At 65.7% G+C, this 111,557-nt stretch carries 112 protein-coding genes, 2 tRNA genes and 1 pseudogene (1 of these 115 only partly in view); 29 read left to right on the top strand and 86 right to left on the bottom strand.

All coding sequences use genetic code 11. From position 1 onward, the window contains the following. From Q0263_RS09370 to Q0263_RS09380, 3 genes are all read right to left on the bottom strand, one after another. On the bottom strand, positions 1-973 hold the 5' end (the start) of the coding sequence (locus Q0263_RS09370) for a TRAP transporter permease (protein WP_298015506.1). 1,625 nt of this gene lie to the left of the window's left edge; only the first 973 of its 2,598 coding nucleotides appear in the window; it begins with the start codon at positions 971-973; the stop codon falls past the left edge of the window. Positions 974-1,133: 160 nt separating this feature from the next. Further along, complete coding sequence (locus Q0263_RS09375) at positions 1,134-2,102, bottom strand: TAXI family TRAP transporter solute-binding subunit (RefSeq protein WP_298015507.1); 969 nt, start codon at positions 2,100-2,102, stop codon at positions 1,134-1,136. Positions 2,103-2,316: 214 nt separating this feature from the next. Next, positions 2,317-2,391 (bottom strand) — tRNA-Arg (locus Q0263_RS09380). A 141-nt stretch (positions 2,392-2,532) separates the two neighbouring features. On the opposite strand from Q0263_RS09380, the gene Q0263_RS09385 reads away from it, so the two are divergent. Beyond that, positions 2,533-3,468, top strand: coding sequence for a creatininase family protein (locus Q0263_RS09385; RefSeq protein WP_298015508.1), 936 nt, complete (start codon positions 2,533-2,535; stop codon positions 3,466-3,468). 134 nt (positions 3,469-3,602) lie between these two features. Next, positions 3,603-4,733 carry a YncE family protein gene (locus Q0263_RS09390; protein ID WP_298015695.1) on the top strand — a complete coding sequence of 377 codons (1,131 nt, stop codon included), beginning with the start codon at positions 3,603-3,605 and terminating at the stop codon, positions 4,731-4,733. 32 nt (positions 4,734-4,765) lie between these two features. Here Q0263_RS09390 and Q0263_RS09395 read toward each other — a convergent pair whose 3' ends face one another. The 5 genes from Q0263_RS09395 to Q0263_RS09415 all read right to left on the bottom strand — a co-directional run bounded on the left by Q0263_RS09395 (position 4,766) and on the right by Q0263_RS09415 (position 9,037). Next, positions 4,766-6,670, bottom strand: coding sequence for a LapD/MoxY N-terminal periplasmic domain-containing protein (locus Q0263_RS09395; RefSeq protein WP_298015509.1), 1,905 nt, complete (start codon positions 6,668-6,670; stop codon positions 4,766-4,768). A 20-nt stretch (positions 6,671-6,690) separates the two neighbouring features. After that, positions 6,691-7,374, bottom strand: coding sequence for a transglutaminase-like cysteine peptidase (locus tag Q0263_RS09400; RefSeq protein WP_298015510.1), 684 nt, complete (start codon positions 7,372-7,374; stop codon positions 6,691-6,693). Positions 7,375-7,537: 163 nt separating this feature from the next. Beyond that, positions 7,538-7,918, bottom strand: a complete 381-nt coding sequence (locus Q0263_RS09405) for a VOC family protein (RefSeq protein WP_298015511.1) — start codon at positions 7,916-7,918, stop codon at positions 7,538-7,540. Between the two features lie 72 nt (positions 7,919-7,990). Next, positions 7,991-8,350, bottom strand: a complete 360-nt coding sequence (gene arsC / locus Q0263_RS09410; RefSeq protein ID WP_298015512.1) for an arsenate reductase (glutaredoxin) — start codon at positions 8,348-8,350, stop codon at positions 7,991-7,993. 48 nt (positions 8,351-8,398) lie between these two features. Then, positions 8,399-9,037, bottom strand: a complete 639-nt coding sequence (locus Q0263_RS09415) for a TetR/AcrR family transcriptional regulator (RefSeq protein ID WP_298015513.1) — start codon at positions 9,035-9,037, stop codon at positions 8,399-8,401. Positions 9,038-9,112: 75 nt separating this feature from the next. Here Q0263_RS09415 and Q0263_RS09420 point away from each other — a divergent pair, with 75 nt between their 5' ends. Beyond that, positions 9,113-10,411: an MFS transporter gene (locus tag Q0263_RS09420; RefSeq protein WP_298015514.1), complete on the top strand. Its 1,299-nt coding sequence runs from the start codon at positions 9,113-9,115 to the stop codon at positions 10,409-10,411. A gap of 29 nt (positions 10,412-10,440) precedes the next feature. Here Q0263_RS09420 and Q0263_RS09425 read toward each other — a convergent pair whose 3' ends face one another. The 8 genes from Q0263_RS09425 to Q0263_RS09460 are packed head-to-tail and all read right to left on the bottom strand — an operon-like array spanning position 10,441 to position 20,076. Next, positions 10,441-11,913, bottom strand: a complete 1,473-nt coding sequence (locus Q0263_RS09425) for an amidohydrolase family protein (protein WP_298015515.1) — start codon at positions 11,911-11,913, stop codon at positions 10,441-10,443. Further along, the gene (locus tag Q0263_RS09430; protein WP_298015516.1) at positions 11,910-12,893 is read right to left on the bottom strand and encodes a CobW family GTP-binding protein; all 984 of its coding nucleotides are present in this window, start codon (positions 12,891-12,893) and stop codon (positions 11,910-11,912) included. Before Q0263_RS09430 ends, Q0263_RS09425 begins: the two co-directional genes overlap by 4 nt. Before the next feature lies 1 nt (position 12,894). Further along, positions 12,895-14,556, bottom strand: coding sequence for an amidohydrolase (locus Q0263_RS09435; protein WP_298015517.1), 1,662 nt, complete (start codon positions 14,554-14,556; stop codon positions 12,895-12,897). Next, entirely contained in the window at positions 14,553-15,611 is a 1,059-nt protein-coding gene (locus tag Q0263_RS09440; RefSeq protein ID WP_298015518.1) for an oligopeptide/dipeptide ABC transporter ATP-binding protein, read from the bottom strand. The genes Q0263_RS09435 and Q0263_RS09440 overlap by 4 nt, the downstream gene beginning before the upstream one ends. Next, entirely contained in the window at positions 15,608-16,621 is a 1,014-nt protein-coding gene (locus Q0263_RS09445; RefSeq protein WP_298015519.1) for an ABC transporter ATP-binding protein, read from the bottom strand. The genes Q0263_RS09440 and Q0263_RS09445 overlap by 4 nt, the downstream gene beginning before the upstream one ends. Then, positions 16,618-17,508 carry an ABC transporter permease gene (locus Q0263_RS09450; RefSeq protein WP_298015520.1) on the bottom strand — a complete coding sequence of 297 codons (891 nt, stop codon included), beginning with the start codon at positions 17,506-17,508 and terminating at the stop codon, positions 16,618-16,620. Before Q0263_RS09450 ends, Q0263_RS09445 begins: the two co-directional genes overlap by 4 nt. Next, positions 17,505-18,470 (bottom strand): ABC transporter permease, encoded by a 966-nt coding sequence (locus tag Q0263_RS09455; RefSeq protein ID WP_298015521.1) that lies wholly within the window; start codon positions 18,468-18,470, stop codon positions 17,505-17,507. The genes Q0263_RS09450 and Q0263_RS09455 overlap by 4 nt, the downstream gene beginning before the upstream one ends. Positions 18,471-18,489: 19 nt before the next feature. After that, complete coding sequence (locus Q0263_RS09460; RefSeq protein ID WP_298015522.1) at positions 18,490-20,076, bottom strand: ABC transporter substrate-binding protein; 1,587 nt, start codon at positions 20,074-20,076, stop codon at positions 18,490-18,492. 377 nt (positions 20,077-20,453) lie between these two features. On the opposite strand from Q0263_RS09460, the gene Q0263_RS09465 reads away from it, so the two are divergent. Further along, positions 20,454-21,707 carry a Zn-dependent hydrolase gene (locus Q0263_RS09465; protein ID WP_298015523.1) on the top strand — a complete coding sequence of 418 codons (1,254 nt, stop codon included), beginning with the start codon at positions 20,454-20,456 and terminating at the stop codon, positions 21,705-21,707. An 88-nt stretch (positions 21,708-21,795) separates the two neighbouring features. Next, complete coding sequence (locus Q0263_RS09470; RefSeq protein WP_298015524.1) at positions 21,796-22,365, top strand: anti-virulence regulator CigR family protein; 570 nt, start codon at positions 21,796-21,798, stop codon at positions 22,363-22,365. Between the two features lie 24 nt (positions 22,366-22,389). On the opposite strand, the gene Q0263_RS09475 is transcribed toward Q0263_RS09470, so the two are convergent. The 7 genes from Q0263_RS09475 to Q0263_RS09505 all read right to left on the bottom strand — a co-directional run bounded on the left by Q0263_RS09475 (position 22,390) and on the right by Q0263_RS09505 (position 29,168). Then, complete coding sequence (locus Q0263_RS09475) at positions 22,390-22,731, bottom strand: carboxymuconolactone decarboxylase family protein (RefSeq protein WP_298015525.1); 342 nt, start codon at positions 22,729-22,731, stop codon at positions 22,390-22,392. An 80-nt stretch (positions 22,732-22,811) separates the two neighbouring features. Further along, positions 22,812-23,396, bottom strand: a complete 585-nt coding sequence (locus tag Q0263_RS09480; RefSeq protein ID WP_298015526.1) for a cysteine dioxygenase — start codon at positions 23,394-23,396, stop codon at positions 22,812-22,814. Positions 23,397-23,411: 15 nt separating this feature from the next. Beyond that, positions 23,412-24,761 carry an adenylosuccinate lyase gene (gene purB / locus Q0263_RS09485; RefSeq protein ID WP_298015527.1) on the bottom strand — a complete coding sequence of 450 codons (1,350 nt, stop codon included), beginning with the start codon at positions 24,759-24,761 and terminating at the stop codon, positions 23,412-23,414. Between the two features lie 5 nt (positions 24,762-24,766). Continuing rightward, positions 24,767-26,170 (bottom strand): MmgE/PrpD family protein, encoded by a 1,404-nt coding sequence (locus tag Q0263_RS09490; protein ID WP_298015528.1) that lies wholly within the window; start codon positions 26,168-26,170, stop codon positions 24,767-24,769. Beyond that, entirely contained in the window at positions 26,167-27,669 is a 1,503-nt protein-coding gene (locus Q0263_RS09495) for a tripartite tricarboxylate transporter permease (protein WP_298015529.1), read from the bottom strand. Before Q0263_RS09495 ends, Q0263_RS09490 begins: the two co-directional genes overlap by 4 nt. A gap of 9 nt (positions 27,670-27,678) precedes the next feature. Then, positions 27,679-28,167: a tripartite tricarboxylate transporter TctB family protein gene (locus Q0263_RS09500; protein WP_298015530.1), complete on the bottom strand. Its 489-nt coding sequence runs from the start codon at positions 28,165-28,167 to the stop codon at positions 27,679-27,681. Continuing rightward, on the bottom strand, positions 28,164-29,168 hold the full coding sequence (locus tag Q0263_RS09505) for a tripartite tricarboxylate transporter substrate binding protein (protein WP_298015531.1): 1,005 nt from the start codon (positions 29,166-29,168) through the stop codon (positions 28,164-28,166). The genes Q0263_RS09500 and Q0263_RS09505 overlap by 4 nt, the downstream gene beginning before the upstream one ends. Before the next feature lie 346 nt (positions 29,169-29,514). Between Q0263_RS09505 and Q0263_RS09510 the strand changes: the two genes are divergently transcribed. Genes Q0263_RS09510 through Q0263_RS09520 form a run of 3 tightly spaced genes read left to right on the top strand, consistent with a single transcriptional unit; the run spans position 29,515 to position 32,230 of the window. Then, complete coding sequence (locus Q0263_RS09510; protein ID WP_298015532.1) at positions 29,515-30,285, top strand: IclR family transcriptional regulator; 771 nt, start codon at positions 29,515-29,517, stop codon at positions 30,283-30,285. A 17-nt stretch (positions 30,286-30,302) separates the two neighbouring features. Next, positions 30,303-31,481: a CoA transferase gene (locus Q0263_RS09515; RefSeq protein ID WP_298015533.1), complete on the top strand. Its 1,179-nt coding sequence runs from the start codon at positions 30,303-30,305 to the stop codon at positions 31,479-31,481. Continuing rightward, complete coding sequence (locus Q0263_RS09520; protein WP_298015534.1) at positions 31,478-32,230, top strand: enoyl-CoA hydratase/isomerase family protein; 753 nt, start codon at positions 31,478-31,480, stop codon at positions 32,228-32,230. The genes Q0263_RS09515 and Q0263_RS09520 overlap by 4 nt, the downstream gene beginning before the upstream one ends. Before the next feature lie 804 nt (positions 32,231-33,034). Here the strand turns inward: Q0263_RS09520 and Q0263_RS09525 are convergent. Together Q0263_RS09525 and Q0263_RS09530 are read right to left on the bottom strand one after the other, a co-directional pair. Next, positions 33,035-34,045: a hypothetical protein gene (locus tag Q0263_RS09525; RefSeq protein WP_298015535.1), complete on the bottom strand. Its 1,011-nt coding sequence runs from the start codon at positions 34,043-34,045 to the stop codon at positions 33,035-33,037. 223 nt (positions 34,046-34,268) lie between these two features. Next, the gene (locus Q0263_RS09530) at positions 34,269-34,580 is read right to left on the bottom strand and encodes a hypothetical protein (RefSeq protein ID WP_298015536.1); all 312 of its coding nucleotides are present in this window, start codon (positions 34,578-34,580) and stop codon (positions 34,269-34,271) included. Positions 34,581-34,985: 405 nt separating this feature from the next. On the opposite strand from Q0263_RS09530, the gene Q0263_RS09535 reads away from it, so the two are divergent. Further along, positions 34,986-35,747, top strand: a complete 762-nt coding sequence (locus tag Q0263_RS09535; RefSeq protein WP_298015537.1) for a hypothetical protein — start codon at positions 34,986-34,988, stop codon at positions 35,745-35,747. A 256-nt stretch (positions 35,748-36,003) separates the two neighbouring features. On the opposite strand, the gene Q0263_RS09540 is transcribed toward Q0263_RS09535, so the two are convergent. Beyond that, on the bottom strand, positions 36,004-36,804 hold the full coding sequence (locus Q0263_RS09540; RefSeq protein ID WP_298015538.1) for a hypothetical protein: 801 nt from the start codon (positions 36,802-36,804) through the stop codon (positions 36,004-36,006). A gap of 121 nt (positions 36,805-36,925) precedes the next feature. Between Q0263_RS09540 and Q0263_RS17410 the strand changes: the two genes are divergently transcribed. Further along, the gene (locus Q0263_RS17410) at positions 36,926-37,225 is read left to right on the top strand and encodes a Rap1a/Tai family immunity protein (RefSeq protein WP_366140695.1); all 300 of its coding nucleotides are present in this window, start codon (positions 36,926-36,928) and stop codon (positions 37,223-37,225) included. Between the two features lie 253 nt (positions 37,226-37,478). Here the strand turns inward: Q0263_RS17410 and Q0263_RS09545 are convergent, their stop codons facing one another. The 3 genes from Q0263_RS09545 to Q0263_RS09555 all read right to left on the bottom strand — a co-directional run bounded on the left by Q0263_RS09545 (position 37,479) and on the right by Q0263_RS09555 (position 39,208). Further along, the gene (locus Q0263_RS09545; protein WP_366140701.1) at positions 37,479-38,324 is read right to left on the bottom strand and encodes a hypothetical protein; all 846 of its coding nucleotides are present in this window, start codon (positions 38,322-38,324) and stop codon (positions 37,479-37,481) included. Between the two features lie 35 nt (positions 38,325-38,359). Continuing rightward, on the bottom strand, positions 38,360-38,608 hold the full coding sequence (locus Q0263_RS09550) for a hypothetical protein (protein ID WP_298015540.1): 249 nt from the start codon (positions 38,606-38,608) through the stop codon (positions 38,360-38,362). A 138-nt stretch (positions 38,609-38,746) separates the two neighbouring features. After that, positions 38,747-39,208, bottom strand: coding sequence for a hypothetical protein (locus Q0263_RS09555; RefSeq protein WP_298015541.1), 462 nt, complete (start codon positions 39,206-39,208; stop codon positions 38,747-38,749). Between the two features lie 104 nt (positions 39,209-39,312). On the opposite strand from Q0263_RS09555, the pseudogene Q0263_RS09560 reads away from it, so the two are divergent. Together Q0263_RS09560 and Q0263_RS09565 are read left to right on the top strand one after the other, a co-directional pair. Then, a pseudogene (locus Q0263_RS09560) lies at positions 39,313-40,237 on the top strand (recombination-associated protein RdgC). A 424-nt stretch (positions 40,238-40,661) separates the two neighbouring features. Continuing rightward, complete coding sequence (locus Q0263_RS09565; protein WP_298015542.1) at positions 40,662-40,865, top strand: hypothetical protein; 204 nt, start codon at positions 40,662-40,664, stop codon at positions 40,863-40,865. Here Q0263_RS09565 and Q0263_RS09570 read toward each other — a convergent pair. From Q0263_RS09570 to purB (Q0263_RS09580), 3 genes are all read right to left on the bottom strand, one after another. Beyond that, complete coding sequence (locus tag Q0263_RS09570; protein WP_298015543.1) at positions 40,860-41,228, bottom strand: hypothetical protein; 369 nt, start codon at positions 41,226-41,228, stop codon at positions 40,860-40,862. The two genes, Q0263_RS09565 and Q0263_RS09570, sit on opposite strands and share 6 nt — an antisense overlap. A gap of 222 nt (positions 41,229-41,450) precedes the next feature. Continuing rightward, positions 41,451-41,526, bottom strand: a tRNA-Lys gene (locus Q0263_RS09575). Between the two features lie 121 nt (positions 41,527-41,647). Beyond that, complete coding sequence (gene purB, locus Q0263_RS09580) at positions 41,648-43,024, bottom strand: adenylosuccinate lyase (RefSeq protein WP_298015544.1); 1,377 nt, start codon at positions 43,022-43,024, stop codon at positions 41,648-41,650. A gap of 218 nt (positions 43,025-43,242) precedes the next feature. Here purB (Q0263_RS09580) and Q0263_RS09585 point away from each other — a divergent pair, with 218 nt between their 5' ends. Then, the gene (locus tag Q0263_RS09585) at positions 43,243-43,857 is read left to right on the top strand and encodes a glutathione S-transferase N-terminal domain-containing protein (RefSeq protein ID WP_298015545.1); all 615 of its coding nucleotides are present in this window, start codon (positions 43,243-43,245) and stop codon (positions 43,855-43,857) included. Between the two features lie 75 nt (positions 43,858-43,932). On the opposite strand, the gene mnmA is transcribed toward Q0263_RS09585, so the two are convergent. From mnmA to aroG, 6 genes are all read right to left on the bottom strand, one after another. Further along, positions 43,933-45,039: a tRNA 2-thiouridine(34) synthase MnmA gene (gene mnmA / locus Q0263_RS09590; protein WP_298015696.1), complete on the bottom strand. Its 1,107-nt coding sequence runs from the start codon at positions 45,037-45,039 to the stop codon at positions 43,933-43,935. A gap of 22 nt (positions 45,040-45,061) precedes the next feature. Next, complete coding sequence (gene glcF, locus Q0263_RS09595; RefSeq protein ID WP_298015546.1) at positions 45,062-46,291, bottom strand: glycolate oxidase subunit GlcF; 1,230 nt, start codon at positions 46,289-46,291, stop codon at positions 45,062-45,064. A 9-nt stretch (positions 46,292-46,300) separates the two neighbouring features. Then, positions 46,301-47,395, bottom strand: coding sequence for a glycolate oxidase subunit GlcE (glcE, locus tag Q0263_RS09600; RefSeq protein WP_298015547.1), 1,095 nt, complete (start codon positions 47,393-47,395; stop codon positions 46,301-46,303). Between the two features lie 9 nt (positions 47,396-47,404). After that, on the bottom strand, positions 47,405-48,901 hold the full coding sequence (locus tag Q0263_RS09605) for an FAD-linked oxidase C-terminal domain-containing protein (protein ID WP_298015548.1): 1,497 nt from the start codon (positions 48,899-48,901) through the stop codon (positions 47,405-47,407). Positions 48,902-48,917: 16 nt separating this feature from the next. After that, positions 48,918-50,333, bottom strand: coding sequence for an FAD-linked oxidase C-terminal domain-containing protein (locus Q0263_RS09610; protein ID WP_298015549.1), 1,416 nt, complete (start codon positions 50,331-50,333; stop codon positions 48,918-48,920). 66 nt (positions 50,334-50,399) lie between these two features. Then, the gene (aroG, locus tag Q0263_RS09615; RefSeq protein WP_298015550.1) at positions 50,400-51,494 is read right to left on the bottom strand and encodes a 3-deoxy-7-phosphoheptulonate synthase AroG; all 1,095 of its coding nucleotides are present in this window, start codon (positions 51,492-51,494) and stop codon (positions 50,400-50,402) included. A gap of 447 nt (positions 51,495-51,941) precedes the next feature. Here aroG and ehuB point away from each other — a divergent pair, with 447 nt between their 5' ends. The 4 genes from ehuB (at position 51,942) to ehuA (ending at position 55,068) form a co-directional block, all read left to right on the top strand. Beyond that, complete coding sequence (gene ehuB / locus Q0263_RS09620; RefSeq protein ID WP_298015551.1) at positions 51,942-52,802, top strand: ectoine/hydroxyectoine ABC transporter substrate-binding protein EhuB; 861 nt, start codon at positions 51,942-51,944, stop codon at positions 52,800-52,802. Positions 52,803-52,815: 13 nt separating this feature from the next. Continuing rightward, a complete protein-coding gene (gene ehuC, locus Q0263_RS09625) occupies positions 52,816-53,487 on the top strand; it encodes an ectoine/hydroxyectoine ABC transporter permease subunit EhuC (RefSeq protein WP_298015552.1) in 672 nt (223 codons plus the stop codon). Between the two features lie 2 nt (positions 53,488-53,489). Then, complete coding sequence (ehuD, locus tag Q0263_RS09630) at positions 53,490-54,185, top strand: ectoine/hydroxyectoine ABC transporter permease subunit EhuD (RefSeq protein WP_298015553.1); 696 nt, start codon at positions 53,490-53,492, stop codon at positions 54,183-54,185. A 115-nt stretch (positions 54,186-54,300) separates the two neighbouring features. After that, the gene (ehuA, locus tag Q0263_RS09635; protein WP_298015697.1) at positions 54,301-55,068 is read left to right on the top strand and encodes an ectoine/hydroxyectoine ABC transporter ATP-binding protein EhuA; all 768 of its coding nucleotides are present in this window, start codon (positions 54,301-54,303) and stop codon (positions 55,066-55,068) included. 15 nt (positions 55,069-55,083) lie between these two features. Here the strand turns inward: ehuA and thpD are convergent, their stop codons facing one another. The 6 genes from thpD to nirK form a co-directional block, all read right to left on the bottom strand. Beyond that, the gene (gene thpD, locus Q0263_RS09640) at positions 55,084-55,989 is read right to left on the bottom strand and encodes an ectoine hydroxylase (protein WP_298015554.1); all 906 of its coding nucleotides are present in this window, start codon (positions 55,987-55,989) and stop codon (positions 55,084-55,086) included. 64 nt (positions 55,990-56,053) lie between these two features. Beyond that, on the bottom strand, positions 56,054-56,446 hold the full coding sequence (locus Q0263_RS09645) for an ectoine synthase (protein ID WP_298015555.1): 393 nt from the start codon (positions 56,444-56,446) through the stop codon (positions 56,054-56,056). Beyond that, on the bottom strand, positions 56,443-57,750 hold the full coding sequence (ectB, locus tag Q0263_RS09650) for a diaminobutyrate--2-oxoglutarate transaminase (protein WP_298015556.1): 1,308 nt from the start codon (positions 57,748-57,750) through the stop codon (positions 56,443-56,445). The genes Q0263_RS09645 and ectB overlap by 4 nt, the downstream gene beginning before the upstream one ends. A gap of 39 nt (positions 57,751-57,789) precedes the next feature. Beyond that, a complete protein-coding gene (gene ectA / locus Q0263_RS09655) occupies positions 57,790-58,317 on the bottom strand; it encodes a diaminobutyrate acetyltransferase (protein WP_298015557.1) in 528 nt (175 codons plus the stop codon). Beyond that, a complete protein-coding gene (locus Q0263_RS09660; protein ID WP_298015558.1) occupies positions 58,314-58,850 on the bottom strand; it encodes a MarR family transcriptional regulator in 537 nt (178 codons plus the stop codon). Before Q0263_RS09660 ends, ectA begins: the two co-directional genes overlap by 4 nt. A 212-nt stretch (positions 58,851-59,062) precedes the next feature. Continuing rightward, on the bottom strand, positions 59,063-60,517 hold the full coding sequence (gene nirK, locus Q0263_RS09665; RefSeq protein ID WP_298015559.1) for a copper-containing nitrite reductase: 1,455 nt from the start codon (positions 60,515-60,517) through the stop codon (positions 59,063-59,065). A 351-nt stretch (positions 60,518-60,868) separates the two neighbouring features. On the opposite strand from nirK, the gene Q0263_RS09670 reads away from it, so the two are divergent. Continuing rightward, positions 60,869-61,546 carry a helix-turn-helix domain-containing protein gene (locus Q0263_RS09670; protein ID WP_298015560.1) on the top strand — a complete coding sequence of 226 codons (678 nt, stop codon included), beginning with the start codon at positions 60,869-60,871 and terminating at the stop codon, positions 61,544-61,546. Positions 61,547-61,549: 3 nt separating this feature from the next. On the opposite strand, the gene Q0263_RS09675 is transcribed toward Q0263_RS09670, so the two are convergent. The 10 genes from Q0263_RS09675 to aceA all read right to left on the bottom strand — a co-directional run bounded on the left by Q0263_RS09675 (position 61,550) and on the right by aceA (position 69,542). Continuing rightward, positions 61,550-61,801, bottom strand: a complete 252-nt coding sequence (locus Q0263_RS09675) for a hypothetical protein (protein ID WP_298015561.1) — start codon at positions 61,799-61,801, stop codon at positions 61,550-61,552. A gap of 29 nt (positions 61,802-61,830) precedes the next feature. Then, a complete protein-coding gene (locus Q0263_RS09680) occupies positions 61,831-62,043 on the bottom strand; it encodes a hypothetical protein (protein ID WP_298015562.1) in 213 nt (70 codons plus the stop codon). A 13-nt stretch (positions 62,044-62,056) separates the two neighbouring features. Further along, the gene (gene ccoG / locus Q0263_RS09685) at positions 62,057-63,562 is read right to left on the bottom strand and encodes a cytochrome c oxidase accessory protein CcoG (RefSeq protein ID WP_298015698.1); all 1,506 of its coding nucleotides are present in this window, start codon (positions 63,560-63,562) and stop codon (positions 62,057-62,059) included. 18 nt (positions 63,563-63,580) lie between these two features. Beyond that, positions 63,581-64,483 (bottom strand): cytochrome-c oxidase, cbb3-type subunit III, encoded by a 903-nt coding sequence (ccoP, locus tag Q0263_RS09690; protein ID WP_298015563.1) that lies wholly within the window; start codon positions 64,481-64,483, stop codon positions 63,581-63,583. Continuing rightward, positions 64,476-64,652 (bottom strand): CcoQ/FixQ family Cbb3-type cytochrome c oxidase assembly chaperone, encoded by a 177-nt coding sequence (locus Q0263_RS09695; protein WP_298015564.1) that lies wholly within the window; start codon positions 64,650-64,652, stop codon positions 64,476-64,478. The genes ccoP and Q0263_RS09695 overlap by 8 nt, the downstream gene beginning before the upstream one ends. A gap of 1 nt (position 64,653) precedes the next feature. Beyond that, entirely contained in the window at positions 64,654-65,310 is a 657-nt protein-coding gene (gene ccoO / locus Q0263_RS09700) for a cytochrome-c oxidase, cbb3-type subunit II (protein ID WP_298015565.1), read from the bottom strand. 10 nt (positions 65,311-65,320) lie between these two features. Beyond that, positions 65,321-66,802 (bottom strand): cytochrome-c oxidase, cbb3-type subunit I, encoded by a 1,482-nt coding sequence (gene ccoN, locus Q0263_RS09705; protein ID WP_298015566.1) that lies wholly within the window; start codon positions 66,800-66,802, stop codon positions 65,321-65,323. Between the two features lie 87 nt (positions 66,803-66,889). Continuing rightward, positions 66,890-67,051, bottom strand: a complete 162-nt coding sequence (gene ccoS, locus Q0263_RS09710) for a cbb3-type cytochrome oxidase assembly protein CcoS (protein WP_298015567.1) — start codon at positions 67,049-67,051, stop codon at positions 66,890-66,892. Between the two features lie 8 nt (positions 67,052-67,059). Further along, the gene (locus tag Q0263_RS09715) at positions 67,060-68,025 is read right to left on the bottom strand and encodes a hypothetical protein (protein WP_298015568.1); all 966 of its coding nucleotides are present in this window, start codon (positions 68,023-68,025) and stop codon (positions 67,060-67,062) included. Positions 68,026-68,222: 197 nt separating this feature from the next. Next, a complete protein-coding gene (aceA, locus tag Q0263_RS09720) occupies positions 68,223-69,542 on the bottom strand; it encodes an isocitrate lyase (protein WP_298015569.1) in 1,320 nt (439 codons plus the stop codon). Between the two features lie 354 nt (positions 69,543-69,896). Between aceA and queF the strand changes: the two genes are divergently transcribed. After that, the gene (queF, locus tag Q0263_RS09725; protein ID WP_298015570.1) at positions 69,897-70,727 is read left to right on the top strand and encodes an NADPH-dependent 7-cyano-7-deazaguanine reductase QueF; all 831 of its coding nucleotides are present in this window, start codon (positions 69,897-69,899) and stop codon (positions 70,725-70,727) included. A 96-nt stretch (positions 70,728-70,823) separates the two neighbouring features. Here the strand turns inward: queF and Q0263_RS09730 are convergent, their stop codons facing one another. The 7 genes from Q0263_RS09730 to orn all read right to left on the bottom strand — a co-directional run bounded on the left by Q0263_RS09730 (position 70,824) and on the right by orn (position 77,077). Then, positions 70,824-72,296, bottom strand: a complete 1,473-nt coding sequence (locus Q0263_RS09730; protein WP_298015571.1) for a sodium:solute symporter family protein — start codon at positions 72,294-72,296, stop codon at positions 70,824-70,826. Next, positions 72,293-72,478, bottom strand: coding sequence for a hypothetical protein (locus tag Q0263_RS09735; protein WP_298015572.1), 186 nt, complete (start codon positions 72,476-72,478; stop codon positions 72,293-72,295). The genes Q0263_RS09730 and Q0263_RS09735 overlap by 4 nt, the downstream gene beginning before the upstream one ends. Positions 72,479-72,502: 24 nt before the next feature. Continuing rightward, positions 72,503-73,072 (bottom strand): CDP-diacylglycerol--glycerol-3-phosphate 3-phosphatidyltransferase, encoded by a 570-nt coding sequence (pgsA, locus tag Q0263_RS09740; protein WP_298015573.1) that lies wholly within the window; start codon positions 73,070-73,072, stop codon positions 72,503-72,505. 98 nt (positions 73,073-73,170) lie between these two features. Beyond that, entirely contained in the window at positions 73,171-74,994 is a 1,824-nt protein-coding gene (gene uvrC, locus Q0263_RS09745; RefSeq protein ID WP_298015574.1) for an excinuclease ABC subunit UvrC, read from the bottom strand. Further along, positions 74,957-76,003 carry a beta-N-acetylhexosaminidase gene (gene nagZ, locus Q0263_RS09750; RefSeq protein WP_298015575.1) on the bottom strand — a complete coding sequence of 349 codons (1,047 nt, stop codon included), beginning with the start codon at positions 76,001-76,003 and terminating at the stop codon, positions 74,957-74,959. The genes uvrC and nagZ overlap by 38 nt, the downstream gene beginning before the upstream one ends. A gap of 87 nt (positions 76,004-76,090) precedes the next feature. Next, complete coding sequence (gene acpS / locus Q0263_RS09755) at positions 76,091-76,522, bottom strand: holo-ACP synthase (protein ID WP_298015576.1); 432 nt, start codon at positions 76,520-76,522, stop codon at positions 76,091-76,093. A gap of 9 nt (positions 76,523-76,531) precedes the next feature. After that, complete coding sequence (orn, locus tag Q0263_RS09760) at positions 76,532-77,077, bottom strand: oligoribonuclease (RefSeq protein WP_298015577.1); 546 nt, start codon at positions 77,075-77,077, stop codon at positions 76,532-76,534. A gap of 54 nt (positions 77,078-77,131) precedes the next feature. On the opposite strand from orn, the gene Q0263_RS09765 reads away from it, so the two are divergent. Together Q0263_RS09765 and rsgA are read left to right on the top strand one after the other, a co-directional pair. After that, positions 77,132-78,376: a M48 family metallopeptidase gene (locus tag Q0263_RS09765; RefSeq protein ID WP_298015578.1), complete on the top strand. Its 1,245-nt coding sequence runs from the start codon at positions 77,132-77,134 to the stop codon at positions 78,374-78,376. Continuing rightward, a complete protein-coding gene (gene rsgA / locus Q0263_RS09770) occupies positions 78,369-79,268 on the top strand; it encodes a ribosome small subunit-dependent GTPase A (protein WP_298015579.1) in 900 nt (299 codons plus the stop codon). Before Q0263_RS09765 ends, rsgA begins: the two co-directional genes overlap by 8 nt. Here the strand turns inward: rsgA and Q0263_RS09775 are convergent. The 8 genes from Q0263_RS09775 to Q0263_RS09810 form a co-directional block, all read right to left on the bottom strand. Beyond that, positions 79,262-79,996 carry a CoA pyrophosphatase gene (locus Q0263_RS09775; protein WP_298015580.1) on the bottom strand — a complete coding sequence of 245 codons (735 nt, stop codon included), beginning with the start codon at positions 79,994-79,996 and terminating at the stop codon, positions 79,262-79,264. The genes rsgA and Q0263_RS09775 overlap by 7 nt on opposite strands. 162 nt (positions 79,997-80,158) lie before the next feature. Then, positions 80,159-80,530 (bottom strand): 50S ribosomal protein L19, encoded by a 372-nt coding sequence (gene rplS / locus Q0263_RS09780; RefSeq protein ID WP_298015581.1) that lies wholly within the window; start codon positions 80,528-80,530, stop codon positions 80,159-80,161. A gap of 81 nt (positions 80,531-80,611) precedes the next feature. After that, on the bottom strand, positions 80,612-80,956 hold the full coding sequence (locus Q0263_RS09785) for a hypothetical protein (RefSeq protein ID WP_298015582.1): 345 nt from the start codon (positions 80,954-80,956) through the stop codon (positions 80,612-80,614). 147 nt (positions 80,957-81,103) lie between these two features. After that, positions 81,104-81,745, bottom strand: a complete 642-nt coding sequence (locus Q0263_RS09790) for a peroxiredoxin (protein ID WP_298015583.1) — start codon at positions 81,743-81,745, stop codon at positions 81,104-81,106. 114 nt (positions 81,746-81,859) lie between these two features. Further along, positions 81,860-83,671: an acyl-CoA dehydrogenase gene (locus tag Q0263_RS09795; RefSeq protein ID WP_298015584.1), complete on the bottom strand. Its 1,812-nt coding sequence runs from the start codon at positions 83,669-83,671 to the stop codon at positions 81,860-81,862. 91 nt (positions 83,672-83,762) lie between these two features. Further along, positions 83,763-84,692 carry an FAD-binding protein gene (locus tag Q0263_RS09800; protein ID WP_298015585.1) on the bottom strand — a complete coding sequence of 310 codons (930 nt, stop codon included), beginning with the start codon at positions 84,690-84,692 and terminating at the stop codon, positions 83,763-83,765. After that, a complete protein-coding gene (locus Q0263_RS09805) occupies positions 84,693-85,442 on the bottom strand; it encodes an electron transfer flavoprotein subunit beta/FixA family protein (RefSeq protein WP_298015586.1) in 750 nt (249 codons plus the stop codon). Positions 85,443-85,521: 79 nt separating this feature from the next. Then, the gene (locus tag Q0263_RS09810; protein WP_298015587.1) at positions 85,522-86,445 is read right to left on the bottom strand and encodes a histone deacetylase family protein; all 924 of its coding nucleotides are present in this window, start codon (positions 86,443-86,445) and stop codon (positions 85,522-85,524) included. Positions 86,446-86,455: 10 nt separating this feature from the next. Between Q0263_RS09810 and mltB the strand changes: the two genes are divergently transcribed. Then, on the top strand, positions 86,456-87,610 hold the full coding sequence (gene mltB, locus Q0263_RS09815) for a lytic murein transglycosylase B (protein WP_298015588.1): 1,155 nt from the start codon (positions 86,456-86,458) through the stop codon (positions 87,608-87,610). 78 nt (positions 87,611-87,688) lie between these two features. Here the strand turns inward: mltB and cysM are convergent, their stop codons facing one another. The 15 genes from cysM to gyrA all read right to left on the bottom strand — a co-directional run bounded on the left by cysM (position 87,689) and on the right by gyrA (position 104,057). Beyond that, positions 87,689-88,594 (bottom strand): cysteine synthase CysM, encoded by a 906-nt coding sequence (gene cysM / locus Q0263_RS09820; RefSeq protein ID WP_298015589.1) that lies wholly within the window; start codon positions 88,592-88,594, stop codon positions 87,689-87,691. A 147-nt stretch (positions 88,595-88,741) separates the two neighbouring features. Continuing rightward, a complete protein-coding gene (locus Q0263_RS09825) occupies positions 88,742-89,233 on the bottom strand; it encodes a helix-hairpin-helix domain-containing protein (RefSeq protein ID WP_298015590.1) in 492 nt (163 codons plus the stop codon). A gap of 114 nt (positions 89,234-89,347) precedes the next feature. Further along, positions 89,348-90,349, bottom strand: coding sequence for an ADP-glyceromanno-heptose 6-epimerase (gene rfaD / locus Q0263_RS09830; RefSeq protein WP_298015591.1), 1,002 nt, complete (start codon positions 90,347-90,349; stop codon positions 89,348-89,350). Continuing rightward, positions 90,346-91,281, bottom strand: coding sequence for a D-glycero-beta-D-manno-heptose-7-phosphate kinase (gene rfaE1, locus Q0263_RS09835; RefSeq protein WP_298015592.1), 936 nt, complete (start codon positions 91,279-91,281; stop codon positions 90,346-90,348). The genes rfaD and rfaE1 overlap by 4 nt, the downstream gene beginning before the upstream one ends. After that, the gene (gene lapB, locus Q0263_RS09840; RefSeq protein ID WP_298015593.1) at positions 91,278-92,489 is read right to left on the bottom strand and encodes a lipopolysaccharide assembly protein LapB; all 1,212 of its coding nucleotides are present in this window, start codon (positions 92,487-92,489) and stop codon (positions 91,278-91,280) included. The genes rfaE1 and lapB overlap by 4 nt, the downstream gene beginning before the upstream one ends. A gap of 11 nt (positions 92,490-92,500) precedes the next feature. Continuing rightward, complete coding sequence (locus Q0263_RS09845; RefSeq protein WP_298015594.1) at positions 92,501-92,824, bottom strand: lipopolysaccharide assembly protein LapA domain-containing protein; 324 nt, start codon at positions 92,822-92,824, stop codon at positions 92,501-92,503. Between the two features lie 110 nt (positions 92,825-92,934). Continuing rightward, positions 92,935-93,285 (bottom strand): integration host factor subunit beta, encoded by a 351-nt coding sequence (locus Q0263_RS09850; RefSeq protein ID WP_298015699.1) that lies wholly within the window; start codon positions 93,283-93,285, stop codon positions 92,935-92,937. An 8-nt stretch (positions 93,286-93,293) separates the two neighbouring features. Further along, on the bottom strand, positions 93,294-95,006 hold the full coding sequence (gene rpsA / locus Q0263_RS09855; RefSeq protein ID WP_298015595.1) for a 30S ribosomal protein S1: 1,713 nt from the start codon (positions 95,004-95,006) through the stop codon (positions 93,294-93,296). 108 nt (positions 95,007-95,114) lie between these two features. Then, positions 95,115-95,819: a (d)CMP kinase gene (gene cmk, locus Q0263_RS09860; RefSeq protein ID WP_298015596.1), complete on the bottom strand. Its 705-nt coding sequence runs from the start codon at positions 95,817-95,819 to the stop codon at positions 95,115-95,117. Positions 95,820-95,827: 8 nt separating this feature from the next. Next, entirely contained in the window at positions 95,828-97,153 is a 1,326-nt protein-coding gene (aroA, locus tag Q0263_RS09865) for a 3-phosphoshikimate 1-carboxyvinyltransferase (RefSeq protein WP_298015597.1), read from the bottom strand. Then, a complete protein-coding gene (locus Q0263_RS09870) occupies positions 97,150-98,043 on the bottom strand; it encodes a prephenate dehydrogenase/arogenate dehydrogenase family protein (RefSeq protein WP_298015598.1) in 894 nt (297 codons plus the stop codon). Before Q0263_RS09870 ends, aroA begins: the two co-directional genes overlap by 4 nt. Next, the gene (gene hisC, locus Q0263_RS09875) at positions 98,040-99,152 is read right to left on the bottom strand and encodes a histidinol-phosphate transaminase (protein ID WP_298015599.1); all 1,113 of its coding nucleotides are present in this window, start codon (positions 99,150-99,152) and stop codon (positions 98,040-98,042) included. Before hisC ends, Q0263_RS09870 begins: the two co-directional genes overlap by 4 nt. Before the next feature lie 12 nt (positions 99,153-99,164). Beyond that, complete coding sequence (gene pheA / locus Q0263_RS09880) at positions 99,165-100,253, bottom strand: prephenate dehydratase (RefSeq protein WP_298015600.1); 1,089 nt, start codon at positions 100,251-100,253, stop codon at positions 99,165-99,167. Continuing rightward, a complete protein-coding gene (gene serC, locus Q0263_RS09885; RefSeq protein WP_298015601.1) occupies positions 100,246-101,376 on the bottom strand; it encodes a 3-phosphoserine/phosphohydroxythreonine transaminase in 1,131 nt (376 codons plus the stop codon). The genes pheA and serC overlap by 8 nt, the downstream gene beginning before the upstream one ends. Continuing rightward, on the bottom strand, positions 101,373-104,057 hold the full coding sequence (gyrA, locus tag Q0263_RS09890; RefSeq protein WP_298015602.1) for a DNA gyrase subunit A: 2,685 nt from the start codon (positions 104,055-104,057) through the stop codon (positions 101,373-101,375). Before gyrA ends, serC begins: the two co-directional genes overlap by 4 nt. A 374-nt stretch (positions 104,058-104,431) precedes the next feature. Here gyrA and ompA point away from each other — a divergent pair, with 374 nt between their 5' ends. The 3 genes from ompA to Q0263_RS09905 all read left to right on the top strand — a co-directional run bounded on the left by ompA (position 104,432) and on the right by Q0263_RS09905 (position 106,492). Further along, complete coding sequence (gene ompA, locus Q0263_RS09895) at positions 104,432-105,001, top strand: outer membrane protein OmpA (protein WP_298015603.1); 570 nt, start codon at positions 104,432-104,434, stop codon at positions 104,999-105,001. A 94-nt stretch (positions 105,002-105,095) separates the two neighbouring features. Then, positions 105,096-105,803 carry a bifunctional 2-polyprenyl-6-hydroxyphenol methylase/3-demethylubiquinol 3-O-methyltransferase UbiG gene (gene ubiG / locus Q0263_RS09900; protein ID WP_298015604.1) on the top strand — a complete coding sequence of 236 codons (708 nt, stop codon included), beginning with the start codon at positions 105,096-105,098 and terminating at the stop codon, positions 105,801-105,803. Positions 105,804-105,808: 5 nt separating this feature from the next. Beyond that, complete coding sequence (locus tag Q0263_RS09905; protein ID WP_298015605.1) at positions 105,809-106,492, top strand: HAD-IA family hydrolase; 684 nt, start codon at positions 105,809-105,811, stop codon at positions 106,490-106,492. Here Q0263_RS09905 and sstT read toward each other — a convergent pair. Beyond that, a complete protein-coding gene (sstT, locus tag Q0263_RS09910) occupies positions 106,449-107,681 on the bottom strand; it encodes a serine/threonine transporter SstT (protein ID WP_298015606.1) in 1,233 nt (410 codons plus the stop codon). The two genes, Q0263_RS09905 and sstT, sit on opposite strands and share 44 nt — an antisense overlap. A gap of 120 nt (positions 107,682-107,801) precedes the next feature. Here sstT and Q0263_RS09915 point away from each other — a divergent pair, with 120 nt between their 5' ends. Then, entirely contained in the window at positions 107,802-108,791 is a 990-nt protein-coding gene (locus tag Q0263_RS09915) for a diaminopimelate dehydrogenase (protein WP_298015607.1), read from the top strand. 11 nt (positions 108,792-108,802) lie between these two features. Beyond that, positions 108,803-109,366, top strand: a complete 564-nt coding sequence (locus Q0263_RS09920; protein WP_298015608.1) for a DUF924 family protein — start codon at positions 108,803-108,805, stop codon at positions 109,364-109,366. Here the strand turns inward: Q0263_RS09920 and Q0263_RS09925 are convergent. After that, positions 109,358-110,281 (bottom strand): DMT family transporter, encoded by a 924-nt coding sequence (locus tag Q0263_RS09925; protein ID WP_298015609.1) that lies wholly within the window; start codon positions 110,279-110,281, stop codon positions 109,358-109,360. The genes Q0263_RS09920 and Q0263_RS09925 overlap by 9 nt on opposite strands. Positions 110,282-110,398: 117 nt before the next feature. Here Q0263_RS09925 and Q0263_RS09930 point away from each other — a divergent pair, with 117 nt between their 5' ends. Both Q0263_RS09930 and Q0263_RS09935 read left to right on the top strand, forming a co-directional pair. Further along, on the top strand, positions 110,399-110,746 hold the full coding sequence (locus Q0263_RS09930; RefSeq protein ID WP_298015610.1) for a carboxymuconolactone decarboxylase family protein: 348 nt from the start codon (positions 110,399-110,401) through the stop codon (positions 110,744-110,746). An 82-nt stretch (positions 110,747-110,828) separates the two neighbouring features. Beyond that, positions 110,829-111,548: an RNA polymerase sigma factor gene (locus Q0263_RS09935; protein WP_298015611.1), complete on the top strand. Its 720-nt coding sequence runs from the start codon at positions 110,829-110,831 to the stop codon at positions 111,546-111,548. Positions 111,549-111,557 lie beyond the last annotated feature (9 nt).

The following is a 111,557-nucleotide window of genomic DNA, read 5'->3' on the forward strand; positions in this document are numbered from 1 at the left end:
CCTGGGAATACGGGATGCCCACGTATTCCACCATCAGGAAGGCCGCCGCCCCCATCACGGGTGGCATGATCTGCCCGTCGACCGAAGCAGCGGACTCCACCGCCGCCGCCTTGTCCGGCCGGTAGCCCACCCGCTTCATCAGGGGAATGGTGAAGGTGCCGGTGGTCACCACATTGGCGATGGAGGACCCCGAAATGACGCCGGTCGCCGCCGAGGCCAGCACCGCCGCCTTGGCCGGCCCCCCGCGCAAGCCGCCCAGCAGTGAAATCGCCGACTGGATGAAATAATTGCCCGCGCCGGCGGTCTCCAGCAAGGCGCCGAACAGCACGAACAGAAAAATGAAGCTGGCCGACACGCCCAGCGCCACGCCGTAGACGCCCTCGGTCGTCAGCCACAGGTGCGACATGCCCTTGCCCAGCGACACGGCCTGGTGGGCAATCATGTCAGGCATGTGGGGACCCAGGAAGATATAGGCGATGAACACGGTCGCCAACACCACCAAGGGCATGCCCAGGGCCCGGCGGGTCGCTTCCAGCAGCAAGGCCAGGCCGGCGACCGCCACGATCAGGTCCGGGGTGGTCGGCAGGCCCGGGCGATGGGACAACTGGTCATAGAACAAATAGAGATAGCTGGCGCAAAAGGCCCCCGCCAGGGCGAAGACCCAGTCCAGCACCGGGACGCTTTGCCTGGGAGAGCGCTTGAACGCGGGAAACAGCATGAATCCCAGGAAGACGGAAAAAGCCAGATGGATGGCCCGGGATTCCGTCGTATTCAATACGAACACCCCCAGCTTGAAGGGCAAGGGGGACGCGATCCACAGCTGGAAAAGCGACCAGATCAAGGCCACGATCATCAGCAGGCGGGCGACGCCCCCCTGGGGATCTCGTCCCCCGGTGTCAGCGTCCGCGACCAACTGCCTGAGCTGTGCGTCGGTGAGATGGAGCTCGGTGCCGGGTGGATTCTTTGCGCTCAAGGGCTGGACTCCTGATCCATGCCGTCACCGGCCACCGCCTGGAGGCAATGGCCGGCGGGGCCGTGCGGTGGGAGGAAAGGGAAGAACAGCGGCACGACGTGCCGCGACGCTCCGGACAAGGCAGGCCGAAGGGCCTGCCATCCATGGAATCGGACCTGGCCTACAGCCAGCCCTTTTCCTTGTAGTACTTGATCGCGCCCTCGTGCATGGGCGCCGTCAGACCGTCCTTGACCATCAGCTTGGGATCGAGATTGGCGAAGGCCGGATGCAGTTTCTTGAACTCGTCAAAATTCTCGAACACGGACTTGACCAATTGGTAAACGACATCCGGCGAGGTCTTCGCGGACGTCACCATGGTGGCCAGCACCCCGTACGTCGTGGTGTCCTCCGGATTATTGGCATACAGGCCGCCCGGGATGGTCACGCTGGCATAGTAAGGATGCGTCTTGATCAGTTCGTCGATCTTGGGGCCCATGACATTGACCAGCTTGGCCGCGCACGTGGTGGTGACGTCCTGCAGATTGGCGGACGGATTGCCCACCACATAGGCGAAGCCATCGACCTTGTTGTCACACAGGGCCGCCCCGTGTTCGTCGGCCTTGAGTTCGGAAGCCAGGGAAAAATCGCTTTTCTTCATGCCCAGGGCCGGCAGCAGCATTTCGACCGTGGCGCGCTGACCGGAACCCGGATTGCCGATGTTGAAGCGCTTGCCCTTGAAGTCCTGGAATTCCTTGATGCCGGCTTCAGGGCGCGCAGCCACCATCAAAGGTTCCGGATGAATGGAGAAGACGGCGCGCAGGTCCTTGACCGGGCCGGCATCCTTGAACTGCGACTCGCCTTTAGTGGCGTTGTACTGCACGTCGGACTGCACGACACCGAAGTCCAGTTCGCCTCCGCGAATGGTATTGACGTTATAGACGGATCCGCCTGTGCTTTCCACCGAGCAGCGGATGCCGGTATCGGCCCGCACTTTGTTCATCAAGCGGCAGACGGCGCCCCCCACGGCGTAGTAGACGCCTGTCACCCCGCCGGTGCCGATAGTGACGAACTTCGTCTGCGCCTGGGAAGGGGTCGCCGTCAAGGCCAGGCCGGTGCTGAGGATAGCGGCCAGTACTTTCGATCTGATCATAGAGGTCCTCTCCGATACATTTGTTGCAGAGTACTGCAGTGTACGCAACATATATTATGTGTCAATAGGCCCTATCCCTGACATATGGCTGAACCGATGGATGCATGCAGGCGATCAAGGGCGCGCCTATCGAGGCGCCCGGAAGATCTTGTTTCCGCAAGATTTTTTGTATGTCTTTCCGGCCGATGATCAGCCCGGCGATGCATCAGGAAGCTGGCGTCTCCTGCAGGAATCGAACCTGCAATCTTCCCTTAGGAGGGGAAAGTTATATCCATTTAACTAAGGAGACGGGGTCGGACGCTGTGCGAACGCAACAGCCGAGGCACGCGCCGTAAACAAGTACACACGGCGATGCCGACTGGTAGTATAAAACACGCTTCCCGGCCACACCGACGCGGCGCCCGGTTTTTGTACGATCCAGGCGGTTTTGATGATCCGTCAGCATGTCTCGCAATACGGCGCCGCCCTGCCCGCCGCTCCCCGGCCGACCCGCCGGGTGGAAAGTCATCGGCTCTCATCCGGTCTCCGGCGCATCCTGCTGCTGGGTTGCCTGGCTCTGGCGGGCGTCTGGCACAGCCCCGCATCCCACGCCCAATCGTCCAGCGTCTACCTGGAAGACCTGACTTCGCCCGAACTGCGCAGCCGGATCGCGGCCGGCGCCACGACCATCCTGATCCCGGTCGGCGGCACGGAACAAAGCGGCCCGAACATCGCGCTGGGCAAGCACAACGCCCGCGCCCGCATCCTGGCGGGGCGCATCGCCCAGGCGCTGGGCAATACGATCGTCGCCCCCGCCATCGCCTACGTCCCGGAAGGGTCCATCACCCCGCCCGCCGCGCACATGCGCTTCGCCGGAACGATCTCGGTGCCCGCCCCGGTCTTCGAGGCCGTGCTGGAGTCCGCCGCCCGCAGCTTCAGGCAGCACGGATTCCGCGACATCTTCTTCCTGGGCGACCACGGCGGCTACCAGCGCAGCCTGGAAAAGGCGGCCACGCAGCTGAACCATGAGTGGGCCCAGGATCCTTGCTGCCGCGCCTACGCCCTGCTCGACTACTACCAGGTCACCCAGACCGCCTACGTCGACGCCCTGAAGAAACGCGGCTACTCCGCCGCGGAAATCGGCACGCACGCCGGCCTGGCGGATACCTCCCTGTCGCTGGCGCTGGACCCCGATCAGGTCCGCGCATCCCTGCTGCCGCAGGGCAGCCGCTGGACGCCGCGCGACGGCGTGTACGGCGACCCCACCCGCGCCAGCGCCGAGCTGGGCCGGATCGGCGTGCGCCTGATCGTCGACGCATCCGTGGCCGCCATCCGCAAGCAGCTCGCCCAACACGCTTCTTCCCAACGTCCCTCCGCACACAAATAGGGAGTTTCATCGTGGTATCGAAAAAGTCATTCGGCCTGTACGCGGCCTGGTCGGCGGTCGCCGCCTTGTCCGTCGGCGTCCCCGCCGCCCGGGCGGCCGGCCCCGCGCCGGCGGCCATCCAGACCGTTCCCGGCATGCCGCCCGTGGTCAATCCGCTCAACGTCTACAGCGAGATCGGGACCAGCCACCTGAGCCCTGCCGTCCGGAAGGATCTGCCGCGCGTCTACGTACCCAATCTGCGGTCCAATGACGTCTCGGTCATCGATCCGGACACGATGAAAGTCGTGGACACCTTCAAGGTCGGCAAGGGTCCGCAGCACGTCGTGCCTTCGTGGGACCTGCGCACCCTCTGGGTCGCCAACAACGCGGAGCGCACCCACGAGGGCAGCCTGACGCCCATCGATCCGCTGACGGGCAAGCCGGGGACGTCGGTGCCCGTCGATGATCCCTACAACATGTATTTCACGCCGGATGGCAAATCGGCCATCGTCGTGGCAGAAGCCCGCAAGCGCCTGGATTTCCGCGACCCGCACACCATGGCCCTGCAATATTCCATCGACGTGCCGCAATGCGGCGGCCTGAACCACGCCGATTTCTCCATCGACGGCCGCTACGCGCTGTTCACCTGCGAATTCGATGGCAGCGTCGCCAAGATCGACATGGTGAATCACACCGTGCTGGGCTATCTGCCCCTGCCCCTGCCGACGGCGCATGCGCAAGGCGCCGCCCATGCGGACGCCGCCGCCAAGCCCGCCAGGAAGATGAGGATGCCCAGGAAGGGCATGCCGCAGGACGTGCGCATCTCGCCGGACGGCAAGCGCTTCTACATCGCCGACATGATGGCCGACGGCGTCTTCGTCGTCGACGGGGACGCCTTCAAGCAGATCGGCTTCATCCCGGCCGGCCTGGGCACCCACGGCCTGTACCCCAGCCGGGACGGCAAATCCCTGTACATCACCAGCCGCGGCACCCACCAGATCCACGGCAAGCCCAAGGGCAAGGGCAGAGTCGCCGTCCTGGACTTCGCCACCGAAAAGATCGTGGCGGACTGGCCGATTCCCGGCGGCGGCAGCCCCGACATGGGCAACGTCAGCGCCGACGGCAAGTGGCTGTGGCTGTCAGGCCGGTTCGACGACGTGGTCTACCGCATCGACACCAGAAACGGCGCCGTCCAGCAGATCAAGGTCGGCCAGGAACCCCACGGCCTGACCGTCTGGCCGCAACCGGGCCGCTATTCCCTGGGCCACACGGGCAATCTGCGCTAGCGTCCCCGCCTGGGCGCGCGGGGAACGATCCGTCAAGTCCGCGCCGCGCCCAGATCGACCTTCACGCCGATTTCCCGGGCGGTCTCCTGGACCGCCACCAGCAGGCGCCGCGCCCCTGGGCTCTCCGTCTGCGCGGCGATCAGCGCCCCCGACACCCGCACATAATCCGGCCGCAATTCGTGCAGGTACAGCAGGGCGTCGGGCTGCTCGGCGAAGCGCCGCAAGCCCAGCCGCACGCCATGCTCGCGCAGCATCTCGGAAAACTTCATGATCTGCGCCCGATACGACACCAGGCCGTAGGAATCCAGTTCGACCAGCAGGCTGGCGGCCTGATCCGGACGCCCCGTCAGGCGGGCGGCGACCTCGGCCCGGAAATCATCCTGCAGGATGGACGCCAGGGACATGCGCAACGCCAGTTCGCCCGGGTGCGTCGCCAGCCAGTTCAGGCCCAGATTGACGGCCTGCGCATCGCAGGCGGCCGACAGCCCCAGGCGCACGGCGGGCGGCATGAACAGATACCCCGACAGCGGTTCGGACGCGCCGGGTTCCTGCAGCAGCAGGGTCCCCATCATGCAATCCGTGCCGGTCACGGAAGATTCATCGCGCTGCAGGGCCAGGGAGAACCAGCCCTCGTCCAGCGCATTGCGCAGCAGGCTGCGCCAGGCCTGCTCGCCGCCGACCCGGCCCGCGGCGTCCTTGTGCATGTCCTGGTCGGGCAGATATTCGACTTCGTTGCTGCCGGCGCTTTCCGCGCGCATCAGGGCCTCGTCCAGGCGGACCAGCACATCGGAAAGATCCTCGCCGGGCTCATAGTCCGTCAGGACCATGCGCCAGCGGCACAGCCCCGCCTGGCCCAGCTGGATGCGCTGCGCCTGCAGGACGTCGGACACCGCCTTGGCGACCCGGACGGCCACCGGCCCGGGCATCATCGGCAGGACGAAGGCGAAGTCCGAGCCGTTGAGCCGCGCGAGCCAGGCCTGGGGCCCGATCCGGACCCGCAGCAGTTCCAGCACCAGCCGCCCGACGTTGCGCAGCCACTGGTCCACCACCACCCGGCTCATGGACTGGTTCACGGCCTGCAGGTCGCACTGGCGAAACAGCATGACATGGCCGCTGCTGCGGTCCTGGCTGGCGGGCTGCTCCAGCAGGCGCCGCAATTCGTTGATGAAATACTTGCGATTGGCCAGCCCCGTCACCGGATCCTGGTTCAATTCCAGTTGCAGGGACTCGATCCGGGCCTCGCGTTCGGTGGCGGTCGCCCGGACCTGCTCGTGCGTGCGCACGATGGCCTGCGAGACTTCCTGGAGCTCGAGGATGCCGGGGTGGCGCACCGGCGGCAGATCGGCCGTGCCGTCCCCGTCGGCCAGGGCGCGCACCCGCGTCATCACGTCGTCATGCAGGGCGCGGCGCAGCCAGCGCATCAGCAGCCAGATGAACAGGCCCCACAGGATCCCCGCCCCCACGGTCAGGGCCACGATGCGCTCCGTGCTGGTCCACAGCGCGTCGCGCGCGTAGGCGTCGTTGGCCTGCAGACGCACCACGCCCAGTTGCGACCAGCCGTTCGTCACCTGGCGCTGGGCCTCGTGGCGCTGCAACGGCAGCAGATGGCTGAACCAGTCCGGCGCCTGCACGCGGTCGTCCTGCCCGTCGCCGATTTCCCGCCGGATCAGGATCCGCCCGGTCGGGTCCAGGAACTCCACCACCCGGAACTGGCCGCTGTCGAACAGCACCGAAATCAGCAATTCCCGCACGGTGGGGTCCTGGTTGGATGGCTGCGACAAGGTGAGCGCCAGGGACGTGGCCGTGGAATCGCTTTGCGCCTGCAGCTGGGCGTCCAGGTACTGGCGGGCCGAGCCGATGCTGAATATCGTCGCCCCGACCAGGATCACCAGGATCGCCAGCGTCACACTCAACAGCAATTGTCTTAACAAGGACATGACATTCCTTTTCTACGGAATCAGGGTTGAAAGCCTTCGGCCCGCATCTTGCCGAGCAGGTCGCGCCAGCGCCCGATCTGATCGACCGATCGCCGGCCGCCGCCGGGCACATAGATCCCCTCGGCATTGAAGCTGAACACCGGCGTCAGGTCGGGACGCAGGTGCGCGGGCTGGATGCGGTCGACCAGGCTGTCGAGCACCAGGGGTTCGGCCTGCGGCGCGGGGTAGTAGCCGAGCACCATGTGCGCGATGCTCTGGCTGCCGACCTGGGCGCGCACGTAGACCAGCCGCAGTTTGTCGGGCGACACTCCCAGGCGCAGCAGGGAAAAATATTTGCCAATGACATAGTCTTCACAATCCCCCGCCCCCTTCGCCAAGGATTCCAGCGGCGTGGCCCAGTAGTCGGTCTTGCCCCAGATGGTGATGTCTTCCCCGCCGATCAGGGCCTGGTTCCAGAACGCATTGACCTGCCGCAATTTTTCCTGTTCGTCGCCCCCCGCCGCCCGATCCAGCATGGCCTGCCAGGCCTGCACCGCCCGTTCGGCCTTGGCGCCATAGTGCTGGCGGGCATAGGCCGCCAGCTGCATCGGGTCGAACGTCAGGGCTGGCGCCGACCCCCAGGCCAGAGCCAGTCCCCAGACCAAGGCAGTCAGCCCCTGCAGCAGGCCCCGCACCCTGGCAGAAGCCTGCCGACGATCACGCATTCATGGATTTTGATACAAAACCCAACCCACAGGAAGAGGACTGGGAAAAGGACGCTTGTTCCACGGAAAAGACGATAGTAATGGCGCGAACCGGCAACGCCTATTGGCGGGAAAGACAGGCCGCCCCAGGCGCCGACGGCGCACGCGTCGGAAGCAGGCCGCCTTACTCGCAGCGTTCCGATATTTCGATCAGGTTCAGATCGGGGTCGCGCAGATAGATGGACCGGATCGGAAAATTCGCGCCGGTGCGGCGCACCGGGCCTTCGATGATGTCGGCGCCTTTGGCCTGCAGGGTCGCGATGACCTCGTCCAGCGGACCGGACGCGATGAAGCACAAGTCCAGCGCCCCCGGCACCGGCAGGTGCGCCTTGGGTTCGAACTCGCGGCCCTTGACGTGCAGGTTGATCTTCTGTTCGCCGAACTTGAACGCCTTGCGGCCCTGTCCGAAGGTTTCCAGCGTCATGCCCAGCAGCCCGACGTAGAAGTCCACGCAAGCCTGCTCGTCGGTCGTGGTCAGGACCAGGTGGTCGAGATGGTCGATCATGTTCTTGATTCCTTGTCGTGTTCCGATCGGCGCCGCCGGGCCCCGAGGCGCCCGCGCGGCCCCGAAACCCCGTCAGCGCCGGGGAAGAATGTCCAGGACCGTCTCGGAAGGCCGGCACAGGCGGGCGCCCAGGGGCGTGACCACGATGGGACGATTGATGAGGATCGGGTGCTGGAGCATGAAATCGATCAGCTGCTCGTCGGTCCACTTCGGATCCGACAGCCCCAGTTCATCGTACGGCGAACCCTTCTGCCGCAGGACGTCGCGCACGAGCACGCCCATGGCGGCGATCAGGCCCCGCAGGGTTTCACGGTCGGGCGGCGTCTTCAGGTATTCGATGACGGTCGGTTCCGCGCCGCTCTGGCGAATCAATTCCAGCGCCTTGCGCGACGTGCCGCAGGCAGGATTGTGATAGATGATGATTGAACTCATGGGATGCCCTTCGATGCAAAGTTGAAATGTCGTCCTGCGCCCGGCCGATCAACGACCCGGAGCCTGCTTCAGGCTGGCGTCGATCAGATGCGCCGCGGCGTCCGCCAGGTGCCGCACCGGGCCGTCCGCGCCGAGGATCTGGCTGGACACATAGGCGCCCTCCAGCAGCAGCTGCAGGCCGTCGCCCAGCGCCTCGGGGTCGCGGGCGCCCATCCGGCGCGCCAGGTCGGCCAGGCGTTCGCGCACTTTCCGTTTATTGGCCACCGACACCTGCCGGGCGGGATGGTCGGGCGCCGGGTACTCGATGCAGGCGTTGGTCAGGCCGCAGCCCCGGTACCCCGGCAGGCCCGTGCGCTCGGCCAGGCCGGTGAAATAGGCCAGGATCTGCGCGCGCGGATCCCCCGGATGGGCCTCGGCCGCCGCGTCGAAGCGGCGCCAGAACTCGAGCTCGTAATCCTGCAGGTAGGCGGCGGCCAGCTCGTCCTTCGAGGCGAAGCTGCGGTAGAGGCTGGGCTTGGTCACGCCCGCTTCGGCCACGATGGCGTCCACCCCCACCGCCCGGATTCCCTGGTGGTAGAACAGATCCCGCGCGCTGCTGCGGATGCGGTCGGCCGCGCGCGGCGACCCGGCCTTCGGCGCAGGCGTCCGGTCATCCGGCGGCGCGCTGGCTTGCGATGTCTTTTTCATGATTTCGCTTGACGACGTTACTGACCGGTACGTATTATAGGCCGTTCTCCTGAACGTACCGGTCAGTAACATACCATGTCATCTCCCGCACGTCCCGCGAATTCCCCCCTCGTTTCCCGCCTGGGCCAGCGCTACGCCTTCGTCGTGGTCGGCGTCATCTTCTTCTGCCTGCTGTTCTCGGCCGGCCTGCGCGCCACGCCCAGCGTGCTGCTGGACCCGCTGCAGCAGGCCTTCGGCTGGAGCCGGGCCACCATCTCGCTGGCGGCGGCCATCGGCATTTTCTTCTATGGCATGGTGGGGCCCTTCGCCGCCGCCGCCATGGATCATTTCGGCCTGCGCCGCGTGCTGCTGGGGGCGCTGTTCGTCATGGCGGCCTCCTCCGCCGCCAGCGCCTACATGACCCAGACCTGGCATCTCCTCGCCCTGTGGGGCATTTTCTCGGGCATCGGTTCGGGCGCCGTGGCCACGGTGCTGGGCGCGACCATCGCCAATCGCTGGTTCCACAAGCATCGCGGCCTGGCCATGGGGATCCTGACCGCCAGCACCGCCACCGGCAACCTGGTCTTCCTGCCCCTGCTGGCCGCCCTGGCCTCCTCCGGCGACTGGACGCGCGCGGTCTGGGTCGTGGCCGCCGCCATGATGGCGATGGCGCCCCTGGTCTGGCTGCTGGTGCCCGGCCTTCCGGCCGACGTGGGCCTGCTGCCCTACGGCAGCGACCCCGCCAACCCGCCCGCGCCCGCCGCGCCGCGCCCCGGCCTGATCGCCGCCACCTTCGGCGCGCTCAAGCGCGCCAGCCGCACCCGCGCCTTCTGGTTCCTGTTCGCCACCTTCTGGGTCTGCGGCTTCACCACCAACGGGCTGGTGGGCACGCACCTCATCGCCATGTGCGGCGATCACGGCATCGCCGCCGTCCAGGCCGCGGGCCTGCTCGCCCTGATGGGCGTGTTCGACCTCGTCGGCACCACGGCGTCGGGCTGGCTGACCGACCGCTACGACCCGCGCAAGCTGCTCTTCGTCTACTACGGACTGCGCGGCATCTCGCTGATGATGCTGCCCTACACCGACTTCTCGCTCTACAGCCTGTCCATCTTCGCCGTGTTCTACGGCCTGGACTGGATCGCCACCGTGCCGCCCACGCTGCGGCTGGCCACCGACATCTTCGGCGACCGCGACGCCCCGGTCGTGTTCGGCTGGATCGTCGCCGGCCACCAGATCGGCGCCGCCACGGCAGCCTGGATGGGCGGCTTCGTCCGCGAAATTTCCGGCAGCTATCTGCTGGCCTTCGTGCTCTCGGGCGCCACCGGCCTCATCGCCGCCGTGATCGCGCTGATGATCAAGCGGCGGCCCGCGACGGGCGAACTGGCGATGGCCTGAGGCGGTGCCTGGTCAGCTTGCGCGTCCCGTCAGCACTCGCGGTAGCTGCCGGAAAAGATCTCGCTCACGGGGGGATGTCCATGAGTGCGCTCGGGGTACTTCCGGACGAGTCCGTCGAACTGGGCCTGAGCCCGGGCCTGAGCACGCTCCGCATCGAAGCCGGCCACCTGGCCGTCCCGGGCCGACAAGCGGCCGTCGACAAACACGGCCTTGACCAGGGAGCCATGCCCCCCGATCATGAGGGTCTGAACCGGGTCGATGGCGGGCCCGGTGCGCACGCTGGCCAGGTCGAACACCACGATATCGGCCTTGCAGCCGGCGGCCAGGCGCCCGATGTCGTCGCGGCCCAGCGCCCTGGCGCCGCCGAGGGTGGCCGCATCGTAGAATTCCTCCGCGCGGCAGGCATCGGCGCGGCCCTCCACCACACGGCACAGCATCATGCCGGCCGCCAGGTTCGCCAGCATGTCGGGCGGAGCGGTATCGGTGCCCATGGCCACATTGATGCCCATGTCCCGACAGCGGCGGAACGAACGCAGCACACTGCCGCCGCGCGCGGACACCAGCGGGCAGTGGACGATGCTCACGCCATGATCTCCGTAGAGCGCCAGATCCTCGGGCGTGGCATGGGTGGCGTGGGGCGCGATGAGCCTGTCGGACAGCAGGCCGAGGCTGTGCAGCCAGCCTGGCGCGCCCATGCCGTGCAGGGCGCGCACCGTGTCCACTTCCATGGCCCCCTGGGCCATGTGCAGCCGAACCGGCAGGCCACGCTCCCGCGCGGCCCGCATCGTGGCCCGCAACAGATCGGCGGTGCAGGTTTCCACTCGGTCGGGCGCCAGCAGGGCGCGCACCAGGCCGCCATGACTGCCCTCGTAGCGTTCCTGGAAAGCCAGGGCGGCCTTCAGCCCCTCCAGGCCGCGCGACTCGTCGAAGCGCGGCTCGATGGCGCCATCCTGCTTCACCACCATGCCTCCTGAGCGATAGGCGGGACCCAGGTAGACGCGCAAGCCCAGTTCGGCGGCGATGTCGGCCGCGTCGGCGAACTCCTCCACCGTCTCGCCCCAGGCCCGGTAGAACAAGGAGGCGACGGGCGCCGCCGTGGTGATGCCGTTGCGCAGCAGCTGCGCGAAGGCATAGCGCTTCTGGAACGCCAGTTCCTGGGGGGTGTACATCTCGTAGGGACCGCGTGCGACGTAGGTCTCCGGCCAGACCCGGCCCTTTTTCCAGGCCGGCTGATTGTCGTAGGCGAGCACGGTCGTATCCAGATCCGACAGCGCATCGAGATCGACGAAGCCCGGCCCCACCAGGGCCGGCCCGAGATCGATGCGCCGGGCGACCGCGCCGGAATAGCGATGGCCCGCATACACGATCCGCGCGCCGTCGAACACCAGCTGTCCATCGCGGTACAGCACGTGCGCGCCATCCACATGCCCCATGACCCATTGCGCCTGCAACAGGGTGGGGCCTTCGGGGCGCCGGCCCAGCGCCAAGGTATCGAGCGTCATGACGAGTCGGGAACTCCTGTCGTGGAGTGAAGAGCCGGCGCGTCCAGCGCCGCGCGGACGATGGCGTCCAACGGTTCGCCGCGCAGGCCGATGTAGACCAGCCGGTTGGGCGTCTCCCCGGCCGCGTCGGGCGGCATGCCCGCCATGGCCTGGAAACGCACTCGCCGACCGGCGAAATGCACGACGGCCGGACCATGGCGGTCCGTCACGACCCAGCCCTTGATCCGGATGACGGCGCGGGGCAGCTGCTTGAGCGCCCGGACCAGGCGGTCCGCGGACAAGACGCCCTCTCCCCTCCACACGCCGCTCTCGAAGGGATGATCGGGATCGGCGTGATCCGCCCCATGGTCGTGATCGCGCCCGCCCCCGTCACCCGGCGCCCCCGTCAGGCCCATCAGGGCCTGAAGAGCCACTTGGCCGTGTGTCGCCTCGATCATGGGCGCAGCCCCGAAGCGCCGCGCCAGTTCGGCCCGCAGCCTCGCCACGCCGTCGTCCGGCAGCAGATCAAGCTTGTTCAGGACGAGCAGATCGGCCGACGCCATCTGCCGCCCGACGGTATCGGCTATCAGGGGGTCGTCCGCTTGAACCAGGATCTGCTCCGCGTCCACCAGGACGACGGTGCCTTCCAGTTGCAGCATCGGGTCGGACATCCCGACCTGCGCGATACGGCCCGGATCCGAAACGCCGCTGGCTTCGATGACGATCCACTCGGGAGGCGGGTCCTGGCTCAGCACGCGAATCAGGGCCGCATCCAGCCCAGAGCCCATGGAGCAGCAGATGCAGCCGTTGCTCAGGCTGATGGTGTCGCCGCCATGCTGCGCGATCAGGCGCGCATCGACATTGATGGGGCCGAAGTCGTTGACCAGCACCGCGACCCGCCGGCCGGCCGCATTGTGCAGCAGGTGGTTGAGCAGCGTCGTCTTGCCCGCCCCCAGGAAGCCGCCCAGCACCGTGAGCGGTATGCGCCGCGCCGCGTCCATTTCAGCAAACGGCAGGCAGGTCCAGGGGCCGGCCGCCCAGCACCGTGCCGACCACCGCCACGTCCTTGAGGTCTTCGGGGCGCTGCGTCAGCGGATCGCGGTCCAGCACGCAGAAATCCGCGTACTTGCCGACCTCGATGGAGCCGATGCGATCATCCAGGCTCAGCGTGTAGGCGGCGCCCAGCGTGATGGCGCGCAGCGCATCCGCGACGCCGATGCGCTCGCCCTCGCCCAGCACCCGGCCGGAGGCGGTGCGCCGGTTCACCGCGCACCAGGCGGTGAACAGAGGGCCGATGGGCGTGATGGGCGCATCCGAGTGCATGGCGAACGGCACCCCCAGGCGCTGCGCCGTCGCGCAGGCGTCGATGCGCTTGGCCCGGTCCGGGCCCATCGTCATCTCATAGTGGGCATCGCCCCAGTAGAAGATGTGGTTCGCAAACAGGTTCGCGCACAGGCCGAGCCTGGCCATCCGGCGGAACTGGGCCGCGTCCGCCATCTGGCAGTGCTGCAGCGTGTGGCGATGATCGAAGCGCGGATGGATCTGCTGCGCCCGCTCGACGGCGTCGAGCGCGACCTGCGTCGCCTCGTCGCCATTGGTGTGGATGTGCAGCTGGATGCCGGCGCGGTGATAGGCCTCGACCACGGGAATCAGATCGGCGGGCGGCATGACCCAGATGCCGTTGGGCGCCCCGTTGTAGTAGCCAGGCCAGCGCAGGCGCGCGGTGAAGCCCTGGATCGACCCGTCGACCACCAGCTTGACCAGGCCCAGGTGCAGCTTGTCGTGATTCAGTTTTTTCAGCGACTCCAGCTTGCGCAGGCAGGCCTCCACGTCGCGACCGAACAGCATGCCCGAGGCGGCCGGCACGATGCGCACCGGAAAATCTTCCCGCGCGGTGACCCGGGCCAGCTCGCGCACGCCGTCTTCGTCCAGGTCGTTGAGCAGATCGGCGGCCGTGGTCACGCCGGCGTATTGCGAGACCTTGCCGAACATGTCCAGGCAGGCCTCGCTCTGGCTCAGCGTCGCCAGCGGATTGCCCAGCATGCGCGTCACGGGGAACATGGCGGCGAACTCCAGCAACTCGCCGTTGGGCTCGCCGTCGTCGAAACGCGAGATTCCTTCGATATCGGTGTCGCGGTCGATGCCGGCCAGCGCCAACGCCCGGCTGTTGACGTTCATCAGGTGGATGCTGGCATGGATGACGATCACCGCACGCTCGGTCGAGACCTGATCCAGATGCCGCACCGTCATGCGCTGGGCGCCGAAATAGATGGGATCGAACCCCCAGCCCACCAGATGTTCGTCCGGCTTCAGCTTGCGCTGGGCCTCGGACAGGCGTCGCACGACACCCTCGAAAGTCTTCAGGCCTTCCCACAAGGTGCCGTCCGGGCCGCGCCGGTCGTAGTACCCCACGTAGACGTAGCGCCAGACCACGCCTTCGAAAAGATGGGAATGCCCTTCGACCAGACCCGGCATCAGGATCCGGTCGGCATAGCGGTCGTCGTGCCGCACGGGCCCCCAGGCCTGCGCTTCTTCCTGGCTGCCCACCGCCAGGATGCGCCCTTCTCTGACGGCCACGTGCGTCGCGAAGGGTTGCGCGGGATTCATGGTCAGGATCCGCCTGGCGCTGAACACGGTGATCGGTGATTTCACGGGTTGGCTCATGCCATCCGCTCCATCGCGCCCGCCGCCTGGCGCCCGTCCAGGGGCGCCGTCACCCCGCCGTTCTGCGCCGTGACGAGATGGCAGGCGACCTTGTGTCCCGGCAGGACCTCGCGCAACGGCGGCGCATCCCGCCTGCAAATGTCCTGGGCCGCCGGGCAGCGCCCGGCGAAGCGGCAACCCGCAGGCGGATTGATCGGGCTGGGGGGATCGCCCTGGAGCTTGATCCGATTGGCGGCTTTTTCCCGGCCGCCTCCCACCGTCGGCACCGCCGACATGAGGGCGACGCTATACGGATGCAAGGGCCGCGAGAAGAACGCTTCGCGCGAAGCCTGCTCCACCACCTGCCCGAGATACATCACCGCAATGTCGTCGCAGATGTGCTCCACCACCGCCATGTCGTGGCTGATGAACAGGAAGGACTGGCCCCGCTCGCGCTGGATCCGCCGCAACAGGTTCAGGATCTGGGCGCGAATGGCGATGTCCAGCGCCGACACCGGCTCGTCGCACACGATGAGCTGCGGGTCCGACGCCAGCGCGCGCGCCACGTTCAGGCGCTGCCGCTGGCCGCCCGAGAACTGGTGCGGAAACAGCATCCGCTGCTCCTCGCGCAGGCCCACGAGCCGGAACAGCTCGCCCACTTTGTCCCGCTGTTCGGCGGGAGTCCCGATGCCCATGAGAATCAGGGGCATGCGCACGATATCGCCGGCGCGCTGGCGCGGATTGAGCGAAGAATACGGATCCTGGAACACCAGCTGCAGCTGCCTGCGCTGCTGACGCAGCGCCTCGCCTTCCATCGAGGTGATGTCCACTCCGTTGAAATGGATGGAGCCCTGAGTGACCGGCGCCAGGCGCATGACGGACAAGGCCGTGGAGGTCTTGCCCGACCCCGATTCCCCGACGATCGCCAGGGTCCGGCCGCGCAGCACGTCGAACGACACCCCGTCGACCGCATGCACCACCACGGGCTCCGAGTTCCACCCGGCGCGCTTCACGTGGTAATGGACCTTCAGGTCGCGGACCGACAGCAGCGGTCCGGCGGATTGAGTCCCGTTCATGAGCGCTCCTCATACAGCCAACAAGAGACTTTCTGCGTGGGGCCGGTCTGGAAGGCCGGCGGGAATTCCTGCCGGCACCTGGGCATGACGCTGGCGCAGCGATCCGCGAAGGGACAACCCACGCCGCGCTGCCAGACCGATGGCACCACGCCCGGGATCTCGGGCAGATCGGGCCGATCCTCGGTGGGCGCGGGGTCCAGTTCCGGCAGACAGGCGATCAGGCCGGAGGTATAGGGATGCCGCGGCTGCTTCAGTATCTCCGCAGTCAGGCCCTCCTCGACGACGCGGCCGCCATACATCACGACCACGCGGTCGGACATCTCCGACACCGCGCCCATGTCGTGCGTGATCATGACGATGGCGGTGCCGCGGCGTTGCTGCTGCTCTCGCAGCAGGTCGAATATCTGGGCCTGCACGGTCACGTCCAGCGCCGTGGTCGGTTCGTCGGCGATCAGCACGTCCGGATCGCAGGCCAGCGCCATGGCGATCATGACGCGCTGGCGCATGCCGCCGGACATCTGGTGAGGGTACTCGTCCACACGGCGCTCAGGCGCCGGGATCTCGACGGAACGCAGGATATCGATCGCGCGCTTGCGGGCGTCTTCCTTGCTCAGGCCCTGGTGCAGGCGCAGGGGTTCCGAAATCTGGTCGCCCACCGTGTAGACGGGGTTCAGGGCCGTCATGGGCTCCTGGAAAATCATGGAGATCTTGTTGCCCCGGATCCGCCGCATTTCCGGCACGCTGTAGCGAGCCAGGTCGGCGCCCCTCAGTTCAATGGCCCCCGTATTGATGCGGCCCGGATCGGGGATCAGGCGCATGATGGCGAGCGCCGTCATGCTCTTGCCGCAACCCGATTCGCCCACCAGACAGACGGTCTCCCCGGCGAGCACCTCGAAACTGACGTCGTTCAGCACCGGGGCGACGCCTTTGCGTCCCGCGAACTCCACGCTCAGGCGACTCACCTTGAGCAAGGGCTCCTGCGTTTCAGTCGTGCGATCCATGCCGCTCATGCCCGCTCCCGCAATCTCGGATTAAACGCATCGTTCAGGCCGTCGCCGATCAGGCTGACCGCCAGGACCGTCAGGAAAATAGCCACGCCGGGCAGCGTCACCGCCCACCATGCGTCCAGAATATAGGGCCGGCTGCTGCCGATCATCAGTCCCCAGCTCATCATGTTGGGGTCGCCCAGCCCCAGGAACGAGAGGCCGGCCTCGAACAGGATGGCCGTCCCCACCGCCAGCGTGGCCGACACGATGAGCGGCGCCACGGCATTGGGCAGGATGACTTTCCAGATGATGCGGCCGCTACCGGCGCCGATCACGCGCTCGGCCAGCACGTAGTCCAGCTGCTTCAAGCGCAGGAATTCCCCGCGGGCCAGGCGCGCCGTGCTGGTCCAGCTGACGACGCCGATGGCGATGGCGCTGGTCCACAAGGTCGGCGAGAACAGGGTGACGAGCACCATGGCGAACAGTAGCGCCGGCAGCACCTGGAAGAACTCGGTGATCCGCATCAGGACTTCGTCCACCCAGCCGCCGTAATACCCCGCCAGGGCGCCGATGACGACACCGATGAACACCGACAGAAAGGCGGCCACGATCCCCACCAGCAGCGTGGCCCGTCCGCCGAAGATCAGGCCGGTCAGGACATCGCGGCCCAGGTAGTCGCTGCCCAGGATGGCGAATTCGGAGCCGGGCGGATCCATCGGCGGCGCCACCAGGTCGAACGGGTCCACGTCCATCAGCATGGGACCGAACACCGCCACGGCCACGATCGCCAGCAAGAGCACGAGCCCGAAGATGGAGGACGGGTTCCGGCAGAACACCCGCAGCGCCTCGCGCCAGGGGCTGGGCGGCTTTGCGATGGGCGCCGCCGGCGCCGCGAGGGTGGAGTGCGTCATGCTTTGATCCTCGGATCGATGAGGCGGTAAGCCAGGTCGGTGAGCTGGTTCATGACCACCACCAGCAGGGAAGCGAACAGCAGGATGCCCAGCATGGTGGGATAGTCCCGCCGCAGCACGGAATCAAAGGCCAGCCGGCCCAGGCCGGGCCAGTTGAAGACCGTCTCGACCAGGATGGCGCCCGCCAGGACATTGCCGAACTGCAGGCCCAGCATGGTCACCACGGGCAGCACGGCATTGCGCAGGGCATGCTTGTACAGCACGATGGTTTCGGACAGGCCTTTGGCGCGCGCCGTCCTGATGTAGTCCGCAGCCAGCGACTCCATCATGCTGGCGCGCGCCAGACGGCTGTACTGCGCCACATAGATGAACGCCAGCGCGAAGGCCGGCAGCACCAGGTGATGCAGCACGTCCAGGACGCCGGCCAGCCCTCCGTTATCCATCCCCGCCGTGCGCATGTCGGATACCGGGAAAATCGGGAAGATGGAGGCGAACAGAATGATGAGGACGATGCCGGTCCAGAAGACCGGCGCCGAATAGCCCACCAGGGACAGGAACGTGACCACCTGAGAGAGCGGACCGTTGGGCTTCCTGGCGGCCAGCGCCCCCAGGAGCGTACCGACGAGAAAAGCCGCCAGGACGGAGACGACGACCAGCAGCAGCGTGGCCGGAACCCGCTCCCAGATCAGCGATGCGACGGGCGCATTGAAAAAATACGACTGCCCCAGGTCGCCCTGGACGACTCGACCCAGATAGATGCCCAGCTGCACGATAAAGGGCTTGTCCAGACCGAACTGCTCGCGCAGCTGGGCACGGAGGTCCTCGCTCATGCCGCCCATCGACCCCGCGATCGTCTCCACGGGATCTCCGGGCGAAATGTGGATCAGCAGGAAATTCAGCGTGATGACCGCCAGCAGCAGGGCTGCCGCATAGGCCAGCCGTTTCAGGATATAGCGCAGCATCTCGACCGTCCGCGGCTGATTACTTCAGATAGACATCATCCAGAGGCGACAGCGGCCCCCAGATGCTGGCCGGGGGATTGCCCACCTTGTCGGACACCAGGGTGTGGAACGGCATCTGAGCCAGGAAGATCAAGGGAACGTCGTGGGTGACGATCTGTTCGAACTCCGCGTACAGCGCCTTGCGTTTCTCCACGTCCATTTCCACGGCAGCCTGTTCCAGCAGCTCATCCACCCGCTTGTTGGAATACGACTGCGTGTTCGTCCAGATGATGGGCCGGATGTTGGACGACAGGTAGGTGCGGTGCACGCCGATCACCGGGTCGCCCCAGTTCCAGACGTTGTCCGTCGTCATGTCGAAATCGTGGTTGGCAATGAGCTTGGTCCAGGACGGCAGGTCGGCGGAAGCGCGCAGTTCCACGGTGACGCCCACTTTCTTCAACTGCGCCCGGGCATACTCGGCCACGTTCTTGCTCAGCGATTCCATGCCGGGCATGTAGTCGATCGTCATCTTGAAGCGCTCGCCGCCGGCGCCGCGCTTCAAGCCCGCCTCGTCCAGCAATTGTTCGGACTTCTTGAGGTCCACCTTGTAGATCGTCAGATCCTTGGTGGCATACGGGCTGGAATTGACGATCGGCCCGTCGGAAGGCTTGGCGAAGCCCGCCGTGAGCACCTTGGTGATGAAGTTCTTGTCCAGCGCATAAGCGATGGCCTGGCGCACGCGCACGTCGTCGAACGGCTTGCGCGCGGTATTGATGGCCAGCCAGCTCAAGGCGCCCACGCCTTCGTAGCCTTTCTCCAGCGAGACGATGTTCTTGTCCTTGGCCGCCCGGCGCAGCTGAGTGGGGTCGGTCATGAACGGCAGCATCTGGATGTCGCCGCGCTCCAGCCCGATCAGCAACGTCGTCGAATCCGGGTTGATCTGGTAGACCAGTTTGTCCAGATGAGGCTTGCCCTTCAGGAAATACTTGTCGAAGCGTTCCAGCACCACTTCCTTGCCCGGCACGAACTCCTTGAACTTGAAAGGCCCGGAGCCCACCACGTTCTGGGAATTGCGCGGGTGCGATTTCAGGTCCTGGCCATCGCCGTAGATGTGCTTGGGCATGATGGGCGCGAGCGCCGGCGACAGCGCGATCAGCAGCGCCGGATGCGGGCGCGACAGCCGGATGACGGCCGTATGCGGGTCGGGCGTGTCCACGGCCTCCACGGCGCTGAACATCGTCTGGAAGGGGTGGTTGGCCTTGATGGCCATCAGGGAAAAGGCCACGTCCTCGGACGTGATGGGCTGCCCGTCGTGGAAGAAGGCGTCGGGGCGCAGCTTCACCGTCAGCGCCTTGCCGTCGGCCGACCATTCCCAGGACGTCGCCAGGTAGGGCTGGGGGTTCCACTGATCGTCGTAGCGCAGCAGGCTGGCGAACAATTGGGTGCTGGGCAATCCCGTGGCCAGGCCGGACTGCACCGCGCCGTTCAGGTGCCGAGGCGCCTGGTACTGGCCGATGACCAGCGTGCCGCCCTGCTTGGGCTGTTCGGCCGCGATGGCCCCGGTGGCGAACAAGGCCGCGACGGCAGCGGCGGCGACCATCCTCCTGGCCAGTTTCAGCGTGCTCATGTCGTGTCTCCAGAAATCAGATTGAGGCGTCTTCGAAGGGCCTTCTGTTTTGATTCAGATCAGGAATGATCGAGCCAATCATCAATGGATTCGGTTTGGCCTCATAGAGCCAAATCCCAGGTTTCCATGGGGCCAGATCAGCGCCGCCAGGACGAAGAGCCTCCTTTTCAGAGGGGCGCCAGGCTCCCCCAGGGATAACCATGATAGGGATAACCTGCGCAGCGAATCACGCCGCTTTCCGGCTGGGGAAACACGGCTGGCTCCATCGCCAATCCGCGTGTGGCTCTGTTCCATCCCGGCCCGGTCCGCTAGTGTCTGGCCGATCAGCCCTGTTGACGAACAAACGAACGGGCGAACGGACCACGAGGAGCGAAGCGATGGGCACGGCGATACGGATCGACGAAGACAGACTGTGGAACAGCCTGATGGAACTGGCGCGCATCGGGGCGACCCCGGCAGGCGGCGTGAACCGGCAGGCCCTGACCGAACTGGACGGACAAGCGCGCGCCCTGTTCTCGGCCTGGTGCCGGGAAGCCGGCTGCGTCCTGCGCACCGATCCCATCGGCAACCTCATCGCGCGCCGCCCCGGGCGGAACGACAGCCAGCCCGCGATCATGATGGGCAGCCACCTCGACAGCCAGCCCACCGGCGGCAAGTTCGACGGCGCCTACGGCGTCATGGCGGGCCTGGAAGTGCTGCGCGCGCTGCATGCGGCCGGCATCGAGACGGAGCGTCCCATCGAGGTCGTCGCATGGACCAACGAGGAAGGCGCCCGCTTCGCCCCCTCGATGATGGGTTCGCAGGTCTACGCCGGCTTGATGGGCCTGGACGAAGCCCTGGCCGTCCGGGACACGGAAGGCGTCAGCGTGGCCGAAGCGCTGGCGCGCATCGGCGCACAGGGCATGGCCGACTCCGGCAGCCGGCCCGCGGCCTATTTCGAGGCGCACATCGAACAGGGCCCCCTCCTGGAGGCCGAGCGGAAAACCATCGGGGTCGTGTCGGGCGGCCAAGGCCAGTGCTGGTTCCAGATGACGCTCACAGGGCGCGCCAGCCATGCGGGCACGACACCCATGGACATGCGCAGCGACGCCCTGGTGGGCGCCGCCGCGATCATCGGCGCCCTGGACCGCATCGGCCGCGCGCATCCGCCGGGCTGCGCGACCGCGGGCCGGATTCTGGTGTCGCCCAACAGCCCCAACGTCATCCCGGACTCCGTCTACCTGACGGCCGAGATCCGCCACCCCGACGACGCCGTCCGGGCAGCCATGGAACTGGAATTCCGCGCGGCGGCGGACGAAGCCGTCAAGCTCAATCACCTGGATCTGAACCTGGCCAAGGTGCTGGAGCAGCCGGCCGCGCCCTTCGATCCCGCCTGCATCGCCGCCATCCGCCAGGCGGCCGAACGCAACGGCTATCCGAGCATGGAGATCATCAGCGGCGCCGCGCACGATGCGGTGGCCCTGTCGCGCATCGTGCCGACCGGCATGGTGTTCGTGCCCTGCGCGGGGGGCGTCAGTCACAACGAGCTCGAAAGCGCGGAATCCGGCGATCTGGCCGCGGGCTGCCAGGTACTCGCCGAAGCCGTCCTGGCCTATGCGCGCGTCTCCGATCCCGTCACGCCGTCCCGATAGCGATCGGGCACTGGACGCATCGGACGATGGGCCGGCTGGGCGGGATGCCATATACTTTCCCCAAGCATCTGACGCGAGGATGACCGGAATGAAAAGAAGAACCCTACTGGCCGCGGCGCTGGCCGCAGGCATCGCACTGACTTCCGGAGCCCGGGCCGCCCCGCCCGAGGGCAAGGGGCAAGGCCATGGCGGCGGCAACCCCCACGGCAAGGGGAACAAAGGACAGGGCAATTCCGACGGCAAGTCGGGCAAAGGGAATTCCGGCAAGGCCGGACACGACGACCGGCGGGCTTCCTATGATGCGCACGGCCGGAATCGCGAGTACTTCGACGACCACCGGGACGATCACGGCCGCCTGCGCGGCGGCGATTCCTACGCCGGCCTCGTCTATGCGGGGATCACGGCGTCCGTGGCACGCCGATACGCAAGCGATTACGGCCTGGGCGGGTATTCCTCGCTGCCGCCCGGCATCCGCAAGAACCTGGCGAGGGGCAAGCCCCTGCCTCCGGGCATCGCCAAGAAGATCGCGCCGGGACCGCTATTGGGCCGCCTGCCCCGATACGACGGCTACGAATGGCGCGTGGCGGGAACCGACCTGGTCCTGATCGCCATCGGCACCGCCGTGGTGGCGGACATCCTGTACGACGTGTTCGACTGAATCCCGCGGGCGGGAAGAAAAGCCCTAGCCCTCGAACTGGTTGAATGCCTCCAGCGCGCGGGCGGAATAGACATAGGCCGCGCCGGCATTCAGCGCGATGGCGGTCCCCAGCGCTTCCGCGACTTCTTCTTCCGTGGCCCCCGCCTTGCGGGCGGCCGCCGAATGCGAGGAAATGCACCCGTCGCAGCGCGTCGTGACGGCAACGGCCAGCGAAATCAGCTCGCGCGTCTTGTCATCCAACGCCGTGCCGCGGCTGACGGCCTCGTTCAGGCCGCGGTACGCGCTCGTGACGGCATGATTCTTCTCGGCCAGCCGTCCGGCGGCTTTTCTCAGGTTGCTCAGGGTATCGGGCCAGTTGTTCATCATTCGAAAATCTCCTTCAACGGATCATCGGTCCGGAGATGCCTCCGGACCATCGGGTCGATATGGCGGGCATCCCGGATGGATCAGCCCGGGGGGGCCCAGAGATTGGGCACCATCGTATTGGAATAGCCGGACACGAATTCCTTGCGCTGCCCGGTATCGGCGCTGTAGACGCTGCGGCGGATGCGGCCGATGTTGCCGCCGTACAGGTGGATGCTGATGGACACCCGATCGTCGTAGGCATTGCGCACGCGGTGAATGTCGCCGATGCTCGGGGAAACGCAGGCCAGCTCTCCGGGCGCCAGCGTTTTCTCCGGGCCCGCGGGCTCCAGCCCGCCCGCCGTCTGGCGATAGGGCTGGTCGCATTCCGACCCTCTCAGCATGCCGATGACGCCCCATACCGTATGGTCGTGCACCGGGGTTTTCTGCCCCGGCCCCCAGACGAAGCTGACCAGGGAAAAGCGGTCCCGGGGATCGCCGTACAGCAGATACTGGCGGTAGTACTCCGGGTGGGGCCGGGCCAGTTCCTCCGGCAGCCAGTCATCCACGGCGACCAGATCCGCCATCACATCCCTTGCCTCGCTCAGGATCCGCGGTTCGTCCAGCCCGGAACGTTCGACCATCTCGCTCAATGCGGCAATGGCGCCTAAAAGTCTTTCGTGAGCCATCTTCTCGGCCTCCTCTCAAATCAGACGTTGCCGAAGCACATCGTCGACGAACGCGCCCGCCTGGCCCACGTAGTTGTGCGGCGACAGCATGCGATCGACGGCGGCTTCGTCCAGGCGCCCCGATACCTGGGGATCATTCAACAGCGCTTCCTTCAGGGAACCGCCGTTCTCGAACACATCCATGCAGATGCGATACACGATCTCATGGGCCTCCTGCCGCCCGAGCGCCTCGCTCATGCTCATCATCACCGCCTCGGACATGAGCAGGCCCTTCTGGACGAACAGGTTCTTCTCCATGTTCTGCGTACGGACGCTGAGCCCCTGCGTGACGTAGATCATTTTCGACACCGCCGCGTGAGTCATGTTGAAAACGCGGCCGATGTACTCTCTTTCGGCCTGCAGCACGACCTTGTCCCGCTCATGGTCCGCGACCATGCCTTCCACGGCCAGGGGAACCGTCGCCCGCACGAGGCGGTTGAGCGCGATGACGCCTTCGCACACCGGAGGATTGCGCTTGTGGGGCATGGTGCTGCTCCCCACCTTCCCCATGGCGAACGGTTCTTCCAGTTCCCCCGTTTCCGTTTTCTGCAGGCTGAAGATCTCGTGGGCCATCTTGCCCGCCGTGCCGCAGGCGATCGCCAGGACGGAAATGAGCTCGGCGATGTTGTCGCGCGAGGTGTGCCAGGTGATGACCGGACAGCCCAGCCCCAGCTCCGAGAAAAGGCGCCGCTGCACTTCCAGGCCCTGCTCGCCCAATGCGGCCAGCGTCCCCACCGCGCCCGAGAACTGGCCCACCAGCACCCGTTCGCGCATCTGCCGCAAGCGCGTGAAGTTGCGGCGCAGCTCCTCCGCCCAGCCCGCGACCTTGAAGCCGAAGGTGATGGGCAGCGCATGCTGGCCGTGGCTGCGGCCGACCATGACCTGATCGCGGTACTTCCGCGCCAGCGCGCACACGTTTTCATGCAGCGCGCGGTAGGCGGACTCGAGTTCGTCCAGCCCGTCCCTGACCTGCAGGATGGTGCCGGTATCCATGATGTCCTGGGTCGTGGCCCCCCAGTGGATGTATTCCCCCGCATCGCCCTCGCAGACCTTCTTCATCGCCCTGAGCAGGGGGACGATGGGATGGGCCGTGCGATCCATCTCCGCCTTCAGGGCGGGCAGATCGATGTTCTCCACCTTGCTCTTGCGCCGTATCTCCTGCGCGGCCGCTTCGGGAATGACGCCCATCTCGCCCTGGACCTTGGCAAGCGCCGCCTCCACGTCGAGCCAGCGCTGCACGGTGGCTTCATCGCTGAAGATCCCGCGCATCGCGGCCGTGCCGAACTGATCCCGGAACAACTCGCTGTCCATCACATACGTACTCATCAGATTCACGCTCCTTCTTGAATGTCATGTTCCCGATCCCGGGCGGGCCCGTGCGACGCCTCCCGGAAGTCCTTCATCCACCGAGCCATGTCGGCGGATTCGCGCACCGCCAGCAGGGCGTCCTGCAGCCCGGCGACACGGTCGCCGCCGAATCCTTCCTGCAGCAGCAGAGAACGCGTTTTTTGCAGGAGCCGGTCCTGCTGCCGGCCCAGATCGCTTTCCGGCCGGCTGGCGTCATAGGCGCGCGCCTGGAGTTCCCCCGACGCGAACGCCACGGCCACGCGGGCGTTCGCCCTGGGCAGATCCGGGTCGGCGCGCACCTCGATCAGAGGGCGCCAGCCGGCCACCTCGGGCTTGCGGATCCCCTCCGGTTCGAACGATGCGCGCACCGCGGTGTCTTCGCCCGCCAGCGCAAGCGCGACGGTATGCCTCAGGCTGAACTTGGCCTGCGTCGCGGTCTCGGGTTCGGCGATATTGCAGACCGTCAGATACTGGGGTTCGACGTACACGGTCACCGACGAAACGGCTTCCCGATCCAGGCGGCCGAATGCCAGGGCGGCCTCGATGGGCGCCTGCGTGCCGTAGCAGGACGCGTGATGCTTGAACACGATTTCCCTGACGCACCACCGGTCCGGCTGCGCCATGGGCTTGCCCGCGGACGCGTCTTCGGCATACAGGGCGGGAAAGCCGTTCTCCCCGTCGAGAACGGCGCCGCCGACCTCGAAGCCGGTCTGCGCCAGGCCGGCGGCAAACAGGCCGTTCGCGGCGGCGCGGGCGACCTGCAGGGGCTTGGCGGGCGTGCCGAACACGGCCCTCAGCCCGCCGGCCATCGTGGCCGCGATGGCAAAGGCGCTGCACAACTGCGCAGGGCTCAAACCGCGCAGCCAGCCGACCGCCGCCGTGGCGCCGAAGGAACCGAGGGTGGCGGTGTTGTGCCACCCCAGTCGATAGTGGCTTTCTCCCATGCCCGCCGCCAGGCGGGACTGGACCTCCACACCCACGGCGAATGCCGCCAGCAAGCGCTCGCCCGGAAGCCGCGCGGACTCTCCATAGGCCAGGATGGCGGGCCACAACGGCGCCGAAGGATGCACTCTGGACGGCAAGTGGGCATCGTCGAAGTCGAGCGCATGCCCCGCAATGCCATTGAGCAGCGCCGCCGCCTCGGGCGAGGTCCGCAGGCCCGCGCCCAGAACCGTCGCCTCGCCCGCGGGCGCCGCCGGCGCCATCAGGTATCCGGACAGGCTCCGGACGGCCGGCAGCCGCCAGGACGCCATGGCCAGCGCCGCCCAATCCAGCAGCGCGTGGCGCGCGATGGCGTACACGTCGTCCGGCACATCCCCGGGCCGTATGGCCAGGGCCCGCTGCGCCAGGAACGAGGTCAGGCCGGGCATCGGACCGCCGCCGCTCATGCCGCGCCTCCTTCACCTGCCGCCGCTCGCGCCTTCCGCTTTCTCCCGCGCAGGAAAGGCACCAGGAAGGACAGCGCCGCCAGGATCAACAGGACGACCGTGATCGGATGCTGCAGGAAAATCAGGTGGTCGCCCCCGGAAATCACCAGGGAGCGGCGGTAGTTCGTCTCCGCCATGGGCACCAGGACCAGGGCCAGCACGATGGGCGCCAGGGGCACGTCGACCTTGCGCAGGACATACCCGATGATACCGAACGTCAGCGTGACGTAGACGGGAAACATCGAATTCTCGGACGAGTAAGCGCCGACGACGGAAATGCCGACGATCACCGCCGCCAGCAGGGAATTCGGCACGCGCACCACCTGCACCCACAGACGGGCGCCCAGCAGGCCGACCACCACCATCAGCGGCACGCCGATCAGCAGCGAGGCGAATATCGAATAGGGTATTTCGGGGTTGCGGACGAACAGCAGCGGCCCGGGCTGTATCCCCTGGATCATCAGGGCGCCGATCAGGATGGCCGCCGTGGCCGAGCCGGGAATTCCCAGCGCCAGCAGCGGGGCCAGCGCGCCCGTCACGGCGGAATTGTTCGCCGCCTCCGATGCCGCGACGCCTTCCGGGTTCCCCTTGCCGAACGAGTCCGAGGTCCCGGAGGCGCGCTTGGCCTCGTTGTACGAGATGAGGCTGGCGATGGAGGCCCCGGCGCCCGGAATGACGCCGATCACGTAGCCGATGCCGGTGCTTCGCAATATGCACCCCCACAGCGTGCGATACCGGGACAGCGAGATCCGCCACACATTGGACACCTTCATCGACAGTGCGCTGACCGCTTCGCCCTCGAGCATGACCAGGACTTCCGAAATGGCATACAGCCCGAGCAGCGCGGGCACCAGGGGAATTCCCTCGAAGAGGTCCGGCGTGAAGGCGAAACGGGGCGTGCCGTTCTCCGGATCCATGCCCACCACCGCAAAGAGCACGCCCAGGCACAATGCCAGAAGCCCGCGCAAAGGCGAGTTGCCGCCGAGGCTGCTGACCAGGCTCAGGCCGAAGAGGGCCAGCGCGCAGTATTCGGTCGATCCGAACTGGAGGGCGAACTCGGACAGGGGCACGGCGGTGCCGATCAGCAGCAGCGCCCCGAGAAAAGCGCCGATGCCCGAGCTGATGATGGACACGTGCAGGGCGAAGCCCGCCTCGCCCTTCTTCGCCATGGGATAGCCATCCCAGGCCGTGGCCACCGCCGCCGCGGTTCCGGGCGTATTGAGGAGAATGGCCGTGATGCCGCCGCCGTATTCCGCCGCGACGTACAGGGCCACCAGGGCCACCATGGCCACGACCGGGTCCACGCCGTACGTGAAGGGAATCAGCAGCGCCACCCCCAGGCTGGGCCCCAGGCCGGGCATGGCGCCGATGATGTATCCGATGATGGTGGCCACGAACAGCGCCAGCAGCACTTCAGGCTGCATGACGAGCGCAAATCCCGATATCAAGTCCGTCAGCATGGGCTTCTCCTAGGGAAATTGCACGTCGAGCAGCCGCTCGAAGCAGACATAAATGAAGAGCAGGTATCCCGCCGTGGACGCGACGAGAACCGGAGCGCGATGTTCCCCGCCCGCCAGCATCAGCAGCGGGACGGCGACCACGGACGAAACGTAGAAGCCCGCATGGGGGATGGCCAGCACATAGGCCACGATGACCAGGATGCCCGCGCCGACCTGGAGCGGACGCGATACCCGGACCCGCGTCCCCGGCCCGGGCGCGCCATGGAACAGAATGGCGCTGCACAGCATCCCGAAGATCGAAGCCATGAGCGGCACGCGGGCGGGCCCGACGTCGACGTCGCTGAAAGCCGGGGGAAAAGAATGCGCGACCCAGGCCGCCCAGGCGAACACAGCCATGCAGGCAAGCGCCACGAGCCGGACGGATTTCCTGGCGCACAGGCTCAGGCAGGACGACTTTTCCGTCTCGCCGGGCGCGTCCGGCGCACGGGACGCCGTCATTGCGTCACTCCGAGACGCTGCAGCCACTCGTACCCCACCTTGTCCATCTGCTCGATGAACTTCGTGTATTCCCGCGGCCCCTTATCCCCGGCGATCTGCGCCGAGGTTTCCATATACTTCTGGAACGCCGGCGACTGCATCGCGCGCATGAAGCCGTCGGCCAGCTTCTCCTGGATCTCCATCGGAATGTCCTTGGGGCCGTAGATGCCGCGGATCTGCTTCCAGGTGGTGTCGACGGGGAAGCCGGCTTCCGCATAAGTGGGCGTATCGGGCAAGGAGCTGGCGCGCTGGTCGTCCAGGATCCCCAGCACCCGCACCCTGCCCGCCTCCGCGAACTGCAGGGCGGGCCCCGGATTGGTGTTGACCGCGTCGATGTGCTTGCCCAGCAGAGCCGTCATGGCCTGAGGACCGCCGTTGTACCCCACCCACGTGAACTCCATCCCGGCCTTGTGCGCCAGCATGTTGAACGCGATGTTGTGGGCGGCGCCCACGGTGCCGAACCCGCCCACCTTGATCGTCTTTCCCTGGCGCCCCGCCGCCACGAGATCCTGGAGGGTCTTGTACGGACTATCGGCCGCCACGACCGTGATGTAGGGATCGAGCTGGTTGAGGGTGATCCAGGAGAAGTCCTGCCACTTGTAGACGCCCTTCAGATTGGTGCGCATCGCCGTCAGGTGCGAGGCGGTATTCACGCCCACGGTATAGCCGTCTGGCTTGGCTTCCTTCAGCAGGGCCATCTGCGTCGCCCCGCTGCCGCCCGGCCGGTTCACCACCACCACAGGCTGTCCGAACACGGGTTCGGCGGCCTTGGCGAGTTCACGCGCAAAGATGTCCGTGGAAGATCCGGCGCCGGTATGCGCAATGATGGTGATGGGCTTGGTCGGGAACGCATCCTTGGCTTGGGCCTGGGCCGCCGATGCCGGATTGACGAGCATGACGGCCGACGTGACGGTCGTGACGGCCATAAGGCCTTTCAGCGCTCTTCGGCGAGAAATATCCATTCCTCTCTCCTTTTCCTATTATTTGGGATTAAGATTCTATTTTTTATGATTCGAATGCTAAGTAGCGGATTATCCCTTGTCAATAAATTTTCGTCTAATTTAGGGGTTTACACCTATAAATCGTTAATTTACTTGAGAAACATGCGGATAAACATCGGTAAATCCATGATTTTCATGCCCTGGCCGTACAGAAATCATGGCTTTATTTATTTCTCAATATGTAGGATATGAAAACCATAATTTGATTTTATCGGGTATTTTGGCTATCCTTCCCTTGAAGCTGCCTGGCGGCCTCCCGTCCGCAAGCGCCATCAAAAAAGCAAGATCAACACGCGAGAACAAAGAAGTGGACAAAACCCTACTCAAAGGCCTGATGGTTCTGGAAACCATCAGCCGGCTGGACGGCGAAGCCCAGACCCTGGAACAGATCGCGTCCGAAGTCGGACTCACGCGCAGCAACACGCATCGCACGCTGCAGACGCTCGTCCACGCCGGATACATACGCCGCGAACTCGACAGCGGCGCCTACCGGTGCACGCTGAAGATGTTCGAACTGGGCGCCCGCCAGCTGGCCAGCATGGATGCGCGGCGGCTGGCGCCCCCCTTCATGCGCGAACTGGCGCGCGCGACCGGGGAAACCGTCCATCTGTCCGTGCTCGACGGACTCGACGTGGTCTACGTCGACAAGCTCGACAGCCCCCAGCCGCTGCTCGCCTACTCCACCGTCGGCGGCCGGGCGCCCGCCTATGCGGTGGCCACCGGCAAGGCGCTGCTCGCCTTCCAGGCGCCCGACTACATCGACCACTACGGCGACGCCATCCACCAGCACACCAGCGACACGCACGTCTCCCTGCCGGCGCTCAAGCAGGAACTGGCGGACATCTCGCGCATCGGCTACGCCATCAACCGGGGCGAGTGGCGCCGCGGCATCGGCGGCATCGCCGCGCCGGTCTTCAACGGGCTCGACAAAGTCGTGGCCGCCTTGGGCATCTCGGGGCCGCTCGAACGGCTGACCGTACGAAAAATGGCCGAATACGCCCCGGTCCTTCAACAGACCGCCCGCCAGCTGTCCGCCCACATGGGCTATCGCGGCGGCTACTTCGGCATCACAGCATAAGACTCGCGGGAGAACGCATGAAACAGGAATCCACGCTCGAAGGCGTCCGCATCATCGAGATCTGCAACGTGGCCGCGGGCCCCTTCTGCGGCCTGCTGCTCGCCGACATGGGCGCGGACGTCATCAAGATCGAACCTCCGGGCACCGGGGACACGCTGCGCAGCTGGTCCCCCCTCACGGACGGCTACAGCGAGAACTTCGCCTCGCTGAACCGCAACAAGCGCTCGGTCACGCTCAATCTCAAGGACGAAAAGGACCGGCGCAAGGCAATGGCGCTGATCAGGAACGCGGACGTGCTGATCGAGAACAATCGCCCGGGGGTCATGGGCAGGCTGGGCCTGGCCTACGACGCGATGCGCGACATCAACCCCCGCCTGGTCTACTGCTCCATCTCCGCCTACGGACAGACGGGCCCTCGCAGCCAGGAAGGCGGCTTCGACCTGACCCTGCAGGCCATGAGCGGACTCATGAGCGTGACGGGCGAAGAGAACGGCGCCCCGGTCAAATGCGGCGTGCCCGTCTGCGACTTCGCCGCGGGGCTCTATGCGGCATTCTCGGTGCTCGCGGCCTTGCGCAAGGCGGAAAGCGACGGCGTGGGCGCGCACATCGACGTATCGATGCTGGGGGCGACCTTGGGCATTTCGGCGCTGCAGACCTCGCAGTTCTTCGGTTCCGGCGAAAACCCGGTCAAGCTCGGCTCGGCGCACCCCCGCAACGCGCCCTATCAGATATTCCGCTGCCGGGACGGCTACTTCGGCATGGCCGCGGGCAACGATTCCCTGTGGAAGGCGGTGTGCGCCGTCATCCACCGGGACGAACTGCGCCACGATGCGCGCTTCACCGACACCACCGCCCGGGCGGCCAACCAGGATGCGCTCCGGGCCATCCTCGAAGGCATTTTCAAAGCGGAAGACGCGGACACCTGGCTGGCCCGGTTCCGCGAAGCCGGCGTCCCCTGCGCCCCCATCAACCGGTACTCGGATGTGCTGGCGGACCCGCAAGTCGAACACATGGACTGGGTGCAGCCCCTGCAACTGCCCAACGGCGCCCAGACGCGCACCTTCGCATCGCCGGTACGCTTCGATGCGCGCACCGCGCCGATCCGTCGCAGGCCGCCGGCCCTGGGCGAGCATAACGACGAGCTGTTCGCATCAGGCTCCGGGGAACGCCCGACACGCGGGGTCGCAGCCCGATGAACGCGATCCTGGACATCCAAAAGACCCCCGCCGCCTGGACGCTGACGCTCAACCGTCCCTCGAAACGCAATGCCCTCTCCGCCGAACTCGTGGAAGCGCTGATCGCGGCGGTCGAAGAGGCCCACGCCCGCCAGGCGCCCCTGATCGCCTTTCGCGGCACGGGAAAGAACTTCAGCGCCGGCTTCGATTTCTCCGATTACGAAGACCAGAGCGACGGCGACCTTTTCCACCGCCTGGTGCGGATCGAACAGTTGCTGCAGCTGATCGCGCGTTCCCCCGCCCTGACGCTCGGGTACGCGCACGGGCGCAATTTCGGCGCCGGGGTGGACCTGTTCGGCGTCTGCAAGCAGCGCTACTGCTCGGCGGACGCCAGTTTCCGGATGCCTGGGCTGAAGTTCGGCCTCGTGCTCGGGTCCAGACGATTTCGCGACATCGTCGGGCCGCAGCATGCGCTGTCCATCCTGTCTTCCACACGCACATTCCATGCGGATGAAGCGGTGCGCCTGGGATTCGCACAGGACACGGCTCCGGAACCGGGATTTGACGCCTTGATCGCCGACGCCGCTGAAATCGCGACTGCTCTCGCTTCCGACACGCGCGCCAGCCTGCATCGCGCCCTGGACATGCGCGACGCAGACGCCGACGCGGACATGGCTGCCTTGGTGCGCTCCACCTCCAGGCCCGGGCTCAAGGACCGGATACGGAAGTACCTGAACGATGCCATGATGGCGCCAAGCCCCAGCCGCTGAGCATCGGGGCGCCGGTATCCAGGCACTCCCCCGACCCCGCCCCGGGGGCCAAAGTCCGGCACGGAGGCACTGCCGAAGCATGTGCACGCCAGGACGCGCAAAGCAAAAAGGCCAGTTCCGAAGAACTGGCCTTTTTGCTTGATATTTCTGGTGGGCAGTCAGGGACTCGAACCCTGGACCGACGGATTAAGCACTGGGGCGCACTATATTTCTAATAGCATGCCACACAGCACGCAGTGTCATCAAACAATTTTGGCATCAATCAAAGCGAAGAGAACTACATGTTCGTAAGATGGGGAACAGGTAAGAAGTACCACAAGGTTTCAGCCTCCAACTTCAAAGGAGGGATATACACTGACGTCGGCACTCGAGCGGTCGCTCCAAATAAAGATGGCGAAAAACTCATGTCACGTTGCGGACTGCCAATTCCAACTAATCATGAGTACGAGGATAGCCCAAAACGTGAAGATATCTGTGGTAGGTGTGAAAATTCTTATCATGGGTTTTGATACCCTACAATTCTAATTCTGTTCGTTAATTCTGATACACCTCTAAGGCTCACCACTTAGATCGATATTCTGGCAGCCCTCGGGTTGAGTCAAAAGACGCGTGTCGGACTCTGAAAGCGCCAGGAACTACCCGGACCAGAAAGTTCATGAAAACTCGACTCCGCGCGGACCGATTTTCATTTGCGCAGCGACTCATAGGTCTCCACCGTCTCCTCGTGCTGAGCCGCACACACCCCATACGCCACCAGCACCTGGCCCTGTATCCATGCCTGCCAGGCAACATGCCTTGTCAACTTCAATCCCAATAATAAGGGACCATGTTCTTCAGATCAATCCTGAGGAAAGATCGGCTGACCCCGTCCCCTGTGTATCGAGAAATTGAGGTGCCTAAACGTACGGGGACGTCTTTTAACCAAGGATTATTCAGGGAACCGTAAAGTGCTTGAGCTAACTGAGAGGGAAGTCCGCCTCTCGGCACGCCTATGTGGAGCGTCACTCGCGAAAGAGGGTGCTCCTCTCCAAAAGTATAAGATGGCAGCCGGACTGCTACTGCCAACGCTCTCGACAAGCCAGTGTCGTTAGCACGCACCGGCCCTATGAACTCCGAGACAACGGATTTCAGGAAGGTAGCTAAATCGCGAGAGCAACACAACAAAAACACAATGATTTCCCAAACAAGGGTGTTAACTGAGAATACCGCTTGGTGGCGATGAAAAGTTGCGCTCGGGCCGACAACCCCGTCTACCACGCCCTCTATAAAATAGCCATGGAGGCATCCAGACGCAGATGCCTGGCTGTATTCCATCGAGAATATTCTGATTCTTGACTGCTGATGTTTTATTGCATTTGCAGCAGCAGCGACAAATTTCTTATTCTTTTTTATCGCTTTTTGTAGCTGACGATACGCTTGATCCCGATCGCGAAGCGTGCGATTTTTAAAAAACCAGGTGGCGATTGAATCGATATCATCGACATGCTCAGCAGCCGCATATAAAGCAAGCTCAATATAATCCACAACCTCTTGCATCTCATCATCGTAATTATTTTGAGACTCAGGATTCACAGAACGAACCTTGTCAAAATAATTCTCGAGCTTAGAAGAAAGCCTAGAAATCTTATCAGTTACTCTCCCTACTGAAATATTATAAATTCCGAGCGGCATTCTAAGCCCGTTGTGCGTATGCAAACACCTTTCTGCCGTAGCGCGAGCAAGTAATACCCTCGCCTCCAGTGCAGATGGAGTCTCGTCTGAAATATGCACTACGAATACTGGTTTCTCGGCCATATAATTGGAAGCTAAAAACATAGATATATTATTATGCTGACATGCTAGCCCCCTGTCCATTCACCGGCACAGCCTCATAACCATCTCGTTATGCTCCAGCACCTGGCGCCGCACCGGCGCCAGGGTTGCAGCCACGTCTGCCGCCAAATCGAACCAGATCGGCCGCGCATGCCCCTGTAGCCCGCTCTCGATGCCGACCCATGCAGCGAGTCGTAGACCCTCCCCCCACGTCCGAGTCGCTCTGCTACAAAGTGCTGGCACATACCAGCCTTGCATGGAGCAGAAAAACATCCACCATAAGATGGAGTTCGTAGTCGCCTAAAGGCTTGTTCGAAATGAGCTTGTTGGCGATTCCATCCGTCAGCTTGTCGCCCTTACTTCCATCTCCAACCAAATCCAGCGCCAGTTCCAACAGATCTCTGGAAAGTGGCTCTCCCCGCAGCTGGTGACGTTCGCTGTGAGCTCCGTGTCCTCGGTCAGCAGCGCGTCCAGGGGCACGCTGCCGATCATGGTCTGGAGGCTGCTCAGGGCTGAACAGGAGGGAAAGGAATGCCATTTCGATCATCCAAAAAGAAGCGGCTCCGAAGAGCCGCTTTTGCTTGCTGACGTACCTACGCCCGCGCCGCCCACTGAAACCGAACCGTCGCCCACAGTGCAGAGACGTAGCCACGCGACGTCAGCATATTGGCCACCAGCACGGCGTCCACCGCTACGGGATCACGAGCAGGCAACAGAGCATCCTGGCAACCGCAAATTTCGCATGGTCATATCGCGTGGCACCAGGAAGGCGTGCCAGCTTACCCTTTAAAAATTGTCGTATATTGTTCATCTTTTCGCCTCCAGCCGTAGACCTTACGAAGTCATGCACTCGCTCAACATGTACCACTTAGCAGCTTCTCTTTTAATAGTCATACCTACCATTTACGGTCTATATAGAAAACACTGGCTAAAGAAAGACGAGATGGACCACGCCTCTTTAATTGAGCAGCCGCTATTTTGGGTTGCCATATGCTGGCCTCTTGGCTCATTCCTATTCTTTGGCAGTTTCGTATGGTTGGAAAAAACCATACAACTTAACGAACAAGGCTATCAGAATTTCATTGCGTCAAGCAAGCTTCCTATTACTATGCTCGCTATGTCCGTACCCTTAACGGCCTTGGTAGCCTCCATACACAGATCGATCCAAACGGCAAAGCAAATTGAATTTGTAGAAAGCAAAATAAAAGAGGATTCAGAGAGCAAATCTCAGGAAACAGCGCAACTATGCCTTGAGAAAGCCTTTGATATTCTCCACAAAGAGGGAAAACCAACTCGAGCCGCAGCAGCCTGGAGGGGGACGAGAAGCCTAATTGAGAGCTACGAAGCGATAAAAAAAGAAATAACAATAAAGGAAATCTCCGCACAGTTAGGCACACAAGAAAAGTACTGGAAAGTAAAATTTGAGATAATTATTTCACAACTATCAAAGGATGATTTTTATTTCATAAAAGAAAACGGAATATCCGTCGATTTAATGTCAGATATCGCTGATTTTTGCGAAGCAAAAATAATTAACAAATATATCGAGCAAGGCCAAGGCGAAATAATCTATCAAGACGGGAATATTTGTGCAAAAACGATGTACATGCCGAACCCGAATGCGGTATACGAAAACGAGGTCCAAAGCGGCCCATCGGATGACAATATCGTGACAGAAGAACGAAAAACAAGAGGCTTAGAGTAATTTTTAAAACTATTAGCGGGCTATAAAAACAAACCGATAGGAACATCTATATGGCGCAACTCTTCACGGGCACCCTCCTGGCGAAATAAGAGCGCCCCCGAAGGGTTGTCCTTCCCCGCGTGCACGCCCTAAAGCTACCACGCCACTCCAGCACCATTTTCCATCACACGCAGGAGCGGCGCCCCGAACAACAACTTCAGATCGATGTCGAAAGCCGCCCGTAGGCGGCTTGGTGTGGTCTGGTGTAACGCGGCTATCAGGCTTGCTGTGTTTCAGCCCAACTCAACGCGGCCCCGAACAACTCTCCGTCGTTATTAGGGAAGAGGAAGAAATACGGTTTCTGTCTCGACTCGCTATGAACCATAACGCCATCAAGATATAGGTTCACATTCACGATTTTTCCTAAGGCGACCGTGAATGATCGTTCTAGACTGGAGAAAATGAGCCGCTTCGTCGTCACAATCAGATCGCCTTCGGCTTCGACCACATCCTCTTCCACCGTCTCAGCATGGCCTCGAATTGCCCCGACGCGATATGAGACGCCCTTCGCAATGCGGAAACTGACTCCCTGGCTACCGCCCACATAGACCCTGCGCTTCTTCACGCCCATCAGGGTGGCGTCGATTTTCAGGCATGCAACCTCCGCTTTCTGAAGCCGAACGCCGCCTACGTCTATCGGTTCTGCTCGACCCTCCGAAATAGCGCATGCACGCATCAGGGTTTCCAGTTTGGCCAGATCCCCGGCAGCCTCGTCATGCGTAATCCCCAGGATGCTGGCGAGCCACTGGGCGGACTCAAGCTCATCTTGCGTCACCACGCCATCATCCAGAACCGCATCTCGCAGTTGACGAAAAACGGCCACCTTCTTGGCTTTCGGAATCTCTCCGCCGGCCGCATCCCTGGCGGCCCTGATTTCGTCAAGCTCATCCTCTGTCAGAACGCCGTCTTCTACAGCAGCGCTCAACACATCGGCATATCTCAGATGTTCCGGCCGACTAAACATGGCCCCTTGCACAGCTCCTTTGAGACCAGCCAATACCATCTTTAGCTTCATCATGCCTCCCCTATAATCAAACCCATTACAAGAGTTTACAGGGGCACATCAATGAAGCAACTCCTCGCAGGCATCCTCATGGCGCTAGCTGGGTCTGGGGCGTGGGCGGCAGAACCAACAGCGCATGACTACGGCTTCCACACGGGGGCAGATATGTAAAAAAATCTGCACTGAGGACCTGTTCGGATCTGCAGCCTGCGACGCATTTATAGAAGGCTCCATCGGCGCCATGCTTTGGCAAGCGAGCGCAACCGGCGCAGATCCATACCTATGTATCGAAGGTCTCAGCATGAAAAAATCCAAAGAGATCTTTGTGGGGTATCTGGTAACGCATGAGAAGGATCTGAGCAACCCCGCGGGCGTCCTGCTTATGCAGGCTCTGCCCAAGGGGCCGTCAAGCGCTAAGGCGCGACCTCTACGTTAGGCGCTGAATATGCGGGGCCCATGACCCAGAAGCCCCATACCCACGCCTCACCCCCTCCTCCGCCGCGCGCCCAACGACGGCCGGATTGCCAGGCACCCCTTGGATGGTGATCTCCGTCTTCCGATTGTCCTGGGTGCTGATCGGACCGCTTCCGCGCTGAATCCCCGACCTATAGCGATCAGGGTTGAGCATGCTGTTCAGCCCATCATTGAGGTCTTTGCCAGAAACCCGACCCGCCCAATCCTTCACCCAGTCAAGTGCCAACCCCTTTCAGATTCTGGGCCAGGCTTTCAACCTTCTTCTCGATATCCCCGAGCGCCCCACCAAAGGCCGTGCGTAGCTTGTCGGCGATCTTATCGGCGTTGTCGTAGATCCACTTCAAGCCCACGACAATAGCGACCCACATCGCCACGACGCCGGCCGGCGTCGTGGCGATCAGGTTCAGTTCCTTGGCGAACGCTGGCAGAGCCGTAAACACGATCCACATCAGGAACTTCCTGAGCGAGCCGCCCAGGATTGCATCAATCCCCAGGACCAGCAGCCCGACCGTGCCCCACTTCTTGGCGAACTCTTCTGTGGACTTGCCGGCGTCACCCAGTAGGCGCTTGATCGAATCCAGAACGCCTTTCACCCAGTCGATCTGCTCCTTCCATTCCTCGGAGCGCCCGATGATGCCGCCCAGCACGGAGCGTCCGCCGCGCAGCCACGTCAGCACGTCGTCGCCGATCAGGCGGATGGCCTCTAGGATGGCGCACATGCGCAGAAACGGCCACAGCACTGCCCGGGCCCCGCCGCGCATCTTCTTCAGCAGCGGCAGCAGCCGCATCACGCCGGCCGCCAGCAGCGCCATGGCGCCGACCTTGACAATCTCCGTCATGTTCTCGGAGATCAGCTTGGAGATGGCGTAGAAACTCTCGCTGGCCGCGCTGGCGCGGTTCATCTGCCAGATGAACCGGCCCCAGGCGTTGCGGATCAGCGTCATGCCGCGCCCGAAGATCTTGGGCATGCGCTCGAACTCGGCGTCGATCTGCTCGCCGACGCGCAGCAGGCCCTCGGCAAGATCCTTGCTGGTCAGCTCTCCCTGCTCGCCCAGTTTGATGAGTTGTCCAGGGGGAGTCGTTGCGGATTCGGTGACTACAGCGCATCAATCTTGATGATGACCCGTAGCCCGTCGGTAACGATCCCGCGAACTTTCACCAACCCAGCAGCATGCGCGGCCGTGCCGCGTGTGCTGAAGGCTCCCATCGAATGGATATGACGGAACCCTATCAAGATTGATCCATCTTCCCTTGTCAGGCGCGCATCGATGGACGGATAGAACTTTCCTTTTTCCATCTCAACCCACGATCGATCGACCGTGAATCCGTCAATCACTTCTAGCATCTCAGCCTCCGCTAAGTCACAAGAAACAGGTGCCACCACAAGGGCCGCAAGAACCCCCGTCAGCCCATGGGGCAACAGACGCCGGGCGGCCGGCTGGCGGATATGTCGGATGATTTGTGTACACGACCACTCTAGAGGTCATTTCAGCAAAGATATAAGAGCAATGACCGCCCCCAGAACGCCCGTGATGGCTAGAGCCGTCTCTTTCGCGTGCCGGACGCGCTCTCGCTTCGCCACTCGTATTTCATTCCAAAACCGTGCCTTGCCTGCCGAACCTAGACGAACAGGGCTCCCATCATCATCCTTCTCATAGAGGTCCTCGTCATCTTGTGAAGGCAAAAGAACACCATAGCGTGCAGACGCGCTCATGATCTGCTGATGCTCTAAGAATGTCTCATACGCCTTCCAGAGCCTCAGCGCTTTAGCGTCATTGCGCCGATCCTCTTCCGTGCGGGGCCTAATCGGCTTTTCCCGTCGGCGCTCAATAAGATATCGATCAGAAACAGCAATTTTGTAGCGCCACCAGATATCTATGCGATCCACGCGAGCGTAGATCATGGCTTGGAACACGCGCAGCACGACCCCTAAATGACCTTTCATGGCAATCCCTCCCAGAGTGGGGGAATGATACATCTCGCCCAGCCCTCCCCCTCGTCCAATCCCGATCCCCTGATCGGCGACCGATCGCACCTGGAGATATCCCAATGTGGTTCAAAAATCTGAAAATCTTCCGCCTGGCACCGAGACACGATCTGACCGTCTCCGGCCTGAATGACGCGCTGTGCGCAGCCCGGTTCCAGCCGTGCAGCAGCCAGGACTCACAATCATCTGGCTGGGTGCCGCCAGATCATGCTGACGGCATGCTGGTCTACTTCCAAGGCGACGCGCTGAAAGGCCAGCAGATGCTGATCCAGTTGCGCACGGAAAATCGCCTGCTGCCCGCGTCCGTCATCAACCAGGCCGCCCGCAAACTCTCCCGACTTATCGAGGGGCAGCAAGGCTACAAACCGGGCCGCAAGCAAATGAAGGAGATCAAGGAGCGAGTCACCATGGAACTGCTCCCCAAGGCCTTCGTCACCCAGCGCGATACCCGCGTCTGGATCGACACCAAGGGCGGCTGGCTCGTGATCGACGCATCGGCGGCCGCGCAATCTGACGAGGTCCTGGGCCCGCTGGCCAAGACGCTGACGCCCTTTCCAATCGTGCACCTGCACGTGGAAATGTCGCCGGCGGCCGCCATGACGTTGTGGCTATCCGAAGATGAGGCCCCCGCCGGCTTCACCATCGACCAGGACACCCAACTGCAGTCCACCGGCGAATCTCGGGCCTCAGTGCGCTATCAGCGCCAGACGGTCGATGTTGACGAGGCCCGTCGCCATATCAGTGCCGGCAAGCAATGCACGCGCTTGGCCATGACCTGGAACGACCGGGTGTCCTTCGTGCTGACCGACACCCTGGACATCAAGCGGGTGGCCCCGCTGGACGTGCTGAAGGAGCACCAGGACGCCCAGGCCACCCACGAAGCCGAGCAAGTTCGAGGCCGATTTCGCCCTGATCTCGGGCGAACTGGCGCGCATGCTCGACGACTTGGTGGCCGCCCTGGGTGAAATGCGCCTGGGCACGAAGTAAGGAAGAGGCGGAGGGGTTGTCTCCGCCAACTCTCAGCTTAAGACCGCATTAGTAAGTACAGCGTCACCACAACCAGCAACGCCGTAATCACGGCCGGCACGCCACCAAGACCCACCACCGGCGCGGCAGTCATCAGGGATGACGTAGCCATGCACATGTTTCGCAGATCGGTGCTGCACAAGCTGCCTGCATTTTTGGATTGCATATAGCTTCCTCCAAAAACAGATCACTCGGAGACCCTTAATGAGCCTGGGGGACCGAGCACAGGCCTTCCCCTTCTATTGCAGTGTCAATTTCCAGCCACTGAGGCGAGGGGAACCAGGCTGGACGGTATGAGCTTTCGCCCAAATTCCAATGAAACCAAATACTACATCATCTGTCACGCTGGATGCGCTAGTGCCTGCCCACCAGATAAGGAAATGACATGGACATCACCGATCAGCGGCAAGACGACCGCATCCGCGCAGCCCTGCGAAACGCCGACAAGAAAGGAAATCTCGATGTCGTGGCGGCAGTCGCCGGTATTTCGGGCGGCGAAGCCGAGCTGCGCCGAATCATGAACGGCCAGAACGCCCTATCGATCATGGATCGCGGGATGTTGGCAATCCACCTTGGGAACGACCTATGAGCGAACGAAACGACGGCGACCCTGCAGCGCCCTGAGTCCGACATTATCGGATGGACGCCGGCGAACATCCGGCAGAAGGCAGACGACAAGGTGCTGCGCGTCGAGCAGAACAAAACCGGCCGCATCCTGGAGATCGCACTGACTGGCGAACTGCTGGCCCTGGTCGAGACAGCTGTGGGGAATGTCCCGGTGCTGCATCGTCCCATCGCGCACAAGCAGCGCCGCAGGGGCAAGGATGAGGCGTACATCTACAGCGGCCTTGATTCTATGCTGCGCCGCGCCCAAAAAAAAGGCGCGGCAGAAGATGCCGTCGCTGCAGGCGTTCGGATTCCGCGGCCTAAAGGGCAAAGGCACCACAGACATGTGACTGGCCGGCGTGCCAATCGAGCGCATCCAGGCATTGTGCGGGCACAAAGACAAGGCCACCACAGAGATCTACGTCAAGCAGCGCTGGCGCGAATCTGTAGCCTCGAACGATCGGAAAATCGGCGCCTGAAACCACTGGATATGCGCCAGCGGCACATAAACCGGCTCATACGAGCAAAAAGAAAGGACCTAGAATCGCTTCTAAGTCCTTAATAATTCTGGTGGGCAGTCAGGGACTCGAACCCTGGACCGACGGATTAAGAGTCCGCTGCTCTACCAACTGAGCTAACTGCCCGTCGCAAGTTTTGCGAAGAACGAAACTATACACCCATTTCCGATGCGACGCAAAACCGCAATGCGCCAGGCAGGCCGAACGGCGTCATTTCCATGAAACATGACGCCATCGCCCCGCACGGTCAGATCGCCCGGGCCAGCTGGGCGGCCAGCCCGATGTAGCTGCGCGGCGTCATGGCCAGCAGGCGGGCCTTGGGTTCGGCCGGCAGATCCAGGCCGGTGATGAATTCGCGCAGGGCGTCCTGGGTGATGCCCTTGCCGCGCGTCAGGGCCTTGAGCTGTTCATAGGGCTGCGGCAGGCCGTAGCGGCGCATGACCGTCTGCACGGGCTCGGCCAGGATCTCCCAGCAGGCGTCGATGTCGGCGTCGATGGCGGCGGCGTTCAGTTCCAGCTTGCCCAGGCCGCGCAGGCAGGCGTCGTAGGCCACCAGGCTGTAGCCCAGGGCGACGCCCAGGTTGCGCAGCACCGTGGAGTCGGTCAGGTCGCGCTGCCAGCGCGAGACCGGCAGCTTTTCCGACAGGTGGCGCAGCATGGCGTTGGCCAGGCCCAGGTTGCCTTCGGAGTTCTCGAAGTCGATGGGGTTGACCTTGTGCGGCATGGTGGACGAGCCGACCTCGCCGTCCTTCAGGCGCTGCTTGAAATACCCCAGGGCGATGTAGCCCCAGACGTCCCGGTTCAGGTCCAGCAGGATGGTGTTGGCGCGGGCGATGGCGTCGAACAGCGCGGCCATCCAGTCGTGCGGCTCGATCTGGATCGAATAGGGATTCTGGGTCAGGCCCAGGCCGCCCAGCACCCCGCCGGCGAAGGCGGGCCAGTCGATGTCCGGATAGGCGGCCAGGTGCGCGTTGTAGTTGCCGGTGGCGCCGTTCATCTTCGCCAGGGGCTGCACGGCGCGGATGGCGTCCAGGGCGCGGTCCAGGCGGGCGACCACGTTGGCCAGTTCCTTGCCCATGGTGCTGGGCGTCGCCGGCTGGCCGTGCGTGCGCGACAGCAGCGGCTGGTCGGCATGCTGGCGGGCCAGTTCGCGCAGCCGCGCCACGACCGATTCCAGCGCCGGCACGACCGCCTGCGAACGGGCCCGGCCCAGCATCAGGGCATGCGAGGTGTTGTTGATGTCTTCCGAGGTGCAGGAAAAATGGATGAATTCGGCGGCCCGGGACAGTTCCGCATCGTCGGCCACCTGTTCCTTCAGCCAGTATTCCACGGCCTTCACGTCGTGATTGGTGGTGCGCTCGATGGCCTTGATGCGGGCGGCGTCGCTTTCGGAAAAGTCCCGCACCAGGGCCTGCAGCCGTGACCGCGCGGCCGGCGAAAAGGCGGGCAGTTCCGGCAGGCCGGCATCCGACAGACCGATCAGCCAGGCGATCTCGACCTCGACGCGATGCGCCATGAAACCGGCTTCCGACAGAAAGGGCCGCAAGGAATCGGCTTTCGCCGCATAGCGCCCATCCAGGGGCGACAGCGCGTTCAGGGCGCTCAAGGTGGAATCGATCTGCATGTTGGATAATGAATGAAGGGGCGGCCAGCGGCCCGGGAGAAAGCCGGCAACCCGGCCAAGCTGCGATTCTAACATTCACCCCCGGTGTCAAGGCTTTGGGCGGATATACCACACCTGCCCGCCCAATCCCCTCAAAAACGGGATCTGGCCGGCCCGGCGCCCGGATCACGGCCCGGCCCTGATATACTTTTTGAGCCTTAGACTACCCCCGGTTTGCCATGAGATTGATCGGTTCCCTGACCAGCCCCTACGTCCGCAAAGTCCGGATCGTGCTGGCAGAGAAAAAACTCGACTACGAACTGGTTTTGGACGACCCCTGGTCGTCCAACACGCAGACCACCGCCTACAACCCCCTGGGCAAGGTTCCCTGTCTGATCCTGGACGAGAACGAAGCCCTGTTCGATTCGCGCGTGATCGTCGAATACCTGGACACGCTCTCGCCGGTCGGGCGCCTGATTCCGCCCCCGGGCCGCGAACGGGTCGCCGTCAAACGCTGGGAAGCCACGGCCGACGGCATCATGGACGCCGCCGCCGCGGCCTTCATGGAGACCCATCGACGCCCGGAACCGCAGCGCAGCGCCGACTGGGTCAAGCGCCAGACCGCCAAGATCCACGCGGCGCTGGACTACATGAACGGCCTGCTGGGCGAACAGCCCTATTGCACGGGCGTGAACCTGTGCCTGGCGGACATCGCCGTGGGCGCGGCCCTGGGCTATCTGGACCTGCGCAGTCCCGATCTGAACTGGCGCGCCCATCACGCCAACCTGGCCCGGCTGGCTGAAAAGCTGGACGCCCGGCCCTCCTTCGTGTCCACTCGGCCGCCGGCCGCCTGAGCCGACCGGCGAACGCGCATCAGGCCTCCACGGAGGCCTGATGCTTTTCCGGACCGGCAAACCGTACGATCAGCGCTACGCGATCACGCCGCCGCCCAGGCAGACGTCGCCGTCATACAGCACGGCCGACTGTCCCGGCGTGACCGCCCACTGGGCGTCATCGAACGACAGTTCGAAGGCCCCGGCGTCGCGCACCGTCAGCGCGCACGCCGCATCGGCCTGGCGATAGCGGGTCTTGGCCCCATAGGCGCCGGGCGCGGGGGGCTCGCCCGCCACCCAGCTGGCGTCCTGGGCGGTCAACGTCGGCGTCAGCAGCCAGGGATGATCGTGGCCCTGCACGACGTACAGGACATTGGCGGCCAGGTCCTTGCGGGCCACGTACCAGGCGTCCGCCGTGCCGTCGTCGCGCTGGGCGCCCCGCACCCCGCCGATCCCCAGGCCCTTGCGCTGGCCCAGCGTGTAGAAGGCCAGGCCCTGGTGCCTCCCCAGGTCCTGGCCTTCCGGGGTCCGCATGGGCCCCGGCCGCGTGGGCAGGTAGCGGTTCAGGAATTCGCGGAAAGGCCGTTCGCCGATGAAACAGATGCCCGTGGAGTCTTTCTTGGCCGCATTGGGCAGGCCGATCTCGTGGGCGATGCGGCGGACCTCGGTCTTGCGGATTTCCCCCAGGGGAAAGACCGTGCGGGCCAACTGCGCCTGATTCAGGCGATGCAGGAAATAGCTCTGATCCTTGCTGGCGTCGACGGCCTTCAGCAGCTGGGTGCGCGGGCCGTCCGCCGTCCGGACGCGCCGCACCCGGGCGTAGTGGCCCGTGGCGATATAGTCCGCCCCCAGGCTCATGGCGTGATCCAGGAAGGCCTTGAACTTGATTTCCGCATTGCACAGCACATCAGGATTGGGCGTGCGGCCCGCCGAATATTCCCGCAGGAACTCGGCGAAGACCCGGTCCTTGTATTCGGCGGCGAAATTGACGGCCTCGATGTCGACTCCGACCACGTCGGCCACGCTGGCCGCATCCAGCCAGTCCTGGCGCGACGAGCAGTACTCGCTGTCATCGTCGTCTTCCCAGTTCTTCATGAACAGGCCGATGACCTGATAGCCCTGCTGCTTCAGCAGCCAGGCCGTGACGGAGGAATCCACCCCGCCCGACATCCCCACCACGATCCGCGCCCCGGGGGCCGGCATGGCGGCTTCCAGCATGCCCGCATCAGCCATGCATCGCCTCGTCCACGGTTTCGATCCAGTGCCGCACCGGCGTATCCGTGCCGCTTTGCAGATGGCAGATGCAGCCGATGTTCGACGACACGATGGTATCGGGCAGGGTTTCCTGGATGGCCTGCAGCTTGCGGTCCCTCAGGGATTTGGACAAGGCCGGCTGGGTGATGGAATAGGTGCCGGCCGAGCCGCAGCACAGATGGGATTCGCCGAAGGCTTGCAGATCGAAGCCCAGGTCCGCCAGCAGGCGTTCGGTCAGCGGGCGCAGGCCTTGCCAGTGCTGCAGGGTGCAGGGCGGATGGAAGGCGCTGCGGCCCGGCGCGCGGCGCATTTTCGCGCGCACGTCCGCCGCCATGGGCGCCAGGAACTCGGCGATGTCCTTCACGTAGGGCATCAGCCGCGCGGCACGCTCGGCATAGGCCGGATCATGCTGCAGGTGGTGGGCGTAGTCCTTGATCATGCCTCCGCACCCGGACGCATTGACCACCACGGCCTCGACCTGGCCGGATTCCAGCAGGGGCAGCCAGGCATCCACGTTCGCCCGCATCTGCTGGCGGGCTTCTTCCTGGGCGTCCAGGTGGAAGTTGATGGCGCCGCAGCAGCCCGACCCGGCCGCGAAGCGCGCGCCCACCCCCACGGCGTCCAGGACGCGCTGCGTGGCGGCGTCGATGGACGGCATCATGGCGGGCTGCACGCAGTTGCTGAGCATCAGCACCTGGCGGGCATGGCGCCGCGCCTGCGCGGGCAAGGCCCCCGCCGGCCTGGGCACGGCGATCTTGCCCTGCAGAACGGCCGGCAGGACGGGGCGGACCCAGCGGCCCAGGCGGTACAGGGGGCCGAAAGCCGGCGACAGCATCAGGCGCCGCAAGGCCTTGCGCAGCAGGCGCTGGTGCCAGGGGCGCTGGACCCGCTCGCTGACCAGCTGGCGGCCGATGTCCACCAGCTTCCCGTATTCCACGCCCGAAGGACAGGTGGTTTCACAATTGCGGCACGTCAGGCAGCGGTCCAGGTGCTGCTGCGTGACGTAGGTGGGCTGGACGCCTTCCAGCACCTGCTTGATCTGGTAGATGCGTCCGCGCGGGCTGTCGAGCTCGTCGCCCAGGATCTGGTAGGTGGGACAGGTCGCCAGACAGAAGCCGCAATGGACGCAGCGGCGCAGGACGGCATCGGCCTCCTGGCCGAAATCCGTGCCTTGCGCCCAGTCGGCAAGTTGGGTTTGCATGATGTGTCCTTAGAATTCGGGCACCAGGCGGCGCGGATTGAAGACGCTGCTGGGATCGAATTCCTGTTTGAGCCGCCGGTGGATCTGCATCACGCCGGCCGCCAGGGGATGAAAGGTCGCCACGTCGCGGGATACCCCGCCGCGGTGGTACAGGCAGGCGGAACCGCCCAGGGCCTGCACCCGAGCCCGCAAGGCCTCGGCATCCTGCTCGCCGGCCAGCCAGCGCAGGCCGCCGCCCCATTCGTGCAGGGTCGGCCCCAGGTCCAGGGCGGGCGCGCGCGGCGGCAGGCTGAGCCGCCACAGGGGACGCTGGCGGAAGAAGGCATGGGTCTGATCGCGCAGGCCCAGCCAGAACGCCTGCGCCTCATCGTCGGCCACCGCGTCGCCGCCGATGGCCTCCTGGCCCTGGCGCACGGCCGACTCATTGCCCGACAGGCGGACCAGCAGGCGCCCCGCCCCGGCCGCTTCGCCCGGCACCCAGGCCGTCGCCGACACGGGAATCGGCCGGGACCGCCACCGCAGGCACTGGCGCAAGGCGTCCGCCTCGTCGAGTTCCAGCGCCCGGGTGGCCTCGCTGCGGGGCCGGGGAACGACCTTGATGGAGACCTCCACCAGGGCGCCCAGCACCCCCAGCGACCCGGCCAGCAGGCGGGAGACGTCGTAACCGGCCACGTTCTTCATGACCTCGCCGCCAAAACGCAGCACATTGCCGTCGGCATTGAGCAGGCGCGCGCCCAGGACGAAATCCGCCAGGGCGCCCGCCGCCATCCGGCGCGGTCCCGACAGGCCGGCCGCCACGCAGCCGCCCAGGGTGCCCGCGGCTCCGAAACGCGGCGGCTCGAAGGCCAGCATCTGTTCCTGCTCGGCCAGCAGCGATTCGATGTCCGCCAGGGGCGTGCCCGCCCGGGCGGTCAGGACCAGTTCGGACGGCTCGTAGCCGACCACCCCGTGATAGGCGGACAGATCGAGCCGGCCGACGGTGTCGTCGTCGGGGACGGGTTCGCCATAGAACAGGCGGGTGCCGCCGCCCCGGATGATCAGGGATCTTTTGGCGGCTCGCGCCGTGACCACCTGCTCGCTCAGTTCAGACAGGACGAATTCCATGGGACCACTTCAGAAACGGGGGATGTCGGGAAAGCGCAGCTCGCCCTGATGCACGTGCATTTTTCCATACTCGGCGCAGCGCACCAGCGTGGGGATCAGCTTCAGGGGATTGAGCAGGCCATAGGGATCGAAGGCGCGCTTGAAGGCCGAGAAGGCATCCAGTTCCTCGCGGGAGAACTGCGTGCACATCTGGTTGATCTTCTCGATGCCCACGCCGTGTTCGCCCGTGATGGTGCCGCCGACCTCGACACAGAGTTCCAGGATGGCGGCGCCGAAGGCCTCGGCGCGCTCGACCTCGTCGGGCTGGTTGGCATCGAACAGGATGAGCGGGTGCAGATTGCCGTCCCCGGCATGGAAGACGTTCGAGCAGCGCAGGCCGAACTGCGTCTCCATCCCGGTGATGGCGCTCAGCACCCTCCCCAGGTGGCGGCGCGGAATGGTGCCGTCCATGCAATAGTAATCGGGCGAAATGCGTCCGGCGGCCGGGAAGGCGTTCTTGCGCCCGGCCCAGAACTTCAGGCGCTCGGCCTCGGATTCGGACACCTGCAGGCGGGTCGCGCCCACTTCCCGCAGCAGGGCTTCGACGCGGCTGATTTCCTCGGCCACCTCGTCGGGCGTGCCGTCGGATTCGCACAGCAGGATGGCTTCGGCATCCAGGTCGTAGCCGGCCTGCACGAAGGGTTCGACCATGTGCACCGAGCGCTTGTCCATCAGTTCCAGGCCCGCCGGGATGATGCCGTCGGCAATCACCCGCGTGACGCCCTGCCCGGCCAACTCGACGCTGGGGAAGCTGGCCATCACCACGCGGGCCAGCTGCGGACGCGGAATCAGGCGCACGGTGACTTCGGTCACCAGGCCCAGCATGCCCTCGGACCCGATGAAGGCCTGCAGCAGGTTCAGGCCCGGCGCATCGGGGGCCTCGCCGCCCAGCTCGACGACCTCGCCCTCGATCGTGACCATGCGCACGCGCAGGACGTTGTGCACGGTCAAGCCATATTTCAGGCAATGCACACCGCCGGAATTTTCCGCGACGTTGCCGCCGATCGAACAGGCGATCTGGCTGGACGGATCGGGCGCATAGTACAGGCCGTGCGGCGCGGCGGCTTCGGAAATCGCCAGGTTGCGCACCCCGGGGCCGACCACGGCAGTGCAGGACTGCGGATCCAGGCGCACGATGCGGTTCAGCTTGGCCAGGCCGATCACCACGCCCTGGGGATGCGGAGTCGCCCCCCCGGACAGGCCGGTGCCCGATCCTCGGGGCACGACCGGCACATTGTGTTCGCGGCAGGCCTTCAGCAGCGCGATGACCTGGGCCTCGTTTTCAGGCAGCACCACGACCGGGGGCAATTCCCGGTACAGGGCCAGCCCGTCGCACTCGTAGGCCCGGGTCTGATCCACCCGGGTCAGGATGCAGTGCGCCGGCAGTTCGGCTCCGATGCTGGCCAGGAAGCCGGGGAAATCCGGCACGATGGCCTGCGATGCGATGGCCGGAGAAGCAACGTCCATGAAAGGTCCTTTGGATTCAGGCTGCCGGCGGCAGCATCTTGCCCGGATTGAGGATATTGCGGGGATCCAGCGCGGCTTTCAGGGACCGCATGACGTCCAGGGCATCGGCGCCGTGTTCCGCCTGCATGAAAGCCTGCTTGTGCAGGCCCACGCCATGCTCGCCGGTGCAGGTGCCTTCCATCGCGATGGCGCGCTCCACCAATCGCTGATTGAGCCGTTCGGATTCCGCCCATTCGGCCTGGCTGTCGGCGTCCAGCAGCATCAGGACGTGGAAATTGCCGTCTCCGACGTGGCCGACGATGGTATAGGGAAACGACGCCTGGTCCAGTTCACGGGCGGTTTCGCCCACGCATTCGGCCAGCCGGGAAATGGGCACGCAGACATCCGTGGTGCTGGCCCGGCAGCCGGGCCGCAGCCCCAGGCCGGCGAAATAGGCATTGTGCCGCGCCGTCCAGAGGCGACTGCGGTCCTCGGGGCGTTCCGCCCAGTCGAAATCCTGCCCGCCGTGCTCGCGCGTGATCTGCTGGACGGACTCGGCCTGTTCCCGCACGGCGGCGGGGCTGCCGTGGAATTCGAACAGGAGCAGCGGCGATTCGCGTAGCGTCAGGCGGCTGTACAGATTGGTGGCGCGCACCGCCCCGGCATCCATGAATTCGACCCGGGCCACCGGAATGCCCATCTGGATGACGTCGATGACGCTGCGCACGGCCGAATCCAGGTCGGGGAAGTTGCAGATGGCGGCCGAAATGGCTTCGGGCTGCGGATACAGGCGCACGGTGACTTCCACGATGATGCCCAGCGTGCCCTCGCTGCCCACGAACAGGCGCGTCAGGTCGTAGCCGGCGGAGGACTTCCGCGCCCGGTTGGCGGTCTCGATCACCCGGCCGTCCGCAGTCACGACTTTCAGCGACATGACGTTCTCGCGCATGGTGCCGTAGCGCACGGCATTGGTGCCCGAGGCGCGGGTCGCCGACATGCCGCCCAGGCTGGCATCGGCCCCCGGATCGATAGGGAAGAACAGGCCGGTGTCGCGCAGCGATTCGTTCAGCTGCTTGCGAGTCACGCCCGCCTGCACCGTGGCCGTGAAGTCTTCCGCATGCACCGTCAGGATGCGATTCATGCCCGACAGGTCCAGGCTGACCCCGCCCTGGACGGCCAGCAGGTGGCCCTCCAGCGAAGAACCCGCCCCATAGGGAATCAGGGCGACGTCATGGGCGTGGCAATGCCGCGCCACCCAGACGACGTCGTCCACCGACTGCGCGAACACCACCGCGTCGGGCAGCATGGGGGGATACGGGGATTCGTCGCGGCCATGGTGGTCGCGCACGGACTGCGCTGTCGAGCAGCGCTCGCCGAAATGGTCCTGCAAGGCGGACAGGAAGCCGGCCGGCAAGGGACGCGGCTGCGGCGCAAACGACGAGATATCCATCATCGATCCTGAAAACAGACGGGTGGGCCCCGGCGGCCGGCGGCCGGCGGCCGGCCTGCCGGGAGCGGATCAGGCGGCGCTGCCGACCGATTCGGAACGCGCCCGGGAAAGTTTCTGGCGGCGGGCCTGGACGGCGGCGGCCAGGCGCTCCAGCAGCGACACCGACACGTCCCAGTCCACGCAGCCGTCGGTAATGCTCTGACCATACACCAAGGGGCGGCCCGCGACCAGATCCTGGCGTCCGCCGACCAGATGGCTTTCGACCATGACGCCGAACAGACGCGCGTCGCCGCCTTCGACCTGGCGGCAGATGTCCTCGATGACTTCCGGCTGCCGGGTGTAATCCTTATGGCTGTTGGCGTGGCTGGCATCGACCATGACGCGCTGGCGCATGCCCGCCTTGTCCAGGGCCTCGGCCGCGGCCTGCACGAATTCGGCCTGGTAGTTGGGCGTCTTGCCGCCGCGCAGGATCACGTGGCAGTCCTCGTTGCCGCGCGTGGCCACGATGGCCGAATGGCCGCCCTTGGTGACCGACAGGAAATAATGGGAATTGGAGGCCGCCTTCAAGGCGTCGATGGCGATGCGCGTGTCCCCCGTGGTGCCGTTCTTGAAGCCCACCGGGCAGGACAGCCCGGACGCCAGTTCGCGGTGCACCTGGCTTTCGGTGGTGCGGGCGCCGATGGCCCCCCAGGACACCAGATCGGCGATGTACTGCGGCGTGATCATGTCCAGGAATTCGCAGCCCGCGGGCAGGCCCAGGGCATTGACGTCGATCAGCAGCTCGCGCGCGGTGCGCAGGCCCTGGTTGATGTCGAAGCTGCCATCCAGGCCGGGATCGTTGATCAGCCCCTTCCAGCCCACCGTGGTGCGGGGTTTCTCGAAATACACCCGCATGATGATTTCCAGGTCCGCCGAAAACCGCTGGCGCTGTTCGGCGAGCCGCCGGGCATATTCCATCGCCGCCTGCGTGTCATGGATGGAGCAGGGCCCGATCACCACCACCAGCCGGTCGTCTTCCCCCGTCAGCACTTCGTGGACGGCGCGCCGAGCGTCGTGCACCGTGCGCGAAATCGCCGGTGTGCAGGGAAATTCACGCATCACATGGGCGGGCGGGGCCAGCTCGCGGATTTCTCGGATGCGAATATCATCGGTATTGTGTGACACGGTCTTGCTCCAATCATGAATCCGGGGCCCGGGGCGACAACAAAAAAGCCGCCTGGCAGCGCCGGCGGCTTTTGGGGAATTTGTTGACTACCTGGATGTACAGCGATTCCCTTCCAGCACCAGCGGCGTTGGAAACGTAAAAAAATAAAAGAAATAGGGGATCGCGTGCATTCAATAATCCTAGCACAGCGAAAAGAGGCAGGCAAGAACTGCGGCGGCGCGCACTGGGAAACGTTCGTCAGTCCGACCGGGACGGCGCCGACCCGCCGCCCATTTCCGGACCTGGCGCATCCGCCGATTCATTCTTCGTAAATTGATTAGTACACTAATCATTCTATAATGTATCGTTCGCACAACAATTATTTGACGTGCATACATAACCTGTCCATAGAGAGGGACTCGCCGGGCCGCACACCCGCGCCTCCCTCGCAGAACCAGGAGACTCATATGAAGAAAGCACTGCAAACCTGTCTGACTGCCGCCTTCACCGCCGGCGCTCTGGGCCTGGCGGCGACCGCCCAGGCCGCCGACCTGGCGGCCATCCAGAAATCCGGCACGATCCGCATCGCGGTCGCCAATGAAATCCCCTACGGGTACATGGACCTGAGCGGCCAGGCCAAGGGCGCCGGCCCCGACGTCGCCGCGCACATCGCCAAGGCCCTGGGCATCAAGAACATCCAATGGACCACGACCAGCTTCGGCTCTCTGATTCCGGGGCTGCAGGCCGACCGCTACGACATGGTCGCCGCCGAAATGGCCATCCTGCCGCAGCGCTGCCAGCAGATCGCGTTTTCCGAACCCAATAGCTCCTACGGCGAAGGCCTGCTGGTGGCCGAGGGCAACCCGAAGAACATCCACGACTACGCGAGCTTCGCCAAATCGAGCAACAAGATCGCCATCATGGCCGGCGCGGATCAGCTGGAAATGCTGCAGGCCTTGAAGGTCCCCGCCGACCGGATCGTGACGATCTCCAGCAACGCCGACGCGATCTCGACGGTCTCGACAGGACGAGCCGACGGCTATGCCGCCACCAGCCTGACGGTGGGCCAGCTGGCGGACAAGGGCAAAGGCAAGGTGGAAGCCGCGCAGCACTTCAAGGACCCCGTGGTCGACGGCCAGCCGGTGCGCAGCTGGGGCGGCTTCGCCTTCGCCAAGGACTCCACGGCGCTGCGCGACGCCGTCAACAAGGAGCTGGCCAAATTCAAGAAGACCGACGACTGGAAGAAGATCATGACCCAGTACGGCTTCTCGTCCGAGGACGCGGCCAAGTCCTTCGACCGCAGCACCGCCCAGCTGTGCAAGGGCTGAGCCGCCTCCCGTCATGGACTGGCTGGCCTATCTGACCCCCTTGATGATGGGGGCCAGGGTCACGATCGAACTGACCCTGTACTCCACCATCCTGGGGGGCCTGTTCTCCTTCCTGTTCGGCATCGGGCGCCTGTCGCGCAACCGGCCATGGCGCTGGACGTCCATCGCGCTGATCGAAGTCTTCCGAGGCACATCCCTGCTGGTGCAGCTGTTCTGGCTGTTCTTCGCCCTGCCCGTCCTGGGCCAGGCGCTGGGCATCGATCTGCGCCTGCCGCCGGTCGTGGCCGGCACCCTGGCGCTCAGCCTGAACATCGGCGCCTACGGGGCTGAAGTCGTGCGCGGCGCCATCCAGGCGGTCCCGCGCAACCAGTACGAAGCCGCCAAGGCCCTGGATTTCACGCCCCGGCAGACCCTGTGGCGCATCGCCCTGCCCCAGGCCGTCCCCGAAATGCTGCCCAGCTTCAGCAACCTGGCGGTGCAGAACCTGAAGGATACGGCGCTGGTCTCGCTGATCGGCCTGGGCGACATGGCCTTCCAGGCGGAACGCATCCGCAATTTCACCCAGGACAGCGTGTCCGTCTATACCTTGCTGCTGCTGATGTACTTCGGCATGGCGCTGGTGCTGGCGGGCCTCATGCGCACCCTGGAAACCCGCGTCGGCCGCTGGCGCAGCCGGAGGACCTGACCATGCTGTTCGGCATCGAATGGAACACCGCCAACGACTGGGTCTTCGCCTGGTCCATCCTGCCCATCCTGCTGCGCGGCCTGGTCGTGACGATCGAAGCCACGCTGCTGGGCTTCGTGGTGGGAGCGGCCCTGGGCCTGGTCCTGGCCGCGCTCAAGAGCGCCCGCCTGCGCGTGATCGCCTGGCCGGCGCGCCTGCTGACGGAGTTCCTGCGCGACACCCCGCTGCTGGTGCAGCTGTTCTTCCTGTACTACGTGCTGCCCGAATACGGCCTGGTGCTGCCGGCCTTCCTGACGGGCGCCCTGGCGCTGGGCGTGCAGTACAGCGCCTATATGTCGGAAGTCTACCGCGCCGGCCTGGAATCGATCACCCACGGCCAGACCGAAGCCGCCCGCGCCCTGGACATTTCGCCGCTGCGCACCTTCGGCGTCATCATCCTGCCGCAGGCCATCCCGCGCATCATTCCGGCCCTGGGCAATTACCTGGTGTCCATCATGAAGGACGTACCCGTCCTGTCCGTGGTGTCCATCCTGGAAATGCTGAACGTGGCCCGCATCATCGGCGACCGCAGCTTCAACTACATGGTGCCGCTGACCATGGTCGGCGCGCTCTACCTGATCCTCACCCTGATCGCCTCGGCCGGCGTGCGCTATCTGGACGAACACCTGCCCAAGCGCGGCATTCCCCTGCGCGGGTGAACGCGCCCGGCCCGCTCCCCACAAGCTTCAGGAGACTCTTTTGACGAACGCATCCCCTTCCCCCCCCGCAACGGCAAGCGCGGCGCCCGCCGGATCGGCATCCCCGATCATCGTGATGGACAAGGTCGTCAAGCGCTTCGGCGACGCCATCGTCCTTGACGAACTGGACTTCCAGGTCGCCAAGGGTGAAAAAGTCACCATCATCGGCCCGTCCGGATCCGGAAAATCGACGGTCCTGCGCATCTTGATGACGCTGGAGAAAATCGACGGCGGCCTCATCCACGTGGCGGGCAAACCGCTATGGCACGAATACCGCGACGACCAGCCCGTGCCCGCCAGCGAAGCCCACCTGCGCACGATGCGCAAGGAAATGGGCATGGTGTTCCAGCAGTTCAACCTGTTCCCGCACATGACGGTGCTGCGCAACATCACCGAATCCCCCATCCACGTGCTGGGCCTGTCGCGCGAGGAAGCCCGCCAGCGGGCCTACGAATACCTGGATCTGGTGGGCATGACCGAGCATGCGGAAAAATTTCCCAGCCAGCTCTCGGGCGGCCAGCAGCAACGCGTGGCCATCGCCCGGGCCCTGGCGACGCGGCCGAACATCATGCTGTTCGATGAACCGACCTCCGCGCTGGATCCCGAACTGGTGGGCGAGGTGCTGACCGTGATCCAGCGCCTGACCGAGGAACATGACCTGACCATGCTGCTGGTGACGCACGAAATGGAATTCGCCCGCCAGATCTCGGACCGCGTCTGCTTCTTCGACAAGGGCGTGGTGGTGGAGGAAGCGCCTCCCGAAGTCATGTTCACGGATCCTCGGGAAGAGCGCACCCGGGATTTCCTGAAGAACTTCCTGGAAACCCGGCAAGGGGGGAACTGAACGCTCCCGCCCTTCTTAAGCGGCCACCGCCAGAGGCTCCAGCGCCGCAGCGCTGCGGCGGGCCGCGATGTGTTCGGGCCGGGGATCCATGCCGTGAAACGGCGCCACCAGCCGGTTGTCCACGCTGTTGTAGACCATGAACACATTGCTGCGCGGCCAGGGCGACAGATTGCCGCCGGAGCCATGCAGCGTATTGCAATCGAAGAACACCACCGAACCCGCCGGCGCGGTGACCGCGCGCAGGCCGCCCTGCTCGGCCAGCAGGCGCAGGCTGACCGGATCGGGCACGCCGACTTCCTGGCGGCGCAGCGACTTCTTGTAGTTGTCCTCGGGGGTTTCCCCCACGCAGGCCACGAACTGCCGGTGCGATCCCGGAATCAGCATCAGAGGCCCGTTGAACGGCGTGTTGTCCGTCAGCAGCACGGAACAACTGAGCGCCCGCATGGCCGGCATGCCGTCTTCCACGTGCCAGGTCTCGAAATCCGAATGCCAGTAGAACTCCTTGCCGTCCAGCGCGGGTTTCATATTGACCCGCGACTGATGGATGTAGACCTCGGACCCCAGGATCTGGCGGGCCACATCCAGCAGGCGCGGATCGCGGGGCAGATCGGCCAGGCGCCTGCCCAGCTCATGCACCCGGAAGATCGACCGCAGGGCGTCGCCGCCCGGTTCGCGGATGACCTCCTCGCCCTCGCGCACGGCGGGATCGTGCTCCAGCGCGACGGCTTCCTCGCGCAGGGCGCCGACCTCGGACGCATCGAATACGTCGGGCAGGATCAGAAAGCCGTCCTGCTCATACGCTTGCAATTGTTCCTGCTCCAGCGCCCGGGCATAGCGGCCGCCTTCGTAGATGACGGGATCGCACCGCGCAATCAGCGCCGCGTCGCGGCCGGTGCGGGACACATAACAATCCTTCATCATAGATACCTCCTTCACAAATTCGTCAGGCACAGAGCCGTCCGCAGGGACGGCTCTGTGTCCGGACTCATCCCGCGGCTTCCAGCGGGTAGACGCCCGAGGCGTCATGCACCTCGCGCCCCGTCAGGGGCGGATTGAAGACGCAGATCACGCGCAGCGGCTCGACGCCGCCGCGCAGCCAGTGCTCGTCGTGCTGGTCCAGGGCATACACCACCCCCGGCCCCAGGGCATACTTCCGGCCGTCGGCGATGGTTTCGATTTCACCGTCGCCCTCGATGCACCACACGGCTTCCAGGTGATTCTGGTAATGGATGTGGGTTTCGGTCCCAGGGAAGATGATCGTCTCGTGAAAGGAAAACCCCATCCTGTCGTCGGCCAGCAGCACGCGACGGCTGGTCCAGTTGTCGGTGACGATCTCCTGGTCGGTGCCGAGCACCTCGTTGACATGGCGCACGATCATGAGCGGCCTCCCGCGACTTTCAGCACGCGAGGCCGCTTGCCCAGCGAGGCCAGGACTTCATTGGCGCTGCGCTCGATCACCTCCAGCCCCTGCTCCAGTTGCTCATACGGAATCGTCAAGGCCGGCAGGACCTTCAGCACCTCGTCATGCGCGCCGGACGTCTCGATGACCACGCCCTGCTCGAAGGCGCGATGCGCGATCCGGTTGGCCAGGTCGTCGCCCACGGGCGTCACCAGACCCTGGATCAGGCCGCGGCCGCGCACGCCCAGGCCGGCTCCCCGGCAGCTGTGCGCCAGGTTCTCCAGCCAGTCGCGCACCAGGCGTTCCTTGGCGGCGATGCTTTCCGACAGGGCGGCATCCGACCAATAGGTTTCCATGGCCTGGGCCGCCGTGACGAAGGCCAGATTGTTGCCCCGGAACGTGCCGCTGTGGGCGCCCGGTTCCCAGATGTCCAGCTCCGGCTTGAACAACACCAGCGACATGGGCAGTCCGAAGCCGGACAGGGATTTCGACAGCGTGACGATGTCGGGCGAGATGCCGGCCGTCTCGAAGCTGAAGAAATTGCCCGTCCGCCCGCAGCCCACCTGGATGTCGTCGACGATCAGCAGCATGTCGTGCCGCCGGCACAGGCGCTCCAGATCCCGCAGCCAGTGCTGGGATGCGACGTTGACGCCGCCTTCCCCCTGGACAGTTTCCACGATCACCGCGGCGGGCTGGTCCAGACCGCTGCTGGGGTCGTCGAGCATGCGCTCCAGATACGCCATGGTGTTGACGTCCGGCCCGAAATAGCCGTCGAAGGGCATGAAACTGGTGTTGCCCAGGGCCATGCCCGCCGCCTTGCGGAATTTCTGGTTGGCCGTGGCCGCCAGGGACCCGCCCGAGACGCCATGAAAGCCGTGGGTGAAGGAAATGATGTTCTGTCGCCCCTTGACCTGGCGCGCCAGCTTCAAGGCGGCCTCGACCGCGTTGGTGCCGGTCGGACCGGTGAACTGCAGGGTGTATTCCAGGCCGCGCGGCTTGAGAATCAGCCGGTCCATGGTCTGCAGAAAGTACTTCTTCGCGCTGGTGGCCATGTCCAGGCCGTGCACCACGCCATCGGACGACAGATAATCCACCATCCGCTCGCGCAGGGCAGGATTGTTGTGACCGTAGTTCAGCGTGCCCGCGCCACTGAAGAAATCGATATAGCGCTGTCCCGCCTCATCGAAGAGCTCGGACCCCCGCGCCTTGGCGAAAATCACCGGAAACGACCGGATGTAGCCTCGGACTTCCGACTCCATCCGGTCAAAAATTTTCAAATCCATGGGTTCCTCCTTGTTGACGTTCGAATAGACGACAGCAACTCAGTTCACTGCCGACAAGGAAAGCGGGCCGATGCGCAGGAGCGGTTCCGCCTCGTGCGCGCCGGCCCCGAAAAGCGCCGATTCAAACAGCGCCGACTCTTGCACGGGGGCGTCCATCTGGTCCGCCAGGCGGGCGAACAGCCTCCGGGACGCCTGATTGCCAGGCCCCACGGTGGTTTCCACCCAACGGACCGGGCGTGCGCCGAGACGCTGCAGCAACTGCCGCAGCATCCGCAGCCCCAGGCCCAGGCCCCGCGCGCGAAGATCCACAGCCACCTGCCAGACGAACAGCACGTCGTCACGCCCGGGCGGCGAATACGCCGACACCATGCCCAGGACGCCACGGTCGTCCTCGGCCACGATGCAGGTTCGGGAAAAATGTTCCGTCAGCAGCAGATAGAGATAGACGGAATTCAGATCGAGCGGCGGACACCGCGCCACCAGAGCATGCAAGGCCGGCCCATCGGCCCTGCAGGGCGGGCGCAGCCGGATCGGCGGCGCCCCGCGTGGGTCGGACTCCCGAGTCAAACCACCAACCCGGATTCGGGCGCCACCCCGGTGATCGGCACATCCAGCATGGGCGACTGCGGATCGGCGCCGGGCGGGAGCCCCGTGCCGGATTCAATCAGATCGACGACGCGTTCCAGCGACAGCGTGATGGTGGCCTGCTCGAGTTCCGGCAAGGCCTTGAGCGAGTCGGCCAGCTTCTGCTGCAGCGGCGAGGGCGTGTCGTGGGCCAGCTGCCGCCCGGCGTCGGTGGCGCTGACAAAGACGATGCGGCGGTCGGCCCGCCCGCGTTCACGAACGATCAGACCTTTGTCTTCCAGTCGATCCAGGATGCCGACCACGGTGCTGGCGCTGACGTGGACCTCGCGGCTGATGGCCGTGGCGGTCATCGGCCCCCTGTCGATCACGGTGCGCAGGCAAATGAGCTGGGGGCCTGTGATGTGGCTGCAGGCCGACAGCTGCCGGGAATGCAGGGCGACGGCGCGGGTGATCCGGCGCAGAGCCCGCAAGATACGCAGGTCGTAAGCCTGCTGCGCATCCATTTGTGTATCCATGACGATTCGAGATCCTGATAAATTAATTTCAGTTGAAATGATAAGGCCATGAATCATATCGGTCAAGAAACTTCCGCTCGCCGGTCGCCGCTGCCGCAAGTCCGCCCGCGCAGCACGCCACGGACGACCGATCGCGGCCGTCCATACGGAACGGGCCCCCGCAGCGCTGCTGGCGGGGGCCCGTTCACGGCCGGGAAGATCGGGACAGGCGGTCAGTGCCCGGAATTCGGGTCGATGGCCTCGTCGCTGTGGAAGATCGTGTCATCCGCCTTGCCTTTCACGGTCAGGAAGCCGGCCACGCCTTTTTCCACCCGGGACAGGGCATGATCGACCAGCAGGTAGCGACCCGGATAATCGGTCTTGAATTCCACCATGGTGGCGCCGCCGGGCGGCACCAGCGTGGTCTGCACGTCGGTCAGCGGCTTGCTGGTCAGGGAGGCCTGGTCATAGACCTTGTCGAAGACTTCGCCGATGACGTGGAAGCTGGACGTCAGGTTCGGCCCCCCCACCCCGAAGAAGATGCGCACTGTATCGCCCACGTTGGAGGTCATGTGATAGATCTTGGTCAGCGAATCCATGGAGCCGTTGAACATCACGTGTTCGGGGTTCTCCGCCAGCAGTTTTTCCAGCGAGAACTCCTGCAGGCCGCTGGCTCCGTGCGTCTGGGCCGTATAGAGTTCGCCCTGCATGACGTAGAACTCGTGATCGACCTTGGACAAGCCGCCTTCCGGCTCGACCAGGATCATGCCATACATGCCGTTGGTGATGTGCTGGGCCACCATGGGCGTGGCGCAGTGGTAGACGAACAGCCCCACGTGGTTGGCCTTGAAGGTGAAGGACTTCGTCTGCCCCGGCGGCACCTGGGTGACGGCCGCGCCGCCGCCCGGCCCCGTCACCGCGTGCAGGTCGATCGAATGGATGTGGGTGCTGTCCTTGGCGTTGGTGATGTTCATCGTCACCGTGTCGCCGACCCGCACGCGCACGAAGGGACCGGGGACCTTGTTGTTGAAGGTCCAGAAACGATAGGTGCTGCTGTCGCCCAGGCGCCCTTCGACTTCCGTGGTCAGCAGGTCGACCGTGACCTTCTGGGGCCCGCGCTTACCCACCGGGGTGCCGACCTGGCTGGGATCATGCGCGATCTGCGGAGCCTGGGTGACGACCTCGTCGGACGGCTCGCCCACGACGATCTTGCCCACCATGCCGGCCGCCTTGTGACCCGGCAAGGTGCACAGGTATTCGAAGGTGCCGTTCTTCGTCGCCCGGAACACGATGGCGGTAGCGGCGTTCTTGCCGGAAATCTGGTCCGAATGCGCCCCGAATTCGGGCACCGCGACGTCGTGCGTGGCCCCGTCGCCGTTGACCAGATTGATCTGCACCACGGCGCCTTCGGGCACCTTCAGGTCCGGGTTGACCTGGCCCTCCATGTCGCCCCGCGCGCCGATGAAGACCAGCTTGCCCTCGGCGATCGAAGTGCGCAGCGTGAAGGTGACGTCTGGCTTGTACGTGACGTCCCGGCTGCCGGGCGCCGCGGCGCTCTGGCCGCCGGGCGCTGCGGCGGTGTGCTGGCCGCCATGCGCGGCGGCGTCGTGTTGCGCCCAGGCCGGGCCGAATGCCAGCCCCGCCGCGAGCAGCAGCGCACCGGTCAGCAGATGTCGGATCGATGACATGGTTCCCCCGAATGTTGTTTGAAGCCGAAATATTTGCCTTCTCGACAGTGGAAGCATCACCGTCAATGCCTCTACTGTACCGTTCTTCGGCGCCATTCTGAACCCGGGGCCGGGCGGAAAGCCGACAAATCGCAAGACATCCCCGGAGAATCCGGCAAAACAATGCTGCAAACCCCAATTATCCCGGCAGAGAACTTATAATCCTCTTCAATGTGTGGGGGCTTTCCTCCCGCACCGCTTTTTACGGGTTTCATTTTGCTGGCTGATCCCTCCTCTTCCGGACCGACTTCCAGGACCTCCACGCTCCGGCGCGTCCCGGTTGCCCCCGATTCGACCCGGTGCTCCACCTGCATGCTGAACGCCATCTGCCTGCCTCTGGGCATGGCGCGTCAGGACGTCGCCAAGATGGATGAACTCATCAAGGAACGCATCCGCCTGCCCAAGGGCGGCGCCCTGTACCGCCAGGGCGACGCCGCCGAGGCCATCTACGGGCTGCGTTCCGGTTCGATCAAGACCCAGATCGAAGACGCGGGCGGCCAGGTCCAGATCACCGGCTTCCTGCTGCCGGGGGAAATCCTGGGCATGGACGGGCTGATGAACGCCCAGCAGGTCTCGCACGCCATCGCATTGGAAGACACGGAAGTCTGCATCATCCGCCTGGACGAGATGGACAAGCTCGCCCCCCAGCTGCCGACGCTGAACCTGCAGCTGCGCCGCCTGATGAGCAAGGAAATCAGCCGCTCGCACCAGCAGCTCCTGGCCCTGGGCAGCCTGCGCTCGGAACAGCGCCTGGCGGCCTTCCTGCTGAACCTGTCGCAGCGCCTGCAGATCCTGGGGTATTCGCCCTACGAATTCATCCTGCGCATGAGCCGCGAGGAAATCGGCAATTTCCTGGGCCTGACCCTGGAAACCGTCAGCCGGCTGTTTTCCCGCTTCGCCCGCGAGGGCCTGATCCGCGTGCAGCAGCGCGAGGTCCATCTCCTGGACATCGCGGGCCTGCAGGAACTGTCGGGCGCGGACTGCGGCTGACGATCAGTCCACCGGATCGCCGAATTCGTCCAGCACCACGCCCCTGGGGGCGATGCGCAGGGTCAGCGCGCTGGACAGCGCCGCCACGCCCCAGAACAGAAAGAATCCCAGGGTGTACACCGTCGGGCGGCTGGCCCGGAACTGCCCCATGAACACCAGATCCAGAGGATCCACCAGGGCGAACACGATCCCGCTGGCAACTCCGCCCATCAAAAAAGAGGGCCACAGGATCCACATCAGATTGCGTGCCTTCAAAGCCGTTCTCCCGAATTGGATGATTCCGTTCACCGCACCGCCTGGGCGGGCGGCGTCACCACCAGCCCCTGACGCGCCCCGCCGTCCTGGATCTCCTGGTCGCCATACGACTGGAAGGCCAGTACGATGGTGATGGCGCAGCCCACGATCGCCACCGCCGGCCCCAGCAACAAGAGCCAGGGCCAGCGATGCCGCCACCAGGGGCGGCCTTCGGACAATTCTTCGCGCGTCATGGATGGCATGATAGCTTCCTGATCAATGGGGGACATAGAAACTGGATTGTTCCACCACCTGGGTGACGTCGCCCCCCGTCCGCGTCCCGGTGGTTTCAAAACGGATGTCGTGGAGGCCGGGCGCCAGGCCGCCGGCGGGCGCCTGCAGCACCACGGGCACCAGGCGGTTCGAGGAACCGTCCACCCGCACCCGGCTGACGCCCTGATCGGCCGTCTGCAGATGCAGGCCGGGCACGCCGGTGGCCGACAGGTCCAGTTCCACGGGTTCTTCCGCCGAATTGATGATCTGCAGCCGGTAGACGTTCTCGATCAGGCCGCCGGCGACTTCACGCCCCAGCGCGCCCCGATCGCGGATCACGTCCACGCGCAGGGTCGTGCGCGTGGCCAGGGAAAAGACGAAGCCGATGGCGATGGCCCCCAGCAGGGCCGAATACGCCAGCACCCGCGGGCGCAGCATGCGGCGGCGCACCTGGGGCTGCGTCAGCCGTTCGGTGATGGCGTTGCCCGACGTGTAGCGGATCAGCCCCCGCTCGTAGCCCATCTTGTCCATGACCGAATCGCAGGCGTCGACGCAGGCGCCGCAGCCGATGCACATGTACTGCAGGCCGTCGCGGATGTCGATGCCCGTGGGGCAGACCTGCACGCACAGGCTGCAGTCCACGCAATCGCCCATGCCCGCTTCCTTGTGATCGATCTTGCGCGAGCGGCCGCCGCGCGGATCGCCGCGCACGTGGTCGTAGGTGACGACGAAGGTGTCGTCGTCGACCATGACGCTCTGGAAGCGCGCATAGGGGCACATGTACTTGCACACGGCTTCCCGCATGAAGCCGGCGTTGCCCCAGGTGGCGAAGGCATAGAACAGCATCCAGAACCACTGCCAGGCCCCCAGGTCGAAGGCCAGCAGATGGGCGCCCAGTTCGCGGATCGGGGCGAAATAGCCGATGAAGGTGTAGCCGGTCCACAGCGCCAACGCGACCCACAAGGCGTGCTTGGTGGCCTTCAGGCGCAGCTTGCGGGCGTTCCAGGGCTGCCCGTCCAGGCGGATGCGGGCCAGGCGGTCGCCTTCGACCCGTTTCTCGATCCACATGAAGAGTTCGGTATAGACCGTCTGCGGACAGGCATAGCCGCAAAACAGCCGCCCGGCCATGGCGGTGAACAGGAACAGGGCGAAGGCCGACAGCACCAGCAGCACCGCCAGGTAGATCACGTCCTGCGGCCACAGCACCATGCCGAACAGATAGAACTTCCGCGCCCCCAGGTCGAAGAGCACGGCCTGCCGGCCGTTCCATTGGATCCAGGGCAGGCCGTAGAACACCGCCTGGGTCAGGAAGACCATCAGCACCCGGATGCGGGCGAAGTTTCCCTGGACGGACCGCGGGTAGATCTTGGAACGCACCTCGGCCAGGGCTTTCTCGACCTGGGGCGAGGTGCCGCCCCCCGAGCCCTTGCGGATCCTGCGCACGGGCTGCCAGGCCGGATCGTCACGCGGTGCGGGCGTGGCGGCCTGTTGGGGGGTGTCCTTCTCCATCATGTCCTCTGCGTTCTCTTAACGGTTCGATTGCCCCCAGACCCAGGCCGCCAGCAGGCGGATCTGTTCCGGAGTCAGGTGGGTTTCCTGCGCCGGCATCTGGTTGTCGCGGCCATTCAGGATGGTCTCGACGATGGTGGCTTCGGAACTGCCGTACAGCCAGACGCCATCCGTCAGATTGGGAGCCCCCACCAGCGGATTGCCCTTGCCCTCGGCGCCGTGACAGGCGACGCAGTAGGTCTCGAAGCCGCGCTTGCCCGCATTCAGGCGCAGAGGGTCGTGCGCCAGGCCGGACAGGGATCGCACGTACTGGGCGATGGCCGAGGCGTCCTCGGGCTTGATCGCGGCGCTCCAGGCCGGCATCACGCCATGCCGACCCTTGGTGATGGTCTGCAGGATCTGGTCCGGCGACCCGCCCCACAGCCAGTCGCCGTCGGTCAGGTTGGGAAAGCCGCGCCCGCCCTTGGCGTCGGACCCGTGGCATTGCGCGCAGTTGTTCAGGAACAGGCGCTGGCCGATGTCCCGCGCCTGGTCGTCCTTGGCGATGTCGGGGATCGGCATCTCGCGGAAGCGCTCATACACGGGCTGGATCCGCGCGTTCAGGGCTTCCTGTTCCTGCAGCACCTGCTTGCCGGCCGTGAAGCCCAGGGTGCCCGGGTTGCTGCCCAGCCCCGGATACAGCACCAGGTAGCCCAGCGCGAAGGCGCACAGCAGCAGGTACATCACCGTCCACCAGCGCGGCACGGGATTGTTCAGTTCGGTCAGGTCGCCGTCCCAGACGTGGCCGGTGCTTTCCACCGCCTTGACGTCGCGCTTGAGCCAGGCGCGCTGGGAAAACAGCAGGTACACGCACCAGACGATGCCGCCCAGCGCGATGACGGCGATGTAGTAGCTCCAGAAACTGCTGATGAAATCACTCATGGGTATCCCCGGCATTCTTGTCGTTCTGATATTCCTCGGGCAGGGCGAAAGGCAGCTGCGCCGCCTGCCGGTTGGCCTCGGCGCGACGCGCCGACCAGGCCCACCAGACGATTCCGGCGAACGTCAGCATCGCCAGCCCCGTCACCAGTCCATTGATCACGGCGAGCATCTCAGCGGCCCCCATTCTTCATCGTCTGTTCGGCCACGGCGCGGCCCCCCACGCCCAGACCCTGCAGATAGGCGACCACGGCGTCTTCCTCGGTCTTGCCCTTCAGCGCGGCGGGCGCTGCGGCGATTTCCGCGTCGGTATAGGGCACCCCCAGGGTGCGCAGGACCTTCATGCGGTCCTGCACGTCGGCGCCTTCCACGGTGTTTCCCTGCAGCCAGGGATAGGCCGGCATGTTGGATTCCTTGACCACGTCGCGCGGGTTGCGCAGGTGGATGCGGTGCCATTCGTCGGAATAGCGCTGCCCCACGCGGGCCAGGTCCGGACCGGTGCGCTTGGAACCCCACAGGAAGGGATGGTCGTACACGGATTCGGAGGCGATGGAGTACGGGCCGTAGCGCTGGACTTCCGACTGCAGCTTGCGGATCTGCTGCGAATGACAGCCCACGCAGCCTTCGCGGATGTAGACGTCGCGTCCGACCAGGCGCAGGGCCTCGTAGGGCTTGACGCCTTCGGCGGCCGTCGTCGTGGAATGCTGGAAGAACAGCGGGATGATCTGCACCAGGCCGGAAAAGGACACCACCAGGATGCTGAAGATGATCAGCAGGCCGACGTTGCGTTCCAGCAATTCGTGCGAAAAGCGTTTCTTGCTACCAGACATGGTCAACTCCTCAGGCCGATGCCGGGACGGCGGTTGCGGGAACGGCATGGACGTCGGGGCTGTCCAGCGGCACCAGGGGATTCACCCGCTGCTGGCCGCGAACGGTCAGCCAGGTGTTCCAGGCCATCAGACACATGCCCGACAGGAAGAACAGACCGCCGACCATGCGGATGAAATAGAAGGGATAGGTGGACTTGACGACTTCCACGAAGCTGTAGGTCAGCGTGCCGTCCGCGCCCGTCGCGCGCCACATCAGGCCCTGCATCACGCCGGCGATCCACATGGCGGCGATGTACAGCACCACCCCCAGCGTGGCCAGCCAGAAATGCAGGTTGATCAGATCCGGGCGGGCCATGCTTTCCCGGCCGTACAGGCGCGGGATCAGGTAGTACAGCGAACCGAAGGTGATCATCGCGACCCAGCCCAGGGCGCCGGCATGCACGTGTCCGATCGTCCAGTCGGTGTAGTGCGACAGGGCGTTCACGGTGCGGATCGACATCATGGACCCTTCGAACGTGGCCATCCCATAGAAGGACAGCGCCACCACCAGGAACTTCAGGATCGGGTCGGTGCGCAATTTATGCCAGGCGCCGGACACCGTCATGATGCCGTTGATCATGCCGCCCCAGGACGGCGCCAGCAGGATCAGCGAAAACGCCATGCCCAGCGACTGGGTCCAGTCGGGCAGCGAGGTGTACAGCAGGTGGTGCGGACCGGCCCACATGTAGGTGAAGGCCAGCGCCCAGAAGTGCACGATGGACAGGCGATAGGAATAGATCGGGCGGCCGGCCTGCTTGGGCACGAAGTAGTACATCATGCCCAGGAAGCTAGTGGTCAGGAAGAAGCCCACCGCGTTGTGGCCGTACCACCACTGCACCATGGCGTCCTGCACCCCGCCGTAGGCGGAATAGGACTTCCACATCGACACCGGCAGTTCCAGGTTGTTGAAGATGTGCAGGATGGCGATGGTCAGGATGTAGGACCCGAAGAACCAGTTGGCCACGTAGATGTGCTTGACGCGGCGCTTGGCGATGGTGCCGAAGAACACGATGGCATAGGCCACCCAGACCAGGGTGATCAGGATGTCGATCGGCCATTCGAGTTCGGCGTATTCCTTGGTCGAGGTATAGCCCAGGGGCAGCGTGATCACCGCCCCCACCAGCACGGCCTGCCAGCCCCAGAAGGTGAAGGCCGCAAGCCGGTCGGAGAACAGCCGCGCCTGACAGGTGCGCTGCACCACGTAGTAGGACGTGGCGAACAGGGCGCTGCCGCCGAAGGCGAAGATCACGCCGTTGGTGTGCAGCGGACGCAGGCGCCCGTAGCTGAGCCATGGCGTATTGAAGTTCAGTTCCGGCCAGATCAGCTGCGATGCGATCAGCACCCCGACAGCCATCCCCACCACGCCCCAGAAAATCGTCGCGATGGTGAACTGCCGGACGACGCCGTAGTTGAAGGTTTCGGCCGGTGTTCCCGTATGCCCGGTCGTGCCCATAAGCGTTCCCCTCAGAACAAGGTTAAGACATTGATTTTTGAAAACCTGAATAATCTCTGAAGCGCCCGGAATCGGCCTTGATGTACATCAATCCGTTCGGGAACATCCGCGATCGTCGTCTTCCAGGATGGCGGCGGCCGCATCCCGGGTATCGTCGAACTGGCCGGCGAAGATCGCCCACCAGAACGCCACGCCGATTCCCAGGACGAACAGCAGGGAAATCGGCAGAAGCAGGAACAGCGCATCCATGACCGGCCTCAGCCCGCCAGCGCGTCGGAGGACCGCGCGCCCGGCCGACGCCCCGACGCCTCGTCGCCCGCCGGGCGCGCCAGGCGCCAGGCATTGGCCGCGACGGCCAGGGAGGACAGCAACATGGTGATGGCGGCCACCCAGGGCTGCACCCAGCCGAAGGCGGCCAGCGGCGTCATCAGCAGGTGCCAGGCCAGGGACCCGTGAAGATTCTGGCGCGCGACGCGCCGCATGGCGCGATCCAGTCCGGCGGCATCGCGCGCGCCGTCCGCGTCCCCGCGCAGCCGCGCCGCATGACGGGCCGCCAGGGCGGCGGGCACCGACATGGACAGGGCGCAAGGACAGCTCATGACCAGCAGGGCGACGGTCACGGCGACCGCCTGGTCGGGCTGCGCCCGCCACCAGTACAGGCCGACCAGGACGGCCAGCAGGATCTGCACGCAGACGAACCAGAAGGCCAGGCGGTCGGCCGAGCGCAGCAGCCCGATGTCCTGGCCGTCCCGGGACTGGCCGCTGACGGCCTGGCGGGCGCAGGTTTCCAGGAAACGGGCCGTCAGCAGGAAGGCCACGAACATGGACACCGAATCGAAATAGACTTCCCCCGCGTCGCGCCAGGTGGCGACGACGCTGGGAATGAAGGCGGCGAGGATGCCCAGCGCCACCGGGACGTCCATGCCGATGCGCCGCTGCGACAAGGCGCGCCCCGCGCCGCGCCACACCGGCCAGGCGCAGTAGAGAATCAGCGGCACGCACAGGACCAGGCTGAGCCAGTTCATCAGCACGATGGCCTGCTCCAGGGACCGCTGGGCGTCGGGCGCGCGCGCGCCATGGCGCAGATAGCCCGGAAAGGCCAGCATCATGACCTGCATCATCACCAGCCAGGCCAGTCCGGTGCGGGCGAGCATGTGCCGCCGGGCGCGGCGCATGGCGTCGGTCATGTTCGGCGGAGGCGTGAATAGGGAAGGCGTGAGCATGAGCGGACTATAGTCAGCCCGGCGGACCCCGGCCTTGACACAGATCAAGCTTCACGGCGATCCGGATTCCCGCCTCAGCGAGCCCAAGCGCCCCCGTTGGGGCGGCCCAACGGCAAAAAAACGGGAAGGCCAAGCCTTCCCGAAAGCACACCACAGGGAGGACCCCTCTTTCCTCCCCGCCCTCTCAGTCGTGACGGTCAGGCGACGTGCGCCGCAGGGGCTGCGTCGAACTGGGCCTCCTCGGTCGAGCCGCTGAGCGCGGTCGTGGAGGACTGGCCGCCTTCGATGGTCTGCGTGACGGCGTCGAAATAGCCGACGCCCACTTCGCGCTGATGCTTGACCGCCGTGAAGCCCTTGTCGGCCGCGGCGAATTCCTTCTGCTGCAATTCGACGAAGGCGCTCATCTGAGTGCGGGCGTAGCCGTGCGCCAGTTCGAACATGCTGTAGTTCAGGGCATGGAAGCCGGCCAGCGTGATGAACTGGAACTTGTAGCCCATGGCGCCCAGCTCGCGCTGGAACTTCGCCACCGTGGCCTCGTCCAGGTTCTTCCTCCAGTTGAAGGACGGCGAGCAGTTGTAGGCCAGCATCTTGCCCGGGAACTGGCGGTGGACGGCCTCGGCGAACTTGCGGGCGTATTCCAGGTTGGGCGTGGAGGTCTCGCACCAGATCAGGTCGGCATAGGGCGCGTAGGCCAGGCCGCGAGCAATCGCCTGATCCAGACCGGCGCGGGTGCGATAGAAACCTTCCACGGTGCGCTCGCCGGTGACGAAGGGCGCGTCATTCTCGTCGATGTTGCTGGTCAGCAGGTCGGCGGCCTCGGCATCGGTGCGGGCCACGAGCAGCGTGGGCACGTTCAGCACGTCGGCCGCCAGGCGGGCGGACACCAGCTTGGCCACGGCCTCGCGGGTCGGCACCAGCACCTTGCCGCCCATGTGGCCGCACTTCTTCACGGAGGCCAGCTGGTCTTCGAAGTGCACGCCGGCCGCGCCCGCCTCGATCATGGACTTCATCAGTTCGAAGGCGTTCAGCACGCCGCCGAAACCCGCTTCGGCGTCCGCCACGATCGGGGCGTAGTAGTCGATGTAGCCGGCATCGCCCGGATTCTTGCCTTCCATCCACTGGATCTGGTCGCAGCGGGTCAGGGAATTGTTGATGCGCTTGACCACGCTGGGCACGGAATTGGCCGGATACAGCGACTGGTCGGGGTACATTTCGCCCGCGATGTTGGCGTCGCCCGCGACCTGCCAGCCGGACAGATAGATGGCCTTCAGACCGGCCTTGACCTGCTGCATGGCCTGGTTGCCGGTCAGGGCGCCCAGCGCGTTGACGTAATCTTCCGTGTGCAGCAGATCCCACAGTTTTTCCGCGCCCCGGCGGGCCAGCGTGTGTTCCACCACCACCGAACCCCGCAGACGCACGACTTCGTCGGCGCCGTAGCCTCGTTTGATGCCTTGCCAGCGGGCGTCCTCGGCCCAGCTGCGTTGCAGATTGCGCACTTCCGTTTCGCGAGAGGTCATGATGTTGCTCCTGAGTAGGTGAAAACAAGAAACCGTTGAAAACAGTCTACGCCTGTGCTGCAGTGCACACATGACTTATGTCTTATATAAGATAGAAAATTTTATTTTTTATATTCAATTAGTTATGAAGTTGATTTCATGTTGCGAAATAAATTTCCTGATCATGAAAAACACATCAATGCGGCGCAGCACGAAATTTTCACATCCCAAAACCCTATTTTCATCATATGAAATAAGGCCGCGGCACGCAGTACAATGAGATCCGCATCGAAGCCGCCCGCGACAGGCTTTGCCGCGACGCCCCCCCTCCGTCTCCGGGATGCCGCCTGAGCGGCGCCCTCACAGAATCGCCTCATGCAGTCTTCTTCGCTCGAACACAGCCCGCTGGGCCGCGCCTCCTCCGGATCCGATCACTACGACCCGTCCCTGCTCTTTCCCATCGCCCGCGCCGACACGCGCGCCGGCCTGGATCTGCCGCAGGCTCCCTACGGATCCGATATCTGGAACGCCTACGAACTGTCCTGGCTGAACGCCAGGGGCCGGCCGGTCGCGGCCATGGGACGGTTCACCTTCCCCGCCGGCAGCCCGAACCTGATCGAATCGAAGTCCTTCAAGCTCTATCTGAACAGCTTCAACGACGAACGCTTCGAGTACCCGGAAATCGTGCAGCAGCGCCTGCAGACGGACCTCAGCCGCGCCAGCGGAAAATCCGTCCACGTGGAGATCCTGTCCGTGCGCCCGGCATTCGAACTGAGCTGCGCCCCGCTGCGCGGCGCCTGCATCGACGACCAGGACATCGATTTCCCCCCGACCGGCGCCCCGACCCCGGAAACCCTGGTCCTGTCGCAGCCCGCCCCCTTCGTGCGCGAGACCCTGGTGTCGGAATTGATGAAATCCAATTGCCCCGTCACCGGCCAGCCCGACTGGGCCAGCCTGCAGATCCGGTACGCCGGGCCGCGCATCGACCACGCGGGACTGTTGCGCTACATCGTGTCCCTGCGGCACCACGGCGAATTCCACGAACTGTGCGTGGAAAAGATCTACGGGGAAATCATGGCGCGATGCGCGCCGGAAGAACTGCTGGTGTACGCCCGCTACACCCGGCGCGGCGGGCTGGACATCAACCCCTGGCGGGCCAATTTTCAAGCCGAAGACATCGGACAGACCCGGACGCTGCGCCAGTAGCGCTGATCGCTGACGACACGGCGGACGACGGCGCGGCCCCGCAAGGCCGCCGATCCGATCGGCGGGGCCGGCCGGGGACGGCGTCGACGGAACCGGCTACTGGCGGCCCCGGTTGGCGGCGGCCATGAATTCATCCGCCGTCGGCACGGGCGCCCGAGTGAACAGGCTGACCCCGATGAACAGCGCCGCCGAAACCGGCAGCACCCATACGCCGGCCGACAGGCCCAGCGGCCGCAGGCCGGTGGCGAACAGGACCAGCACGACGGCGCTGCCGCCCAGGATGCTGGCCAGCGCACCGGCGGCCGTGCCCCGCCGCCAGTAGAACGCGCCGATGATGGCCGGCACCACGACCGCCAGGCCGGTGGATGCCGCCACCGACAGCACCGCGATCAGATTGAGCCGCAGTTCGGCGAAGAGCAGCGCCAGCACGGCGATGACGGCCAGCACCCATTTTCCGAAGCGCACTTGGCGCGCCTCGTCGCGATGCCCGGCGGCGTGGGCGTAGACGTCGCGCGACAGCATGGACGACAGGGTCAGCATGATGGAATCGATCGTCGAAATCGCCGCGGCCAGGATGCCGATCATGACGATTTCAGCCAGGATGGGCGGCACCATGTCCGAGCCCAGCAGGCGCGGAGTGGCCAGATCCGGCGAGGACAGGCCGGGCAGCGCGATCAGCGCGCTGAAGCCCCAGGTGACGGACACCAGGGTGTAGATCAGGCCGAAGCACAGGAAGCCGATCAGCATGCGGCGCAGGGCCGACAGGCTCCTGGGCATGAACAGGCGCTGGCTGACCTGCGGATTGGACAGGCTGAAGAAGAACCAGGGCAGCGTCAGGCCCAGGAAGGTGGCGAACGAGAAGAAACCGGGGCCGGGCACCGTGAGCACATCGCCCGGCGCCTGGCTGAGACGGTCGAACATGACGCCCAGCCCGCCCAGCTGATGCACCACCAGCAGGGCCACGGCCGTCGCGGAGACCAGCATGAACAGCGCCTGCAGGGCATCGGTCCACATGATGGAGCGCATGCCGGCGATGTACGAGAAGACCAGCGCCACCAGGGTGGCGAAGACGGTGCCGGTGGTGAAGCCGATGGCGCCGTGGCTCATGCCCGATAGCAGATAGCCCACCCCGGCCAGTTGCACGGCGGCGTAGGGGATGAGGAACAGGCAGTTGCTCAACGCCATGGACACCGCCACGGGCTTGCTCTGGTAGCGATGGCCCAGCATTTCGCTGGGCGTGATGAAGTCGTAGGCCTTGCCCACGCGCCAGAACTTCGGCCCGAAGACGGCGACCAGCGAAACCCCCACGAAATACACGATCTCGAAGCCGAAGGCCCCGACCCCCGCCTTGTAGGTCAGGCCCGCCAGACCCACCAGCATGAAGGCGCTGTACGTGGTCGCGCTGTAGCTGAGCGCCGACACGAAGCCGCCGAAGCGTCGCGCCCCCAGGAAGTAGTCGGACATGCTGACCGCGCCGCCCTTGGCGGACCCGCCCCGCGACAGCCAGGCGACATAGACGGCGATCGCCAGGTAGACGGCCACCCCGATCCAGAGGGAGCCGGCGCTCATTCCTCGTCCTCCCTGAAATCGCGCGTGGCGACGAGATTCAGGACGATCACCAATGCGCCGGCCAGAGTCCAGAACAGGAAGCTGCCGTACCAGGCGTTGACGCGATCCAGGAACAGGTAGGGGACCCCGTAGCACAGGAGTGCCAGGAGCCAGATGCATGCGAGACTCAGCTTTCTAGCCATGACGGATGGGAAGTGGAAGACCGATCAGCTGCGGCGCCGGATTTCCGGCCAGGCCTTTTGCAGGTAATAGCACATCGACCAGACGGTCAGGATGGCGGCCACGACGATCAGGACGGCTCCGATGATGTGGGTGGACACGCCCCGGATGGGCTGCCAGTACAGCAGACAGGGAATGGCGACCATCTGGGCGGCGGTCTTGAACTTGCCCAGGCGATGCACGGCCACGCTGCTGCTGGCGCCGATCTTCGCCATCCATTCGCGCAGGGCGGAAATCGTCAGCTCGCGTCCGATGATGACCAGGGCGATCAGCAGATCGACGCGACCCAGGTCCAGCAGGATCAGGAGCGCCGCCACCACCATCAGCTTGTCGGCGACCGGGTCCAGGAAGGCGCCGAAGGCCGAGGTCTGGTTCCAGCGCCGGGCCAGATAGCCGTCGAACCAGTCGGTGACGGCCGCCACGATGAAGGCGATGGCCGCCGCGCTGTCGCGCCAGCCGGAGGCGGTCCAGGCATCCGGCAAGTAGAACAATCCCACGAGCAGCGGGATCATGGCAATGCGCAGCCAAGTCAGGGCGATGGGGATATTGAACGGCATGATAGACGTAATACTACCCCAAGCCGATGGCCGGCACGCCGTCCGCATGCTGGAAAACAGCGGTATTCCGGCGGAATGAGGCCATCTTGCCGCATTCTTCAGCGCAAGGCGTGATAGATGCGCTCGGCCAGCTGGCGGGAAATGCCGTCCACGCTCGCCAGTTCGTCGATGCTGGCGTCCACGACTCCGGAGAAGCCGCCGAAGCGGGCCAGCAGGTTCTTGCGTCGGTGCTGGCCGACGCCTTCGATGTCTTCCAGGCGCGAGACGTTGCGGGCCTTGGCGCGGCGCGCCCGCATGCCGGTGATGGCGAAACGATGCGCCTCGTCGCGCACTTCCGCCACCAGCATCAGCGCGGCGGACTCCACCCCCAGCGCCACGGAGGGTCGGCCGTCGACGAAGACCAGAGTTTCCAGGCCGACCTTGCGGTGGTCGCCCTTTTTCACGCCCACGATGCGGCTGACGTCCAGGCCCAGCTCTTCGAACACCTGGCGGGCCACCCCGACCTGCCCTTCCCCGCCGTCGATCAGCACGATGTCGGGCAGGTCCGCGTCGCCGTCGGCCACCCGGCCATAGCGCCGGGTCAGGGCCTGGCGCATGGCGGCGTAGTCGTCCCCGGGCTCGATGCCGGCGATGTTGAAGCGGCGGTACAGGGAATGCTGCATGGCGTGGTTCTTGTACACCACGCAGGACGCCTGGGTCGCCTCGCCCGCCGTGTGGCTGATGTCGAAGCATTCGATGTGCAGGGCCGCCAGGGCGTCATCGTCCGTATCCAGGTCGAGCTCCACGGCCAGCGCCAGCGTGCGGGCCTCGCGGGCGCTGGACTCCGACAGACGCTGCGCCAGCGCCATGCGGGCATTGCGCTGGGCCTGTTCCAGCCAGGCGCGGCGGGCGCCCTGCGGGCGCGACAGGACCCGCACCTTGTGGCCGTGCTGCTCGGCCAGCATGGCGATCAGGTCGGGATCCGGCAAGGCGTGCGAACAGACCAGGACGGGCGGCACCGGGTTGTCGGCATAGTGCTGGGCCACGAAGGCCGCCAGCACGTCCTCGGCCGGTTCGTCCTGGGCCTGGGTGGGAAACAGGGGCTTGTCGCCCAGGTGGCGGCCGGCCCGCACCATGGCCAGATTGACGCACACCCGTCCGCCGGAAATCTCCACGGCAATGATGTCGGCGCTGTCCTCGCCCACCTGCTCCATGGTCTGCTGCTGCAGGACCTTGGCCAGCGCCCGCATCTGGTCGCGCAGCGCGGCCGCCTGCTCGAAATCCTGGCGCTCGGACGCCGCCATCATGCGCCGCTCGATATCCTCCAGCACTTCGGTGGTGCGGCCCTCCAGGAAGCGGATGGCGCGCTCGACGTCGGCCCGGTAGTCCTGCAGGGAAATCTTGTTCACGCAGGGCGCCGAGCACCGGCCGATCTGATGCAGCAGGCAGGGTCGCGTGCGGTGCGCGTAGACGCTGTCCTCGCAGGTCCGCAGCTTGAAGACCTTCTGCAGGATCTGGATGGTCTCGCGCACCGCCCAGGAATTGGGATAGGGACCGAAGAAATGCCCCTTGCCCTGGGTGCTGCCCCGGTAATAGACGATGCGCGGGGCTTCGTGGTCCGTGATGTGCAGGTAGGGGTAGGACTTGTCGTCCCGGAACAGGATGTTGTAGCGCGGCTTCAGGCGCTTGATGAGGTTGTTTTCCAGGATCAGCGCTTCAGCCTCGGTGCGCGTGACCGTGACCTCGGTGCGCGCGACCCGCGCCAGCATGTGCTCGATGCGCGGGCCGTGGCCGGTCTTCTGGAAATAGGAACTGACCCGGCGCTTCAGATCGCGAGCCTTGCCCACATACAGGACCTCGCCATCCGCGTCGATGTGCCGGTAGACGCCCGGCAGATGCGGCAGGTCAGTCAGAAAGGTTTTCAGATCGAAGGCTTCGGGCACGGAGATACCTGGGGTCGGACAGAAGCCCCGTCCAGTCGGGGGACGGGCGGGTCGGCATCAGGCGCCGGATGCGGCGCACGGCCTGGGAATCCAGGGGGCGGCCGTCCAGGGCCGCCAGCAGTTCATCGGCCAGATCGGGGCGGTTGCACACCAGCACCATGTCGCAGCCCGCTTCCAGCGCCGCGCGGGCGCGGGCATGGATATCACCAGCCACGCTGGCGCCTTCCATGGTCAGGTCGTCGGAGAACACCACGCCGTCGTAGGCGAACTGTTCCCGCAGGATGCCGGTCACCCAGCGGCGCGAGAAGCCGGCGGGTTCCGGCGCGACCTGGGGATAGATGACGTGCGCCGGCATCACGGCGGGCAGGACCAGGTCGCCCAGCCATCCATAGGGGGCCGCGTCCGCATCCAGGATGTCGGCCAGCGCACGGTCGTCCACGGGAATCGCGTGATGGGAATCAGCCGCGACGGCCCCATGGCCCGGGAAATGCTTGCCGCAGGCCGCCATGCCCGCCCGGGCCAGGCCCTGGATCAGGGCGCGGGCCAGCAGGGACACCACGGCGGGGTCTTCGTGGAAGGCGCGATTGCCGATCACCTGGCTGACGCCGTAATCCAGGTCCAGCACGGGCGTGAAGCTGAAATCCACCCCGCAGGCCCGCAGTTCGCTGGCCAGCACGAAGCCGGTTTCCGTCGCGCCGTGCAGGGCCGCCTGGGGGTCCTGTTCGTACCAGTGGCCCAGGGTCCGCATGGCCGGCAGCGGCGTGAAGCCGTCCGTGCGGAAGCGCTGCACGCGGCCCCCTTCGTGATCGACGGCGATCAGCAGGGGTTCCTGGCGGGCGGCATGGATGGCGGCGCACAAGGCCGTCAGCTGGGCCCGGTCGGCGAAATTGCGGGCGAAGAGGATGACGCCGCCCACCTGAGGGTGGCGCAGGCGCAGCCGTTCGGCGTCGGTCAGTTCCAGGCCGGCGACGTCCACCATGACGGGGCCGGGGGGTAAGCGATTCTGCATGAAGGTTCTAACGTCCCGTCTGATTAGTTCGCACGGCCGGGGCCGGCGTGCGCGCCGGCCATGCCGCGTTGCAAGTTCCCGCGCGGGTCAGGGCCGGCCATCGGGCGAGGATTCCGGCCGGCCTTCGACCACGACGAAGGCGGCCACCATGTCGGATTCATCGGTCATGGACACGTGCGAGCGCCCGAAGCGGGCATCGTACCAGTCCTTCAAGGGACCCGACAGATGGATTTCCGGCGCCCCTCCCCGGCGGTTCAGGATCTGCACCCGCGACCAGGTCATGGGCATGTGGATGCCCAGCCCGATGGCCTTGGAAAAGGCTTCCTTGGCGGCGAAGCGGGTGGCCAGGTACAGGATGCCGCGCCGGGGGTCGCGCGCCAGGCGCCGGGCGTGCACCTGCTGTTCGTCCAGCCCCAGCACGCGCCGCACGAAGCGGTCCCCGTGCCGCGCGTAGATGCGCTCGATGCGATCCACCCGCAGCAGATCCGTGCCGATGCCGGCAATGCCCGAACCAGACATCCGATCCCCCTATAGGCGCAGGAAGTGTTCCCGGTAGTGCTTCAGTTCATTGATGGATTCCTGGATGTCGGCCAGGGCCTCGTGCTTGCTGGCCTTGGTGAAGCTGCGGTAGACCTCGGGCTTCCAGCGCAGGGACAGTTCCTTGAGGGTGCTGACGTCCAGGTTGCGGTAGTGGAAATAGGCTTCCAGGCGCGGCATGTACTTCACCATGAAGCGCCGGTCCTGGCCGATCGTATTGCCGCACATGGGCGACTTGCCGGCGGGGACCAGCGGCGCCAGGAATTCCAGCAGGATGTCTTCCACCCTGGATTCGGTCAGGGTCGACGCCTTGACCCGTTCGATCAGGCCGCTCTTGCCGTGCGTGGACTGATTCCATTTGTCCATGCCGTCCAGCACGGCGTTGTCCTGATGCACCACCAGCACCGGGGCCTGGGCGACTTCCGTCAGGTCGGGTTCGGTGACAATCAGGGCGATTTCCAGAATGCGTTCTTTTTCGGGATCCAGGCCGGACATTTCCATATCCAGCCAGATCAGGCGCTGATCGTTCGCAGCCATCACCTATAATCCTTTCAACTGAAAACCCGATTTTCGCATATTGGCCGGACGGACATGCTGACCTCCCTGTTTCTCGCCTGCCTGATCGGCGACCTGCTGATCCGCTACTGGCTGGCCCGCCGTCAGATCCGTCACGTCCTGGCTCACCGCGACACCATCCCGGCCGCATTCGCCGACCACATCAGCCTGCGAAGCCACCAGCGGGCGGCCGACTACACCGTCGCCCGCTGCCAGCTGTCGATGATCGAGCGCATCGCCGAAGCCGCCATCCTGCTGGCTCTGACGCTGCTGGGCGGGCTGCAGGCCCTGGACATCGCCCTGGGCCGCGTGATCGAACACGAACTCTGGCGCCAGCTGGCGCTGGTCGGCTGCGTGCTGGCCCTGCTGGGGGCGGTCGGCCTGGTGTTTTCCGCCTGGCGCACCTTCCGGCTGGAAGCGCGCTACGGCTTCAACCGCATGACGCCGCGCCTGTTCCTCACCGACGCCCTGAAGATGCTGCTCATCACCTTGGCGCTGGGCGCCCCGCTGCTGGCGGCCATCCTGTGGATCATGGGGGCGACCGGCACGGACTGGGCCTGGTGGGCCTGGGGCGTATGGGTGGCCTTCAACCTGCTGGTGCTCTGGCTGTATCCCAGCTTCATCGCGCCAATCTTCAATCGCTTCACTCCGCTGGACGATCCCGAACTCAGCCAGCGCATCCACGCCCTGGCGCAGCGCTGCCATTTCGGCCTGTCGGGCCTGTTCGTGATGGACGGCTCGCGCCGCTCGGCGCACGGCAACGCCTATTTCACCGGCTTTGGCCGCCACCGTCGCATCGTCTTCTTCGACACCCTGCTCTCGCGCCTGAACGCCGACGAGGTCGAGGCCGTGCTGGCCCACGAACTGGGCCATTTCGCCCACCACCACATCCTGCGGCGCATCGTGGTCAGCTTCGTCACCGCGGGCATCTTCCTGCACCTGCTGGCCTGGCTGTCCACTCAGCTGTGGTTCTATACCGGCCTGGGCATCGTGCCCCAGCTGGGCCGGCCCAACGACGGGCTGGCGCTGGTGCTGTTCATGCTGACCCTGCCGGTCTTCACGTTCTGGGCCACGCCGCTCGCCAGCCTGCTGTCGCGCCGGGACGAATTCCAGGCGGACCGCTACGCGGTCCGGCAATGCGGCCCGGAACCCCTGAGCAGCGCCCTGGTCAAGCTCTACGACGACAACGCCGCCACGCTGACGCCGGATCCCCTGCATTCCGCCTGGTACGACAGCCACCCCTCGGCGGCCGTGCGCATTGCCCACCTGCGCCATGGCTAAGCCGGCGCTGCAGGGTCGCGTCGTCGCAGCCCACGGGCGCCACTACCGGGTCGCCATCGACCATACGGACCAGTTGCGCCAATGCTACCCCCGGGGCAAGAAGACCGGCATCGCCGTGGGCGACCGGGTCAGCGTCCTGCCCGAAGGCGAACAGGAAGGCGCGATCACGGAAATCCTGCCGCGCCGCAATCTGTTCTACCGTTCCGACGCCCAGCGCAGCAAGCTGTTCGCCGCCAACATCGACCAGCTGCTGCTGGTGCTGGCGTCCGAGCCGGAATTCTCCGAGGACCTGCTGGGCCGCGCCCTGGTGGCGGCCAGCAGCGCCGACATTCCGGCCCACATCGTGCTGAACAAGTCCGATCTGCCGACCACCGCCGCCGCCCGCGCCCGGCTGGCGGCCACCGAGGCGCTGGGCGTGCCGGTGCACACATTGTGCGCCCTGGATGCCGCCCAGGTGCATGAACGCCTGGAGCCGCTGCTGCGGGGACGCTGCACGCTGCTGCTGGGCCAGAGCGGCATGGGCAAATCCACGCTGCTCAACGCCCTGGTGCCCGACGCCCAGGCCGCGACCCAGGCGCATTCCATCGCCCTGGGCACGGGCCGCCACACGACCACCCACACTCGCCTGTACGCCCTGCCAGGCGGCGGCGACCTGATCGATTCCCCGGGATTCCAGGCTTTCGGCCTGCAGCATCTGGGGCCGCAGGACATCGAACACGGCTTTCCGGAATTCGCCCCCGCCGTCGCCCAGTGCCGCTTCTACAACTGCACGCACCAGCACGAACCCGGTTGCGGCGTGCTGGCGGCCGTGACCCGGGGGGAAATCTCCGCGCAGCGCCACGCGCTGTACCTGCGCATCCTGGCGGAAAACGAGGCCGCCCGGCGCTACTGACCGTCGGTGGACACACCCGCCGAGGCGGCCAGGAAATAATAGAGATTGCGGATCAGGATGGCGGTGGCGCCCCAGATGAAGTAGGACTGCCAGCGCACCGAAAAATAGCAGCGGCCATGCCCCCACGCCGTCTGCAGCTGATGCAGGCGGTGCTGGGTGGGATCCATCAGCACGCTCAGGGGCACTTCGAAGACCTCGGCGACTTCGGCCTGATCCGCGGTCACATGAAATCCCGGCAGCAGTTCCCCCACCACCGGGGTCATCACGAAATGCGTGGTCGTCAACAGGGCGGGCTGCACCCCCATGATCTGGACGAATCGCCGGTCCACGCCGATCTCCTCGCGGGTTTCTCGCAGCGCGGCCGCCACGGCGTCGGCATCGGTGGATTCGATGCGTCCGCCCGGAAAACTGATCTGTCCGGCGTGATCATGCAGATGCGCGGCCCGCCGGGTGAACAGGACATTCAGGCCGGTGTCGCGCTGCACCAGGGGCATCAGGACGGCGGCCCGCCGCGCCTGGGCCAGGGCGGGATTGTCGGGCAGGAAGGCCTGGGCGAAGAGCGGTTCGACATGCCAATCGACTGATCGGCCAAAGGCTTGGCGGATGAAGTCCAGCCGCAGGCAGTCCGGTGGCAGGGGCGGCAGGGGGTTGCCCGGCAAGATGGGCTGGGCGGCCGGATCAAAACCTGCGGATCGTACGGCATCCGGGGAAGAAATCGGGAGCGTCATGACATCCAAAAGTAAACCGAACCGCACATCACTGCAACACCCATCCGCCCGCCCCGTCCGAAAGACAGTCCGCCGCCATCCATCCGCGCCGCGGATGCCACGGCGCGCCAAAAACAAAGGCACCCATCCGGGTGCCTTCGAGGAACAGCGTCGTCGCCTGGATCAGGCGGACTTGCGGACCAGCTTTTCCTTGATGCGGGCGGCCTTGCCCGTACGACCGCGCAGGTAGTAGAGCTTAGCACGGCGGACATCGCCGCGACGCTTGACTTCGATGGAAGCGATCTGCGGGGAATACAGCTGGAAGGTGCGTTCCACGGCTTCGCCGGAGGAGATCTTGCGCACGGTGAACGCGGAATTCAGGCCACGGTTGCGGCGGGCGATGACCACGCCTTCGTAAGCCTGGGCGCGCTTGCGCGTGCCTTCGACGACGTTCACGCTGACGACCACGGTGTCGCCCGGGCCGAATTCGGGAATGGCGCGGCCTTCGGTCAGGCGCGCAATTTCTTCTTGTTCAAGGGTTTCGATGAGATTCACGGTAGCTCCGAAAGCATCTTGGATACGGCTATGAAATGAGATTGATGCCGTAGCAGAGGATGCGGTAAACACGTGATTATATCAGAAGCCCGCCGCCACACCCAGCCACATCAGGCCAGGAACCATGGCGGCCCAGACCAGCACCATGAGGACATCGCCCGCCAGCGCCGCCAGACGGCGCCAGCCGATGCCCAGGGCCCGGCGAGGCCGGCGCGCCGCAGCCGCCTGGCGGGCCGGCATGGCGGACGGCGCCGATGCCGCCGGGCGCCGCGCAGCCCCGCGCCCGCTGGAACGGCCCGCGAGCCGGCCGCCCCACGACCTGCCCGGCACCCAGGGCCCCTGCAAGGCGCCCGCCGCATCCCCAAGCGGAATGCCTGCCGCGCCGCGCCCTGCCCATGCCATATCCAAGCCCATTGATCCAGCCATGTCGAGTCTCCTGTGGGTCCGGCGCGCCTGCGCCGGAACTGTGCTTTCATCCAGTAGTCAGGATACTGTACAAAGAAACAGTGCTTCATGCAAGAGAAAAAAAACCGGCCTCGAAGAGGCCGGTTTTTCATGGGCGCGATCCGGGGATTACCGGTTCGGCTGCGGGGTCGTGCGCAGGTAGGGGCGCACTTCCTTGTAGCCCTTCGGGAATTTTTCCTTCAGGACGGCGGGGTCCTTGATCGACGGCGCGATGATGACGTCCTCGCCCGGCTTCCAGTTCACCGGGGTCGCGACACTGTAGTTGTCCGTCAGCTGGAGGGAATCCAGCGCCCGCAGGATTTCATCGAAGTTGCGGCCGGTGCTGGCCGGATAGGTCAGGATCAGGCGGATCTTCTTGTTCGGATCGATCACGAACACCGAGCGCACCGTGGCCGTGGTGCTGGCGTTCGGGTGGATCATGTCGTAGAGCGTGGCGACCTTGCGGTCCTCGTCGGCCAGGATCGGGTACTGGACATCCGTGTTCTGGGTGTCGTTGATGTCCTTGATCCAGTCGATGTGGGATTGCTTGCCATCCACCGACACGGCGATCACTTTGGCGCCGCGCTTGGCGAAGTCGCCCGAGACGATGGCGGTATAGCCCAGTTCGGTGGTGCAGACCGGGGTGAAATCGGCGGGATGGGAAAACAGCACTCCCCAGCCATTGCCCAGCCATTCATGGAATTTGATTTTGCCGAGGGAAGATTCCTGTTCGAAATCGGGGGCGACATCGCCCAGACGCAGCGTAGCCATCAATCACTCCTGTATCAAGTCTCTGTCGCCCGGAGGATCCGGGCGGCGGATTGGTTTAGACACTTAAGATTCTTGCAGAATATAGGAGGCTGTTGAAATACATCTAAGTCATAATTATATCCGCGCCTGACGCACATAGCGATCCGCCAGGCCGCCGGCCTGGATGGCGTCGTTCAGCGCCGCCGCCCGGGGCAGCACGTGCGCGGCGTACTGCACCGCCGTGGCGATCTTGCCGGCGTTGAACGGATCGGCGGCTCCGGCCCGGATGGCGGCCGCCGCGGCCAGCGCGGCGCGCCCCAGCTGCCAGCCGGCATGCACCGTGCCCGCCAGCATCAGGCAGGGCACGCTGCCCGTGAACACGCCGCGGATGTCCTCGCGGATATGGCCCAGGACAAAATCCACGGCCGCCTCGTAGGCGCGGGCCGCGTCCTCCAGGCGTTGCGCGATCAGTTCCAGGGCGTCCGCATGCGCGCCCCCCGCCGCCCTCAGGGCCGCCACGGTGTCCCGCACGCCTGCGATCTGTTCCCGCGCGACCTTGCCGCCGTCGCGCACGATCTTGCGGCCGATGAAATCATTGGCCTGGATGGCCGTGGTGCCCTCGTAGATGGGCAGGATGCGGGCATCGCGGTAATACTGGGCGGCGCCGGTTTCCTCGATGAAGCCCATGCCGCCATGCACCTGCACTCCCAGGGACGCGACCTCGACGGACGATTCCGTGGAAAACGCCTTGACGATGGGCACGGAATATTCGTAGATCGCCCTGGCCTGCGCGCGGACCGATTCGTCCGCCGCGTGCGCGGCCTTGTCACGGTACCCGGCGGCCACGTAGGCGACGGCCCGGGCGCCTTCGGTCAGGCCGCGCATCACGCCCAGCATGCGAGCCACATCGGGGTGGCGGGCGATCGGCACCGGGCCGTCCGAGCCCTCCAGGGCATTGCCCTGGACGCGCTCGGCCGCATAGGCGGCGGCGTGCTGCAGGGCGCGCTCGGACACGGCCACCCCTTGCAGGCCCACCGCGTAGCGGGCCGCATTCATCATGATGAACATGTATTCCAGGCCGCGATTTTCCTCGCCGATCAGGTAGCCGACCGCGCCCTCGCCGACTTCGCCCTTGCCCGACCCGTATAGCAGCACGGCGGTCGGACTGCCATGGATGCCCAGCTTGTGTTCCAGCGAGGCGCAGTAGACGTCGTTGCGCTTGCCCAGGCCGCCGTCGTCATTCACCAGGAACTTCGGCACGATGAACAGCGAGATCCCCTTGACGCCCTTGGGCGCGTCGGGGGTGCGGGCCAGCACCAGGTGGATGATGTTCTCGGCCAGATCGTGATCCCCGTAGGTGATGAAGATCTTCTGGCCGCTGAGGCGATAGCTGCCGTCATCCTGGCGCACGGCGCGGGTCTTCAGCAGCGCCAGATCGGACCCCGCCTGGGGTTCGGTCAGGTTCATAGTGCCGGTCCAGCGGCCTTCCAGCAACGGGGGGATGAAGCGGGATTTCTGTTCCGCCGTCCCGACCATGGAGAGGGCCTCGATCACGCCGTCGGTCAGCAGCGGGCACAGGGAGAACGACAAATTGCCGGCATTCAGGCTCTCGGTCACCGGCGCCGAGACCAGCTTCGGCAGGCCCTGCCCGCCGAATTCCGCGTCATGCGGCAGGCCCTGCCAGCCGCCCTGGGCGAAAGCCCGAAACGCGGCCTGGAAGCCGGGCGTGGTCCGCACGGCGCCGTCCTGCCACCGGGCGGGCTGTGTATCGCCGGTCCGGTTCAGCGGCGCGATCTCCTGTTCGACGAAACGGGCGTTTTCCTCCAGCACGGCATCCACGAGATCGTCCGAGACCTCCTCGAAACCGGGCAGCGCCAGCACGCCGGACAGATCGGCCAGTTCGCGCAGAACGAAACGGATATCCTGAATAGGAACCTGGTATGTCATGACAATTCCTGTGATGCGCGAAGCCCGGCCGCCGGCCGGTCGCCCCGCAAGAAGCGGAACGGGCCTGCGCGGCCCGTTCCGGAGTGCGCAATCAGAGCGCCTTGACCAGTTCGGGCACGGCCTCGAACAGATCGGCCACCAGGCCGTAGTCCGCCACGCCGAAGATCGGCGCCTCGGCGTCCTTGTTGATGGCGACGATGACCTTGGAATCCTTCATCCCGGCCAGGTGCTGGATGGCCCCGGAAATCCCGACGGCCACGTACAGTTGCGGCGCGACGATCTTGCCGGTCTGGCCGACCTGCCAGTCGTTGGGCGCGTAGCCGGCGTCCACCGCCGCGCGCGAAGCGCCCAGGGCGGCCCCCAGCTTGTCGGCCAGCGGGTCCAGGATCTTGAAGTTTTCCGCGCTGCCCAGGCCGCGCCCGCCCGACACCACGACGGACGCCGCCGTCAGGTCGGGGCGATCGCTCTTGGCGAGTTCGCGGCCCACGAAGGACGACTTGCCCGAATCGGCCACGGCGCTGACGGATTCGACCGCCGCGCTGCCGCCTTCGGCCGCCGCCGGATCGAATGCCGTCGTGCGCACCGTGACGACTTTCTTCGCATCCGCCGATTGCACCGTCGCCAGCGCATTGCCGGCGTAGACGGGACGCACGAAGGTATCCGCCGATTCCACGGCGACGATGTCGGAGATCTGCGCCACATCGAGCTTGGCCGCCACGCGCGGCGCGACGTTCTTGCCCGAGGCGGTCGCCGCGAACAGGATGTGGCTGTAGTCGCCCGCGACCGCCAGCACCTGGGCCGCCAGATTTTCCGCCAGCGCATCGGCCAGGGCGGGGCCGTCGGCCAGCAGGACCTTGGCCACGGAGGCCGTCCCGGCGGCTTCCTGAGCCACGGCCTGGGCGCCGGAACCGGCCACCAGCACGTGCACGTCGCCCCCCAGCGCCACAGCCGCCGTCACGACGTTGCGGGTCGCGGCGCCCAGACGGGCGTTGTCATGTTCAGCAATAACCAGAATGCTCATTCAGACCACCTTCGCTTCGTTTTTCAGTTTGTCCACCAGGGCCGCCACGTCGGGCACGATCACGCCCGCCGAGCGGCTCGGCGGTTCCACGACTTTCAGGGTCTTCAGGCGCGGGGCCGGATCGACGTTCAGGTCCGCCGGCGACACGGTTTCCAGCGGTTTTTTCTTGGCCTTCATGATGTTGGGCAGCGTCACGTAGCGCGGCTCGTTCAGCCGCAGGTCGGTCGTGATGATCGCCGGCAGCGTCAGGCTGAGGGTTTCCAGGCCGCCGTCGACTTCACGGGTGACCTGCACGCGATCGCCCTGCACTTCGACCTTGCTGGCGTTGGTGGCCTGGGGCCAGTCCAGCAGCGCGGCCAGCATCTGGCCGGTCTGGTTGGCATCGTCGTCGATGGCCTGCTTGCCCAGGATCACCAGCTGCGGCTGTTCCTTCTGCGCCAGCGCGGCCAGGATCTTGGCCACCGCCAGAGGCTGCAGTTCGACATCCGTCTGCGCCAGCACGCCGCGATCGGCGCCGATGGCCATGGCGGTGCGCAGGGTTTCCTGGCATTGCGCCACCCCGCAGGATACGGCAACGACTTCCGCGGCCACGCCCTTTTCCTTCAGACGGGTGGCTTCCTCGACGGCGATTTCGTCGAACGGATTCATGGACATTTTGACGTTGGCGATATCCACGCCAGTGTGATCGGATTTCACGCGGACCTTGACGTTAAAGTCAACAACGCGCTTGACCGGTACCAGGACCTTCATCGAGCTAACTCCAGAATGGAAAGAAAAGGGAATGCATGCGCCGCAAGACGGCGGAAGCCACGTCGGCGCAGCACGGACATCAGTAACCTCCCAGCGCCCGCACGTGCGCCACCGCGCTGCGCCCCAGGGCGGAAAGATCGTAGCCGCCTTCCAGGAAGCTGACGATCCGCCCCTGGGCGAATTCGTTGGCCACCTCGACCAGGCGTTCGGTGATCCAGGCGTAATCCGCCTCGACCAGTTTCAGGCTGCCCATATCGTCTTCGCGATGGGCGTCAAACCCCGCCGACACCAGGATCAGTTCCGGCCGGAAGCGACGCAGGGCCGGCAGCCAGTGCTGCAAGGCCAGATCGCGCACGACCGCGCCGTCGGAATAGGCATCCACGGGAATGTTGATCATATTCGACCCCGGATGTTCCTGGCGGGTGTTGGGGAACAGGGGGTATTGATAGAAGCTGCACATCATGACACGATCTTCGTGCAGGAAGGCTTCTTCGGTGCCGTTGCCATGATGCACGTCGAAATCGACGATGGCCACGCGCTGCAGACCATGACGGTCCAGGGCGTAGCGGGCCGCCACGGCGATGTTGTTGAAGAAGCAGAACCCCATGGCCTGGCCGGGCCGGGCATGGTGGCCGGGCGGCCGGATGGCGCAGAACGCCGTCTGGGCGCGCCCCGCCAGGATCTCGTCCAGGGCGGTCAGCCCCGCGCCCGCCGCGGCCCACGCCGCCTGCAGGGTCTCCGGGTTCATGATCGTGTCGGGGTCCAGCGGGAAATACCCATGCGCCGGCGCATGCTGGCGCAGAAAGGCCAGATATTCGGGAGTGTGCACCCGCAGCACGTCATCCGGAGTCGCCGGGCGGGCCTGCCGTTGAGACAGGAAATCCATCAGCCCGCTGGCGACCAACTGGTCGGCCACCGCATCCAGGCGTTGAGGGCATTCGGGGTGCCACGCACCCATTTCATGCAGGCGGCAGGCGGGATGAGTAATATAGAGCGTCTCCATAAGGGCGATTATGTTCAGACCAACCCGTATTTTGCAAGTTGCCGTAGCGTCGCTATTTTTATCCGGCTGCGCCAGCAGCAACAACGGTCACACTGTATCGGACACTGGCAGCACCGTAAATCAAACAACCGTTTCAAACGATCGTATTAATTCTAGCAGAACCCCGGGCGCGCTCCAAGCGGCATCGACGCCCGGCGATTTCCTGGGCCCCAACGGGCGGCTGCTGCCCGAACTGGAAGCCTTCGCCCGCCAGACGGCCCAGGCGCAGGGCGTCCCGCCCAGCCAGGTCGAGGCCTTGCTGAAAACCGCGAAATACAACGCCACGGCGGTGCGCCTGATGACGCCGCCGGCCCGCCAGGGCCGCATCCGCCGGGCCTGGCTCAGCTACCGCCAGCGGCATGTGGACCCCATCCGTATCCGCCGGGGGGCGGCCTTCTGGCAGGATCACCGCCGCGCGCTGGAACAGGCCAGCGTCCGCAGCGGGGTTCCCGCCTCCATCATGGTCGCCATCATCGGCATCGAAACGGTCTACGGCCAGTACACCGGCGACCACCGGGTGCTGGACACCCTGACCACGCTGGGATTCCGCTACCCCGATCCGTCCCGCCCCGAACGCCAGGCCATGTTCCGCGAACAGCTGGCCGACCTGATCCTGCTGGATCACCAGAGAAAACTGGACGCCTACACCGTCGAAGGCTCTTTCGCCGGCGCCATGGGGCTGCCGCAGTTCATGCCCGGCAGCCTGATGCGCTACGCGGTGGACGGCAACGGAGACGGCCGGGTGGACCTGGCGGGCAATACGGACGACGCCATCGCGTCGGTGGGCAATTTCCTGAAGGAGCACGGCTGGGTGCGCGACGTGCCGGTCTTCGCGCCGGTCAGGCTGCCGGCGGACGCCGCTCGGCTGGCGCAGGACGGCCTGACGCCTCTTAGCGACTGGCCCCGCCTAAAGGCGGCGGGCGCCCAGGCGCTGCCCGGCGGCGGCACGCGCTGGCAGACCCAGGCGCTGGGGGTGATCGACCTGCAGGACGAGATCCGGGGCACGCACGATTACCGCACGGCGACGCCCAACTTCTTCGCCATCACCCACTACAACCGCAGCTATTTCTATGCGGCATCCGTCGCCGATCTGGCCCGGGAGATCCAGGCCAGGACCGGGTTCTGAGGCACGGCGGCCGCATCCCGCCGCCTCGGCCGGGGCCGGCGGATCCGTCCGGACAAGCCGCCTTCCGGCCGGATCGCCCTAGCCGAACACCCCGGTGGACAGGTAGCGGTCGCCCCGGTCGCAGACGATGAACACGATCGTCGCGTCGCGCACCGTGGCGGCGACCCGCAGGGCGGCCACGGCGGCCCCGGCCGACGAGATGCCGCCGAAGATGCCTTCCTCGGCGGCCAGGCGGCGCGCCATGGATTCCGCCTGATCCTGGGTGATGGGTTCGAAGGCGTCGACTTCCGCGGGATGATAGATGCTGGGCTGATAGGCTTCCGGCCATTTGCGGATGCCCGGGATATGGGCGCCGTCGGCCGGCTGGGCCCCGATCACCTGGATCGCGGAATTGCGGGACCGCAGGTAGCCGCCCACGCCCATGATGGTGCCGGTCGTGCCCATGGCGCTGACGAAGTGCGTGACCTGGCCGTCGGTCTGTTCCCAGATTTCCGGCCCCGTGGTCTCGCGGTGCGCCCGGGGATTGTCTTCGTTGGAAAACTGGTCCAGCACGAAACCCCGGCCTTCGGCCTGCATGCGCAGGGCTTCGTCCCGGGCGTATTCCATGCCGCCCTGGTCGGCCGGGGTCAGGATCAATTCCGCGCCGTACGCCGTCATGGCCGCGCAGCGTTCCTGGGAAGAATTGTCGGGCATCAGCAGGATCATGCGATAGCCGCGCACGGCGGCGGCCATGGCCAGCGCGATGCCCGTGTTGCCGCTGGTGGCCTCGATCAGCGTGTCGCCCGGCCGGATGTCGCCGCGCAGTTCCGCCTGGCGGATCATGCTGAGCGCGGCGCGGTCCTTGACCGAGCCCGCCGGGTTGTTGCCTTCCAGCTTGGCCAGGATGACGTTGCCGCGCGGGGCGCCGGCTTCCCCCGGCAAGCGCTGCAGACGCACCAGGGGTGTGGAGCCGACGATGTCTTCGATGGTGGGGTAGGTTTTCATGCCCGAAATCATACACCCGCCCCGGGCGGCTCACGCCGCATGTCCGGCCTGGAAATAAGCTTATGCCGCCAGGGCCGGACAAGCCGCCGTGGCGGCCGGACGTCCGGCCCTGGCGCGGCGGGAAAGCGCCGGCCGTATCCCGCGCGCTCAGCGCTTCGGCGCAGGCGTCCGGCCCTTCGAAGATCCGGCGGCGGCCGCACCCGCCGCGTCGGCGGGACGGGCGGCCCTGGCCGCCTGCGAGGCCGCCCCGCCCTGCCCCGACAGCCGGGTTCCTCCGCCATCGATGGTCAGCCCGGCGGACTGCAGCGCCTGGGCGCGGCGCGGGCCGATGCCGCGCACGCGGTCCGACAGATCGGCGAAGGACAGATAGCGTCCGCCCCGGGAACGTTCATCCAGGATGATCTGCGCCGTCTTGGGCCCGATGCCCCGGATGCCCCGCAGTTGATCCAACGTGGCGGTGTTCAGGTCCACGGCGCCGGCGGCGCCGGCCCAGGTCAGCGCCGCCAGGCCGGCGGCCCGCAGCACGCGGGACACGCGCGGCGCGGACGGCAGGCGGACCCGCCGCCGGCGAACGGGCAGGACGGCCGCGCCCTGCGGGATCGAGGGCTGGGCCACGGTGCTGTGCAGGAAGGGATTCATGGCAGGACTCCTGAAAAGAGAGGGATGTCCGGCCATGATGCCTCGGGCGGCAGGAGTGCGGAGACGGGCTTGATCGGAATTGTCATACGCCGATCGCGACCCGCCGGAAGGACGTCAGATGCGCAGCTGCCCCGCGTCCATCAAGCGCCGCACGTAGTCGCTGACGCCGGTCTGCACGTCGCAGAAAGGCTGCGAGTAGCCGGCGGCGCGCAACTGGGAGAGATCGGCCTGGGTGTGGCTCTGATAACGCCCCTTCAGGTCATCTGGGAAGGCGACATAGCGCAGCTGGCCGCCCCCCACGAGTTCTTCCAGCGGCAAGGCCAGTTGCCCCTGGTGCACCCGCAGGCTGTTGACGACGGTCTGCGCCACGTCGTTGAAGGGCTGGGCGCGGCCCGTGCCGCAATTGAAGATACCCGACACGTCGGGATGGTCCAGGAAATGCAGATTGACCTTCACCACGTCGTCGATATAGACGAAGTCGCGCTGCTGGCCGCCATCCGGATAGCCGTCCCAGCCGCCGAACAGGCGCACGTGGCCTTGATCGACGTACTGGTTCATGTTGTGGAAGGCCACGGAGGCCATGCGGCCCTTGTGCTGTTCGCGCGGGCCGTAGACATTGAAATAGCGCAGCCCGACGACCTGGGCGGTGAGCGTGTCCATGCGGCGGCGCAGCACCTGATCGAACAGCAGCTTGGAATAGCCGTAGACGTTCAGCGGCGATTCGTGGGCGGGGTCCTCGATGTACTGCGGCCCCGCGCCATACACCGCGGCCGACGAGGCATACAGGAAAGGGACCTCGCGGGCCTGGCAGTATTCGAACAATTCCAGCGTCACGCGAAAATTGTTGTCCATCATGAACTGGCCGTTGCGCTCCGTCGTGTCCGAGCAGGCCCCCTGGTGGAACACCGCGTCGGGGCGCGGCAGTTCGCCGGCCAGCACGCGGCGGCGGAACTCGCCCTTGTGCAGATAATCGGCGATCTTCAGATCGACCAGATTGCGGAACTTGTCGCCGTCCGTCAGGTCGTCCACGACCAGGATGTCCTCGACCCCGCGGCCGTTCAGGCCCCGCACCAGATTGCTGCCGATGAAGCCGGCGGCGCCCGTTACCACGATCATGATGACAACTCCTCTGCGGTCACGATGGACGTGCCCAGTTTACCCACAACGATGCCCCCGGCCCGGTTGGCCCAGGCCATGGCATCGTACCAGCCCAGTCCGGCGGCCCGCATGACCGCCAGCGTGGCCAGCACCGTATCGCCGGCGCCGGAGACGTCGAAGACTTCGTGCGCCTGGGCGTCCACATGCTGGCGCCCCGCTTCCGTGTAGAGCGTCATGCCCTGTTCGGATCGCGTGATCAGCAGGGCTTCCAGCGCCAGTTCCCGGCGCAGGGCCTGCGCGCGGTCGGTGAGATCGCCCTCGGAATCCCAGCGGCCCACGGCGTCCTGCATCTCGCTGCGATTGGGCGTGACCAGCGTCGCGCCCACATAGCGCTTGTAGCGATGGCCCTTGGGGTCCACCAGCACCGGCACCCCGGCGTCCCGGGCCGCGCGGATCAGGGTTTCCACCTGACCCAGGGCCCCCTTGGCGTAATCGGACAGCACCAGCAGGTCGTAATCCGCCAGCCGCGCCCGCAGGCCGGCTTCCAGGGCCTGCAGGGCGCGCGGCCCCGGGCCTTGTTCAAAATCCACTCGCAGCAGCTGCTGCTGGCGGCCCAGCACCCGCATCTTCAGGGTGGTGTCCATGCCGTCCGCATCCTCGACCAGGCCATCCTGGATGCCGGCCTCGCGGATCAGGGTCCTGACCCGGGCCCCGGCTTCGTCGGCGCCGATGATGCCCAGCAGGCCGACCCGGGCGCCCAGGGCGGCGATGTTGCGGGCGACGTTGGCGGCCCCGCCCAGGCGATCCTCGCGGCGGGCGACGCGCACCACCGGCACGGGCGCTTCGGGTGAAATGCGGTCCACCTCGCCGAACCAGTAGCGGTCCAGCATGATGTCGCCGGCCACCAGGATCCGGGCCGCGCGCGCGGCCGACAAGGGAAAGGACGTCATCGGATTTCCTCCAGGCGCCGCGGGCGGTAGGTTTCCCAGGCGTTGCACCCCGGGCACTGCCAGTAATACCGGCGCGCCTCGAAGCCGCACTGGCTGCAGGCGTAGCGGTCCAGGCGCTGCGTGTGTTTATGAATCAGGCTGCGCAGCAGGCCCAGATCCGCGCCGGGCACCAGCCGGTTGTCGGCCGCCGGCGCGCCTTCCTGGGAGAGTTCGACTTCCAGCAGGCGGTCCAGGCCCAGCAGGGAGGGATGCGCGCGCAGGGCCTCGCGGGCGAAGGCCCAGGCGGGATCCGCGCCGTCCTGGGTGCGCAGGGCGCGGAAGATGACGTTGAACAGATCCAGGGTGGGCACGCGGGCATACTGCGCCTGCAGCAGTTCCAGGCCTTCGGTCCCCCGGCCCAGGGCGGTGTAGCAGGCCAGCAGCGGCCCGGCCACCAGGCCGGCATAATCGGGCGCGGTCCCCAGCACCTCCTGCAGGTACGCCCGCTGGGATTCCAGGTCGCCGCGCCGCGCCGACCACTGCGCGCGCAGCAGGCGCACCCGGGTCTCGGACGCGGGCGTCGTGCCGTTCTGGCGGACGGCGTGGTCCGCGGCATCCAGCGCCTGGGCGGCGGCGTCGAAATCGATGGGATCGGCTTCCAGCAATGCCTGGGCGCGCTCGCAATGATAGTGGGCCAGCTGCGGCACCGGCTCGTCCACGCGGCTGCGCAACTGCTGGACCGCGTCGATGGCCCTGGGCCAGTCGTGTTCGGATTCGTAGATGCGGATCAGGGCGCGGATGGCTTCCTGGGCATGCCGGGTGTGGATGATGGCCTGGAAGCCCTGTTCGGCGCGATCCAGCAGACCCGCCTTCAGAAAATCCTGGGCCAGTTCCAACTGGGCGTTTTCCCGATCGGCCAGGGGCAGGTCTTCGCGGGCCAGCAGGCTTTGGTGCACGCGGATCGCGCGTTCGATCTCGCCCCGGCGGCGGAACAGGCTGCCCAGGGCGAAGTGCAGTTCGGTGGTTTCGGGATCGAGCTTGGCGACCTCGATGAAAGCGTCGATGGCGCGGTCGGGCTCTTCATTGAGCAGAAAATTCAGGCCCTTGAAATACGAGTCCGGCAAGGCGCGGGTTTCCGACAGCATCTGCCGGAAATCGAAACGCGCCGCCAGCCACCCCAGTCCGAACAGGACGGGGACGATGATCAGCCACCAGGGTTCGAAATCCACGATGCCCCCGGTCAGAGCGGCGCGAGCGGCGCCACGGCTTCCGGAATCACCGGCCCGGACCCCGGCTGCGGATGGGCAAGAGCATCCTGCGCCCGCGACAGTTCGCGCCGCAGCCGGTTGATCTCGCGGCGCCGGCGCAGCACGGCGGAAAACGCCACCAGCAGGCCGAAGACGACCCCCAGCACGAAGGCAACCAGCATCACCACGATCAGCGGCACCTGATGCAGCACCTGGTCGGCAAAGAAGCCCACGTCCACCGGCGCCGTGTTTTTCAGGGCAAACAAAAGCACGATGATGAAAATCACCAGGCGCAGCAACCACACCAGATAGCGCATATGCCAAGCTCCTTGAAAGGGAATGCCAACATTGTAAAGGGAAAAAAAAGCGGCCCGGCGGCAAAAGAAAAAGCGGCCCGAGGGCCGCTTCGAATTCATCCGGTCAGGGATTATTCGTTGAAGTAATGCATCTGATACAAGTCGGCCACCGTGGCGGGCTCTTCGGCGTCGGCCGCGGCGGGCCCCTGGTCCACGCGCTCGCGCAATTCCTTGCCGGGCTTGAAGTGCGGCACCAGCTTCGCCGGCACCAGCACTTTTTCGCCCGATTTCGGATTGCGTCCGACCCGCGGCTGACGCTGCGACAGCGAGAAGCTGCCGAAGCCGCGGATTTCGATGCGCTGACCCTGGGCCAGCGCATCGGCCATCGCGTCCAACACCGTCTTGACTGCCAGGTCCATGTCGCGGATCGCCAATTGAGGATAGCGCCCCGCCAACATGGTGATGAGCTCGGACTTGGTCAGGCCAGGCATCAGTTATCGCGCTGCTGGTCGAGCTTGGCCTTCAGCAGGGCGCCCAGGTTGGTGGTGCCCGACGAAGCGCTGGCTTCGGTCATGCGCTGGATGGTTTCAGCCGTTTCAGCATTGTCGCGGGCCTTGATCGACAACTGGATCGAACGCGCCTTGCGGTCGATGTTGATGATCATGGCTTCGACCTGGTCGCCGGCGTGCAGCACCGTGGTGGCGTCTTCGACGCGGCCAGCGGAGATCTCGGAGGCGCGCAGGTAGCCTTCGACGTCCACGGACAGCGTCACGACGGCGCCCTTGGGCTCGACGGACTTGATCGTGCCGGTCAGGACGGCGCCCTTGTCGTAGGTGGCGACGAAGTTGTTGAACGGATCGCCTTCCAGTTGCTTGACGCCCAGGGAGATGCGTTCCTTGTCGGTGTCGATGCCCAGGACCACGGCGTCGATCTCGTCGCCCTTCTTGAAGTTGCGCACGGCTTCTTCGCCGGTTTCGGTCCAGGAGATGTCGGACAGGTGCACCAGCCCATCGATGCCGCCGGGCAGGCCGACGAACACGCCGAAGTCGGTGATGGACTTGATCGCGCCATGGACCTTGTCGCCACGCTTGAAGTTGGCGGCGAAGTCTTCCCAGGGATTCGGGCGGCACTGCTTCATGCCCAGCGAGATGCGGCGGCGGTCTTCGTCGATTTCCAGGACCATGACTTCGACTTCTTCGCCCAGGGTCACGACCTTGCGCGGATCGACGTTCTTGTTGGTCCAGTCCATTTCGGACACGTGCACCAGGCCTTCGATGCCGGCTTCGACTTCAACGAACGCGCCGTAGTCGGTCAGGTTCGTGACCTTGCCGAACAGGCGGGTGCCTTGCGGGTAGCGGCGGCCCAGGCCGATCCAGGGATCTTCGCCCAGTTGCTTGACGCCCAGCGAGACGCGCTGTTTTTCCTGGTCGAACTTGAGGACCTTGGCTTCGATTTCCTGGCCGACGGACAGGACTTCGGAGGGATGGCGGACACGGCGCCAGGCCATGTCGGTGATGTGCAGCAGGCCGTCGATACCGCCCAGATCCACGAACGCGCCGTAGTCGGTGATGTTCTTGACGATGCCCTTGATGATGGCGCCTTCGTGCAGGTTTTCCAGCAGCTTTTCGCGTTCCTCGCCCATGCTGGCTTCGAGCACGGCACGACGCGACAGCACGACGTTGTTGCGCTTGCGGTCGAGCTTGATGACCTTGAATTCCAGGGTCTTGCCTTCATAAGGCGTGGTGTCCTTGACGGGACGCAGGTCGACCAGCGAACCTGGCAGGAAGGCGCGGATGCCGTTGGTCATGACCGTCAGGCCGCCCTTGACCTTGCCGGTGATGGTGCCGTTGACCAGTTCGCCGGATTCCAGGGCCTGTTCGAGCTGCAGCCAGGCCGACAGGCGCTTGGCGCGGTCGCGCGACAGGATGGTGTCGCCATAGCCGTTTTCCAGGGAATCGATGGCCACGGAGACGAAATCGCCGTCCTGGACTTCGAGTTCGCCCTGATCGTTCAGGAATTCTTCCAGGGGAATGTAGGCTTCGGACTTCAGGCCTGCATTGACCACGACGAAATTGTGGTCGACGCGCACGACTTCGGCCGAAATGACCTCGCCGGAGCGCATGTTCTGATCTTTGATGCTGGCGGCAAACAGATCGGCAAAGCTTTCGCCGCCCAATGCGGCTTCGGTGGTAACGGTGGACATGAACTATTGATCCATATGCCCCGAAGGGCAATCATGACACGCCAGGACGAACCCGGCGGAGTGAACAAAAATCCCGCGCGACGGCGGCCGGAATCCCGGCCATTTCCATCAGGCAGGCCCATGTGCCGATCCCGGCTTGCGCCAGAGATCAAGCACCTGATCGACGACCTGGTCCACCCCGGCATGGGATGAATCGATCGTCACGGCGTCTGCGGCCGCCACAAGCGGCGCATGCGCCCGATCACGATCGCGTGCATCACGCGACCGAAGATCATTCAAAAGGTCGTCTAGGTTAGCAGAAATTCCCTTGTCCCTCAACTGCTTATGGCGTCTTTCCGCCCGCACGCCAACCGCCGCGTCCAGAAAGATTTTGAGGGGTGCATCGGGGAAAACCACCGTGCCCATGTCGCGGCCGTCGGCCACCAGCCCCGGCGCCCGGCGGAAGTCGCGCTGGCGCGCCAGCAGCGCCGCGCGCACGGCGGGCAAGGCGGCGATCTTCGAGGCCAGGTTGCCGATGGCTTCCTGGCGGATGATCTGCGTGACGTCCCGGCCGTCCAGGCGGATGACCCCGGCCCCGAACTGGACGTCCAGCTGTCGGGCGAGCCCGGCCGCCTGCGATTCGTCGCTGCCATCCCCCCCGGCCTGGCGCACCGCCAGCGCGGTCAGGCGATACAGCGCGCCGCTGTCCAGGGCATGCCAGCCCAGACGGTCGGCCACGCGCTGGGCGATGGTGCCCTTGCCCGACGCGGTTGGCCCGTCGATGGTGATGACGGGAATGGCGGAAACGTCCCGCCCGGAGGAAGTGGAAGTCATGCGTCGCCTCAAGCCTGCAGCAGATGCCGGAAATCCCGGAAATAGTCCGGATAGGTCTTGGCCACGCAGTCCGGGTCCAGGATCGTGACCGGCACGGGCCCGAAGGCCGCCAGCGAGAAGCACATGGCCATCCGATGGTCGTCGTACGTGCCGATCCGGGCCTCGCGCCACTGATCGGCCGCCAGCGGATGGACGGTCAGGCTGTCGGCGTCGGATTCCACCCGCGCCCCCAGCCGGGCCAGTTCGGCATGCATGGCGGCGATCCGGTCGGTTTCCTTGACCCGCCAGCTGGCGATGTTGCGCAAGCGGCACGGCCCGTCGGCATACAGGGCCAGCACCGCGGCCGTCATGGCCGCGTCGGGAATCAGATTGAAGTCGCGGTCGAAGGCCTTCAGCCGCCCGCCCTGCGCCGCGACCGGGCCCTGCACGACCAGCGCATCGGCCTCGCGGCGCACGTCCGCGCCCATGTCCTGGACCACGTCGGCAAAGGCAAGGTCACCCTGAATGCTGTCGGCGCCCACCCCCTGGATGCGGACCGGCCCGCCGGCGACGGCTCCCAGGCCCAGGAAGTACGAGGCGGACGAGGCGTCGCCTTCGACCGCATAGCGGCCGGGGCTGCGATAGCGCGCCCCGGCCGGGATGGTGAACCGCTCCCAGCCGTCGCGCTCCACCGCCACGCCGAAGCGGGCCATCAGATTCAGCGTGATCAGGATGTACGGTTTGGAAATCAGGGGGCCGTCGAGTTCGATGACCACGTCCCGCCCCATCCGGCCGGCGGCGATCGGGGCCGCCATCAGCAAGGCGGTCAGGAACTGGCTGGACACCGAGCCCCGCACCCGGATGGGCCGGTCCGGATGCAGGCTGCCCGGCGCGATCCGCAGCGGCGGATAGCCGTCGCGAGCTTCATACGCGAGCTCGCATCCCATCCCCCGCAAGGCATCGACCAGGTCGCCGATGGGCCGCTCGTGCATGCGGGGCACGCCCGACAGGCGATAATCGCCCCCCATGACGGCCAGGGCGGCGGTCAGCGGCCGGAACGCCGTGCCGGCATTGCCCAGGAACAGGTCGGCCCGGCGCTGCGGCCATGCGGCCGCCCCGGCGACGCGCACCCGCCCGTCGCCATCGTCCTGAAGATCCACCCCCAGCGCCCGCAGGGCCGCCTTCATGACCCGCGTGTCGTCGGAGTCCAGCAGCCCGGTGAGCGTCGTCTCGCCCTCGGCCAGCGCCGCCAGCAGCAGCGCGCGGTTGGAAATGCTTTTGGAGCCCGGCAGGGTCACGGCTCCCGCCGCCCGCACGGACGGCGGCAGGGTCAGGAATGGCGTGCGTTCAGTCATGATGTGGGATTGCGCCCGCCCCAGAACCGGCGGGCCAGCGCCGCTTGTTCGAGCAGGGTTTCAAGGGTTTCGGGATGAGCGTCGTCGTCCAGGGCGGCTCGCCAGGCATCCAGCACCTGGGTGAAATCGTCGAGTTCCTGCAGAACGGCGGCGCGATTGGAAAAAAAGATGTCCCGCCAGACTTCGGGGGAGCCCGCCGCGATCCGGGTGAAATCCCGGAATCCGGTGCCCGCCAGGCTGAGCCGGGTGTCGGCGTCGTCGGCCCGCACCACCTGGGCCATGAAGGCCGCCGCTAGAAAATGCGGCAGGTGGCTGACGCAGCCCAGCGCCCGGTCGTGCGCGGCGGGATCCATCAGATGGACCCGCGCGCCGGTGGCTTCCCAGATGCGGATCAGACGGTGCTGGTCGGCGCCGGGGGTGTCCTCGAACGGGGTCAGCACGACCTTGCGGCCGTGATACAGCAGGGGGTCGGCGGCTTCCGGCCCGGTCATCTCGGACCCGGCGATCGGGTGTCCGGGAATGAACTGCGCGCAGCGGTCGCCCAGCACATCCCGCGCCAGGCGCGCCACGTCGGATTTGGTGCTGCCGGCGTCCGTCACCAGGGTCCGCGCGCGCAGATGCGGCGCCAGCGCCTGCAGGATGCCGGCCATCGCTCCCACGGGCGTCGCCAGGAAGATCAGATCGGCCCGGGCGGCGGCCTGCGGCAGCGTGGCGATCTCGTCGATCAGGCCCAGTTCGCGGGCCCGCTGCAGGGACGCCGGCTGGCGCCCCACCCCCAACACGCGCCCCACCTGCCCCACCCGGCGCAAGGCGGCCGCGAACGAGCCGCCGATCAGGCCGGTGCCCACCACGGCCAGCACCGGCACCAGGGGGTCGGGGACGCTGCTCATGACTGCAGGATGTCGGTCAGCGCCTGGATGAAGCGGGTGTTTTCCTGGGGCAGGCCGATGCTGACGCGCAGATGCCGCGGCAGGCCGTCGCCCGCCACCGGACGCACGATGATGCCCCGGCGCAGGAGCTCGCCGTGCACCCGGGCGGCATCGCCGACCTCGACCAGGACGAAGTTGCTGTGGCTGGGCACGTATTCCAGGCCCAGCGCCGCGAAGGCGTCCTGCAGCTGGATCCGCCCGTCGCGGTTCAGGGTGTAGGTCCGGGCCAGGAAATCCGTATCCGCCAGGGCCACCCGCGCGGCCAGCTGGGCCAGCGCATTGACGTTGAAGGGTTGGCGCACGCGGTTCAGCAGGTCGGTCAGCGCCGGCTGCGCCAGGGCATAGCCCACCCGCAGCCCCGCCAGGCCGTAGGCCTTGGAAAAGGTGCGGGTCACGATGAGATTGGCATATTCCCGCACCCAGAGGGCGCTGTCGGCGCGCTCGTCGGGGTCCAGGTAATCGTCGTACGCCTCGTCCAGCAGGACGGTGACGCGGTCCCCGTGGCGGTCCCGGACGGCATCCAGGAAGGCCCGCACCTGGGCCGGCGGCACGTGCGTGCCGGTGGGATTGTTGGGGTTGGCGATGAACACCAGCCGGGTGTCCTCGGCGATGGCGTCCAGCATGGCCGGCAGGTCATGCCCGTAATCGCGGGCGGGAACCTGGATGTGGCGCGCGCCCCGCGCCTGGGTGCTCAGGCGGTACACCGTGAAGGCATGCGCCGCGTAGACGGCGGACGTGCCCTCGTCGAGCAAGGCCAGCGAGGCCAGTTCCAGCAGGTCGTTGGAGCCGTTGCCCAGGGTGATCCAGGCGGGCGGCACGCCGTGATGGGCGGCCAGCACGGTCTTCAGGTCGAAGCCGTTGGGATCGGGATAACGCCCCTGCAGGCTGCCGGCCGCCTGGCTGAGGGCTTCCCGCACGCGGCCGGAACAGCCCAGCGGGTTCTCGTTGGACGCCAGCTTGATGATGCCGGCCGGATCCAGGCCGAATTCGCGGGCCAGTTCTTCGATGGGCTTGCCGGGCTGATAGGGTGCGATTGCCCGGACGTGTTCCGGAGCCAGGGGCTGAGTCATGACGGAATTACCTCATTGCCGGGGATAGGAGCCCAGGATCTTGAAAAAGGCCACCTGCTGGCGCAATTCGGCCAGGGCCTGCCGCACGGGTTCGTCCTGGTGATGCCCCAGCAGATCCACGTAGAAATAGTATTCCCACTGGCCGGTGCGGGCCGGCCGGGATTCGAACCGGGTCATGGACACGTCGTGGCGCGACAAGGGCGCCAGCATTTCATAGACCGCGCCGGCGCGGTTGGGCACCGCCAGGATCAGGCTGGTCTTGTCGCGGCCGGTCGGCCCGGCATCCCGCGCCCCGACCGCCACGAAGCGGGTCTGGTTCTGGGGATCGTCCTGGATGCCGCTGGCCACGGCGCTCAGCCCCCAGGCGGCGGCGGCCGCGTCCCCGGCGATCGCCGCACAGGAGGGGTCTTCCGCCGCCATGCGGGCCGCCTGCGCATTGCTGGCGACCGGCACGCGTTCCAGCCCCGGATGGTTGCGGCTCAGCCAGGCCTGGCACTGGGCCAGCGCCTGAGGATGCCCCAGCACCCGGCGCACGCCTTCCAGGCCGCCCGTGAGCGTCAGCAGATTGTGATGGATGCGGATGGTGCGCTCGCCCAGCACCTTGAGCGAGGCATTCAGCAGCAGGTCCAGGCTGCGGTTGACGGCGCCTTCCGTGGAGTTTTCCACCGGCACCATGCCGACGTCGGCCTGGCCGGCCTCGACGGAGCGAAAGACCTCGTCGAAGGATTCGCAGCGCAGGCCCTTGATCGCCTGGCCGAAATGCTCGTAGGCGGCCTGTTCCGAAAACGAACCCTGCGGCCCCAGAAAGGCCACGGTCAGGACGCTTTCCAGACCCCGACAGGCGGAAATCACCTGCCCCCAGATGGCCGCCACGGCCGCTTCCGGCAGCGGCCCGCCGTTGATAGTCTGCAGGCGCCGGATGATAAGGGCCTCGCGCTCGGGCTTCAGGATGGGGCCGGCGGCGTCGAAGCGCTTCTTGACGTCGCCCACCTGCAGGGCCGCCTGGGCGCGCTGGTTCAGCAGGACCAGGATCTGCTCATCCAGCGCATCGATGCGCGCCCGCAGCGGTTCCAGGCTGGCCTGCAGATCCGGTTCAGCCATGACGCGCCTCGAAGTCCCGCAGGAACCCGATCAGCGCCTGGACGCCCTCGAAGGGCATGGCGTTGTACAGAGACGCCCGCATGCCGCCCACCGCCTTGTGACCCTTCAGGGCCAGCAGCCCGGCGGCTTCCGACTCGGCCAGGAAGGCGGCGTTCAGCGATTCGTCGCGCAGGAAGAAGGGCACGTTCATGCGCGACCGCACGGCGGGATGAATGCGGCTTTCATACAGCGCGGAGCCATCCAGATAGTCGTACAGGGCGCCGGACTTGCGCGCGCTAGCGGCGTCCATGGCGGCCACCCCGCCGTTCTTCAGCAGCCATTTGAAGACCAGGCCGGCCATGTAGATGGCGAAGGTCGGCGGCGTGTTGAACATGGACTGGGCGCCCGCCACCGGGGCGTAGTCGAAGACCGAGGGGCAATGCGGCAACGCATGGCCGATCAGGTCCTTGCGCACGAACACCAGGGTCACGCCCGCCGGGCCGGCGTTCTTCTGGGCGCCGGCGTAGACCACGCCCAGGCGCGAAAAATCGATGGGCCGCGACAGGATGTTCGAGGACATGTCGGCCACCAGCGGCACGTCGGGAGCGCCCAGGCCGGCCATGTCCGGCATGACGGACTGCTCGACGCCGCCGATGGTTTCATTGGCGCACAGGTGCAGATACGCTGCGTCGGGGCGCACCCGCCACTGATCCTGGGCGGGCAGCCAGCACCAGGGGCCGTAGGTCCGGCCATCCAGGTCGGCGGAGGATTCGGCCGTGGCCGCCACGGCGATGTCGCCATAGCGCCCGGCCTCGTTGAAGGACTTCCGCGCCCAATGGCCGCTGAGCACGTAATCGGCCCGGCCTTTGCCGTCCCGGCCGATCAGGTTCAGCGGGATCAGGGCGTTCTGCGCCGAAGCGCCGCCCTGCATGAACAACACCTCGAAGTCGTCCGGCACGGCCAGCAAGGCGCGCAGGTCGGCCTCGGCCTCGTCGCGGATGCGGCTGTAGTGCTTGCCCCGGTGGCTCATCTCCATGACCGACGTGCCGCTGCCCTGCCAGTCGCACAGGTCGGCGGCGGCCTGCTGCAGCACTTCCAAAGGCATGGTCGAGGGACCTGCGGCGAAATTCCAGGGGCGGTTCATGAAGGGTCCTTAGGAGAAGGGGAAGCCTCGGGCGCGGCATCGTCCGCGGGCGCATCGCCCGCCGGGCCGGCATCGCCGTCATTCGTTTCGGCAGCATCGGCCTCGTCGTCCGCATCGCTTTCGGCCACGCGGCGCACCCCGATCAGTCGGCTGTCTTCATCCACGTTGATCAGCGTCACCCCCTGGGTGGCCCGCCCCATCTCGCGGATTTCCGAGACCCGGGTGCGCACCAGCACGCCGCTGGTGGTGATCAGCATGATCTCGTCTTCGGGCTGCACCAGCACGGCGCTGACGACCTTGCCGTTGCGGGCCGAGGTCTGGATGGCGATCATGCCCTTGGTGCCGCGCCCGTGGCGCGTGTATTCGACGATGGAGGTGCGCTTGCCGTAGCCGTTCTCGGTGGCGGTCAGCACGCTCTGGGTTTCGTCTTCGGCGACCAGCAGGGCGATGACGGTCTGGCCGTCTTCCAGGGACATGCCCCGCACCCCGCGCGCCGTGCGGCCCATGGGACGGACGTCGTTCTCGTCGAAGCGCACGGCCTTGCCGGCGTCGGAGAACAGCATGACGTCATGCTCGCCATCGGTCAGCTCGGCGCCGATCAGGTAATCGCCCTCGTCCAGGCCGACGGCGATGATGCCCGCCTTGCGGGGGTTGGAGAAATCGGACAGCGGCGTCTTCTTGACCGTGCCGCGCGAGGTGGCCATGAAGACGTAGTGGTCGTCGCTGAAGGCCTTGACCGTCAGCACGGCGGTGATGGTCTCGCCGTCGACCAGCGGGAACATGTTGACGATGGGCCGGCCGCGCGAATTGCGCGAGCCCTGCGGAACTTCCCAGACCTTCAGCCAGTAGACCCGGCCGCGATCCGAGAAGCACAGCAGGAAGTCGTGCGTATTGGCGATGAAGAGCTGGTCGACCCAGTCGTCTTCCTTCATGGTGGTGGCCTGCTTGCCCCGCCCGCCGCGCTTCTGCGCCCGGTATTCGGACAGCGGCTGGCTCTTGATGTAGCCGCTGCGCGAGAGCGTCACCACCATGTCCATGGGGGTGATCAGGTCTTCGGTTTCGAGCTCGGTGGCGTTGAATTCGATCTCGGAGCGCCGCGGATCGCTGCCGGGCGCGGAGAATTCCGCGCGGATGGCCTGCAGTTCCTCGCCGATGATGGTCGTGACGCGTTCCGGACGCGCCAGGATGTCCAGCAGATCGGCGATGGTGTCCATGATCTCGCGGTATTCGCCGACGATCTTGTCCTGTTCCAGGCCCGTCAGGCGCTGCAGGCGCATGTTCAGGATTTCCTGGGCCTGGACTTCGGACAGGCGGTACTGGCCGTCGGCCTGCAGGCCGAACTGGGGTTCCAGGCCGTCCGGACGATACGCGGCCCGCCCGCCGGACGCCACATTGTCGTCGGCGCGCGACAACATTTCCCGCACCAGGGAAGAATCCCAGCTGCGTTCCATCAGGGCCTGGCGCGCCACGGGCGGCGTGGGGGCGGCCTTGATGATGGCGATGAAGTCGTCGATGTTGGCCAGCGCCACGGCCAGGCCTTCCAGCACGTGGCCGCGTTCGCGAGCCTTGCGCAACTGGAAGATGGTGCGGCGAGTGACGACTTCGCGGCGGTGCTGCAGGAAGTACTGCACCATCTGCTTGAGATTCAGCAGGCGCGGCTGGCCGTCGACCAGCGCCACCATGTTCATGCCGAAGGTTTCCTGCAGCTGGGTGTTCTTGTACAGATTGTTGAGGACGACTTCCGGGACTTCGCCGCGCTTCAGTTCGATCACCAGGCGCATGCCGTCCTTGTCCGATTCGTCGCGGATGTCGGAAATGCCGTCGATCTTCTTTTCGTTGACCAGTTCGGCAATGCGTTCCTGCAGGGATTTCTTGTTCACCTGATAGGGGATCGCATCGACGACGATGGCCTGGCGGTTGCCGTGCGGCAGGTCTTCGAAGTGGGCCTTGGCCCGCATGATCACGCGCCCGCGCCCGGTGCGATAGCCTTCCCGCACGCCCGACATGCCGTAGATGATGCCGCCCGTGGGAAAGTCGGGCGCCGGGATGCGTTCGATGAGTTCATCGATGGTGCAGTCGGGATTGCGCAGGCAGTACAGGCAGCCTTCGACGACTTCGGACAGATTGTGCGGCGGAATGTTCGTGGCCATGCCCACCGCGATCCCGGCGCTGCCGTTGACCAGCAGGTTGGGCAGGCGCGAGGGCAGCAGCAGGGGTTCCTGTTCGCTGCCGTCGTAGTTGGGACCGAAGTCGACCGTGTCCTGATCGATGTCGGCCAGCAGTTCGTGGGCGATCTTCGCCAGGCGGACTTCGGTGTAACGCATGGCCGCGGCGTTGTCGCCATCGACGGAGCCGAAGTTGCCCTGCCCGTCGACCAGCATGTAGCGCAGGGAGAAGTCCTGCGCCATGCGCACGATGGTGTCGTAGACGGCCGAATCGCCGTGCGGGTGATATTTACCGATGACGTCGCCGACGATGCGGGCGGACTTCTTGTACGCCCGGTTCCAGTCGTTGTTCAGTTCGTGCATGGCAAACAGCACGCGCCGGTGCACGGGCTTCAAGCCGTCCCGGACATCGGGCAGGGCCCGCCCCACGATCACGCTCATGGCGTAATCCAGGTAGCTGCGCCGCATTTCGTCTTCGAGCGAAATGGGCAGGGTCTCTTTAGCGAAGGATTCCATGTATATGTCCGAAACCGATAGGCGTCAAACCGCCCGGAGCAATCGGTGATTCTATCATCCGCACTGCGAGGCCAGCGCCTTGCGGCCGACGGCGGCGGGCAGGCGGCCGGATCCGATCCGGCGCGGGCCAGCGTTGCAAAAAGCCCACAGCCTGCCCCCCCTGGCCCGGACAAATTGCCCCCAGAGTACCGGGCAAGGCCATCAAACCTTAACCCGGGCGGGGAAAATGCCTTAAGATTTCGGCTAACACGCACCAAACCCAGCGCAATTGATAGTTTTCCAACTGGACATTGCTATACTGGAAATGTTCTTTCGAGATGCGGCGGGGGTTCGCTGCGGTCACTTTCAAGCATCATGCTCAAACGAGGAGAAACATGAATAAACCCTCCAAAATCGCTATTGGACTCGCCATTGCTGCCATGGCTGCCATGGGTACCGCGTCGGCTTCCGACAACTGGACCAACGTTGATGGCCACGTCTGGAAAGACGCCAGCGGCGAAAACTGCTGGCGCGATGCATTCTGGACGCCGGCCACCGCTGCCGAAGGCTGCGGCAAGCCCGTCGCCGAAGCGCCTGTCGTCGCCCCGACCGCCAGCAAGGTCGTCCTGAACGCCGACACCTTCTTCGACTTCGACAAGTCCACCATCAAGCCCGAAGGCCGTCAGGTCCTGGATCAGGTCGCCCAGCAAGCCGGCACCATCAATCTGGAAACCATCATCGCCGTCGGCCACACCGACTCCATCGGTACCGAAGCCTACAACCAGAAGCTGTCCGAGCGCCGTGCCAACTCGGTCAAGCAATACCTGGTCAGCAAGGGCGTCGCCGCTGATCGCATCTACGCCGAAGGCAAGGGCGAACTGCAACCGGTCGCGTCCAACAAGACCCGCGAAGGCCGCGCTCAGAACCGTCGCGTGGAAATCGAAATCGTCGGCACCCGCAAGTAATTCCGCAAGCCGCACGAGCCGCCGCGCCCCTGGCGCGGCGGAACCCAAGGCCCCGCGTGCGCGGGGCCTTGTTCATTTTCGGAATCCAATACCCATGCATACCGCCAACGCCGACCCTGCCGAACTCGACAAATTCAGTGCCCTGGCTTCCAGCTGGTGGGATCCCCAGGGGGATCTGAAGACGCTGCACGACATCAACCCCTTGCGACTGGACTGGATCCGCAGCCAGGCGGGCGATCTGGCCGGACAGCGGGTGCTGGACATCGGCTGCGGCGGCGGCCTGCTGACCGAAGCCATGGCGGCCGAAGGCGCCCAGGTCACCGGCATCGATCTGGCCAAGGCGTCCCTGCAGGTCGCACGGCTGCACGGCCACGAATCCGGCGTCCAGGTCCAGTACGAATGCGTCAGCGCCGAAGACTACGCGGCGCAACAGCCGGGGCAGTTCGATCTGGTCACCTGCATGGAACTGCTGGAACACGTGCCCGACCCGGCCGCCATCGTGCAGGCCTGCGCCCGGCTGGTGCGCCCGGGCGGCCTGGTCTGCTTCTCGACCTTGAACCGCAACCCGAAATCCTTTCTGCTGGCCATCGTGGCCGCCGAATACCTGCTGCGCATGGTGCCCAGGGGCACTCACAGCTACGACCAGTTCATCACGCCCAGCGAACTGGCCGGCGCGGCGCGCGCGGCCGGCCTGGACGTCAGCGCGCTTAGCGGGCTGGAGTACCTGCCGCTGACCCGGCAGTACCGCCTGGCCCCGGACACGGGCGTGAACTACATGATGGCGACCCGCCGTCCGGAATGAACGCCATGCACCCCTGTCTCATTCTGTTCGACTTCGACGGCACCCTGGCGGACACCGCCCCCGACCTGGCGGCGGCGGCCAACCGCCAGCGCGGCTACCGGGGGCTGCCCCCCCTGCCCTACGAGGCCTTGCGCCCTTATGCCTCGCACGGCGCGCGCGGTCTTCTGAAGGCCGCCCTGGACCTGGACCCGGGCAGCGAGGAATACGAACGCAGCCGCCGGCAGTTCCTGCAGGACTATGCGCAGGACATGCTGACGCACACCCGGCTGTTCGCGGGCATCGACACCCTGCTGGACCAGCTGGCCGAGGCCTCGATGGGCTGGGGCATCGTGACCAACAAGGTCGAATCCCTGGCCCTGCCCATCGTGCGCCACCTGGGGCTGGAATCCCGCTGCCGCGTGACGGTGGGCGGCGACACCACGCCCCATGCCAAGCCGCATCCCGAACCGCTGCTGCACGCCGCGCGACAGGCGGGCTACGCGCCGGCCCGGTGCATGTACGTGGGCGACGACGAACGCGACATCATCGCCGGCAAGGCCGCAGGCATGGCGACTGTGGTCGCCGGCTACGGCTATTGCGCGCTGGACGACCCGATCCGCTGGCAGGCGGACGCCATCGCCCGCCAACCGGCGGACCTGTGGCCGATCATCCGGCGCTGGGCGCTACGCGAGCCGACCCCGCAGCCGTAAACAGCACGTCGGTCGAGGAATTCAGCGCGGTTTCCGCCGAATCCTGCAGAACGCCGATGATGAAGCCCACGCCGACGACCTGCATCGCCAGGTCGTTGGAAATGCCGAACAGGCTGCACGCGACGGGGATCAGCAGCAAGGACCCGCCGGCCACGCCCGAGGCGCCGCAGGCGCACACCGCCGCCACGATGCTGAGCAGCAGCGCCGTGAACAGATCCACGGACACTCCCAGCGTATGGACGGCGGCCAGCGTCAGCACCGTGATGGTGATGGCCGCGCCCGCCATATTGATGGTGGCGCCCAGGGGAATCGACACGGAATACGTGTCTTCCTCCAGGCCCAACTTTTCACAGAGCGCCATGTTGACCGGGATGTTGGCCGCCGAGCTGCGGGTGAAGAACGCCGTCACGCCGGATTCCCGCAGGCAGGTCAGCACCAGGGGATAGGGGTTGGCGCGGATCCGCCAGAAAACGATCAGGGGATTGACCACCAGGGCCACGAACGCCATGCAGCCCAGCAGCACGCCCAGCAGGCGGGCATAGTCCAGCAAGGCGCCAAAACCGGTTTCGGCGATCGTCGAGGCGACCAGCCCGAAGATTCCGATCGGCGCCATGCGGATCACGACGCGCACGATGAAGGACAGTCCCAGGGACAGATCGGACATGACGTTCTTGGTGGAGCCATGGGCATGGCGCAGGGCCAGCCCCAGGCCGATCGCCCAGGCCAGGATGCCGATGTAATTGGCTTCCAGCAGGGCGTGCACCGGATTGTCGACCACGCTGAGCAGGAGGTTGCGCAGGACCTCGACCACGCCGCCGGGCGGCGTCAGGGCGGCGTCGCCCAGCTGCAGCCGGATGGTCAGGGGGAACATGAAACTGGCCACGACCGCCACCAGGGCCGCCGCGAAAGTCCCCACCAGATACAGGACCAGGATCGGCCTGAGCCGCGTCTGGGCGCCCTTCTTGTGATTGGCGATGGATGCGGCCACCAGGACGAACACCAGCAGGGGCGCGATGGACTTCAAGGCGGTGACGAACAGGCCGCCCAGCAGGCCGACCGAGCGGGCGGCTTCGGGAGCCGCATAGGCCAGCAGCACGCCGGCGATCAGGCCGACGAGAATCTGCGTCACCAGGCTGCCATTGCTGACGAACTGCAGCAGCGGATTGGATTTGGAGGCGGAAGACGCCATAGGGGTGCTCCAAAAGGCCGCCATTCTAGCATCCGGGGGCGCCGGGCCCCGACAAGGAAAACGCGAGCCGATACAATGAAACACCGCCGCATCCGGCTGACCTCCTCAGAAAGGACATTCATGGCTTCATCCCCCATCCGCATCGGTATCGCCGGCTACGGCAACCTGGGCCGCGGCGCGCAGGCGGCCATCGCCCGCCACGCCGACATGCAGCTGGTCGGCGTCTTCACGCGCCGCGATCCGGCCGCTCTGGTGCTGGACGACCCGACCGTGCCAGTCTGGTCCCTGGACGATGCGGCGGCCCGCCGGAACGACATCGACGTGCTGATCCTGTGCGGGGGATCCAAGGACGACCTGCCCGTGCAGGGTCCGGAGCTGGCCCAATGGTTCACCACGGTGGACAGCTACGATACCCACGCCCGCATCCCGCAATACTTCCAGGCGGTCGACGCCGCGGCGCGGTCGCATGGCAATCTGTCCATCCTGGCCGTCGGCTGGGACCCGGGCCTGTTTTCCATCAACCGGCTGATGGGCGAAGCCATCCTGCCCCAGGGCGCCACCTACACTTTCTGGGGCAAGGGCCTCAGCCAGGGCCACTCCGACGCCATCCGGCGCGTGCCCGGCGTCGCGGGCGGCGTGCAGTACACCATCCCGGTCCCGGCCGCGGTGGAACGCGTGCGCGCCGGCGGGCAGCCGCAACTGGGCACCCGTGAAAAGCACACCCGGGAATGCTATGTCGTCCTGGAAGACGGGGCCGACGCCCGGCAGGTGGAACAGGCCATCGTGACCATGCCGGATTACTTCGCCGACTACGACACCACGGTGCATTTCATCGACGCGGACACCCTGCGGCGCGACCATGCCGGCATGCCGCACGGGGGATTCGTCATCCGCAGCGGCCAGTCGGGTCGCGACGAGCAGCAGGTGATGGAATATTCCCTGAAGCTGGCCAGCAACCCCGGCTTCACGTCCAGCGTGCTGGTCGCCTATGCGCGCGCGGCCTGGCGCCTGAAGTCCGCCGGGGAAACCGGCGCGCGCACGGTCTTCGACGTGGCCCCGGGCCTGCTGTCCCCCAAATCGGCGGCCGATCTGCGCCGCGAACTGCTGTAAGCGATACCGCCATGAAGACTTCCCGCCCGCATCCGTCCGTCCCGGAACATACCGCCAAGGCCATGGTCGATTTCTGGCGGGAAGCCGGTCCCGCCAAATGGTTCGCCAAGGACGCGGCGTTCGACGCCGCGTTCCGCAGCCGTTTCCAGGACGCCCATTACGCCGCCGCGCGCCAGGAACTGGAAGCCTGGCTGCGGCAGCCCGAATCCGCGCTGGCCCTGATCCTGCTGCTGGATCAATACCCGCGCAACGCCTTCCGGGATACGGGCCACATGTTCGCCACCGACGGCCTGGCGCTGTCCTACGCCCGCCGCAGCCTGGATTTCCTGGACCGCATCGAACCGGCGCTGCGCAATTTCATCTGCCTGCCTTTCATGCACGCCGAAGACCTGGCCGCCCAGCAGGAGGCCCTGGTTCTCTACCAGCGGCATGCGCCCGATTCCATGCACTGGGCGCAGGTGCATCACGACATCATCGCCCGCTTCGGCCGGTTCCCCCACCGCAACGCCGCGCTGGGCCGCGCCACGACGCCGGAAGAACAGGAATTCCTGGATGCCGGGGGCTTCTCAGGATGAATGCGCCCGCCATTGCGCATACCAGCCGTAGCCGCTGAGCAGCAGGACGCCCGCGACCACCAGCAGGGACCCCAGCAGGAACCCCGGCCCGATGGGCTCGTCCAGCAGCCAGGCGCCCAGGACCACGCCGAACAGCGGCGTCAGAAACGAAAATACGCCCAGGCGCGACGCCAGGTATTTCGTCAGCAGCCAGAACCAGACCAGATAGCTGATGAACGCCACGAAAAAGACCTGGAAGGCCAGGCTGGCCCAGACCAGGGGCGTGGAATGAAAGGTCGTCTGCCCCATCAGCACGGCCGCCAGCAGCAGCACCGTGGACCCGCCCACCAGCTGGTACATCAGGGTCTGGCTGGCCGGCAGGGACGCCAGCGGCGTCACCCGGACCACGACGGTCGTCGCCCCCCAGGCCGCGCCGCCCAGCAAGGCCAGCAGATCGCCCCACAGCATGGCATCGACCTGGGCCGGCGCATCGCCGCCGCGCAGCAGGAAGGCGATCCCCACCCCGCCGAATGCCAGGATGACCCCGCCCCACTGCACGGCCGCCAGGCGCTCTTCGGCCAGCTTCCAGTGCAGCCCGATGGCGGCGAAGATCGGCGCCGTATACAGCAGCACGACCACGTGGCCGGCGGTGGTGAAGCGCAGGCTTTCCCCGATCAGGATGAATTCCAGCGCGTACAGGGAGCCCGCGCACAGCCCGGGCTTCCAGAGCGCCAGGGCCGCGCCGATCCGTTCGCGCCGCCCGACCAGCACCAGCCCGACCAGCAGGCCGCCGATGGCCGTGCGCACGCCGAGCTGGAGGACCGGGGAGAAATCAGCCGTCGTGGCCTTGAGCGCGATCTGCTGCATGGCCCAGATCAGGCACAGCACCAGCATCAGCCCCGACGCCCGGCCATCCATGGGTTGACGACTGTCCACGAGAAACTTCCTTGATCAAAGCCTGACATTGTAGGCCCCTGCCCGCAACAGGGCTTCACTGGTTCCCGGAGGTCGCCGGGTCTATCATGAACAGATCACAGACACAGGAGCAGTCTCATGGATTCACCCATGTATCCCCCGGCCACGTCGGATCTGGCCAAGCGCCGCGCCGAACTGGCCCCGGAACCGCTGGCCGCGTTCAGGGCCTTCAGCAAGGCCGTCTTCGCACCCGGCGCGCTGGACGCCAAGTCCAAGCAGCTGATCGCCGTGGCGGTGGCCCACGTCACCCAGTGCCCCTACTGCATCAAGGGCCACACCGAAGCCGCCGCGCGCGCGGGGGCCTCGGACGCGGAAATCATGGAGGCCATCTGGGTGGCGGCCGAAATGCGGGCCGGCGGAGCCTACGCGCACTCCAATCTAGCGCTGCAGACCCTGGGCGGGCTGCACGACAAGACCCACGGCTGACCGGCACGCCCTCGAACCGGCCCATGAAACGTTTTCGCGGTCCGGATCATCCAATAGGATCAAGGTTCATTCGGGGAACGAGGTGGATACTCAGGCTCAACACGATTTGACGAAGGAAAGCGACCTATCGCTGATCGCCTGGTGCCGCGCCGGCAAGCTGCAGGCCTTCGACCTGCTGATGCGCCGGCACAACCAGCAGCTCTACCGCGCGGCGCGCAGCATCCTGCACGACGAGGCCGAGGCCGAAGACGCGGTCCAGGAAGCCTGGTGGAAAGCCTACCAGCACCTGGCGGACTTCCGCGCCGACGCCCAGCCCGCCACCTGGCTGACCCGCATCACCGTGAACGAGGCCCTGATGCGCCGCCGACGAAACAAAACCCGCGAAGCCCACATCCAATCGGCATACCAGGTTTCCACCGAACAGGACAGCATGTTTGCGCCCGGCTCCGACCTCCCCGCTTCCGACGCCTCGCGTCCCGACCAGTCCGCATGGCGGGCGGAGATGCGCCATCGCATCGAAGAACGCATCGACGCCCTGCCCGACATCTACCGGACGGTCTTCATGCTGCGGGGGGTCGAGGAGATGTCCGCGGCCGAAGTCGCCCAGGTGCTCGGGATGCCCGAAGCCACGGTGCGGGTGCGGTTCATGCGGGCCCGGCGCCTGCTGCAGGAGGGCCTGAAGCAGGATTTCGACCCCCATATCGGCCAAGCGTTCTCGTTCGCCGGCGAGCGCTGCGACCGCATCGTGGCCGGCGTCCACGCCCGGATGCGAGCGGCCGGGATCCTGAAAGACCCGGAATAGGCGGCGCCG

This window comes from uncultured Castellaniella sp., assembly GCF_937988725.1.
In the GTDB taxonomy this organism is placed as follows: Bacteria; Pseudomonadota; Gammaproteobacteria; order Burkholderiales; family Burkholderiaceae_B; genus Castellaniella.

Bases quoted from the DNA above. Each gene is read 5' to 3' on its own strand.
- Q0263_RS09375 (WP_298015507.1), bottom strand. From the start codon at position 2,102: ATGATCAGATCGAAAGTACTGGCCGCTATCCTCAGCACCGGCCTGGCC.
- Q0263_RS09385 (WP_298015508.1), top strand. From the start codon at position 2,533: ATGATCCGTCAGCATGTCTCGCAATACGGCGCCGCCCTGCCCGCCGCT.
- Q0263_RS09390 (WP_298015695.1), top strand. From the start codon at position 3,603: ATGCCGCCCGTGGTCAATCCGCTCAACGTCTACAGCGAGATCGGGACC.
- Q0263_RS09395 (WP_298015509.1), bottom strand. From the start codon at position 6,670: ATGTCCTTGTTAAGACAATTGCTGTTGAGTGTGACGCTGGCGATCCTG.
- Q0263_RS09400 (WP_298015510.1), bottom strand. From the start codon at position 7,374: ATGCGTGATCGTCGGCAGGCTTCTGCCAGGGTGCGGGGCCTGCTGCAG.
- Q0263_RS09405 (WP_298015511.1), bottom strand. From the start codon at position 7,918: ATGATCGACCATCTCGACCACCTGGTCCTGACCACGACCGACGAGCAG.
- arsC (WP_298015512.1), bottom strand. From the start codon at position 8,350: ATGAGTTCAATCATCATCTATCACAATCCTGCCTGCGGCACGTCGCGC.
- Q0263_RS09415 (WP_298015513.1), bottom strand. From the start codon at position 9,037: ATGAAAAAGACATCGCAAGCCAGCGCGCCGCCGGATGACCGGACGCCT.
- Q0263_RS09420 (WP_298015514.1), top strand. From the start codon at position 9,113: ATGTCATCTCCCGCACGTCCCGCGAATTCCCCCCTCGTTTCCCGCCTG.
- Q0263_RS09425 (WP_298015515.1), bottom strand. From the start codon at position 11,913: ATGACGCTCGATACCTTGGCGCTGGGCCGGCGCCCCGAAGGCCCCACC.
- Q0263_RS09430 (WP_298015516.1), bottom strand. From the start codon at position 12,893: ATGGACGCGGCGCGGCGCATACCGCTCACGGTGCTGGGCGGCTTCCTG.
- Q0263_RS09435 (WP_298015517.1), bottom strand. From the start codon at position 14,556: ATGAGCCAACCCGTGAAATCACCGATCACCGTGTTCAGCGCCAGGCGG.
- Q0263_RS09440 (WP_298015518.1), bottom strand. From the start codon at position 15,611: ATGAACGGGACTCAATCCGCCGGACCGCTGCTGTCGGTCCGCGACCTG.
- Q0263_RS09445 (WP_298015519.1), bottom strand. From the start codon at position 16,621: ATGAGCGGCATGGATCGCACGACTGAAACGCAGGAGCCCTTGCTCAAG.
- Q0263_RS09450 (WP_298015520.1), bottom strand. From the start codon at position 17,508: ATGACGCACTCCACCCTCGCGGCGCCGGCGGCGCCCATCGCAAAGCCG.
- Q0263_RS09455 (WP_298015521.1), bottom strand. From the start codon at position 18,470: ATGCTGCGCTATATCCTGAAACGGCTGGCCTATGCGGCAGCCCTGCTG.
- Q0263_RS09460 (WP_298015522.1), bottom strand. From the start codon at position 20,076: ATGAGCACGCTGAAACTGGCCAGGAGGATGGTCGCCGCCGCTGCCGTC.
- Q0263_RS09465 (WP_298015523.1), top strand. From the start codon at position 20,454: ATGGGCACGGCGATACGGATCGACGAAGACAGACTGTGGAACAGCCTG.
- Q0263_RS09470 (WP_298015524.1), top strand. From the start codon at position 21,796: ATGAAAAGAAGAACCCTACTGGCCGCGGCGCTGGCCGCAGGCATCGCA.
- Q0263_RS09475 (WP_298015525.1), bottom strand. From the start codon at position 22,731: ATGATGAACAACTGGCCCGATACCCTGAGCAACCTGAGAAAAGCCGCC.
- Q0263_RS09480 (WP_298015526.1), bottom strand. From the start codon at position 23,396: ATGGCTCACGAAAGACTTTTAGGCGCCATTGCCGCATTGAGCGAGATG.
- purB (WP_298015527.1), bottom strand. From the start codon at position 24,761: ATGAGTACGTATGTGATGGACAGCGAGTTGTTCCGGGATCAGTTCGGC.
- Q0263_RS09490 (WP_298015528.1), bottom strand. From the start codon at position 26,170: ATGAGCGGCGGCGGTCCGATGCCCGGCCTGACCTCGTTCCTGGCGCAG.
- Q0263_RS09495 (WP_298015529.1), bottom strand. From the start codon at position 27,669: ATGCTGACGGACTTGATATCGGGATTTGCGCTCGTCATGCAGCCTGAA.
- Q0263_RS09500 (WP_298015530.1), bottom strand. From the start codon at position 28,167: ATGACGGCGTCCCGTGCGCCGGACGCGCCCGGCGAGACGGAAAAGTCG.
- Q0263_RS09505 (WP_298015531.1), bottom strand. From the start codon at position 29,168: ATGGATATTTCTCGCCGAAGAGCGCTGAAAGGCCTTATGGCCGTCACG.
- Q0263_RS09515 (WP_298015533.1), top strand. From the start codon at position 30,303: ATGAAACAGGAATCCACGCTCGAAGGCGTCCGCATCATCGAGATCTGC.
- Q0263_RS09520 (WP_298015534.1), top strand. From the start codon at position 31,478: ATGAACGCGATCCTGGACATCCAAAAGACCCCCGCCGCCTGGACGCTG.
- Q0263_RS09525 (WP_298015535.1), bottom strand. From the start codon at position 34,045: ATGTTTTTAGCTTCCAATTATATGGCCGAGAAACCAGTATTCGTAGTG.
- Q0263_RS09530 (WP_298015536.1), bottom strand. From the start codon at position 34,580: ATGGCATTCCTTTCCCTCCTGTTCAGCCCTGAGCAGCCTCCAGACCAT.
- Q0263_RS09535 (WP_298015537.1), top strand. From the start codon at position 34,986: ATGGACCACGCCTCTTTAATTGAGCAGCCGCTATTTTGGGTTGCCATA.
- Q0263_RS09540 (WP_298015538.1), bottom strand. From the start codon at position 36,804: ATGATGAAGCTAAAGATGGTATTGGCTGGTCTCAAAGGAGCTGTGCAA.
- Q0263_RS17410 (WP_366140695.1), top strand. From the start codon at position 36,926: ATGACTACGGCTTCCACACGGGGGCAGATATGTAAAAAAATCTGCACT.
- Q0263_RS09550 (WP_298015540.1), bottom strand. From the start codon at position 38,608: ATGCTAGAAGTGATTGACGGATTCACGGTCGATCGATCGTGGGTTGAG.
- Q0263_RS09555 (WP_298015541.1), bottom strand. From the start codon at position 39,208: ATGAAAGGTCATTTAGGGGTCGTGCTGCGCGTGTTCCAAGCCATGATC.
- Q0263_RS09565 (WP_298015542.1), top strand. From the start codon at position 40,662: ATGGACATCACCGATCAGCGGCAAGACGACCGCATCCGCGCAGCCCTG.
- Q0263_RS09570 (WP_298015543.1), bottom strand. From the start codon at position 41,228: ATGTCTGTGGTGCCTTTGCCCTTTAGGCCGCGGAATCCGAACGCCTGC.
- purB (WP_298015544.1), bottom strand. From the start codon at position 43,024: ATGCAGATCGATTCCACCTTGAGCGCCCTGAACGCGCTGTCGCCCCTG.
- Q0263_RS09585 (WP_298015545.1), top strand. From the start codon at position 43,243: ATGAGATTGATCGGTTCCCTGACCAGCCCCTACGTCCGCAAAGTCCGG.
- mnmA (WP_298015696.1), bottom strand. From the start codon at position 45,039: ATGCCGGCCCCCGGGGCGCGGATCGTGGTGGGGATGTCGGGCGGGGTG.
- glcF (WP_298015546.1), bottom strand. From the start codon at position 46,291: ATGCAAACCCAACTTGCCGACTGGGCGCAAGGCACGGATTTCGGCCAG.
- glcE (WP_298015547.1), bottom strand. From the start codon at position 47,395: ATGGAATTCGTCCTGTCTGAACTGAGCGAGCAGGTGGTCACGGCGCGA.
- Q0263_RS09605 (WP_298015548.1), bottom strand. From the start codon at position 48,901: ATGGACGTTGCTTCTCCGGCCATCGCATCGCAGGCCATCGTGCCGGAT.
- Q0263_RS09610 (WP_298015549.1), bottom strand. From the start codon at position 50,333: ATGATGGATATCTCGTCGTTTGCGCCGCAGCCGCGTCCCTTGCCGGCC.
- ehuB (WP_298015551.1), top strand. From the start codon at position 51,942: ATGAAGAAAGCACTGCAAACCTGTCTGACTGCCGCCTTCACCGCCGGC.
- ehuC (WP_298015552.1), top strand. From the start codon at position 52,816: ATGGACTGGCTGGCCTATCTGACCCCCTTGATGATGGGGGCCAGGGTC.
- ehuD (WP_298015553.1), top strand. From the start codon at position 53,490: ATGCTGTTCGGCATCGAATGGAACACCGCCAACGACTGGGTCTTCGCC.
- ehuA (WP_298015697.1), top strand. From the start codon at position 54,301: ATGGACAAGGTCGTCAAGCGCTTCGGCGACGCCATCGTCCTTGACGAA.
- thpD (WP_298015554.1), bottom strand. From the start codon at position 55,989: ATGATGAAGGATTGTTATGTGTCCCGCACCGGCCGCGACGCGGCGCTG.
- Q0263_RS09645 (WP_298015555.1), bottom strand. From the start codon at position 56,446: ATGATCGTGCGCCATGTCAACGAGGTGCTCGGCACCGACCAGGAGATC.
- ectB (WP_298015556.1), bottom strand. From the start codon at position 57,750: ATGGATTTGAAAATTTTTGACCGGATGGAGTCGGAAGTCCGAGGCTAC.
- Q0263_RS09660 (WP_298015558.1), bottom strand. From the start codon at position 58,850: ATGGATACACAAATGGATGCGCAGCAGGCTTACGACCTGCGTATCTTG.
- nirK (WP_298015559.1), bottom strand. From the start codon at position 60,517: ATGTCATCGATCCGACATCTGCTGACCGGTGCGCTGCTGCTCGCGGCG.
- Q0263_RS09670 (WP_298015560.1), top strand. From the start codon at position 60,869: ATGCTGAACGCCATCTGCCTGCCTCTGGGCATGGCGCGTCAGGACGTC.
- Q0263_RS09680 (WP_298015562.1), bottom strand. From the start codon at position 62,043: ATGCCATCCATGACGCGCGAAGAATTGTCCGAAGGCCGCCCCTGGTGG.
- ccoG (WP_298015698.1), bottom strand. From the start codon at position 63,562: ATGGAGAAGGACACCCCCCAACAGGCCGCCACGCCCGCACCGCGTGAC.
- ccoP (WP_298015563.1), bottom strand. From the start codon at position 64,483: ATGAGTGATTTCATCAGCAGTTTCTGGAGCTACTACATCGCCGTCATC.
- Q0263_RS09695 (WP_298015564.1), bottom strand. From the start codon at position 64,652: ATGCTCGCCGTGATCAATGGACTGGTGACGGGGCTGGCGATGCTGACG.
- ccoO (WP_298015565.1), bottom strand. From the start codon at position 65,310: ATGTCTGGTAGCAAGAAACGCTTTTCGCACGAATTGCTGGAACGCAAC.
- ccoN (WP_298015566.1), bottom strand. From the start codon at position 66,802: ATGGGCACGACCGGGCATACGGGAACACCGGCCGAAACCTTCAACTAC.
- ccoS (WP_298015567.1), bottom strand. From the start codon at position 67,051: ATGGATGCGCTGTTCCTGCTTCTGCCGATTTCCCTGCTGTTCGTCCTG.
- Q0263_RS09715 (WP_298015568.1), bottom strand. From the start codon at position 68,025: ATGCTCACGCCTTCCCTATTCACGCCTCCGCCGAACATGACCGACGCC.
- aceA (WP_298015569.1), bottom strand. From the start codon at position 69,542: ATGACCTCTCGCGAAACGGAAGTGCGCAATCTGCAACGCAGCTGGGCC.
- queF (WP_298015570.1), top strand. From the start codon at position 69,897: ATGCAGTCTTCTTCGCTCGAACACAGCCCGCTGGGCCGCGCCTCCTCC.
- Q0263_RS09730 (WP_298015571.1), bottom strand. From the start codon at position 72,296: ATGAGCGCCGGCTCCCTCTGGATCGGGGTGGCCGTCTACCTGGCGATC.
- Q0263_RS09735 (WP_298015572.1), bottom strand. From the start codon at position 72,478: ATGGCTAGAAAGCTGAGTCTCGCATGCATCTGGCTCCTGGCACTCCTG.
- pgsA (WP_298015573.1), bottom strand. From the start codon at position 73,072: ATGCCGTTCAATATCCCCATCGCCCTGACTTGGCTGCGCATTGCCATG.
- nagZ (WP_298015575.1), bottom strand. From the start codon at position 76,003: ATGCAGAATCGCTTACCCCCCGGCCCCGTCATGGTGGACGTCGCCGGC.
- acpS (WP_298015576.1), bottom strand. From the start codon at position 76,522: ATGTCTGGTTCGGGCATTGCCGGCATCGGCACGGATCTGCTGCGGGTG.
- orn (WP_298015577.1), bottom strand. From the start codon at position 77,077: ATGGCTGCGAACGATCAGCGCCTGATCTGGCTGGATATGGAAATGTCC.
- Q0263_RS09765 (WP_298015578.1), top strand. From the start codon at position 77,132: ATGCTGACCTCCCTGTTTCTCGCCTGCCTGATCGGCGACCTGCTGATC.
- rsgA (WP_298015579.1), top strand. From the start codon at position 78,369: ATGGCTAAGCCGGCGCTGCAGGGTCGCGTCGTCGCAGCCCACGGGCGC.
- Q0263_RS09775 (WP_298015580.1), bottom strand. From the start codon at position 79,996: ATGACGCTCCCGATTTCTTCCCCGGATGCCGTACGATCCGCAGGTTTT.
- Q0263_RS09785 (WP_298015582.1), bottom strand. From the start codon at position 80,956: ATGGCTGGATCAATGGGCTTGGATATGGCATGGGCAGGGCGCGGCGCG.
- Q0263_RS09790 (WP_298015583.1), bottom strand. From the start codon at position 81,745: ATGGCTACGCTGCGTCTGGGCGATGTCGCCCCCGATTTCGAACAGGAA.
- Q0263_RS09795 (WP_298015584.1), bottom strand. From the start codon at position 83,671: ATGACATACCAGGTTCCTATTCAGGATATCCGTTTCGTTCTGCGCGAA.
- Q0263_RS09800 (WP_298015585.1), bottom strand. From the start codon at position 84,692: ATGAGCATTCTGGTTATTGCTGAACATGACAACGCCCGTCTGGGCGCC.
- Q0263_RS09805 (WP_298015586.1), bottom strand. From the start codon at position 85,442: ATGAAGGTCCTGGTACCGGTCAAGCGCGTTGTTGACTTTAACGTCAAG.
- Q0263_RS09810 (WP_298015587.1), bottom strand. From the start codon at position 86,445: ATGGAGACGCTCTATATTACTCATCCCGCCTGCCGCCTGCATGAAATG.
- mltB (WP_298015588.1), top strand. From the start codon at position 86,456: ATGTTCAGACCAACCCGTATTTTGCAAGTTGCCGTAGCGTCGCTATTT.
- cysM (WP_298015589.1), bottom strand. From the start codon at position 88,594: ATGAAAACCTACCCCACCATCGAAGACATCGTCGGCTCCACACCCCTG.
- Q0263_RS09825 (WP_298015590.1), bottom strand. From the start codon at position 89,233: ATGAATCCCTTCCTGCACAGCACCGTGGCCCAGCCCTCGATCCCGCAG.
- rfaD (WP_298015591.1), bottom strand. From the start codon at position 90,349: ATGATCGTGGTAACGGGCGCCGCCGGCTTCATCGGCAGCAATCTGGTG.
- rfaE1 (WP_298015592.1), bottom strand. From the start codon at position 91,281: ATGACGTCCTTTCCCTTGTCGGCCGCGCGCGCGGCCCGGATCCTGGTG.
- Q0263_RS09845 (WP_298015594.1), bottom strand. From the start codon at position 92,824: ATGCGCTATCTGGTGTGGTTGCTGCGCCTGGTGATTTTCATCATCGTG.
- rpsA (WP_298015595.1), bottom strand. From the start codon at position 95,006: ATGTCCACCGTTACCACCGAAGCCGCATTGGGCGGCGAAAGCTTTGCC.
- cmk (WP_298015596.1), bottom strand. From the start codon at position 95,819: ATGACTTCCACTTCCTCCGGGCGGGACGTTTCCGCCATTCCCGTCATC.
- aroA (WP_298015597.1), bottom strand. From the start codon at position 97,153: ATGACTGAACGCACGCCATTCCTGACCCTGCCGCCGTCCGTGCGGGCG.
- Q0263_RS09870 (WP_298015598.1), bottom strand. From the start codon at position 98,043: ATGAGCAGCGTCCCCGACCCCCTGGTGCCGGTGCTGGCCGTGGTGGGC.
- hisC (WP_298015599.1), bottom strand. From the start codon at position 99,152: ATGACTCAGCCCCTGGCTCCGGAACACGTCCGGGCAATCGCACCCTAT.
- pheA (WP_298015600.1), bottom strand. From the start codon at position 100,253: ATGGCTGAACCGGATCTGCAGGCCAGCCTGGAACCGCTGCGGGCGCGC.
- serC (WP_298015601.1), bottom strand. From the start codon at position 101,376: ATGAACCGCCCCTGGAATTTCGCCGCAGGTCCCTCGACCATGCCTTTG.
- gyrA (WP_298015602.1), bottom strand. From the start codon at position 104,057: ATGGAATCCTTCGCTAAAGAGACCCTGCCCATTTCGCTCGAAGACGAA.
- ompA (WP_298015603.1), top strand. From the start codon at position 104,432: ATGAATAAACCCTCCAAAATCGCTATTGGACTCGCCATTGCTGCCATG.
- ubiG (WP_298015604.1), top strand. From the start codon at position 105,096: ATGCATACCGCCAACGCCGACCCTGCCGAACTCGACAAATTCAGTGCC.
- Q0263_RS09905 (WP_298015605.1), top strand. From the start codon at position 105,809: ATGCACCCCTGTCTCATTCTGTTCGACTTCGACGGCACCCTGGCGGAC.
- sstT (WP_298015606.1), bottom strand. From the start codon at position 107,681: ATGGCGTCTTCCGCCTCCAAATCCAATCCGCTGCTGCAGTTCGTCAGC.
- Q0263_RS09915 (WP_298015607.1), top strand. From the start codon at position 107,802: ATGGCTTCATCCCCCATCCGCATCGGTATCGCCGGCTACGGCAACCTG.
- Q0263_RS09920 (WP_298015608.1), top strand. From the start codon at position 108,803: ATGAAGACTTCCCGCCCGCATCCGTCCGTCCCGGAACATACCGCCAAG.
- Q0263_RS09930 (WP_298015610.1), top strand. From the start codon at position 110,399: ATGGATTCACCCATGTATCCCCCGGCCACGTCGGATCTGGCCAAGCGC.